At 71.1% G+C, this 111,050-nt stretch carries 109 protein-coding genes, 1 tRNA gene, 1 pseudogene and 1 riboswitch (2 of these 112 cut by a window edge); of the genes and pseudogenes, 64 read left to right on the top strand and 47 right to left on the bottom strand.

Annotation, left to right across the window (positions count from 1 at the left end; all coding sequences use genetic code 11):
- On the top strand, window positions 1-1,248 hold the final stretch of the coding sequence (locus KCQ71_RS18455; RefSeq protein ID WP_223408615.1) for a helix-turn-helix transcriptional regulator. The gene continues 1,791 nt to the left of window position 1, outside the view; only the last 1,248 of its 3,039 coding nucleotides appear in the window; its start codon lies beyond the left edge, outside the window; it ends in the stop codon at window positions 1,246-1,248.
- A gap of 68 nt (window positions 1,249-1,316) precedes the next feature.
- Here KCQ71_RS18455 and KCQ71_RS18450 read toward each other — a convergent pair whose 3' ends face one another.
- Window positions 1,317-2,057: a DUF6882 domain-containing protein gene (locus tag KCQ71_RS18450; RefSeq protein ID WP_223408613.1), complete on the bottom strand. Its 741-nt coding sequence runs from the start codon at window positions 2,055-2,057 to the stop codon at window positions 1,317-1,319.
- Between the two features lie 95 nt (window positions 2,058-2,152).
- A riboswitch (SAM riboswitch) is annotated at window positions 2,153-2,244 on the top strand.
- 6 nt (window positions 2,245-2,250) lie between these two features.
- On the opposite strand from KCQ71_RS18450, the gene KCQ71_RS18445 reads away from it, so the two are divergent.
- From KCQ71_RS18445 to KCQ71_RS18435, 3 genes are read left to right on the top strand one after another with little or no spacing between them, the layout of a single operon-like run.
- Window positions 2,251-2,487: a DUF1737 domain-containing protein gene (locus KCQ71_RS18445; protein WP_223408612.1), complete on the top strand. Its 237-nt coding sequence runs from the start codon at window positions 2,251-2,253 to the stop codon at window positions 2,485-2,487.
- On the top strand, window positions 2,484-2,903 hold the full coding sequence (locus KCQ71_RS18440; protein ID WP_223408611.1) for a rhodanese-like domain-containing protein: 420 nt from the start codon (window positions 2,484-2,486) through the stop codon (window positions 2,901-2,903). Before KCQ71_RS18445 ends, KCQ71_RS18440 begins: the two co-directional genes overlap by 4 nt.
- Window positions 2,900-4,123, top strand: a complete 1,224-nt coding sequence (locus KCQ71_RS18435) for an O-succinylhomoserine sulfhydrylase (protein WP_223408610.1) — start codon at window positions 2,900-2,902, stop codon at window positions 4,121-4,123. The genes KCQ71_RS18440 and KCQ71_RS18435 overlap by 4 nt, the downstream gene beginning before the upstream one ends.
- Before the next feature lie 7 nt (window positions 4,124-4,130).
- On the opposite strand, the gene upp is transcribed toward KCQ71_RS18435, so the two are convergent.
- A complete protein-coding gene (gene upp, locus KCQ71_RS18430) occupies window positions 4,131-4,769 on the bottom strand; it encodes a uracil phosphoribosyltransferase (RefSeq protein ID WP_223408609.1) in 639 nt (212 codons plus the stop codon).
- A 53-nt stretch (window positions 4,770-4,822) separates the two neighbouring features.
- Between upp and tadA the strand changes: the two genes are divergently transcribed.
- On the top strand, window positions 4,823-5,341 hold the full coding sequence (gene tadA, locus KCQ71_RS18425; RefSeq protein ID WP_223408608.1) for a tRNA adenosine(34) deaminase TadA: 519 nt from the start codon (window positions 4,823-4,825) through the stop codon (window positions 5,339-5,341).
- Window positions 5,342-5,356: 15 nt separating this feature from the next.
- Here tadA and KCQ71_RS18420 read toward each other — a convergent pair whose 3' ends face one another.
- Complete coding sequence (locus KCQ71_RS18420) at window positions 5,357-6,127, bottom strand: VOC family protein (protein ID WP_223408607.1); 771 nt, start codon at window positions 6,125-6,127, stop codon at window positions 5,357-5,359.
- 126 nt (window positions 6,128-6,253) lie between these two features.
- Between KCQ71_RS18420 and KCQ71_RS18415 the strand changes: the two genes are divergently transcribed.
- Entirely contained in the window at window positions 6,254-7,303 is a 1,050-nt protein-coding gene (locus KCQ71_RS18415) for a mechanosensitive ion channel family protein (RefSeq protein WP_223408606.1), read from the top strand.
- Between the two features lie 12 nt (window positions 7,304-7,315).
- On the opposite strand, the gene KCQ71_RS18410 is transcribed toward KCQ71_RS18415, so the two are convergent.
- Window positions 7,316-8,152: a Sir2 family NAD-dependent protein deacetylase gene (locus tag KCQ71_RS18410; RefSeq protein WP_249423246.1), complete on the bottom strand. Its 837-nt coding sequence runs from the start codon at window positions 8,150-8,152 to the stop codon at window positions 7,316-7,318.
- Between the two features lie 79 nt (window positions 8,153-8,231).
- Here KCQ71_RS18410 and KCQ71_RS18405 point away from each other — a divergent pair.
- Window positions 8,232-8,319, top strand: a tRNA-Ser gene (locus tag KCQ71_RS18405).
- Window positions 8,320-8,409: 90 nt separating this feature from the next.
- Here the strand turns inward: KCQ71_RS18405 and KCQ71_RS18400 are convergent.
- Window positions 8,410-9,447 carry a LacI family DNA-binding transcriptional regulator gene (locus tag KCQ71_RS18400; protein ID WP_223408604.1) on the bottom strand — a complete coding sequence of 346 codons (1,038 nt, stop codon included), beginning with the start codon at window positions 9,445-9,447 and terminating at the stop codon, window positions 8,410-8,412.
- Between the two features lie 434 nt (window positions 9,448-9,881).
- Between KCQ71_RS18400 and KCQ71_RS18395 the strand changes: the two genes are divergently transcribed.
- The 4 genes from KCQ71_RS18395 to KCQ71_RS18380 all read left to right on the top strand — a co-directional run bounded on the left by KCQ71_RS18395 (window position 9,882) and on the right by KCQ71_RS18380 (window position 13,831).
- Entirely contained in the window at window positions 9,882-11,195 is a 1,314-nt protein-coding gene (locus tag KCQ71_RS18395) for an ABC transporter substrate-binding protein (protein ID WP_223408602.1), read from the top strand.
- 64 nt (window positions 11,196-11,259) lie between these two features.
- Window positions 11,260-12,213 (top strand): carbohydrate ABC transporter permease, encoded by a 954-nt coding sequence (locus KCQ71_RS18390; RefSeq protein ID WP_223408600.1) that lies wholly within the window; start codon window positions 11,260-11,262, stop codon window positions 12,211-12,213.
- Window positions 12,206-13,018, top strand: a complete 813-nt coding sequence (locus KCQ71_RS18385; RefSeq protein WP_223408598.1) for a carbohydrate ABC transporter permease — start codon at window positions 12,206-12,208, stop codon at window positions 13,016-13,018. Before KCQ71_RS18390 ends, KCQ71_RS18385 begins: the two co-directional genes overlap by 8 nt.
- A 123-nt stretch (window positions 13,019-13,141) precedes the next feature.
- On the top strand, window positions 13,142-13,831 hold the full coding sequence (locus KCQ71_RS18380; RefSeq protein WP_223408596.1) for a hypothetical protein: 690 nt from the start codon (window positions 13,142-13,144) through the stop codon (window positions 13,829-13,831).
- Window positions 13,832-13,877: 46 nt separating this feature from the next.
- Here KCQ71_RS18380 and KCQ71_RS18375 read toward each other — a convergent pair whose 3' ends face one another.
- Together KCQ71_RS18375 and KCQ71_RS18370 are read right to left on the bottom strand one after the other, a co-directional pair.
- Window positions 13,878-14,216, bottom strand: a complete 339-nt coding sequence (locus tag KCQ71_RS18375) for a type II toxin-antitoxin system PemK/MazF family toxin (protein ID WP_223408594.1) — start codon at window positions 14,214-14,216, stop codon at window positions 13,878-13,880.
- Between the two features lie 180 nt (window positions 14,217-14,396).
- Window positions 14,397-15,401 (bottom strand): LacI family DNA-binding transcriptional regulator, encoded by a 1,005-nt coding sequence (locus KCQ71_RS18370; RefSeq protein WP_223408592.1) that lies wholly within the window; start codon window positions 15,399-15,401, stop codon window positions 14,397-14,399.
- Window positions 15,402-15,701: 300 nt separating this feature from the next.
- Here KCQ71_RS18370 and KCQ71_RS18365 point away from each other — a divergent pair, with 300 nt between their 5' ends.
- The 8 genes from KCQ71_RS18365 to KCQ71_RS18330 all read left to right on the top strand — a co-directional run bounded on the left by KCQ71_RS18365 (window position 15,702) and on the right by KCQ71_RS18330 (window position 23,799).
- Window positions 15,702-17,015 carry an ABC transporter substrate-binding protein gene (locus KCQ71_RS18365; RefSeq protein ID WP_223408590.1) on the top strand — a complete coding sequence of 438 codons (1,314 nt, stop codon included), beginning with the start codon at window positions 15,702-15,704 and terminating at the stop codon, window positions 17,013-17,015.
- Window positions 17,016-17,056: 41 nt separating this feature from the next.
- Entirely contained in the window at window positions 17,057-17,992 is a 936-nt protein-coding gene (locus KCQ71_RS18360) for a carbohydrate ABC transporter permease (protein ID WP_223408779.1), read from the top strand.
- A 41-nt stretch (window positions 17,993-18,033) separates the two neighbouring features.
- Window positions 18,034-18,912, top strand: a complete 879-nt coding sequence (locus tag KCQ71_RS18355) for a carbohydrate ABC transporter permease (protein WP_223408589.1) — start codon at window positions 18,034-18,036, stop codon at window positions 18,910-18,912.
- A 1-nt stretch (window position 18,913) separates the two neighbouring features.
- A complete protein-coding gene (locus tag KCQ71_RS18350; RefSeq protein WP_223408587.1) occupies window positions 18,914-19,540 on the top strand; it encodes a YesL family protein in 627 nt (208 codons plus the stop codon).
- The gene (locus KCQ71_RS18345) at window positions 19,537-20,952 is read left to right on the top strand and encodes a Gfo/Idh/MocA family protein (protein WP_223408586.1); all 1,416 of its coding nucleotides are present in this window, start codon (window positions 19,537-19,539) and stop codon (window positions 20,950-20,952) included. The genes KCQ71_RS18350 and KCQ71_RS18345 overlap by 4 nt, the downstream gene beginning before the upstream one ends.
- Window positions 20,952-21,308, top strand: coding sequence for an L-rhamnose mutarotase (locus KCQ71_RS18340; protein WP_223408584.1), 357 nt, complete (start codon window positions 20,952-20,954; stop codon window positions 21,306-21,308). The genes KCQ71_RS18345 and KCQ71_RS18340 overlap by 1 nt, the downstream gene beginning before the upstream one ends.
- A 210-nt stretch (window positions 21,309-21,518) precedes the next feature.
- Window positions 21,519-22,550, top strand: coding sequence for a type IV toxin-antitoxin system AbiEi family antitoxin domain-containing protein (locus tag KCQ71_RS18335; protein ID WP_223408582.1), 1,032 nt, complete (start codon window positions 21,519-21,521; stop codon window positions 22,548-22,550).
- Between the two features lie 238 nt (window positions 22,551-22,788).
- Window positions 22,789-23,799: an NAD(P)-dependent alcohol dehydrogenase gene (locus KCQ71_RS18330; protein WP_223408580.1), complete on the top strand. Its 1,011-nt coding sequence runs from the start codon at window positions 22,789-22,791 to the stop codon at window positions 23,797-23,799.
- Here KCQ71_RS18330 and KCQ71_RS18325 read toward each other — a convergent pair.
- Both KCQ71_RS18325 and KCQ71_RS18320 read right to left on the bottom strand, forming a co-directional pair.
- Window positions 23,772-24,683, bottom strand: a complete 912-nt coding sequence (locus KCQ71_RS18325; RefSeq protein WP_223408578.1) for an SRPBCC family protein — start codon at window positions 24,681-24,683, stop codon at window positions 23,772-23,774. The two genes, KCQ71_RS18330 and KCQ71_RS18325, sit on opposite strands and share 28 nt — an antisense overlap.
- 25 nt (window positions 24,684-24,708) lie before the next feature.
- Window positions 24,709-25,038 carry an ArsR/SmtB family transcription factor gene (locus tag KCQ71_RS18320; protein ID WP_223408569.1) on the bottom strand — a complete coding sequence of 110 codons (330 nt, stop codon included), beginning with the start codon at window positions 25,036-25,038 and terminating at the stop codon, window positions 24,709-24,711.
- Window positions 25,039-25,113: 75 nt separating this feature from the next.
- Here KCQ71_RS18320 and KCQ71_RS18315 point away from each other — a divergent pair, with 75 nt between their 5' ends.
- From KCQ71_RS18315 to KCQ71_RS18300, 4 genes are all read left to right on the top strand, one after another.
- Entirely contained in the window at window positions 25,114-25,548 is a 435-nt protein-coding gene (locus tag KCQ71_RS18315; RefSeq protein ID WP_223408559.1) for a hypothetical protein, read from the top strand.
- A gap of 434 nt (window positions 25,549-25,982) precedes the next feature.
- Entirely contained in the window at window positions 25,983-26,747 is a 765-nt protein-coding gene (locus tag KCQ71_RS18310; RefSeq protein WP_223408557.1) for a 3-ketoacyl-ACP reductase, read from the top strand.
- A gap of 59 nt (window positions 26,748-26,806) precedes the next feature.
- Window positions 26,807-28,921 carry an FAD-dependent oxidoreductase gene (locus tag KCQ71_RS18305; RefSeq protein ID WP_223408555.1) on the top strand — a complete coding sequence of 705 codons (2,115 nt, stop codon included), beginning with the start codon at window positions 26,807-26,809 and terminating at the stop codon, window positions 28,919-28,921.
- A gap of 110 nt (window positions 28,922-29,031) precedes the next feature.
- Window positions 29,032-30,210 (top strand): flavin-containing monooxygenase, encoded by a 1,179-nt coding sequence (locus tag KCQ71_RS18300; protein ID WP_223408553.1) that lies wholly within the window; start codon window positions 29,032-29,034, stop codon window positions 30,208-30,210.
- Here the strand turns inward: KCQ71_RS18300 and KCQ71_RS18295 are convergent.
- The 3 genes from KCQ71_RS18295 to KCQ71_RS18285 all read right to left on the bottom strand — a co-directional run bounded on the left by KCQ71_RS18295 (window position 30,165) and on the right by KCQ71_RS18285 (window position 33,699).
- Complete coding sequence (locus KCQ71_RS18295; protein ID WP_223408551.1) at window positions 30,165-31,634, bottom strand: PQQ-binding-like beta-propeller repeat protein; 1,470 nt, start codon at window positions 31,632-31,634, stop codon at window positions 30,165-30,167. The two genes, KCQ71_RS18300 and KCQ71_RS18295, sit on opposite strands and share 46 nt — an antisense overlap.
- A gap of 3 nt (window positions 31,635-31,637) precedes the next feature.
- A complete protein-coding gene (locus KCQ71_RS18290) occupies window positions 31,638-32,096 on the bottom strand; it encodes a hypothetical protein (protein ID WP_223408549.1) in 459 nt (152 codons plus the stop codon).
- Window positions 32,097-32,355: 259 nt separating this feature from the next.
- Window positions 32,356-33,699, bottom strand: a complete 1,344-nt coding sequence (locus tag KCQ71_RS18285) for an outer membrane protein assembly factor BamB family protein (protein ID WP_223408547.1) — start codon at window positions 33,697-33,699, stop codon at window positions 32,356-32,358.
- 204 nt (window positions 33,700-33,903) lie between these two features.
- On the opposite strand from KCQ71_RS18285, the gene KCQ71_RS18280 reads away from it, so the two are divergent.
- Window positions 33,904-34,986: a fatty acid desaturase family protein gene (locus KCQ71_RS18280; protein ID WP_223408545.1), complete on the top strand. Its 1,083-nt coding sequence runs from the start codon at window positions 33,904-33,906 to the stop codon at window positions 34,984-34,986.
- 103 nt (window positions 34,987-35,089) lie between these two features.
- Here KCQ71_RS18280 and KCQ71_RS18275 read toward each other — a convergent pair whose 3' ends face one another.
- The 7 genes from KCQ71_RS18275 to KCQ71_RS18245 all read right to left on the bottom strand — a co-directional run bounded on the left by KCQ71_RS18275 (window position 35,090) and on the right by KCQ71_RS18245 (window position 42,844).
- The gene (locus KCQ71_RS18275) at window positions 35,090-36,379 is read right to left on the bottom strand and encodes an alpha-L-fucosidase (protein ID WP_223408543.1); all 1,290 of its coding nucleotides are present in this window, start codon (window positions 36,377-36,379) and stop codon (window positions 35,090-35,092) included.
- Window positions 36,380-36,462: 83 nt separating this feature from the next.
- Window positions 36,463-37,326, bottom strand: a complete 864-nt coding sequence (locus KCQ71_RS18270; RefSeq protein ID WP_223408541.1) for a carbohydrate ABC transporter permease — start codon at window positions 37,324-37,326, stop codon at window positions 36,463-36,465.
- Window positions 37,323-38,279 carry a carbohydrate ABC transporter permease gene (locus KCQ71_RS18265; RefSeq protein WP_223408539.1) on the bottom strand — a complete coding sequence of 319 codons (957 nt, stop codon included), beginning with the start codon at window positions 38,277-38,279 and terminating at the stop codon, window positions 37,323-37,325. Before KCQ71_RS18265 ends, KCQ71_RS18270 begins: the two co-directional genes overlap by 4 nt.
- On the bottom strand, window positions 38,279-39,604 hold the full coding sequence (locus KCQ71_RS18260) for an ABC transporter substrate-binding protein (RefSeq protein WP_223408537.1): 1,326 nt from the start codon (window positions 39,602-39,604) through the stop codon (window positions 38,279-38,281). Before KCQ71_RS18260 ends, KCQ71_RS18265 begins: the two co-directional genes overlap by 1 nt.
- Window positions 39,605-39,727: 123 nt before the next feature.
- Window positions 39,728-40,513, bottom strand: coding sequence for a helix-turn-helix domain-containing protein (locus KCQ71_RS18255; RefSeq protein ID WP_223408535.1), 786 nt, complete (start codon window positions 40,511-40,513; stop codon window positions 39,728-39,730).
- Window positions 40,514-40,808: 295 nt separating this feature from the next.
- Window positions 40,809-41,681, bottom strand: coding sequence for a sugar phosphate isomerase/epimerase family protein (locus KCQ71_RS18250; RefSeq protein WP_223408533.1), 873 nt, complete (start codon window positions 41,679-41,681; stop codon window positions 40,809-40,811).
- Window positions 41,681-42,844: a Gfo/Idh/MocA family protein gene (locus tag KCQ71_RS18245; protein ID WP_249423215.1), complete on the bottom strand. Its 1,164-nt coding sequence runs from the start codon at window positions 42,842-42,844 to the stop codon at window positions 41,681-41,683. The genes KCQ71_RS18250 and KCQ71_RS18245 overlap by 1 nt, the downstream gene beginning before the upstream one ends.
- 238 nt (window positions 42,845-43,082) lie before the next feature.
- Here KCQ71_RS18245 and KCQ71_RS18240 point away from each other — a divergent pair, with 238 nt between their 5' ends.
- Window positions 43,083-43,373 (top strand): apolipoprotein A1/A4/E family protein, encoded by a 291-nt coding sequence (locus KCQ71_RS18240; protein ID WP_223408531.1) that lies wholly within the window; start codon window positions 43,083-43,085, stop codon window positions 43,371-43,373.
- An 88-nt stretch (window positions 43,374-43,461) separates the two neighbouring features.
- Here KCQ71_RS18240 and KCQ71_RS18235 read toward each other — a convergent pair whose 3' ends face one another.
- The 3 genes from KCQ71_RS18235 to KCQ71_RS18225 form a co-directional block, all read right to left on the bottom strand.
- Entirely contained in the window at window positions 43,462-44,484 is a 1,023-nt protein-coding gene (locus KCQ71_RS18235; protein WP_223408530.1) for a LacI family DNA-binding transcriptional regulator, read from the bottom strand.
- Between the two features lie 137 nt (window positions 44,485-44,621).
- Window positions 44,622-45,596 (bottom strand): GNAT family N-acetyltransferase, encoded by a 975-nt coding sequence (locus KCQ71_RS18230; RefSeq protein ID WP_223408529.1) that lies wholly within the window; start codon window positions 45,594-45,596, stop codon window positions 44,622-44,624.
- Window positions 45,597-45,634: 38 nt separating this feature from the next.
- Window positions 45,635-46,981 carry an MFS transporter gene (locus tag KCQ71_RS18225; RefSeq protein ID WP_223408528.1) on the bottom strand — a complete coding sequence of 449 codons (1,347 nt, stop codon included), beginning with the start codon at window positions 46,979-46,981 and terminating at the stop codon, window positions 45,635-45,637.
- Window positions 46,982-47,081: 100 nt separating this feature from the next.
- Here KCQ71_RS18225 and KCQ71_RS18220 point away from each other — a divergent pair, with 100 nt between their 5' ends.
- On the top strand, window positions 47,082-47,654 hold the full coding sequence (locus tag KCQ71_RS18220) for an ArsR/SmtB family transcription factor (protein ID WP_223408526.1): 573 nt from the start codon (window positions 47,082-47,084) through the stop codon (window positions 47,652-47,654).
- 53 nt (window positions 47,655-47,707) lie between these two features.
- Here the strand turns inward: KCQ71_RS18220 and KCQ71_RS18215 are convergent, their stop codons facing one another.
- Window positions 47,708-48,904: an ROK family transcriptional regulator gene (locus KCQ71_RS18215; RefSeq protein WP_223408524.1), complete on the bottom strand. Its 1,197-nt coding sequence runs from the start codon at window positions 48,902-48,904 to the stop codon at window positions 47,708-47,710.
- A gap of 80 nt (window positions 48,905-48,984) precedes the next feature.
- Between KCQ71_RS18215 and xylA the strand changes: the two genes are divergently transcribed.
- The 4 genes from xylA to uppS are packed head-to-tail and all read left to right on the top strand — an operon-like array spanning window position 48,985 to window position 52,785.
- On the top strand, window positions 48,985-50,166 hold the full coding sequence (gene xylA, locus KCQ71_RS18210) for a xylose isomerase (RefSeq protein ID WP_154792813.1): 1,182 nt from the start codon (window positions 48,985-48,987) through the stop codon (window positions 50,164-50,166).
- Window positions 50,167-50,176: 10 nt separating this feature from the next.
- The gene (locus tag KCQ71_RS18205) at window positions 50,177-51,625 is read left to right on the top strand and encodes a xylulokinase (RefSeq protein WP_223408522.1); all 1,449 of its coding nucleotides are present in this window, start codon (window positions 50,177-50,179) and stop codon (window positions 51,623-51,625) included.
- A 1-nt stretch (window position 51,626) separates the two neighbouring features.
- Window positions 51,627-51,983: a cupin domain-containing protein gene (locus KCQ71_RS18200; protein WP_223408520.1), complete on the top strand. Its 357-nt coding sequence runs from the start codon at window positions 51,627-51,629 to the stop codon at window positions 51,981-51,983.
- A gap of 55 nt (window positions 51,984-52,038) precedes the next feature.
- A complete protein-coding gene (gene uppS, locus KCQ71_RS18195; protein ID WP_223408517.1) occupies window positions 52,039-52,785 on the top strand; it encodes a polyprenyl diphosphate synthase in 747 nt (248 codons plus the stop codon).
- Between the two features lie 13 nt (window positions 52,786-52,798).
- Here the strand turns inward: uppS and tyrS are convergent, their stop codons facing one another.
- On the bottom strand, window positions 52,799-54,001 hold the full coding sequence (tyrS, locus tag KCQ71_RS18190) for a tyrosine--tRNA ligase (protein ID WP_223408515.1): 1,203 nt from the start codon (window positions 53,999-54,001) through the stop codon (window positions 52,799-52,801).
- A 268-nt stretch (window positions 54,002-54,269) separates the two neighbouring features.
- Between tyrS and KCQ71_RS18185 the strand changes: the two genes are divergently transcribed.
- On the top strand, window positions 54,270-55,493 hold the full coding sequence (locus tag KCQ71_RS18185) for a glycosyltransferase (protein ID WP_223408513.1): 1,224 nt from the start codon (window positions 54,270-54,272) through the stop codon (window positions 55,491-55,493).
- Here KCQ71_RS18185 and KCQ71_RS18180 read toward each other — a convergent pair.
- From KCQ71_RS18180 to KCQ71_RS18150, 7 genes are all read right to left on the bottom strand, one after another.
- Entirely contained in the window at window positions 55,462-56,403 is a 942-nt protein-coding gene (locus tag KCQ71_RS18180) for an AEC family transporter (RefSeq protein ID WP_223408511.1), read from the bottom strand. The two genes, KCQ71_RS18185 and KCQ71_RS18180, sit on opposite strands and share 32 nt — an antisense overlap.
- Window positions 56,400-57,287, bottom strand: coding sequence for an NAD(P)-dependent oxidoreductase (locus tag KCQ71_RS18175; RefSeq protein WP_223408509.1), 888 nt, complete (start codon window positions 57,285-57,287; stop codon window positions 56,400-56,402). The genes KCQ71_RS18180 and KCQ71_RS18175 overlap by 4 nt, the downstream gene beginning before the upstream one ends.
- A 47-nt stretch (window positions 57,288-57,334) precedes the next feature.
- On the bottom strand, window positions 57,335-59,257 hold the full coding sequence (locus tag KCQ71_RS27720) for a DUF6807 family protein (protein ID WP_223408507.1): 1,923 nt from the start codon (window positions 59,255-59,257) through the stop codon (window positions 57,335-57,337).
- Entirely contained in the window at window positions 59,254-60,852 is a 1,599-nt protein-coding gene (locus KCQ71_RS18165) for a glycoside hydrolase family 43 protein (protein ID WP_223408505.1), read from the bottom strand. The genes KCQ71_RS27720 and KCQ71_RS18165 overlap by 4 nt, the downstream gene beginning before the upstream one ends.
- Before the next feature lie 409 nt (window positions 60,853-61,261).
- Window positions 61,262-62,779: a glycerol kinase GlpK gene (glpK, locus tag KCQ71_RS18160; protein ID WP_223408502.1), complete on the bottom strand. Its 1,518-nt coding sequence runs from the start codon at window positions 62,777-62,779 to the stop codon at window positions 61,262-61,264.
- Between the two features lie 109 nt (window positions 62,780-62,888).
- Entirely contained in the window at window positions 62,889-63,638 is a 750-nt protein-coding gene (locus KCQ71_RS18155) for an MIP/aquaporin family protein (protein ID WP_223408500.1), read from the bottom strand.
- A 93-nt stretch (window positions 63,639-63,731) separates the two neighbouring features.
- Entirely contained in the window at window positions 63,732-65,474 is a 1,743-nt protein-coding gene (locus tag KCQ71_RS18150) for a glycerol-3-phosphate dehydrogenase/oxidase (RefSeq protein ID WP_223408498.1), read from the bottom strand.
- Window positions 65,475-65,638: 164 nt separating this feature from the next.
- Between KCQ71_RS18150 and KCQ71_RS18145 the strand changes: the two genes are divergently transcribed.
- Together KCQ71_RS18145 and KCQ71_RS18140 are read left to right on the top strand one after the other, a co-directional pair.
- Window positions 65,639-66,625, top strand: coding sequence for a sugar-binding transcriptional regulator (locus KCQ71_RS18145; RefSeq protein ID WP_223408496.1), 987 nt, complete (start codon window positions 65,639-65,641; stop codon window positions 66,623-66,625).
- Complete coding sequence (locus tag KCQ71_RS18140) at window positions 66,622-67,194, top strand: amino-acid N-acetyltransferase (RefSeq protein WP_223408494.1); 573 nt, start codon at window positions 66,622-66,624, stop codon at window positions 67,192-67,194. Before KCQ71_RS18145 ends, KCQ71_RS18140 begins: the two co-directional genes overlap by 4 nt.
- Before the next feature lie 89 nt (window positions 67,195-67,283).
- Here KCQ71_RS18140 and KCQ71_RS18135 read toward each other — a convergent pair whose 3' ends face one another.
- The 3 genes from KCQ71_RS18135 to KCQ71_RS18125 form a co-directional block, all read right to left on the bottom strand.
- Window positions 67,284-67,835, bottom strand: a complete 552-nt coding sequence (locus KCQ71_RS18135; protein WP_223408492.1) for a hypothetical protein — start codon at window positions 67,833-67,835, stop codon at window positions 67,284-67,286.
- 183 nt (window positions 67,836-68,018) lie between these two features.
- Window positions 68,019-68,984 (bottom strand): HhH-GPD family protein, encoded by a 966-nt coding sequence (locus KCQ71_RS18130; RefSeq protein ID WP_223408490.1) that lies wholly within the window; start codon window positions 68,982-68,984, stop codon window positions 68,019-68,021.
- A 47-nt stretch (window positions 68,985-69,031) separates the two neighbouring features.
- Window positions 69,032-69,859: a LysR substrate-binding domain-containing protein gene (locus KCQ71_RS18125; protein ID WP_223408489.1), complete on the bottom strand. Its 828-nt coding sequence runs from the start codon at window positions 69,857-69,859 to the stop codon at window positions 69,032-69,034.
- 37 nt (window positions 69,860-69,896) lie between these two features.
- On the opposite strand from KCQ71_RS18125, the gene KCQ71_RS18120 reads away from it, so the two are divergent.
- A complete protein-coding gene (locus KCQ71_RS18120; RefSeq protein ID WP_223408488.1) occupies window positions 69,897-70,274 on the top strand; it encodes a DUF5997 family protein in 378 nt (125 codons plus the stop codon).
- A gap of 68 nt (window positions 70,275-70,342) precedes the next feature.
- Entirely contained in the window at window positions 70,343-71,272 is a 930-nt protein-coding gene (locus tag KCQ71_RS18115) for a hypothetical protein (RefSeq protein ID WP_223408487.1), read from the top strand.
- A 49-nt stretch (window positions 71,273-71,321) separates the two neighbouring features.
- On the opposite strand, the gene disA is transcribed toward KCQ71_RS18115, so the two are convergent.
- The 4 genes from disA to KCQ71_RS18100 all read right to left on the bottom strand — a co-directional run bounded on the left by disA (window position 71,322) and on the right by KCQ71_RS18100 (window position 75,387).
- Entirely contained in the window at window positions 71,322-72,401 is a 1,080-nt protein-coding gene (disA, locus tag KCQ71_RS18110) for a DNA integrity scanning diadenylate cyclase DisA (protein ID WP_223408486.1), read from the bottom strand.
- Window positions 72,402-72,456: 55 nt separating this feature from the next.
- Complete coding sequence (radA, locus tag KCQ71_RS18105) at window positions 72,457-73,860, bottom strand: DNA repair protein RadA (RefSeq protein ID WP_223408485.1); 1,404 nt, start codon at window positions 73,858-73,860, stop codon at window positions 72,457-72,459.
- A gap of 87 nt (window positions 73,861-73,947) precedes the next feature.
- Window positions 73,948-74,397 (bottom strand): phospholipase D-like domain-containing protein, encoded by a 450-nt coding sequence (locus KCQ71_RS27715; protein ID WP_308116663.1) that lies wholly within the window; start codon window positions 74,395-74,397, stop codon window positions 73,948-73,950.
- A 12-nt stretch (window positions 74,398-74,409) separates the two neighbouring features.
- A complete protein-coding gene (locus tag KCQ71_RS18100; RefSeq protein WP_308116662.1) occupies window positions 74,410-75,387 on the bottom strand; it encodes a phospholipase D-like domain-containing protein in 978 nt (325 codons plus the stop codon).
- A gap of 345 nt (window positions 75,388-75,732) precedes the next feature.
- Here KCQ71_RS18100 and KCQ71_RS18095 point away from each other — a divergent pair, with 345 nt between their 5' ends.
- The 3 genes from KCQ71_RS18095 to proC are packed head-to-tail and all read left to right on the top strand — an operon-like array spanning window position 75,733 to window position 78,230.
- Window positions 75,733-76,725 carry a carbon-nitrogen hydrolase family protein gene (locus KCQ71_RS18095; RefSeq protein WP_223408484.1) on the top strand — a complete coding sequence of 331 codons (993 nt, stop codon included), beginning with the start codon at window positions 75,733-75,735 and terminating at the stop codon, window positions 76,723-76,725.
- Between the two features lie 48 nt (window positions 76,726-76,773).
- Window positions 76,774-77,364 (top strand): hypothetical protein, encoded by a 591-nt coding sequence (locus KCQ71_RS18090; protein ID WP_223408483.1) that lies wholly within the window; start codon window positions 76,774-76,776, stop codon window positions 77,362-77,364.
- A gap of 32 nt (window positions 77,365-77,396) precedes the next feature.
- Window positions 77,397-78,230 (top strand): pyrroline-5-carboxylate reductase, encoded by an 834-nt coding sequence (gene proC / locus KCQ71_RS18085; protein WP_223408481.1) that lies wholly within the window; start codon window positions 77,397-77,399, stop codon window positions 78,228-78,230.
- Window positions 78,231-78,295: 65 nt separating this feature from the next.
- On the opposite strand, the gene KCQ71_RS18080 is transcribed toward proC, so the two are convergent.
- Entirely contained in the window at window positions 78,296-78,994 is a 699-nt protein-coding gene (locus KCQ71_RS18080; protein ID WP_223408479.1) for a potassium channel family protein, read from the bottom strand.
- Window positions 78,987-80,363 (bottom strand): TrkH family potassium uptake protein, encoded by a 1,377-nt coding sequence (locus KCQ71_RS18075; protein WP_223408477.1) that lies wholly within the window; start codon window positions 80,361-80,363, stop codon window positions 78,987-78,989. Before KCQ71_RS18075 ends, KCQ71_RS18080 begins: the two co-directional genes overlap by 8 nt.
- A 75-nt stretch (window positions 80,364-80,438) precedes the next feature.
- Here KCQ71_RS18075 and KCQ71_RS18070 point away from each other — a divergent pair, with 75 nt between their 5' ends.
- From KCQ71_RS18070 to KCQ71_RS18060, 3 genes are all read left to right on the top strand, one after another.
- Window positions 80,439-81,626, top strand: a complete 1,188-nt coding sequence (locus tag KCQ71_RS18070) for an acetoin utilization protein AcuC (protein WP_223408475.1) — start codon at window positions 80,439-80,441, stop codon at window positions 81,624-81,626.
- Between the two features lie 150 nt (window positions 81,627-81,776).
- Entirely contained in the window at window positions 81,777-81,986 is a 210-nt protein-coding gene (locus KCQ71_RS18065) for a helix-turn-helix domain-containing protein (RefSeq protein WP_154792838.1), read from the top strand.
- 194 nt (window positions 81,987-82,180) lie between these two features.
- Window positions 82,181-82,279 (top strand): 30S ribosomal protein bS22, encoded by a 99-nt coding sequence (locus KCQ71_RS18060; protein WP_005504750.1) that lies wholly within the window; start codon window positions 82,181-82,183, stop codon window positions 82,277-82,279.
- Window positions 82,280-82,470: 191 nt separating this feature from the next.
- Here KCQ71_RS18060 and KCQ71_RS18055 read toward each other — a convergent pair whose 3' ends face one another.
- The gene (locus KCQ71_RS18055) at window positions 82,471-83,271 is read right to left on the bottom strand and encodes an HAD family hydrolase (RefSeq protein ID WP_223408473.1); all 801 of its coding nucleotides are present in this window, start codon (window positions 83,269-83,271) and stop codon (window positions 82,471-82,473) included.
- Window positions 83,272-83,395: 124 nt separating this feature from the next.
- Here KCQ71_RS18055 and KCQ71_RS18050 point away from each other — a divergent pair, with 124 nt between their 5' ends.
- A complete protein-coding gene (locus KCQ71_RS18050; RefSeq protein WP_223408471.1) occupies window positions 83,396-83,659 on the top strand; it encodes a glutaredoxin family protein in 264 nt (87 codons plus the stop codon).
- Window positions 83,660-83,778: 119 nt separating this feature from the next.
- On the opposite strand, the gene KCQ71_RS18045 is transcribed toward KCQ71_RS18050, so the two are convergent.
- Window positions 83,779-84,333 (bottom strand): YceI family protein, encoded by a 555-nt coding sequence (locus tag KCQ71_RS18045; protein WP_223408469.1) that lies wholly within the window; start codon window positions 84,331-84,333, stop codon window positions 83,779-83,781.
- Between the two features lie 144 nt (window positions 84,334-84,477).
- Here KCQ71_RS18045 and KCQ71_RS18040 point away from each other — a divergent pair, with 144 nt between their 5' ends.
- Genes KCQ71_RS18040 through ccsB form a run of 6 tightly spaced genes read left to right on the top strand, consistent with a single transcriptional unit; the run spans window position 84,478 to window position 89,841 of the window.
- Window positions 84,478-84,984: a MarR family winged helix-turn-helix transcriptional regulator gene (locus KCQ71_RS18040; RefSeq protein ID WP_223408467.1), complete on the top strand. Its 507-nt coding sequence runs from the start codon at window positions 84,478-84,480 to the stop codon at window positions 84,982-84,984.
- A 43-nt stretch (window positions 84,985-85,027) separates the two neighbouring features.
- Complete coding sequence (locus KCQ71_RS18035; RefSeq protein WP_223408465.1) at window positions 85,028-85,672, top strand: histidine phosphatase family protein; 645 nt, start codon at window positions 85,028-85,030, stop codon at window positions 85,670-85,672.
- Complete coding sequence (locus tag KCQ71_RS18030; RefSeq protein WP_223408463.1) at window positions 85,669-86,283, top strand: TlpA family protein disulfide reductase; 615 nt, start codon at window positions 85,669-85,671, stop codon at window positions 86,281-86,283. Before KCQ71_RS18035 ends, KCQ71_RS18030 begins: the two co-directional genes overlap by 4 nt.
- A gap of 28 nt (window positions 86,284-86,311) precedes the next feature.
- Entirely contained in the window at window positions 86,312-87,106 is a 795-nt protein-coding gene (locus KCQ71_RS18025) for a cytochrome c biogenesis CcdA family protein (protein ID WP_223408461.1), read from the top strand.
- Window positions 87,107-88,849 carry a cytochrome c biogenesis protein ResB gene (gene resB / locus KCQ71_RS18020; protein ID WP_223408460.1) on the top strand — a complete coding sequence of 581 codons (1,743 nt, stop codon included), beginning with the start codon at window positions 87,107-87,109 and terminating at the stop codon, window positions 88,847-88,849.
- Entirely contained in the window at window positions 88,846-89,841 is a 996-nt protein-coding gene (gene ccsB / locus KCQ71_RS18015; RefSeq protein WP_223408457.1) for a c-type cytochrome biogenesis protein CcsB, read from the top strand. Before resB ends, ccsB begins: the two co-directional genes overlap by 4 nt.
- A 251-nt stretch (window positions 89,842-90,092) precedes the next feature.
- Here ccsB and KCQ71_RS18010 read toward each other — a convergent pair whose 3' ends face one another.
- The gene (locus tag KCQ71_RS18010) at window positions 90,093-90,563 is read right to left on the bottom strand and encodes a PLD nuclease N-terminal domain-containing protein (protein ID WP_223408455.1); all 471 of its coding nucleotides are present in this window, start codon (window positions 90,561-90,563) and stop codon (window positions 90,093-90,095) included.
- Between KCQ71_RS18010 and KCQ71_RS18005 the strand changes: the two are divergent.
- Window positions 90,526-90,762 (top strand): annotated as a pseudogene (locus KCQ71_RS18005) (DUF4229 domain-containing protein); the annotation flags it as partial. The gene KCQ71_RS18010 and the pseudogene KCQ71_RS18005 sit on opposite strands and share 38 nt — an antisense overlap.
- Window positions 90,763-90,855: 93 nt before the next feature.
- Here KCQ71_RS18005 and KCQ71_RS18000 read toward each other — a convergent pair.
- Together KCQ71_RS18000 and KCQ71_RS17995 are read right to left on the bottom strand one after the other, a co-directional pair.
- Window positions 90,856-91,734: a 1,4-dihydroxy-2-naphthoate polyprenyltransferase gene (locus tag KCQ71_RS18000; RefSeq protein WP_223408453.1), complete on the bottom strand. Its 879-nt coding sequence runs from the start codon at window positions 91,732-91,734 to the stop codon at window positions 90,856-90,858.
- Window positions 91,735-91,800: 66 nt separating this feature from the next.
- Window positions 91,801-93,018 (bottom strand): AMP-binding protein, encoded by a 1,218-nt coding sequence (locus KCQ71_RS17995; protein WP_223408451.1) that lies wholly within the window; start codon window positions 93,016-93,018, stop codon window positions 91,801-91,803.
- 56 nt (window positions 93,019-93,074) lie between these two features.
- Here KCQ71_RS17995 and KCQ71_RS17990 point away from each other — a divergent pair, with 56 nt between their 5' ends.
- From KCQ71_RS17990 to KCQ71_RS17980, 3 genes are all read left to right on the top strand, one after another.
- Window positions 93,075-94,148, top strand: a complete 1,074-nt coding sequence (locus KCQ71_RS17990) for a DUF3048 domain-containing protein (protein WP_223408449.1) — start codon at window positions 93,075-93,077, stop codon at window positions 94,146-94,148.
- 44 nt (window positions 94,149-94,192) lie between these two features.
- Window positions 94,193-94,960: an LLM class F420-dependent oxidoreductase gene (locus KCQ71_RS17985; protein WP_223408447.1), complete on the top strand. Its 768-nt coding sequence runs from the start codon at window positions 94,193-94,195 to the stop codon at window positions 94,958-94,960.
- Window positions 94,961-95,121: 161 nt separating this feature from the next.
- Window positions 95,122-95,418, top strand: coding sequence for a hypothetical protein (locus tag KCQ71_RS17980; RefSeq protein ID WP_223408445.1), 297 nt, complete (start codon window positions 95,122-95,124; stop codon window positions 95,416-95,418).
- A 9-nt stretch (window positions 95,419-95,427) separates the two neighbouring features.
- On the opposite strand, the gene KCQ71_RS17975 is transcribed toward KCQ71_RS17980, so the two are convergent.
- On the bottom strand, window positions 95,428-96,387 hold the full coding sequence (locus KCQ71_RS17975; protein WP_223408444.1) for a 1,4-dihydroxy-2-naphthoyl-CoA synthase: 960 nt from the start codon (window positions 96,385-96,387) through the stop codon (window positions 95,428-95,430).
- Window positions 96,388-96,524: 137 nt separating this feature from the next.
- On the opposite strand from KCQ71_RS17975, the gene KCQ71_RS17970 reads away from it, so the two are divergent.
- The 3 genes from KCQ71_RS17970 (at window position 96,525) to KCQ71_RS17960 (ending at window position 100,867) form a co-directional block, all read left to right on the top strand.
- Complete coding sequence (locus KCQ71_RS17970; protein ID WP_223408442.1) at window positions 96,525-97,526, top strand: o-succinylbenzoate synthase; 1,002 nt, start codon at window positions 96,525-96,527, stop codon at window positions 97,524-97,526.
- The gene (gene menD / locus KCQ71_RS17965) at window positions 97,523-99,226 is read left to right on the top strand and encodes a 2-succinyl-5-enolpyruvyl-6-hydroxy-3-cyclohexene-1-carboxylic-acid synthase (RefSeq protein WP_223408440.1); all 1,704 of its coding nucleotides are present in this window, start codon (window positions 97,523-97,525) and stop codon (window positions 99,224-99,226) included. Before KCQ71_RS17970 ends, menD begins: the two co-directional genes overlap by 4 nt.
- Before the next feature lie 90 nt (window positions 99,227-99,316).
- On the top strand, window positions 99,317-100,867 hold the full coding sequence (locus tag KCQ71_RS17960; RefSeq protein WP_223408438.1) for a S1C family serine protease: 1,551 nt from the start codon (window positions 99,317-99,319) through the stop codon (window positions 100,865-100,867).
- 16 nt (window positions 100,868-100,883) lie between these two features.
- On the opposite strand, the gene KCQ71_RS17955 is transcribed toward KCQ71_RS17960, so the two are convergent.
- Window positions 100,884-102,182 carry an isochorismate synthase gene (locus KCQ71_RS17955; RefSeq protein ID WP_223408436.1) on the bottom strand — a complete coding sequence of 433 codons (1,299 nt, stop codon included), beginning with the start codon at window positions 102,180-102,182 and terminating at the stop codon, window positions 100,884-100,886.
- A 205-nt stretch (window positions 102,183-102,387) separates the two neighbouring features.
- Here KCQ71_RS17955 and KCQ71_RS17950 point away from each other — a divergent pair, with 205 nt between their 5' ends.
- The 9 genes from KCQ71_RS17950 to KCQ71_RS17910 all read left to right on the top strand — a co-directional run.
- Window positions 102,388-103,080, top strand: a complete 693-nt coding sequence (locus KCQ71_RS17950; RefSeq protein ID WP_223408434.1) for a demethylmenaquinone methyltransferase — start codon at window positions 102,388-102,390, stop codon at window positions 103,078-103,080.
- Between the two features lie 306 nt (window positions 103,081-103,386).
- Window positions 103,387-104,694, top strand: a complete 1,308-nt coding sequence (locus KCQ71_RS17945) for a geranylgeranyl reductase family protein (protein WP_223408432.1) — start codon at window positions 103,387-103,389, stop codon at window positions 104,692-104,694.
- 17 nt (window positions 104,695-104,711) lie between these two features.
- Window positions 104,712-105,074, top strand: coding sequence for an NADH-quinone oxidoreductase subunit A (locus KCQ71_RS17940; protein ID WP_156741496.1), 363 nt, complete (start codon window positions 104,712-104,714; stop codon window positions 105,072-105,074).
- Window positions 105,075-105,089: 15 nt separating this feature from the next.
- Window positions 105,090-105,647 (top strand): NuoB/complex I 20 kDa subunit family protein, encoded by a 558-nt coding sequence (locus KCQ71_RS17935; protein ID WP_223408430.1) that lies wholly within the window; start codon window positions 105,090-105,092, stop codon window positions 105,645-105,647.
- Window positions 105,644-106,411: an NADH-quinone oxidoreductase subunit C gene (locus KCQ71_RS17930; RefSeq protein ID WP_223408428.1), complete on the top strand. Its 768-nt coding sequence runs from the start codon at window positions 105,644-105,646 to the stop codon at window positions 106,409-106,411. Before KCQ71_RS17935 ends, KCQ71_RS17930 begins: the two co-directional genes overlap by 4 nt.
- Complete coding sequence (locus tag KCQ71_RS17925) at window positions 106,411-107,769, top strand: NADH-quinone oxidoreductase subunit D (RefSeq protein WP_223408427.1); 1,359 nt, start codon at window positions 106,411-106,413, stop codon at window positions 107,767-107,769. The genes KCQ71_RS17930 and KCQ71_RS17925 overlap by 1 nt, the downstream gene beginning before the upstream one ends.
- Window positions 107,769-108,608, top strand: coding sequence for an NADH-quinone oxidoreductase subunit NuoE (gene nuoE, locus KCQ71_RS17920; protein WP_223408425.1), 840 nt, complete (start codon window positions 107,769-107,771; stop codon window positions 108,606-108,608). The genes KCQ71_RS17925 and nuoE overlap by 1 nt, the downstream gene beginning before the upstream one ends.
- A complete protein-coding gene (gene nuoF / locus KCQ71_RS17915) occupies window positions 108,605-109,909 on the top strand; it encodes an NADH-quinone oxidoreductase subunit NuoF (protein ID WP_223408423.1) in 1,305 nt (434 codons plus the stop codon). The genes nuoE and nuoF overlap by 4 nt, the downstream gene beginning before the upstream one ends.
- Window positions 109,906-111,050: the 5' end (the start) of an NADH-quinone oxidoreductase subunit G gene (locus tag KCQ71_RS17910; RefSeq protein WP_223408421.1), read on the top strand. Its footprint extends 1,522 nt past the window's final position; only the first 1,145 of its 2,667 coding nucleotides appear in the window; it begins with the start codon at window positions 109,906-109,908; its stop codon lies off the right edge, out of view. Before nuoF ends, KCQ71_RS17910 begins: the two co-directional genes overlap by 4 nt.

Genomic DNA, 111,050 nt, shown 5'->3' with positions numbered 1-111,050 from the left:
GTGGGGCAGTTCGAGCTCGGCGAGCTCGAAGCCGCCGCGACGCAGCTCGACCGGGGTCTGGCTCGGGCCGCGGAGACCGGGCTGACCTGGGCCACCTACGGTCGGGAGCTCGCCTGGATCGCGGTGCACGTGAACTACGCGCGCGGGGCCTGGGACCTCGTCGAGCAGCTGGCGAGCCCGCCGGGCGAGCAGGCACCGGACTGGATCTCGGGGGTGCTGGCCGCATCCGCCGCGCTGCTCGCGGCCAGTCGCGGTGAGTGGGAGAAGGTCGAGGCCGCTCTGGACCGGGTCGACACCTGGGTGCTCGCCGACGACGAGCCGCTCAAGATCGCGCTGTTCGCCCGCGCCGAACGTGACCTATGGCAGCACCGCCCGGCGGAGGTGTCGGCTCCCGTAGCGGCGGCGATCGCCGGCAACCTGCACAACGCGATGGGCTCGACCGCCGATCTCGAACAGCGCGCCTGCGACGAGGACGAGCCACCGATGCTGGCGCTCATCCACGTCGCCGCGGTCGGTATCACCGCCCAGGCGGACCTCGCCGCCCGGGCCCGCCAGGTCCACGACTCGGACGCCGAGCGGGAGGCGGTCGCCACCGGGGAACGCTTCCTCGCCGTCGCCGAGGACGCGGCGGAGCGCGGCCGGCCGCGCGCGGCCACCATCGGGCCGGAGGGCCTCGCCTGGCTGGCCCGGTGCCGGGCCGAGGCCAGCCGGATGCGTGGCGAGACGGACCCGGCGCCGTGGCGCGCTCTCGTCGACGCCTTCGGCTACGGCGACACCTACCAGCAGGCCATCGCGCGCTGGCGCCTGGCGGAGGTGCTGCTCGCGCTCCGCGCGGAGGGCGGGCCGGCGGGTGCGTCGGCGGTTGCCGGGCCGGGCGAGGAGTCGGGCGACGACGCTGGTCCGGAGTCCGATCCGGACGACGGTGGCGACGAGCTCCTCGACGCGCTCGCGACCGCACGGGCGCTGCGGGCCCGGCCCCTCGAGGAGGCGCTCCTCGCGACCGCGCGCCGGTACCGCCTGAACGTGCCCGGTCAACGGGCGGCCGCCGTCGCGCTGCTCACCCCGCGCGAGCAGTCGGTGCTCGAACTCGTCGCCCAGGGGCTGACGAACCGAGCCGTCGGGACGGAGCTGTTCATCAGCGAGAAGACGGTGAGCGTGCATCTGAGCCGGGTCATGGCCAAGCTCGACGTGAGCAGCCGGACCGAGGCGGTCGCCGTCGCCATGTCGCGGGGAATCCTCGGCGGCTGACCGCAGTGGGAGTGCCTTAGCCCCGGATGCGACCGGCCAGGGTGGCGAGGTCCCGCACGTCGGTGCCCTCAGGCCGGGGTGGGGCCGGCCGACATGCTGAGGGCGGTGAGCCTGCCCTGGTCGTCCAGCTTGGCCTCGACGTGACCGTTCGGGGCCCACAGGGTGATGGCCCCACCCTCCTCCGCCACGGTGAAGCCGCGCCACTGCGCGTACGCGCGCAGCGCCCGCGGCCAGTTCGAGATCGCCCCCTCGGACGCGGCCTCGGGGAGCACCGACCCGGCCCGGATCGCGCTCGCCGGGATCGGCTCGAGCGCGGGTGACTCCACGAGGAACGTCAGCACGGTGCCGTTCTCGAGTGCGAAGGTGACGAACGGCAACGGCCCGGCGACCAGGCTCGCGGCGGCCGCGAACCTACGCGCCACGGTGGCGGGCTCCGCGGTCAAGGGGACCTCTGCCGTCGTGAGCTCGGTGATGCCGAACCGCTGCCCGAACTCGCGGACCGCGGCCACCCGCGCGACCACCGGCTCGGGGAAGGAGTTGACGTTCTCCCAGCCCCACAGCCACGACTTCGGGCCCGGGGCCGCGGAGCCGACGAAGTGGGCGCGGACCGTGATCTCGTCCGTGCCGACGAACGTGATCGTGCCGCCGGTCATGTCGGTGCGGTAGCCGGAGCTGTACTTGTCCCCGTACGGGCCATCGGACTGGGTCAGGTCCATCGTCTCGCGCTGGCGGTCGAGGCCGAACAGATAGGTGTCGTCGATGACGTCCTGGAGGGAGGCGATCGAGGGCGCGGGCGCGGCATCCGTCATGCCAGTCAGCGTAGGGCGGGCCGGCCGTCTCGCAGGATGGGCAGATGTGCCCGCGGGTTGGGGGCGGCGGGTGGCCGGGCATACCATCGCAGCCGGACCCATCCAGAGTGGCTGAGAGACCTGGCTCGACGACGCCGCAGCAACCATCCCCCCGTGGACATGGTGCTACCGCCAGGACCGATGGAGGAGATTCATGAGTGACCTCGCACCGCACGACGGCCCGTCCCAGCCGGCCGCCCCGGAGCGGCACACGTACCGCCTGCTCACCGGACCCGACGACGCGGAGTTCTGCGCGCGGGTCAGTGACGCGCTCGCCGAGGGATACCAGTTGTACGGGTCCCCGTCCGTGACGTTCGACGGCGCCCGGGTGGTCGCCGCGCAGGCCGTGGTGCTGCCCCAGGCCACTCAAGGAGAGGTTCGATTCGTTTGAGTTACGCAGGTGATCTGAGTCCACGCGCGGCGTGGGAACTGCTGGAGCAGACCCCGGATGCGGTGCTCGTGGACGTCCGCACCCGCGCCGAGTGGTCCTTCGTGGGCGTCCCCGAGACGAGTTCCATCGACCGCCCGACGGCGTTGATCGAGTGGAACACGTTCCCGGAGGGCCAGCGCAACCCCTCGTTCCTCGAGCAGCTCGCCGCCACCGGTCTCGCCCCCGGCGACCAGCGCCCGGTGGTGTTCCTGTGCCGCAGCGGCCAGCGCTCCATCGGGGCCGCCGAGGCGGCCACCGCCGCCGGGTTCGGCCCCGCGTACAACGTGGTGGACGGGTTCGAGGGCGGCGTCGGGCCGGAGGGCCACCGCGGCGAGCGCGGCTGGCGCGCCGAGGGCCTGCCCTGGCGGCAGTCGTGAGCGACCCCCGACCCCGCGCCGAGCTGCCCGAGGGTCTGTCCGACGCCACCCTTGGCGTGCGTGGCGGGATCCAACGCACCGAGTTCCGGGAGATGGCCGAGCCGCTGTTCCTGACCCAGGGCTACGTCTACGACGAGGCTGCCGACGCGGAGGCGGCGTTCAAGGGCCAGCTCGACCGGTTCATCTACTCCCGGTACGGCAACCCGACCGTGTCCGCGTTCGAGGAGCGGCTACGCCTGCTCGAGGGCGCCGAGGCGTGCTTCGCGACGGCAACCGGGATGTCCGCGGTGTTCACCTCGATCGCGGCACTGGTGCGCTCCGGTAGCCGGATCGTCTCCGGACGTGCGCTGTTCGGGTCCACCGTGGTGCTGCTGAACGACATCTTCAGCAAGTGGGGGGTCACCACCGACTACGTGGACGCCCACGACCTGTCCCAATGGGAGACCGCCCTGGCCACCCCGGCGGACGTGGTGCTGTTCGAGACGCCGTCCAACCCGATGCAGGACATCGTCGACATCGCGAAGGTGACCGAACTCGCGCACGCCGCGGGCGCCGTCGTCATCCTCGACAACGTCTTCGCGACCCCGATCCTGCAGAAGCCGCTGCAGTTCGGCGTCGACGTGGTGGTCTACTCCGCGACCAAGCACATCGACGGCCAGGGTCGGGTGCTCGGCGGCGCGATCCTCGGCAGCCGGGACTACATCGAGGGCCCGGTCAAGCAGATGATCCGCAACACCGGGCCGTCGCTGAGCCCGTTCAACGCGTGGGTCCTGCTCAAGGGGCTGGAGACGCTGGCACTGCGGGTCCGTGCCCAGACCGCCGCCGCGCTGGACCTCGCGCACTGGCTCGAGGACAACCCGCTGATCTCCCGGGTCCGGTACCCGTTCCTGGACTCCCACCCGCAGGCGGCGCTGGCCAGGGAGCAGATGAGCGGGGGCGGCACCGTCGTCACGTTCGATCTGGCCATCGAGGGCGAACCCGAGGAGGTCAAGAACCGCGCCTTCGCGTTCCTCGACTCGCTGCGCCTGGTGGACGTCTCGAACAACCTCGGCGACGTGAAGTCGATCGTCACCCACCCGGCCACGACCACCCACTCGAAGATCAGCTGGGACGAGCGGGCCGCCGTCGGGATCGGTGACTCCACGGTGCGCCTGTCCGTGGGGTTGGAGGACCCCGAGGACCTGAAGGCGGACCTGACCCAGGCCCTGGGTCACATCTGAGTCGGCGTCAGTCGACGACGCCGTAGAGGCGGTCGCCGGCGTCGCCGAGGCCGGGCACGATGTAGCCCTTGGAGTTCAGACGCTCGTCGACGGCGGCCGTCACGATGGTCACGTCGGCGCGGTCCCCGATGGCCTCCTGCACGTTGCGCAGCCCTTCCGGGGCGGCGAGCAGGGTGACGGCGGTGACGTCCCGGGCACCGCGCTCGAACAGGTACTCGATCGCGGCGACCAGGGTGCCGCCGGTGGCGAGCATCGGATCGAGCACGTAGCACTGTCGCCCGGAGAGGTCGTCCGGCAACCGGTTCGCGTAGGTGACCGCCTCGAGCGTCTCCTCGTTGCGCTGCAGGCCCAGGAACCCGACCTCCGCGGTCGGCAGCAACCGGGTCATGCCCTCGAGCATGCCCAGGCCGGCGCGCAGGATCGGCACCACGATCGGGCGCGGTTCGGCGAGCTTGGTACCGACCGTTTCCGTCACCGGGGTGGTGATCTCCCACGACTCGGTGCGGATCTCGCGGGTGGCCTCGTACGCCAGCAGGGTCACGAGTTCCTCGGTGAGCTGGCGGAACAACGGAGACGGCGTGCGCACGTCGCGCAACACGGTCAGCTTGTGGGCGATCAGCGGGTGCTCGGCGACGTGGAGGCGCATGATGTCAATGTAGCGGCCCCGATGTCGCGGCCGCTGCACCACACTAGGAGGTGATGAACTCGCCCCAGTCAGCCCCCGGCGCTGCCGCCGCGTCCGAGCACGCCCTGATGGGCCTGGCCCTCGACGAGGCCCGGCGGGCCGCGGCCGACGGCGACGTGCCGGTGGGCGCCGTGCTGGTCTCCGGCGACGGCGAGGTGCTCGCGGTCGCGCACAATAGGCGGGAGGCCGACGGCGATCCCACCGCTCATGCGGAGATCCTCGCCCTGCGCGCGGCGGGGCTGGGGCGCGGTCGCTGGCGCCTGGACGACTGCACGCTGGTGGTCACCCTGGAGCCCTGCACCATGTGCGCGGGCGCGATCGTGCTCGCCCGGGTGGCCCGGGTGGTGCTCGGCGCCTGGGACGAGAAGGCCGGCGCCTGCGGGTCCACCCGGGACGTGGTCCGCGACTCCCGGCTCAACCACCGCGCCGAGGTGACCGGGGGAGTGCGCGCCGACGAGAGTGCGCGGCTGCTCACCGAGTTCTTCGCCGCCCGGCGCGGGAGGAGCGACGAGGCGCCCCGACCGCGACACTGACGCCGCGCCGTCGGCTCAGGCCTCGATCACCGACACGATGTTTCCCGCCGGGTCGGTGAACCACGCGATCAGGGGGCCACCGCCACGATGGATGCCCAGATCGTCCTGATCCATCCCGTCGTAGGTCTCGAACACCACGCCGCGCGCGGTCAGGTCCCGCACGCTCGAATCGATGTCGACGGACGGCAGGTTCAGGATCGTGTAGGTCGCCGGTACATGGTCGGGCTTGGGGTAGATGATCACCGTGCGGTTGCCCAGCCTGAGGTTCACGATCCCGCCGGGCTCGCCGCTGACCTCCAGGCCGATCACGTCCCGGTAGAACGCCGCCGCGACCGCCGTGTCCGGCGCCGCGAACCCGCTGAACGACCGTGACGCCAGCAGGCCGGTGGGCAGGTTGGTGTGTGGCCCACCCTCCATCGTGGCAAGCTCGGCCGGGCTGAGCTGGACGATCTGGACGTAGTTGCCGTCGGGGTCCTGCGCGGTCCCGAACAGGCTGCCGTCCCGGTCCTCCAGCGGCGCGACCCACCGGCCGCCGGCCGCGTCGACGCGCTCGGCGACGGCGCGGGCGTCGTCCACGTCGAAGTTGATCAGGGTGCGGGCCGGATCCGGATGGTCGGCCTGGACGTCCTCGCGGCCGTCGATGAACAGGTAGAAGCCGCCGTAGTCGAGGATCCGGTAGTGGCCGGCCCGGTGGTCGCCCCGCGGCGGGAGCGCGGCGGTGTACCAGGCGTGCAGGCGGTCAGGGTCCGTGGTGCCGATCATGATGCTGTCGACGCTGATGTCCATGTCTGTGCCTCCGGGGGTCGGTCCCGGGCGCCGCGGTTCCGGCGCCCGTGACAGGGAAGACCCCAGTCATGCCGGAAAGTCATCGCCGCCCAGCAGGCGCCCAGGGTCCTCTGCTAGACCGGAGGGATGGAAATCTGGCCCGTCCTCAGCTGGATCATCGCCGTCGCGCTCTCCGCGGGTGCGGTCGCCCTGGTCCTGTTCGCCGTCAATCTGCTGCTCACCCGGGTCGGTCACCGCACCCCATGGCTCCGCCGCGCGTGGCTGCGGGTACGCAGACCGTTCGGCGCCCTCCTGCTCTCAATCGCGCTCCGGACGGCGGTGGCTGCGAATGCCGAACGCGGCACGTACCGAGACATCGCCCTGCATATCCTGCTGATCGCGGTCCTCCTCGCGGCTGTCTGGTTCGCCGCGACGCTCATGCTCGCGTGGCTCGAGCACGTCCAGCGGCGCGTGGTCGCCCGCAAGTCCGACGACCGCGGCCGGCGCCGCGCGCAGACCCAGATGCAGTTGCTGCGGCGCGTGGTGGGCGTGGTGTTCGTCGTCATCGGCGCTGCCCTCGCGCTGCTCACGTTCCCGGGCGTGGAACGGGTGGGGACGACGATCCTCGCCTCGGCGGGGGTGCTCTCGGTGGTCATCGGGATCGCCGCCCAGACCAGCCTGGGGAACGTGTTCGCAGGACTTCAGCTGGCCTTCACCGACGCGATCAGGATCGGGGACGTCGTGGAGGTCGACGGCACCTGGAGCACCATCGAGGACATCACGCTGTCCTACGTGGTGGTGAGCATCTGGGACGAGCGCCACAAGGTGCTGCCATCCACCTACTTCACCACCACGCCGTTCATCAACTGGAGCCGCACCGGCGACAGCGTGACGGGCACCTTCCTGATGTCGCTCGACTGGCGCGTGGACCTGGCCGGCCTGCGCGCCGAGTTCGAGCGGGCGGTCGACGCCAGCGAGCTGTGGGACGGCCGGTCCCGATCGGTCCTGGTCACCGATGCGCAGGGCGAGCGGCTGACCATCCGGGTGCTGGTCACCACGGCGAACACCGACGACGACTGGGTGCTGCAGTGCCTGGTCCGGGAGCAGCTCGCGACCTGGCTGCGTGAGCATAACCCCGAGGCACTGCCGCTGCAGCGGGTCATGATGGTCGCGCCCGATCCGGACCCGGCCCGCTGACCCTCGCCCGGCTCAGCCCAGGGATCTGGTCAACGCCACGAGCGTCTCGGACGCGCCGCCGTCGACCTTCACGGCGGCCAACGGGTCGCCGCGGGTGGTGCCGCGGTTGACGATCCCGACCGGCATGCCCTCGCGGTGGGCGTGCCGCACGAACCGGAGCCCGGACATGACGGTCAGCGACGTGCCCGCCACCAGCAGCGCCTGCCCCGCGTCCACGAGCTCGAATGCGGCGTGCACGCGTTCCTTGGGGACGTTCTCGCCGAAGTAGACGATGTTCGGCTTGAGCATGCCGCCGCACACAGGGCAGTCGGCGATCACGAAGGACTCCGTCGCGGCGATGACGGCATCCGCGTCCGGGGCGATCTCGACGTCCCCGACATCGGCCGTGAAGCGCGGGTTGAGGGCGTCCAGCCGCTCGTGCACCTGCGCGCGGGTGAACAGGGTTCCGCAGTTCAGGCACTTCACCTCGTTGTAGTGCCCGTGCAGGTCGATGACCCGCTTCGAGCCGGCGCGCTCGTGCAGCAGGTCCACGTTCTGGGTGATGACGCCGAGGACGATCCCGCGCTCCTCGAGCTCGGCCAGAGCACGGTGGCCGGCATTCGGCACGGTCGTGCGCATGTGCCGCCAGCCCACGTGGTTGCGGGCCCAGTAGTGCCGGCGGAACCCCTCGTCGGAGACGAACTGCTGGTAGGTCATCGGGGTCCGCGGTGGGGAGTCCGGGCCGCGGTAGTCCGGGATCCCGGAGTCGGTCGAGACCCCCGCGCCGGTCAGGACCGCGAACTTCTTGCCCGCAAGCAACTCCACCAGGTCGGCGAACGTGGACGAGGTGGGATTGGTCACGTTCGCCAGCGTACGGGGCGGATTCGCGCGCGGCCACGGGCAGCCGGTTTGGGCGCGAGGGTCCGGGCCGGGTAACCTGTCCCGGCCAGGTAGCGTGTCCGAGCGGCCGAAGGTGCAGCACTCGAAATGCTGTGTGGGTCAACAGCCCACCGTGGGTTCAAATCCCACCGCTACCGCCGCAGATGAGAGCCTCGCCCACGTTTCTCGGGCGGGGCTCTCATCTCGTGATGGCCCGTGGGATCTGGGAGAGCGCAGCGTCCCGCCGGTCAGGGCGCAGGCGGTGGCGCGGTGCTGCCGCGGACGATCAGGGTGGTCGGGAGCAGGACGCGCTCGTCGTAGCGGACGCTGCCGGGTTCGGCGAGCTGCTGCAGCACGAGCCGGACGAGCTCACGTCCGGCGCGGTCGAAGTCCTGCCGCACGGTCGTCAGTGGGGGATGTGCGAACCTACTGAGGTCGATGTCGTCGAACCCGATGACGGAGAGATCCTCCGGTACGCGGCGGCCGGCCTCATGCGCAGCGCTCAGCAGTCCCAGTGCCATGTCGTCGTTGGCCACGTAGACAGCGGTGACCGACGCGTCGGCGACGATCTCCCGGCCGGCCTCGTAGCCGGACTGAGCCGTCCAGTCCCCCCGCCAGACTGCCGGCGGGCTGATGCCGGCGCCCTCCAGCGTGCGGTGCCAACTCGCGTTGCGCGTCATGGCGGGCTCGGAGTCCGCCGGGCCGGCGAGGTGGTGCACGGTGCGGTGGCCGAGCCCGAGCAGATACTCGACCGCGTCCCGGGTGCCCTGCACCTGGTCGGCACCGACATCCGGGTAGTAGCCGATGAACCGGGAGTCCGAGACCGCGACCGGCAGTCCGCGCGGCAGCAGGAACGACTCCGGCGTCGTCTCCTCGGCTCGGATGATGATGAGGCCGTCGACAGCCTGGTGCGACAGTCGCTGCACCGCGTGCCGCCAACCGTTCGCCTCCGGCTCCCGGACCGCGAGCAGCGTGACCGAATAGCCCTGCGCCTCGGCGGCCTCGACGACCGACTGGGTCGTCAGGGCCTCGCCGGTGCGGGCGAACGTGCGCGCGATCAGCCCGATCGAACCGAAGGCGCCGTTGCGTAGGGCCCGGGCGGCGCGGTTCGGGGTGTAGCCCAACCGGTCCATGGCCTGGAGCACCCGCTCCCGGGTTGCCGGGCGGACGTTGTCGGCCTCGTTCGCGACGCGCGAGACGGTCTGAGCGGAGACGCCCGCGAGGCCGGCCACATCTTCGATCGAGGGGCCGCGACTCCTCGGCCGCGAGCCCCTGTTGCTCACCATGAGGATCCAGTCTAGTGGCGCATGGTGACGTCAACATTCGAATCGACGTGATGAACACCGACGGTCCGATTGTTACCAGAGCGTAATGGCGAACAGGATGACAAGGCACCGTGGGGCGGTGCTAAGTTGACGTCAACATTCTGGGCGCCCGACATCGAGGTCCGACCGGGAACGGATGCCGAGCGCCGACGGCGACCGGCATGCCATGTCGGTCGCGACCCGGATGGACGGTGCCCAGGGCACTCACTTCAGAGATGAGGAGAACGCGCGACGAAGCGCACACCGGTTCGTGGGCAGCCGGCCGCCGGGAACTCCCGGCGGTACCTGTGGGTGGGTCCACAACGGGAGCACATGATCGGAGGGCGGCGCCGCCTTCCGGGGGATGCACCGAACCGTACCTCGGTGCGATACGGCCAACGAAGGACTTGTATCCGATGCGTAAGAAGATGACACTCGCGTCCGTGGCCGGCGTGGCCACGATCACGCTGGCACTGGCCGCCTGTGGTGGCGGCTCCGGCTCGAACGACGGTGGTGGTGGCGGCGGGGACGACGGCGACGACCAGACCCTCACCGTGTGGGCCTGGGACCCCGCGTTCAACGTCTATGCGATGAACGAAGCCGCGACGATCTACGCCCAGGACAATCCGGACGTCACGGTCGAGGTGATCGAGACGCCCTGGGAGGACATCCAGACCAAGCTCACGACGCTCGCGCAGACGGGTGAGCTGGAGGAGCTCCCGGACATCTTCCTGATGCAGAACAACGCGTTCCAGAAGAACCTGATCAACTACCCCGAACTGTTCACCGCCATCACCGACTCGGGCATCGACTTCGCGGAGTTCCCGGAGTCGGTCGTCGCCTTCTCCACGACCGAGGGTGACAACTACGGCGTGCCGTTCGACAACGGCGCCGCGGTGACCGCACTGCGTACCGACATCCTGGCCGAGGCGGGCTACACGATCGAGGACTTCACCGACATCACCTGGGACGAGTTCATCGCGAACGGCGAGGACATCCTGGCCCAGACGGGCAAGCCGCTGCTGTCCGGCACGGCCGGCGAGTCCGACCTGATCACGATGATCCTGCAGAGCACCGGCGGCAGCCTGTTCGACGCCGATGGCAACCCGACGATCACCGACAATGATGCACTCCTGCAGGCCATCGACGTCTACACCCGCCTGGTGGAGAGCGGGGTGCTGGTCGAGGTCAACTCGTGGGACGAGTACATCGGCACGTTCGTGAACTCGAACGTCGCGGGGACCATCAACGGCGTCTGGATCCTGGGTTCGATCCAGACCGCCGCGGACCAGTCCGGTCTGTGGAATATCACCAACCTGCCGAGCCTCGACGGTGTTGGCGAGGCGACGAACTACTCGGCCAACGGCGGTTCGTCCTGGGTGGTCAGCTCCAACGCGAACACGGAGCTGGCAGCCGACTTCCTCGGCGCCACCTTCGCGGGGTCCACGGAGTTCTACGACACGATCCTGCCGTCGTCCGGCGCGATCGCGAACTGGATCCCGGCGAGCGAGTCCGACGTCTACGCCGAGCCGCACCCGTTCTTCGCCGACCAGCCCGTCTTCCAGCTCGCCGTCGAGTTCGGCGCGCAGGTGCCGAGCGTCAACACCGGCGCGTACTACTACGAGGGTCGCGACGCCGTCAGTGCCGCGATCACGAACATCCTCAACGGTGCTGACCCCGAATCGGCCCTGGCCGAGGCGCAGGCCACCGTCGAGTTCGCGATGCAGTAGCCGACCCTGCACCGAGGGGGCCGGCCGTGCCGGCCCCCTCCCGCGAACGAAACGAGGACTCACGATGTCAACCCAACTCACCCCCGTGGTTCCCGCGCCGGACCATCAGGACGAGCGGCCGCCGTCGGGACGCGGCTTCTCGAGTCTGGGCGGGCGGCGCTCACTGACCGGCTGGGTGTTCCTGCTGCCCGCCGCGCTGCTCATCCTGGTGATGAACTTCTGGCCGATGTTCCAGGCGTTCATCCTGTCGCTGCAGACCGGGCGCGGTGCCCAGCTGTCCTTCGCCGAGCCGCTCTGGTTCAACTACCAGCGCATGCTGGCCGACCAGACGTTCTGGATGACCCTGCGTACCACGCTGCTCTACCTCGTCATCCAGGTGCCGATCATGCTGGTGCTGGCGCTCGTCCTGGCCAACATCCTGAACAACCCACGACTGCGGTTCAAGGGTATGTGGCGCACCGCGATCTTCCTGCCGTGTGCCGTCTCGCTCGTGTCCTACGCGCTCGTGTTCCGGACGATGTTCGCCACCGACGGGCTGGTGAACGACGTGCTGACCGGGATGAACCTGATCGATTCGCCGATCAACTGGCTCGGTCAGACCCAGACGGCCCAGTTCGTGATCATCATCGGGCTGCTCTGGCGCTGGACCGGCTACAACATGGTCTTCTACCTCGCCGGTCTGCAGAACATCGACCACTCCACCATCGAGGCGGCGAAGGTCGACGGTGCCAACGCCGTCAAGACGTTCTGGTACGTCACGCTCCCGCAACTGAAGCCGATGATCCTGCTGACCGCGATCATGTCGACGAACGGGACAATCCAGCTCTTCGACGAGTCGTACAACCTCACCGCGGGCGGACCCGCGTACACCTCGATGTCCGTGTCGCACTACCTATACGAGGTGTCCTTCGTGCAGAACCCGAACTTCGGGTACGCCGCCGCGATCTCCTACGTGATCCTCGTCATCGTCGCGTTGCTCGCGGCCATCCAGCTGAAGGTGGGTGACAAGCGTGACTAGGCGTTCGATGCGCAGCGTGCCCAGCCTCGTGTTCCTGACCGTGGCCGCCCTCGCTTCGGTCTTCCCGCTGTACTTCATGGTGGTCTCCGCGACCAATACGAGCCAGGACGTCCTGGGGTCGCGACTGCTGCCGGGCGGCCAGCTGGTGGAGAACCTCAACAAGCTGCTCGCCGCCCAGGACCTCGGTGCCGCGATGTGGAACTCGACGCTCAACGCGGTCGGGACCACGGCGCTGTCGCTGCTGGTGTGCTCGATCGCCGGGTACGGGTTCGAGGTCTTCCACTCCAGGAACAAGGACCGTCTGATGGGGGTGCTGCTGCTGGCGATGATGATCCCGTTCGCGGCGACCATGATCCCGCTGTTCCGGATGTTCGCGGACTTCGGACTGACCAGCACAACGATCGCGGTGATCCTCCCGGCGATCTCGGTGCCGTTCATCATCCTGCTGTTCCGGCAGGCGGCGCGGTCCTTCCCGCACGAGATCGTCGAGGCCGCCCGGATCGACGGGCTGCGGGAGCTGGGCATCTTCCTGCGGATCTTCATCCCGACGATGCGCTCCACCTATGCCGCGGCCGCGGTCGTCATCTTCATGACCGCGTGGAACAACTTCCTCTGGCCCAAGGTCATCCTCATCAACGAGGCGTTCCAGACCATGCCGATGCTGATCTCGAACCTGACCTCCGGCTACGTCACGGACTACGGCGTGCTCATGCTCGCGGTGCTGCTGACGTCGCTCCCGACGATGGTCCTGTTCCTGGTGCTACAGCGTGCGTTCGCCCAGGGGATCACCGGCGCCATCAAGTAGCCGTCCCCGCACTGCCCGCATCGCCGGCCCGTACCACTCGGGTCGGGATGTGGGCAGTGTCCGTCGCGGGGTGGGGGAGTCCGACCGATTGACGGCGCTGGGCCGGTGCGCTGGGATCACCACATGCCTCGTGCCCAGCAGATGCCGCGCACGCGCCGAATCCGAAGGCTGCAGTTGGCCAACCGGGTGGTGGCGTTGTCGCTCGTGGCCGTCGGCGCGGTGGTGGTCCGCGCAACGGCGGGCGAACAGTGGTGGTGGCCGGTGGTCGGCTTCGCCGCGTTCGTGGTGGTGGTCGGCGCGGCCGCGGGCTGGGTGGGGAGGCGGTTGTCGGCGCGGCAGTCCGGCGCGCTCGCGGCCGACCGTGCGGAGCTGAGCGTGACCGAGCGGGGCCTGCCGTTCGGGGTGGTCGGGTCCGGCGGGGACCTGCTGCTGCCCACCAAGACCGGGACGGTCGTGCTGGCGGTGGTGGTGACGATCCTGCTGCTGGCGGTCGGTGGGGCGGCGTTGTTCGCGGGCGACCCGTTCGCGGTCGGGCTGGGGATCGTGTTCATCCTCGCCGGGCTGTGGTGTGCGGCGCTGACCTGGTGGATCCGGGGGACCCGGATCCGGCTGACGAAGGAAGGGATCGAGTCCACCATGGGACCGCGACGGTTCCATCCGTGGCTCGAGGTGGCCGACCTCAAGGTCGACCGGGCGATCATCATCGTGAAGGCGGCCGGCGCGCGCCGGCCGCGGGTCTGGATCCGGTGCGGACTGCTCGAGGTCTCGGTGCCGGACTGCGTCGCGATGATCCACCGTCAGCGGGGTTGGTGATCTGGGGACCGGTGACCAACGCGCCGTAGCGATCGGTCCCTCCGACTCACAGATCGAGGAGGATCGCGAGTGTGGAGCGGATCTGTCCCAGCGTGACCGGTCCAACACGTCCCAGACGGGCCGCGATCCTTCGGGTAGCAATCGAGCGCACGTGTCGGCACTGCGCCGCCGATGGCGCCCGCAAGCCGTTGTGATCATCGGCCTCGATCACGACTTCGGCGCCAATGTTCCGGATGCTGCGAGTCAGCGGCACGACCTGTACGACGTTCGGCCCACCACGTAGGACTCTCGCTGCAGTGACCACCACAGCGGGTCGTACCATCCGGGCTTCCGAGCCGATCGGGACGCCGAGATCGATCTCGACGACGTCACCGGGCATCAGCATCGAGCCAGGCAACTTCCTCGTCGCTCAGCGGTTCCGCCAACTCACGACCGATCTCGTCCTGTCGGAGGAGGCGGACCGCTCGCGAGACGGTGTCCCGCCACGGTCCCGGAAGACAATCCGGTCTGCAGATCGTTGGGCTCCCGCGGAGGCACCCTTGGACCAACTCTTCAGGCTCACCCGTCAGGAAGGGGCAGGCCCGGTGGATTCCCGCCAGACGACGGTGCCGATCGGCTCGTTGTCGACTGGGTCCGGCTCGCCGTTGAGGGCGGCGAGCAGCCGGGTGATGGCGCGGCGGCCGACCCGCTCGTGATCCATGATCACCGTGGTGATGGTCGGCGGCAGGACGGCTCCGAGCTTGTTGTTGTCCCAGCCGGTGATGCTCACGTCCTCGGGCACTCGCCAGCCGCGGGCGAACGCGCCCCGCAGGGCCCCGGCCGCGACCACGTCGTTGCCGGTGATCACGGCTGTGGCCGCGTGTGCGGGCAGGTCGAGCATGGCCTTCTCCGCGCGTTCGGCGCGCCAGTCGCAGTCGATCACGCCATGGGAGTGCAGGCCCAGGCGCTCGATGGTGGCGAGGTACATGTCCCGACGGCGCCGGGCCGACGTGTGGGCGTAGTCGCCTGCGAGGTGGACGAACCGGCGGTGACCCAGGTCGGCGAGGTGCTCGATGAGCTCCGCGACCGGTGCGGCATCCGCCAGTTCCCCGATGCTGCGCATCTGGTCGTCGTACTCCGGGGAGATCACGATCGGCGTCCGATCCTGCGGGCGCCGGGACTCGGGCAGCGGCATGAGTGACGCGATGCCCTCGAACAGGCCGGACTCGGCGAGGTCGTCCACCCGCCCCGCCCGCTGTGCGACCGGGCCGCCGAGGGTGACGACGTCGAGGATGAAGCCGGCGTCGTGGGCGGCGGTGGTGGCGCCCGCGAGGATCTCAAGGGAACTGACGGTGGTACCCGTCGGGAGGATGAAGGCCAGGCGGCCGGTCTTGTGCCCTCGCATCGCCCGAGCGACCAGGTTCGGGCGGTAGTCGAGCTGCTCGATCGCCGTGCGGATCCGCGCCTGCGACTGCTCGCTGATCCGGGGATCGTCGTGGAGGAACCGCGAGACGGTCTGGTGGGATACGCCGGCGAGCCGGGCCACCTCACGGATGGTTGGCCTGCGCGTTCCGGATGCGCTCTGGCTCATTTCCGCCCTCCTGGGTGCCCTTGATGTCCGGCCGCCGCGCGTTCGGCTGCCGGGCTCTCGCGAACGCTAGTGATCGGTCACACAGCGAGTCAACCGGAGTAAACCGAGGCCGATCCGTTGGGAACGCTCACATGACGCCCTGAGGTATGCCGAGATCAAGCGTCCCAGCGAATCGGACCGGTTGACCCAACCCGGTGATGTCAATATTGTAACGATTCACGGGTCGGGTTGACCCTTGTGTGACCGTGCACATACGGTCGGTCCACCGAATTCCGCACTCAGAGCAGAGAGGCTCCCCCCATGACCCGCAGAACAATCAAGTTCGCTGCCGTCGGCGCGGCTCTGGCACTCGGACTCACCGCCTGTGGTGGCGGCGGCGACGAGGGCAATGACGGCGCCACCGGTGACGGTGGCACACTCGATCCCGAAGAGGAGATCACGCTCACCGTCACCTGGTGGGGCAACGACGACCGAGCCGACCGGTACAACCAGGCGATCGAGTTGTTCAACGAGGAGTACCCGAACATCACGATCAACCCGAACTTCTCGGCGTGGCCGGACTACTGGACCGCGCGGGCGACCGAGGCCGCCGGCTCGGCGCTTCCGGACGTGATGCAGATGGACCTGGCATACATCAGCCAGTTCGGTTCGCGCGGCCAGCTGCTCGACCTCGACCCGTACATCGGCGGCGAGCTGGACGTATCTGGTATGCCGGAGTCGCTGCTCGCGTCCGGCCAACTCGAGAGCGGCACGGTCGGAATCCCACAGAGCACGAACACGCTCGCGCTGTTCTACAACCCGGCCACCGTCGAGCAGCTCGGCATCGACGCGCCGACGGCCGACCTGACCTGGGACGACTACGACGCCTTCATCGCCGAGGCGGCCGCCGCGGGCGCGGGCCTGGACCCCGTCCTGTACGGATCCGGCGACTACACCGGTGTGTTCTGGATGTTCATCCAGCACCTGGTGCAGGAGGGCAACGAGGTGTTCACCGCTGACGGCGAGATCGCCTTCACCGAGGACGACGTCCGTGACTGGCTGAACCGGACCACGGACCTGCGTGCCGACGGGTCTCTGTTCCCGACCGATCGTACGGTGCAGCTCGCCCCGCTCGGCGGCTTCACCGTCAACGAGGTCGCCTCGGAGTTCAGCTGGGACAACTTTCTGGCCGGGTATCTGGCCGACTCCGGCGCCGAGAGCATCGAGATGCTGCCGATGCCGCTCGGATCCAGTGGTGAACGCGGCATGTTCCAGAAGCCGTCCATGCTGCTCTCGGCGGGATCGAACACCGAGCACCCCGAGGCCGCGGCAGCGTTCATCGACTTCATCACGAACGACCCGGCCGTCGGCGCCATCTTCGGTACCTCGCGTGGGGTGCCGGCAACGGAGTCCGCTCGTTCCGAGCTCTCCGCCGAGGGCACCGATGCACAGGTGATCGCATACGAGGAGTCCGTGGCCGGTGACATCACGGAGTCGGTCCCGACCCTGCCCGAGGGCTTCGGCTCGATCGAAGCCACCTGGCTGCGTCTGGCCGAGGAACTCGGCTATGGCCAGATCACGGTCGACGAGTTCGTCGAGCGGTGGTTCGCCGAGGCCGAGTCCGCCCTGGCCTGACGCATCACCACACTGAGGAGCCTTCTGTGACCCCGGAGACCATCACTCCGGCCAAGGTCGCCGCACCGCGCCCGTCGCACCAGAAGCGACGGGCGCGGGCTGCGGAGACCCGCGCCGGCTACGGATTCCTGACGCCCTGGCTGATCGGGTTCTTCCTGCTCACTGTCGGTCCGATGGCGGCGTCGCTGTACCTGTCGTTCACGGACTATGACCTGTTCGGGGCCCCTGAGTTCATCGGCCTGGAGAACTACCGGAACCTGTTCGACGACCCGCGGTTCCGGCAGTCCGTCGTCGTCACCGTCACGTACGTGGTGATCGGCACGCCGATAAAGCTCGCGGCGTCCCTCGCCGTCGCGATGCTCCTCAACGCCAAGCGCAAGGGCCTCGGCTTCTACCGCTCCGCCTTCTACGCCCCGTCGCTGATCGCGGCGAGCGTGTCCGTCGCCATCGTCTGGAAGGCGATGTTCATCGACGACGGGATCGTCGACCAGGTCCTGTCGCTGTTCGGCATCCACCTCGGCGGCTGGGTCGGCAACCCGGACATGACGATGCCGATGTTCGTGCTCCTGGCCGTCTGGGCGTTCGGCGCACCGATGGTCATCTTCCTGGCCGGCCTGAAGCAGGTCCCACAGGAGCTCTACGAGGCGGCCGAGGTGGACGGCGCCGGCAAGGTACGCAAGTTCCTGAGCATCACCCTGCCGATGCTCTCCCCGGTGATCTTCTTCAACCTGCTCATGGAGACGATCGGCGCGTTCCAGATCTTCGGATCCGCGTTCATCATCTCCGGCGGCACCGGCGGCCCGGCCGGGTCCACGCTGTTCTACACGCTGTACCTCTACATCCGCGGTTTCACCGATTTCAAGATGGGCTACGCCTCGGCGATGGCCTGGCTGCTGGTGGTCGTCGTCGGCATCATCACGGTCATCTTCTTCAGGACCTCGAGGTCCTGGGTCCACTACGCGGGGGAGTCCAAGTGACACTCGAAGGAACCCAACCGCCGGCTCCGATGCAGACCGTCATGAGCCACGCCGAGAGCGCGGAGCTGCGCAAGACGAACAGGCGCCGCAGCAGGGTCGGCTCCACGGTCTATCACGCGCTCATGATCGCGCTCGCGTGCATCGTGCTGTACCCGGCCCTGTGGATGCTGATGTCCTCGCTCAAGCCCTCGAGCGACATCGTCGGCAATGTGTCCCTCATCCCCGAGAACGGGTCGCTGCAGAACTACATCACCGCCTTGGACGGGATCGGCGGCGTCTCGACGTTCACGTTCTTCCAGAACTCGCTGATCGTCGCCGTCCTGAGCGTGGTCGGCGTCGTGCTGTCCGCGTCGGTGTCGGCCTACGCGTTCTCCCGGGTGAAGTTCCCGGGCCGCAGTCTCTTCTTCTCGATGATGGTGGCGACGCTGCTACTGCCGTTCCACGTCGTGATCATCCCCCAGTACATCGTGTTCAACAATCTCGACATGGTGAACACGTTCTGGCCGCTGCTGCTGCCCAAGTTCCTGGCCACCGACGCATTCTTCGTGTTCCTGATGGTGCAGTTCATGCGTGGTCTGCCGATGGAGCTGGACGAGGCCGCCCGGATCGACGGGGCCGGGCACATCCGGATCTTCGGCTCGATCGTGCTGCCGCTGATGAAGCCGTCGATCATCACCGCGTCGATCTTCACGTTCATCTGGACCTGGAACGACTTCCTCGGCCCGCTGCTCTACCTGAAGCAGCCGGACCTGTACACGCTGCCCATCGCGCTGCGGCTGTTCGTGGACCAGACCACGGTCTCCGACTACGGCGCCCAGATGGCAATGGCCGTGCTCGCGCTGCTGCCCGTGATGATCTTCTTCTTCATCTTCCAGCGCTACCTCGTCGAGGGCGTCTCGACGTCCGGTCTGAAGGGCTGAGTTGGCCAGGGGTAGCGACACCCCGAAGGGACCGTCGGTCGGCGGGCCCACCGGGGTGCGCCCATCCACCTTCACGCTGTTCGCGGAGGTGCTCTTCACCGGGCTCGTGGTCACCTTGCTGTGCCTGCCGCTGGTCACGATCCTGCCGGCCATGGCCGCCGGGGCGGCGCACCTGCGCCGGCACATCGAGGGGCGGGCGGACCCACTGCGCGCCGTCTTCTCCGACTTCGCCGGATACCTGCGCGGATCCTGGCTGCTCGGCATCGGTGCCATCGCGCTCGTCGTACTGCTGATCATCGACATCGACATCGCGACGTTCACCGAACTTCCCGGCGGCGAGGTGTTCCGGGTGCTCAGCATCACGGTCCTGGCGGCCGGAGCAGTGACCGCACTGCGGACGGCGGGCGGGCGGGCGCTGTGGCCGGAAGTAGGCTGGCGCGACGCCGTCGGGAACGCCGCTCGTCGGGCCGTCGCCGACCCGGTGGGATCGCTCCTGCTGCTCGTCGCGGTCGGCCTGAGCGGGGTCCTCGTCTGGATGCTCGCGATCTTCGTACTCATCGTGCCGGGACTGCTGGTCCTGGCGCTCGTTTCCGTCGAACACCGCCACTACCGCAGGAGCGTCGAATGACCAACCGCCGTTACGCCGTCGCCGGCACCGGACACCGCGCCGGCATGTACGTGAACGCACTCACCGGGGCGCACGCCGACGCCGGCGAGATCGTCGCGTGGTGCGAGCCCAACCCGGGCCGCGCGCAGTTCCACGCCGCGACCGTCGCCGGAGACCTCGGCGGCGACGTGGACATCCCCCGCTACGACCCGGCGGACCTGGAGGCGATGATCGCCGAACGCGAGGTCGACGTCGTGGTCGTCACCGCGCCGGACCACGCCCATGCGGACCTGGTCACCCGGGCGCTGCGGGCCGGCGCGGACGTGGTCGTCGAGAAGCCGCTCACGATCAGCGCCGAGGGGTGCCGGGCGATCACCGGCGCCGTCGAGGAGACCGGCCGGTCCCTCATCATGACGTTCAACTACCGGTACGCGCCGCGGAACTCGAGCCTTCGCGAGGTGATCGCCTCCGGTGAGATCGGCGACGTCACCTCCGTCCACTTCGAGTGGGCGCTCGACACCGTGCACGGCGCCGACTACTTCCGCCGCTGGCACCGGGACAAGGCCAACTCCGGCGGCCTGCTCATCCACAAGTCCTCCCACCACTTCGACCTGGTCAACTGGTGGCTCCAGGACGCGCCGCGGCGGGTGTACGCCTCGGGCGGTCTGAAGTTCTACGGGCCCGACGGCGCAGGCGCGGCCCAGGCGGGTCCGCGCCCCGCTCGTGGTCGTGACGCCGAGCCCGGCGACAACTGGTCGATCGACCTGGCGGCGGACCCGCGGCTGAAGGCGCTCTACCTCGACTCCGAGCAGCACGACGGGTACGTGCGGGACCAGGACGTGTTCGCCCCCGGCGTCACCATCGAGGACAACCTTGCCGTGATCGTCGACTACCGGGGCGGCGCCACGCTCACCTACTCGCTCAACGCCCACTCCCCGTTGGAGGGCTACCGGGTCACCGTCAACGGCACCAAGGGCCGCGCGGAGCTGCAGGTGGTGGAGCGCGGCGCGGTGCTGGTCGACGCCGACGGCCGGTCCATCGTGGATCCGAGTGCCAAGCCCGAAGTGGGTGCCGGCGACGACCTGCGGCCACGCGGGGACCACCTGATCGTGCAGAAGCACTGGCAGGAGGCGTACGAGTACCAGATCCCGGAGGGGATCGGCGGGCACGGTGGCGGCGACGCGATCCTGCTCCGCGACGTGTTCGACGGCTCCGGCGACGACCCGCTCGGCCGGCGCGCCGGCTACCTCGACGGCGTCCGCGCGGTCAGCGTGGGCATCGCCGGGAACATCTCGCTCGCCTCGGGCGGCCCGGTCCTGATCGACGAACTGGACCTCGGCGTCGACGTGGGCCGGGGACTGGGTGCTGACGCCGGACGGGCAGCTGTTCTGGACGCCGGTGCCGCGGAGGCGGTCGGCGGGGGAGTGGCCTGATGCCACGCGTCTGCTTCATCTCCCGGGTCCGACCGGACCGGCTCGACGCCTACCGGGAGGCCCACGCGCAGGTGTGGCCGGAGATGCTCGAGGCCCTGCGGGACACGGGCTGGCGGGACTACTCGCTGTACCTGTCCGACGACGGCCTGCTCGTCGGACACCTGGAGACCGACGACTACGCCGCCGCCCAGGAGGCGATGACCCGCACCGCCATCAACCCTCGCTGGCAGGCCGCGATGAGCCAGTTCTTCGTGGATCCGGGCAACCCGGACGAGGGTTTCCAGATCCTCGACGAGGTCTTCCACCTCGAGGACCAGCTCCGCGCGAACGGCCTCCCCACCCGCCCCACGCCCTGACCCAGCGCCACGACCCACGCGCCCTGACCCGGCGCCTTCGAGTTAGTCGGTTCGCCCTCGAGCTAGCCCTCGCGGACCCACTAGGTCGAAGGTTCCGGGACTAGCTGGACGCGGGACCGCCGCGAGGGCCTCTCAGGCTGGGCGCATCGCCCGGTTTCGCGCTATCCACAGGGGGCTCCGCGTGCAGCGGCCGCGCGTCACCATGGGTGCATGCCTGCTGACATCCCCGCCCCACCGGAACTGCCGGTCGTGTACCGGGCGAGCGAGTTCACGCCGGCGCGGCTCGTACAGCTGAGGTCGACCGGTGACCTGCGGCGGGTGCGGCGCGGCGTATATGTGCAGATAGCCGCGTCGGATCCGCCGTGGCGGCGTCGGGAGACGATGATGCTGGCGCGCTGCGTGGCGATCGCCCGCACGGCCTCTGCGTCATACGCGTTCAGCCATGTAAGCGCTGCGCTCATCCACGGCTGCCCGATCTGGACACCCGAGCATGCCGCACATCTGACGCAGACCGTGACGCCCAGCGTGCGACCCGGTATGGACGTGCGCCGACACGTGTCCCGGGTCCCTGCGGACGAAGTGACCCGGATCCGGGGCCTGCCGGTCACCACGCTCGAACGCACCGTTCTGGACTGCATCCGGAACCTGCATCCGCGGGACGGACTGGTGATCGTCGACGCGGCGATGCGAATCCTGATCCGGCCCGACCGCCGCCACCGCGAGGCGTACGCCGAGAAGATCGAGGAACTACGCAACCGGCTTCTTGCCAAGCTGGAGCGTCCGGACATGGCGAGAGGGCGCCGTCGGGCTCGCGCGGTGCTCCGTGCCGCGGATCCGTACGCTGAGTCGGCCGCCGAGTCGGTGCTGCGATGGATCGCGGTCTCCCGTGGCCTCCCGCACCCGTCGACCCAGTATCGGATCGAAACGCACGAGGGCCTGTTCTACAGCGACATGGCCTGGGTGTTCCGCCGCGCGTATGGCGATGGGTCTCCCGGGCCTTCCCTGGTGCTGCACGCCGAGTTCGACGGCCAGGGCAAGTACGGAGAGGACGCTCCTCGAGCCATTGCGGCGGTCCGGGCCGAGAAGGTACGCGAGGATGCGATTCGCGAGGTCAGCGGCCCGATGGTGCGATTCATGCGGCAGGCACTCGATGATCCGGGGGCGGTCTTCGCCCGCCTCACCAAGCACGTCACTCGGAAGTACCTGCTGACCCTGCGGGTCAACGCCGACTTGCACGGCTGAGACGACGGAGCAGCCCCCGATACGTCGGCAACGGCAAACCCCGAGGCTTCATGGCCGACCGACCGTCACCGAAGTCCCGAGACAGCAAGCGTCACCGAAGTCCTGAGCCATCACATCCCACTAGTTCGAGGACCTGGGGACGAGGTCGACGACAGGGCCGTCAGGGCTTTCGGTCCTCCCGTGCGGTCGGCAGTGGAGTAGCCGGACAGGGGCGTGGCCGCAGGGTAGGTTCGCCTCCATGAGGGCCGCGGTCAGCACGCGCTACGGGGCACCGGACGTGGTCTCCGTCCAGGACGTCCCGGCCCCGGTTCCGGGACCCGGCGAGCTGCTCGTGCGGGTCGATGTGACGACGGTCAACCGCACCGACTGCGCCTACCGGGCCGCCACGCCTTTCTTCGTCAGGTCCTTCACCGGCCTGCGTCGGCCACGCCGCACCGTCCTGGGCGCCGAGTTCGCCGGTGAGGTCGTCCAGGTCGGCCGGCAGGTGCACCGGTTCGCGGTGGGCGACCGGGTCTTCGGGTACTGCGAGGGCCCGTTCGGCGCACATGCCGAGTACCTCGTGGTGGCTCAGGACGCCATGGTGGCGACCGTCCCGGACGGCGTCGGGCAACGCGAGGCGGCCGCCGCGACCGAGGGCTGCCACTACGCGTTGTCGGCGATCCGCCGGGCTGGGGTCCGCCCGGGGGACCGGGTGCTGGTCAACGGCGCGACCGGGGGCATCGGCTCGGCGGCGGTGCAGTTGCTCGCGGCGATGGAAGTCACGGTGACGGCGGTGTGCGCCGGCGAGCACGCCGACCTGGTGCGCGGACTGGGAGCGGCCGAGGTGGTGGACTACCTGACCGAGGACTTCACCCGGACCACGCACCGCTACGACGTGGTGATCGACGCCGTCGGCAAGAGCACCTTCGGCCGCTGCCGCCGAATCCTCGAGCCGGACGGGGTCTACCTGTCCTCCGAGCTCGGACCCGGCTGGCAGAACATCCCGTTGGCACTGGTCGGGACGCTGCGGCGCGGCCGGCAGCGGGTGGTGTTCCCGTTCCCCGACGAGGGGCAGTCGGTAGTCGAGGGGATCCGTGACCACCTAGCCGCCGGGACGTTCCGGCCCGTGATCGACCGCAGTTACCCGCTCGAGGACATCCTGTCGGCCTACCGTTACGTCGAGACCGGGCAGAAGGTCGGCAACGTGCTCGTCTCGGTCGGATCCGCGGGCCCGAACGAACCTCAGCCGCCGAGCACCAGCGCCAGCTGACCCAGGGTGAACTCCCAGCCCTGACGGTAGGAGGCCGCGGGACCGTCGTCGACCCACGGCCCACTGTGCCGGACCTGCACGACGCAGCCTCCGCCGTCGGGCACTATCCGAACGTCGACGGCCTCGTCGGGGACAGAACCGTCCCCGTCCTCCCAGACCCACGTGAATGCCAGGTGCCCGGGTTCATCGAGCGCGAGATAGGCGCCCCGGAGCGTGATGCCCGCACCTGGTGCCTCGATGCGGTAGCCGCCGCCGACCCGCGCGTCGACGTCGAACCGCACGTCGTCCCAGTGGCGCCACCACCAGGAGCGCAGGCCGTCGGCCGTCGTGAACGCGGCCCAGACCCGGTCCGGCGGTGCCTCCACCCGCTGCTCGAGCTCGAGCGGAGTCCGCGTGATCGTGCGCCAGTGCGCGGCGGCGTCCGCCTCCACCACGTCCGCGGCGCCGTCCGGCGGTGCGCCGAGGCTGCGCGCGAGTGCGTGCAGGCACTGCTCCCACCCGCCGCCGTACCCGACGGCGTGGGCCGGCTCGGCGAGGGAGTGCTGCAGAGTCAGTTCGGTCGTCGACGCGTCGAGCGCGCTGATGCGCGCGGAGATGACGCTCTCGGCCTCGCCCTGCCACGACCACGAGACGGCGATCTCCTGGGCAGAGCAGGACAGCACGCGGCCGGCGGCGACGTCGCCGGTCTCGTCGCTGAGCACCGCCGTGAACGCGTCGCCCGTGCGGCTCGGCGAGCCGGCGACGTCGCCGAACCAGCGGGCGAGGCGCTCGGGGTTCGTGCAGGCGTCGTGGACCTGTGCGGGCGTGGCGCGGTACGTGCGCCGGAACGTCAGCGTGGGCCGCTCGGCCGTGCCGGTGAGTGCTCGCCGGATCGTGTCATCCATCGGGGATCCTCTCGGGGGTGGGGAGTCAGGGCTTCTCGGCACGGGCGCCGCGGACGAGTTCGGTCTCGAGCGCATCCAGTCGCTGTGGCCAGAGCCGGGCGTACCGGTCGATCCAGGCGGTCACCTCGTCGAGTGCGCCGGGGACCAGCCGGTAGATCCGGCGGGAGCCCGCGGGCAGGGACTCGATGACCTCGGCCTCGCGCAGCACGCGCAACTGGTTGGAGACCGCCGGCTGGCCCACGCCGAACTCGGCCCGGATGACCTCGCCGACCCTGCCGGCGGGCCGTTCGCCCTCCGCGAGCACCTCGACGATCCGCCGGCGAACCGGATCGGCGAGCAGAGCGAAGGAATTCATGGACCAGTGATATCACGTCACGATGATATGCGCCAGGGGTCGATATCCCCGGGCTCGACTCGGCAGGATTGATCCATGGACGATCCGCACGTCATGGGAGCGGGCTTCGCCCCCACGCCGTTCACCGCCGACGAGATCCGCACGGGATGTCCCGACGGCCACACGTTGCACGTGCGCACCGTGGCCGGGGACACGGTCAGCGAGGTCGTGACCCGGTTCGAGGCCGGTGACGCGGACGGCGTGACCATCTCGGAGGAAGCCGACGGTGGGGCGAGTTACCGGCGGGTGGGTTGGGCCGATCTGCAGCGGCACGCGTCCTTCCCTGTCGACCGCACCACGATCGAGCCGGAGCGCATCACGACTCCGCTCGGCGAACTCGACTGCCTGCGCTATTCGGTCCAGCGCGAGGATCTCATGACGTTCTGGTTCGCGACCGCGCACCCGGGCATGCCCGTCCGGTATGCCGGTGGTGGCTCCGTCACCGAGGTGGTCAGCATCGAGCGTGTCTGAGCCGAGGGTGTCGCGGACGTCGACTGCCATGGTCGCGGTCGGTTCAGCGGGTACAGATGCTCACCACCGAGGCGGGGGCGGCCGTGATCGACACTTTCCGACCGGCCTCTCGGCGCACATGTCCTGGATCGTCAGTGACACCGAGGCGGTCGCGAGGGTGCAACCGTTCTGAACCTGAGCCGATTCGGATGGTGTCCGGCTCCCTGTGGTGCGATTCCGACGTACCGGGTACGTCGAAACCACACCGCTCCCGCAGCGGACGCCGGGGCTGGCTTCGCCCCAGGGCCGTGCCGTACGGAAAGCGCTTGCCAATCGCGTCAGGATCGGTGATCATGGATTGTCCCGCTCGGCACGGCGCCGCGCCGGAGACGCCCGGGCCCGGACGCTCGGTCCGCGTCCGAAACCCAGGTCTGCAACCCACGAAGGAGCCCAGCGTGCCCAAGGTCGCACTCGTCACCGGCGGGAACCGTGGCATCGGCCTCGGCATCACCAAGGAACTGCTCGGCGAGGGGTACGCGGTCGCGATCCTGGCCACCCGCGAGGAGCCCACCGAGCTGATCGCCGAACTGAGCGAGCTCGGCGAGGTCAGCTACGTGCGGGGCAGCGTCGCGGAGATCGCCGATCACCGCCGCTACGCCGACGCCGCGCTCGAGAGGTGGGGCCGCATCGATCTGCTCGTGAACAACGCCGGTGTCGCGCCGGCCGAGCGCAACGACCTCCTCGTGGCCACGCCGGAGAGCTTCGACCGGGTCCTCGACATCAACCTGCGCGGCCCGTACTTCCTCACCCAGCTGGTCGCCAACGCGATGATCGCCCGCCGCGCACAGGACCCCGACGGCGTCGTCGGCACCATCATCAACGTCTCCTCGATCTCGGCGCAGGCCGTCTCGGTCAACCGCGGCGAGTACTGCGTCTCCAAGGCCGGCGTCGGCATGGCCACCCAGCTCTGGGCCGTCCGCCTGGCGCCCGAGGGCATCGTCGTCTACGAGGTCCGCCCAGGCGTCATCGCGACCGACATGACGGCGGGGGTCAAGGAGAAGTACGACGCCCAGTTCGCGGGCGGGCTCGCCCCGATGCCGAGGTGGGGCACCCCGCAGGACGTCGCGGGCGCCGTCGTCCAGCTCTCGGCCGGACGGATGCCGTACTCCACCGGCGACGTGATCAACGTCGGCGGTGGCATGCAGATCCCCCGGCTCTGAGCACCACCCGCTCCGGACGGTTCCAGCCGGCCGCCCCCACGTTCGAGAAGGAAAACACGATGACCGAGACCGCAGTCCCCGGCTCCCAGACCCTCACCATCGCCGGGATCGAGGTGCCCGTGGTCACCGCGAACACCGTCGTGGTCGGCACCGGCTCGGCCGGCTTCTGCGCCGCCGACCGGCTCTGGGAGTTCGGCCAGGACGACGTGGTGATGGTCACCGACAAGGTCGGCGCCGGGTCCAGCCGCAACGCCGGCTCGGACAAGCAGACCTATTACAAGCTGACCCTCTCCGGGGACGACGGCGACTCCGTCCACGAGATGGCGAAGACGCTGTTCTCCGGCGGCGCCATGGACGGCGACAACGCGCTCGCCGAGGCCGCCCTCTCGGCCCGCGGGTTCCTCCGCCTGTGCGACCTCGGCGTGCCGTTCCCGCAGAACAGGTACGGGGAGTTCATCGGCTACAAGACCGACCATGACCCGCGCCGCCGGGCCACCTCGGTGGGGCCGTACACCTCGCGGTCCATGGTCGAACAACTCGAGAAGAAGGTGCACCGCAACGGCACCCGCATCTACGACGAGTGCCGCGTCGTCGATCTGATCGTCATCGACGGTGCGATCGCCGGCCTGCTCGTGCTCCGCCAGGACGTCCCGGCGGACTCCGAGGAGTCCCAGTACCTGCTGTTCCGCACGACGAACATCGTCTACGCCACCGGCGGCCCCGCCGGGATCTACGCCACCCGGGTGTTCCCGAACGGCCAGTGGGGCGCGTCCGGCGCCGCCTACCGCGGGGGCGTGCACGGCAAGAACCTCACCGAATGGCAGTTCGGGCTGGCCTCGACCAAACCGCGGTGGAACGTCTCCGGCACCTACATGCAGGTGATCCCGCGGTTCGTCTCCACCGACGCCGAGGGCAACGACGAGCGCGAGTTCCTCACCGAGGCCATTCCCGACTACGGCCGGCTCATGACCCTGGTGTTCCTCAAGGGCTACCAGTGGCCGTTCGACATCCGCAAGGCCCGCGACGGCTCCTCCCTGATCGACCTGCTGGTCTACCGCGAGACCGTGCTGCGCGGCCGCCGGGTGTTCCTGGACTTCCGGTCCAACCCGGTCCGCCCCGACTTCGACCCGAGTGCGCTCGCCCCCGAGGCGTATGAGTACCTGGACAAGGCGGGCGTGCTGTTCGGCACCCCGATCGAGCGTCTGCGCCGGATGAACGAGCCTGCCTACCAGTTCTACCTGGACCGCAACCCGTACGTGGACCTCGAGACGCAGCTGCTCGAGGTGGACGTGTGCGCCCAGCACAACAACGGTGGCCTGGTCGTGGACGCCTGGTGGCAGTCCAACGTGGCGGGCTTCTTCCCGGTCGGCGAGGCCGGCGGCGCGCATGGCGTCTACCGCCCGGGTGGTGCTGCCCTGAACAGCGGCCAGGTGGGCGCCACCCGCGCCGCCCAGTTCATTGCGGCCCGGCGCACGGAGGACCCGGTCGCGGCCGACGAGTTCAGCGCCGCGGCGACGCCCGTCCTCGCCGATGCCCTCGCCCTGGTCGGGCGCGCCAGCGCGCGCGCGGCCGCCGGTACTCCGGACAACACGGGCGACCTCCTGCGCCAGGTTCAGGAGCTCATGAGTGCGAAGGCTGGTCCGGTCCGCTCGGCTGCGTCCATCGACGAGGCGCTCGTCCAGGTGCACGCGTGGCTCAGCGAATACGACGAGCTGGTCAGCGCGGACGCGTCCTCGCGCCGTTCGGTGAACCGCACGTTCCTGGTCCGGGACATCCTCACGACGGCGTACGTGTACCTGTCCGCGATGGCGGACTACGTGGGCCACGGCGGCCGTTCGCGCGGCTCCGTCCTGTACACCGACCCCGACGGCGGCCTGCCGCTGGTCGGTCACGGCGAGTCGGCCGAGCAGGAGCTGGACCTCCCGGACATCTTCCGGTTCACGCTCGACGGCGGCGCCTTGGACCCCGAGGTCCAGGAGTCCGCGTGGGCTCGCCCGGGCGAGCCCGGCGACGGCGCAGGGCTGGCCGGGTGGGTCGGTCCGGTCTCGCGAGAGGTCGCCGACCCGGCCGGTCGGCCGCTGTTCCGGTGGCGGCCGGTGCGGCCGATCCCCGCCGGCGACGACTTCTTCGAGAACGTCTGGCGCCAGTTCCGGGAGGATGGCAACATCCACTGATCGCGCGCCGGCACCGCAGCAGCCGAGCGCGCACGATCTCGCTCACATCTCGAGCCTCGAGCGACCTCGAATACGGCGCGGCTCGGCGGGAATCGGCCTAGGCTCCGCTCGTGAGCTCCGAGGACGTCGTCGTCATCGGCGCGGGACCTGCCGGCCTCGCTGCCGCTGCCGAGCTCCGCCGCCACGGCGTGCGTGCTCTGGTCATCGAGCGGTCCGACGCCGTGGGCGCCGCCTGGCGTGGCCGCTACGACAGCCTTCGCCTCCACACGCCCCGCGAGCTGTCCGGTCTACCCGGGCTGCCCATCCCGCGGGAGATGACTCGCTGGGTGGCCCGCGACGACCTCGTGACCTATCTCGAGCAGTATGCGGCCCACCACAGGCTGGACGTCCAGTTCGGCGCGGAGGTGACCCGGATCGTGCGGACACCGGCGGGAGCCTGGCAGGTGGCGCTCGCCGACGGCGGCACCCTCACCGTCGCGCATGTGGTCGTCGCCGCCGGCAACAGCAACACGACAGCGCCGCTCGACGTCCCCGGCGCGGACACGTACACCGGTGAGCTCGTGCCAGCCCCCGACTACCGGAACGGGGCCCGGTTCGCCGGCGGCCGCGTGCTTGTGGTCGGCTCGGGCAACACCGGCACCGATATCGCGGTCGACCTGGTCAGGCACCGGGCTGCGTCCGTCTGGCTCGCGGTCCGTACCCCGCCACACATCCTTCCTCGGAACCGTGGGCCGGTGGCCGCCCAGCACGCTGGAGTCCTCGTGCGGCACCTGCCGCTGCCGGTCGCTGATCGGCTCGGCTGGTTGGTCACCCGCCTCACGACACCCGGTCTGCGGTCCCACGGGCTGGCCCGCCCGCGCACCGGACTGCTGACGCGCGTGGTCCGCGACGGCAAGATCCCGGTCCTGGACCACGGCATCGTGGGAGCGATCCGGGCCGGCACGGTCCGGCCCGTCGCCGCGCTGGCCCGCCTTGATGGTTCGGACGCGGTGCTCGTCGATGGTTCTCGTTTCGCGGTGGACGCCGTCGTGGCCGCCACCGGGTACCGGCGGGGACTTGAGCCGCTCGTCGGCGCGCTCGGCGTCCTCGACGGGAGGGGGCGTCCTCCGGTCGACGGCGGGCGCGCCGTACCGGGAGCGCCGGGGCTGTGGTTCATCGGTTACACCGACCCGATCTCGGGGATGCTCCGCGAGATCCGCATCGAGTCCCGCCGTCTCGCCAACGCGATCGCCACCGGCGCCCGTCAGCGGACGTCCCACGCGGTCAGGGTGGTTCCACCCACGGTGTAGAGGCGATCCCCGTCGGGTACCACCGTGTTCCACCAGTCGCGGATCGGGATCTCCCAGAGTTGTTCTCCGGTGCGTACATCGAGTCCGATGAAGGTGCCGTCGTCCCCGGTGCCGGACTGGGCGCCCGCCCAGCCCGCGATGACGTTCCGGTCGCCGATGCAGGGGCAGCCGAAGCCGGCCAGGCGCGGGGACGACCACTCCTCGGAGCCGGTCTCCTCACTCACCGCCCGGACCGACTGGGCCCCGTCGGTGGTGAATACCGTGCCTCCGAGGCGCGCCACCGCCCATTCGCCGGTACGAACCCAGAGCACCTCGCCGGTCTCGACGGACCTGGCGACGGTTTCGATCGGGGGTCCTTCGCTGCGTTCGGGGTCGGTATCCTCCAGGGCGATCAGGACGTCGGGGTCCGGGTCGTCATCGAGGCTCAGATACTCCTGGTTGGCGGGCAGGACGGTGTGCACACCATCGCCGGAGTACACGTCGAGGCCGTCCGCTCGATAGACACGCCAGCCCGCGGTGATCCACCCAGGCACGGCCCTCTCGGGCTCTGCGACCACGGCACCGGTCGCCGCATCGAGCACCAGCCCCTGCGGCTCGACGGCACCGCTGTCGGTGTCGACCACGCGCCCGACCGAGATCAGCACGTCTGAGCCGTAGACGGCGATGCTGGGTAGCCAGTCGGGTACGCCCGGTTCGACCGCGACCGCCCAGAGCGCGGGCCAGTCGGCCGCCGGGGGAGCGTCGGCTCCCGCGGGGCTGGTGTCGGAGGTGGGGCCGCCGGATGTCGGGACCGGGGCGCCGGCGTCCATGAGGGCGACGGCGGCGTCGGAGAGCCGGCCGATCTCGTATCCGGAGCCGGTGGTGCGGATCACCACGAGGTCGTCGTCGATGGCGGCTGCGTGCTCGACACCGGGCGCGACGGCCACACCGACGTTCCCCGACATCGGATCGATCAGGATGATCCGAGCACTGGCCGCACGTCCGGAGACGCACACCAGGCGCGTGCCGTCGTCGGTGCAGCGGGGCGTCTGGGCCGGGACGCTCCAGCGGGCGGCGCCGGAGCCGCGCTCGAAGGCGATGATCTCCTCGTCGGTGGTGAGCACGATGCGTGAGGGCAACAGCATCAGTTGAGTGGCGAATGTTTCGGGGAGTTCCTGTTCCCAGGCGACGCGCGGTGGCTCGGACAGGTCCGTGACCAGGCCCCACCCCGGTGGCGAGGGCGCCGGTGGTGCGATCAGTACCCCGGCCACGACGAGGGCGAGGGCCCCCGCCCCCCACGGCACGGGTCCGCGCCAGCGGCTCGACCCGCGACTCACGCTCGGTCGACCGGAACGCCGCGGGCGGACCAGCCCCGCCGCGCCGTCGGGCTCGTCGTCCCCGGCGAACGTCAGCGTGAACTCGTCCCCCGACTGCCCCCGTGCCATCGGTCAGTCGCCGGGGTGTAGGCCCGGCCAGGGCGCGAGGAGCCACTTGCCGTTGTCGGTGTTGATGAAGATGTCCCCGTCCCGCTCGCTGACGCAGCTCACCGGGCCGTCGCCCGGATCCGCGCAGGTCACCACGCCGGACCAGTCGACGTCGTCGAGCGCATCGACCAACGGCGGGTACCGCACGGTGGCCAGCGGGACGGCCGCGGTCACCCAGATCTGCAGTGACGGCACGGGCGCCGTGAAGGCCGCCACGGAGGCGCGCGGCAGCACCGTCGGGGCCACGAGGGCGCCCACGGCGATCAGGGCCAGGGACGCCACGATCCAGGCGGCCGGCCCGCCCGGAGCCCTGTTTGAGCGACCGCCCGGGGCAGCCACCGGGGCTGCGCCGCGCAGACCGTTCGGTGCGCCGTCGTCGGCCCCGCCCACGGTGAACTCCTCAGCGGGGTCCGTCCTCGGCATGGCGTCATTGTGCCGCATCGCGCTTGCGCTCACGGGCCACAGTTGCTAGCGGGCCAAGAGGACCCACTTCCCGCTGACCACCTCGACGTACGCGACGTGCACCTCGTTCTCACCGATGCAGCGCCAATCCCTGGGCCGCGACCAGCCTGCCGAGTCGCTGATTCTCCGATGTCTCGAGCGGTACGAACCGGTCATCCAGGGCGGCGCCAGTTGCGAGCCGCCCGGGTCCCGCGCCGTCATGGCGCCATTGTGCCGGACCTCACTCGGACTCGAACCGCCACAGCGTCAGCGAGGTGTTGGTCAGCAGGACCAGATGGTCCCCAGCCGGCGCGACGTCCAGCGGGTAGTCCCCGACCGTCGGCACCCGCCAGCGCAGGGCACCGGTCGCCGTGTCGAGGCCGGCAAGTGAGGTTCTGCCGCTGGCGTCGGCGATACCGACCAGCACGGTGTCACCGGCCCCCACGCAGGCGCACCAGGCCAGCCGCCCACGGCTCGCCGTCGTCGTCCAGATCTGTTCCCCGGTCTGCTCGACCAGGCCGAACAGCGCGCTGTCGGTGTAGACGAGCACCCGTCCGTCCAGCCGGGCGAACGGGTACGGGTAGGCCTGCGGGAGCGACCAGAGCGGCTCACCGGTGGTCCTGGTCAGGGCGTCGAGCGTGCCGCCACGCACCTGGAACACGACGTCGGAGTCCGGGTCGTCGTCCACGGGCATCGTCACCCCGAAGGGTGCGATCGGGACCGGCTCGACGCTGGTCTCGGCGCCGGTGACGACCTGCCGGCCGCCGGAGTTCCCGGACTCCAGGGCGACGATCACGCCGGGCAACTCGTACACGAAGCCCCGGTCGAGACGGACCTCGCCGGTCTCGGCGTCGAGCACGAACCCCGCGAACACCGAGACGAAGACCTCCCCGTCGACCACCCGGAGCACCGGGGCGTAGGGCTCGCCCCGCAGTCCCGGACCGATGAGGGTGCTCCACACGGGCTCGGCAAGGGGGTCCGAGCCCTGCATGCGCACCACGCGCTGACCGTCCGCATCCTGTCGCAGCGCGATGAGGTCACCGTCGGTCTGTGTGACCAGGAGGGCGCCGGGCATCGGGGTGCGGGTGACCGTGCCGTCGGCCACGTCGATCCGGATGATCGCCGCGTCGGCGCCTCGGCCCGCCCGGCAGAGCAAGGGCTCGAACTCCCAGGCGCAGGTCATCCCGGGCTCGGAGACGGTCCAGACCGCGCTGCCCTCGGCGTCGTCGTAGCCGGTGACCGTCGACCACGTACCCACCACCACCCGGTCCTCGAAGACCGCGACCCGTGGGGTGTCCAGCCACGAGGTCAGGTTCGGCATCGGCACGCTCCAGACCTCGTCCGGGGCCTGGGTCAGATTCGCTTCGGCGACCACGCCCCACGCGGGCTGCGGGGGCGGAACGGTGAGCACACCGGCCACGATCAGGGAGACGGCCGCCGCCACCCACGCGGGGGCCGAGGAGGTCGCCACCCCGCTGGGCCGGAAGTGCGGTCCGGGTGGGCCGGCGTCCACGGGGAAGTCAGCCTCGGCCGGGACATTCTCGGCTGCGAGGGTGAACTCGTCGTAGTCGCCTGCGGCGCCCATACTCGATTGTCGTCCCGTGCACGGGGGTCCGCCCGGTGGTTGACCGACGGGAGTGGGTTCGTCGCGCCGAAGGTGAGGTCCTGGACATAATCTGCCGCTCCGGGCAGGGCATGCGACACTTGAAGAAGTGTCCGGCGCGATCAAGCGGTCACGCCCAGGACGCCGAAGTGCGTCGCCACGCACGAATGAGCCCGAGGCGGCAGTATGAGCAGTATCGCGATCGAGCGTCCGGCGACGGGTACGGTCCGGGAACGGCACGTCAGCGACTTCAAGGAACTGACCCAGCGCGTGCAGGCCGCCGGCTTGTTGAAGCGCAGTTACGCCTATTACTGGTCGAAGATCATCGGCCTCACGTTCGGCGGGCTGGCGCTCGCCGCGGCGTTCGTCCTGATCGGCAACAGCTGGTGGCAGATGGCGCTCGCGGTCGGCCTCGCCCTGTTGATGACCCAGGTCGCCTTCCTCGGGCACGACGCCGCGCACCGGCAGATCTTCGTCTCCGGCAAGTGGAACGAGTGGATCTCGCTGATCCTGATCAACCTCTTCGTCGGCATGGGCCACGGCTGGTGGCAGCGCAAGCACACCAAGCACCACCAGGTCCCGAACAAGGTGGGCGCCGACCCGGACATCGGGGGCCGGGTGCTCGCGTTCACCCCTGATGGTTACGCCGCCCGCAAGAACCCGCTGACCCGCTGGCTCGCCACCCAGCAGGGTCGCTTCTTCTTCCCGCTGCTGCTGCTGGAGGGCGTGAACCTGCACGTGCAGGGCATCAAGGGGGTGCTCTCCAAGGGCAAGGTCAAGCGCCGCTGGGTCGAGCTGAGCTTCATCGCGTTCCGCCTCGGCAGCTACTTCGCGCTCGTCTTCGTCATCCTGCCGCCCGGCAAGGCGGCGGCGTTCATCGGCATCCAGCTCGCCGTGTTCGGCCTGTACATGGGCTCCTCGTTCGCGCCGAACCACATCGGGATGCCCCTGGTGCCACCGACCGCGAAGATCGACTTCCTGCGTCGCCAGGTGCTGATGAGCCGCAACATCTCCGGCGGCCGAGCCGTCGACACGTTCATGGGCGGCCTGAACTTCCAGGTGGAGCACCACCTGTTCCCCTCGATGTCCCGCCCGAACCTGCGCAAGGTCGCGCCGATGGTGAAGGCCCACTGCGAGGCCCTCGGGGTGCGCTACACCGAGACCACTCTGATGCAGTCCTACCGGGCCGTGACCGCCTACCTCAACAAGGTCGGCCGTGGCGGCCTGGACGTGTGGGCCTGTCCGTTGGCGGCGCAGTACCGAGTCTGAGCAGTACGGGCATTCCCCGACGGCGGTGGGCCGGCTTCGCAGGGTGGCGAGCCGACCGCTCGGCGTCCCGCCCGACGGCGGTGGCCGGCCGGGTGGACCAGCGTCAGACCGGTGGTGGCGTGGTGGGCGCGCGGTAGTCCGCCGGCAGGTACGGTACCCCGGCGCCGCCGGTGTCGTATCCGGTGACGGACGTGACGTGACCGGCTGCGGACGCGCCGTCGTCGGCCGCCACCCGGACCAGCAGTTCGTGCACGCGGACCGGTTCGAAGACGTGCACCCGGCGCACCCCGAGCGTGCCGGCGGCAACCAGCACCACGCCGTCGGGCGTGTGCACCTCGTGCCCGCGCACACGCTGACCGGCGGTGAGGTCCTCGCGCAGCACCAGGTGATCGATGGTCACCGGGTGCTCGAACCGGGCCCGCACCTCGTTCCCCGACGCGGTCAGGGTGGCCGGGATCGGGTCCGCGAACCGGCGGTCCCACTCGGCCCGCCAGGCCCGCACCCGGGCCACGTCCTGGTCGGGGATTCGCCCGCGGGCATCGGGCGGAAGGTTCAGCAGCAGGCCCGCGCCGAGGCCGATCGACCGGTAGGTGATAGCCAGCAGGTGATCGACCGACTTCGGTGACTCGGCGTCGTGGTGGAACCAGCCGGGGCGGATCGAGACGTCGCACTCCGGGGGCAGGTACAGCGCCTCGGCGAGATCCGCGGTGCCCTCGGTGTAGTTGTCCGCGTGGGTCGCCTCGACCACGTACTCCACCGGATCGGCGGCCAGGCCGTCCTCGTTGCCGATCCAGCGGATCGTCGGCCGGCCCATGTTGAAGACCATGGCACCGGGCTGGAGCTCGTCGATCAGGGCAGTGACCCGGTCCCAGTCGTAGCTGCGGCCCGCCGAGCCGGCGCCGTCGAACCAGAGCTCGAACAGCTCGCCGTAGTTCGTGCAGAGCTCGCGCAACTGGGTCAGGTACAGGTCGTCGTAGGCCTCGGCGTCGTCATAGCAGGGCGCGTTGCGGTCCCAGGGTGACAGGTACAGCCCGAGCGCCAGTCCGTGGCGCCGGCAGGCTGCGGCGACCTCGGCCACGACGTCCCCGTGCCCGCCGCGCCAGGGCGAGGAGGCCACGGAGTAGTCGGTCGTGGCGCTCGGCCACAGGCAGAACCCGTCGTGGTGCTTGGCCGTGAGGACGGCGTACCGCGCGCCCGCGTCGAGGGCGGTCCGGACCCACTGGTCGGCGTCGAGCTCACCCGGGTCGAACGTGGCCGGATCGAGCGTGCCGTCGCTCCACTCGCGGTCGTTGAAGGTGTTGATGCCGAAGTGCCAGAACACCCCGAGCCCGGCCTCCTGCCAGCGCAGTTGCGCCGGGGTGGGCACGGGCCTCGGGGTGCCGGTGTGGACCATGGCGCTATCCTCGCCGATCCGTGGGGCCGGACGCTCAGCGTCACCGCGGGCCTCCTGCCCTGCCCGCGGGGACGAGCGCGCGCCTACTTGATGCCGGTGTGGGCCAGTGCCGCCACGAAGTGACGCTGGAACAAGAGGAAGATGACGATCAATGGCAGCACGGCGGAGAACGAGGCCGCCATCGCGAGGCCGGCGGAGAGGCCACCGTCACCGTCGATGAACGTGGTCAGGCCGAGCGGGATCGTGTACAGGTTCTCGGTGGAGAGCATCACCAGCGGCGTCTCGTAGTCGTTCCACGAACCGACGAAGCTGATGATGCCGAGTGCCGCCAGCATGGGACGGGCGAGCGGCAGGTAGATCCGCCAGAACACCTGCCACTCGTTCGCGCCGTCGATGCGGGCCGCCTCGCCGAGCTCCGGCGGTGATGCCACGAAGAACTGACGCATCAGGAACGTGCCGTAGAGCGTGAACAGGCCAGGCAGGATCAGCGCCCACAGCGTGTTGTACAGGCCGAGCTGCTGGAAGAACATGAACCGCGGGACCAGTAGGAGCTGGCTCGGCACCACGGCGGTGGCCAGGTAGATGAAGAAGATGCGGTCCCGGCCGCGGAAGCGCAGCATCGCGAAGGCGTAGCCGGCCATCGAGGCGGTGAGCAGGTCACCGACCAGGCTGGTGCCGGAGACCAGCAGGGAGTTGCCGAAGAAGCGCAGCAGCGATCCGGAGCCGATCCAGACCTCCACGTAGTTCAGCCACTGGACTGGATCCGGGATCCAGTTCATCGGCACAACGAACACGTCGATGTTGCGTTTCAGCGACGACGAGAGCATCCAGACGAACGGCACCACGAACGCGACGGCGAGCAGCCACAGCAGGGCGCCCACGCCCCAGCGCATGGTGAGTTCACGGCGTCGACGCCGCGTCCGGATCGGAGCGATGGTGGCGCTCATGTGTACAGGCCCCGTCCTTTTTGGTAGCGCCAGAGCAGGGCTGAGACGACGATCACCCCGAGGAAGCTCATCACGCCGATCGCTGCGGCGTAGCCGAAGCGGTAGTACTGGAAGCCCTCCTGGTACATGTAGTAGGAGAGAGTGGTGGTGGACGTGCCGGGGCCGCCGGCGGTGAGGAAGTTGATCAGGCCGAAGCCCTGGGACTGGCTGATCACCAGGGTGACGCCGAGGAACGTGGTGGTCGGCATCAGCGAGGGCCAGGTGATGGTGCGGAACCTGCGCCACACGCCTGCGCCGTCGAGCATGGCCGCCTCGTACAGCTCCTGCGGCAGACTCTGGATGCCGGCCAGGTAGATCACTGCGCAGTACCCCACCCCGGACCAGATCGCGATCAGGATCAACGAGGGCAGGCTCCATGACTCCGAGACCAGCCAGCTCGGCGGCTCGGTGATCCCCAGGGTGCGCAGCGCGTTGTTCACGACTCCGTTCTGCGGGTTGAGCAGGAGCAACCAGATCATGCCGATGGCGATCGAGGTCACGATGTGCGGCAGGAAGAAGACCGCACGCAGCACCGCCCGACCGGGCACGTCCAGGTTCAGGGCGAGGCCCAGCAGCAGGCCACCCACCATGGTGCCCGGTACGGCCAGGCCCGCGTAGAACAGGGTGCGACCTGCCGAGGACCAGAACATCGGGTCCGTGAGCAGGCCACGGAAGTTGTCCAGGCCCACCAGGTTGATCCCGCTGAGGCCGGAGACCACGTTCCAGTCCGTGAACGCGATCCCGAGCCCGGCGATCAGCGGGACCAGGGTGAACACCAGGAACCCGGTCATGCTCGGCAGGATGAAGAGCCAGCCCACTCGACCCTGGCGCCGGGACAGCGAACCGCCACGCACCGGCGCGGGTGGCCCGACGAGCGATTCGACCGGCAGGGCCGTGGCCGGGGAGACCGGCATCAGCCCTGCGCGATCGCTGCGTCCGACTGCGCGGTGATCTCGGTGACCCATTGGTCCACCGTGAGGTCGCCGAGCAACGCGGACGTGGTCAGCGTTTCGGCGATGTCCTCCAGCTCACGCGCCGCAACGGTGATGGTGTCGATCGGCACCTTGACCTCGCGGCCGAAGAGCACGTCCTCGAACGACTGCACGTCGTAGAGCTCTTCCGCGTTCTCGCCGAGGAGTTCGCCGGCCAGGGCCGAGGTGTCCTCGGGGATGATCGAGGGCAGCCGGCCGCCCTTGAGCATGTGCTCGCCACCCTGCGTCACCCAGAACTTCAGGAACGTCCACGCGGCCTCCTGGTTCTCGGACGCGGAACTGATCGCGAGCTGATCCCCGTGCGCGCCGCCGTTCCAGTACTCCTCACCGCTCGTGGGGGCCGGCTGCGGCAGGCACCGGGTGATGAAGTCGTGGGGGAACTCGGCCCGGTCGCTGATATAGCGCAGCAGGAAGGCCTGGGCGGTGATCATCGAGACCCGTCCGCTGATGAACGCCTGGTGGGGGAAGTCGGTGAGCTTCTCGGCGAGGATCGTCTCCATCGGCAGCGCGCTGCCCTCCTCCTGCATGTCCACCCTGAGCTGCATGTCCTCACGCCAGATCGGATCCGTGTAGCTGGACGCGGTCCCGTCCTCGTTGTAGAGCGCGTTCGGTCCGAGCGTGGGGCGCGCGATGGTGGGCGCGCCGAAGGAGCCGTACACGCCGTCGGCGGAGAGCTGACGAGCCACGTCGCGGTACTCGGCCACGTCCCAGTCCGGTGAGATCTCGATGCCCGCCTGCTCGATCGCGTCCACGTTGACGAACACCATCTGGGGAGAGAGCGCGGCCGGGACGCAGTAGACCTTGCCGTCGTAGACGTAGTTCGCCATCGGATCGGCCTCGGGGCCGAACCGGGAGAGATCCTCGTCCGCGCTGACCAGTTCGGTCAGGTCGGCCATCAGACCCGATTCGGCGCGGGTGGTGATCCTGCCGACGCCGTAGGAGAAGAACAGATCGATGGGTACCCCGCCCTGTAGGGACGAGTCGAGCTTGACGTTGCCGGTGTCATCGTTGACGTATCGGGTGTAGATGACGGTGATGTGGGGGTACTCCTCCTGGAAGGCGGCGATCACGTCGTCCGGACCGGTCTCCGCGGGCACACCACCCCAGACCTGCAGCGTGACTGGGGCGTCGCCGGTGTCGTCCGTGCCGCCGTCGGCGCTGTTGCAGGCGGCCAGGGTGGCAGCGCCCGCGGTGCCTACCATCGCGGTCAGCAGCGTGCGGCGGTTCAGGGTGAAACTCGTGTTCATGGTGTCTCCTGGGGATTTCGTGATCCGGGGATCGGCGAACGGCTGGTGGGTGTGCTCCCCGTCGAGCGGCCAGCCGGAGGGTTCCGGTTCCGATGAATGAGCGGGAGATGCGATGAGCGGGAGTCAGGTGCGGGTCACCCCCGGTGGGCCGGCCAGCGCCGTCTCGATGTCACGGCGGAAGTCGTGCAGCCACAGCCGCAGCGTGGCGGCATCGGCGACGTCGCTCGGCCCTGCCAGGGCCAGCGCCACGGGGTACTCCTCGCCGGTGTTCAGCGGGATGGCGGCGCTGGTCTCGCCTGGCTGCGACCACTCCTGCAGGATCAGGACGTCGTGGGAGGTGTGTTCCCTCGTCCACCGCAACACCTCCTCGTCGCTCTGCGGCACGCGGTCCTCGTTGCCTCGGCGGCCGTGGCGTTCCCGGGACGCGCGCAGCAGTGCCAGCGCCTGATCGTCGGGCATGTCGGCGACGAGCCGCAGGCCCGGCGCGGAGAGGAAGAGCGGGTAGTCGAGCCACCAGAAGTCGGCGGTCTCGCCGGCATGGGTGGTGGGCAGGAAGTAGATCATCTGGCCCCGCCAGAGCATGCCCAGTGAGACGTTCATGCCGCCGGCGCGAGCGGCGATGCTCTGCATGACGGCGCGGGGGCGGGTGATCAGCGGGAACTGGGCGCTGGCGGCCGCCAGCGAGAGCACGCCGAAATCGGGGGTGAAGCCGGCCGGCGTCTTGCGGGCGTATCCCACCTCGTTGAGCGTGGCCAGGATGCGCGAGATCGAGGTCTGGTGCAGACCCATCCGGTGCGCGATCTCGGTGGCGGTCAGCGGTACGCCCTCGGCGACGAGGAGTCGCAGCACCTCCAGACCTCGGGCGAGGGCCTGATTGTGCTGAGCCCCCATTGGCTGTGTGGTGCGCATGGCGACAACCTAGTACGCGTCACACGCATGGACAAGAGTGTTGGAGAAACTTGTGTGGACGGCACCGTGCGCACTGCGAGGCCCTGGAGGTGCGGTGCGCCCGAGGCTTTCCAGCAGTCCGCTCGGGCCGTGGTCCGCTACCTCGACCAGATGGCATCGGCGATCGGTGGCACGGCGAGAACTCCGGCGACGGCCAGCGCGACGCTGCCCAGGATCCAGACGACCCCCCGCCCGGGCTGCCACAGCCGACGGCGTGCATGCGGGGTGGTGGCAGTGGCCCGGCGCGCTGCCTGTTCTACAGGTGGGGTTGCACCAGCTTCGCGTACCGCTCCGCCATGGTGGCGATCGTCTGATCGCCGGGGGCGTCCCAGATCTGCTGGTTGAAGATCTCGACCTCCACGTCGCCGGTGTAGCCGGTCTCGGCGATCCAGGACGTGATCGTCGGGAAGTCGATGTAGCCGTCACCCATGAAGCCGCGGGAGAGCAGCGCGTCATCGGCCAGCGGGAGCAGCCAGTCGCACACCTGGTAGGACGCGATCCGGCCCTGGGCGCCGGCCCGAGCGATCTGCTCGCGCAGGTCGGGGTCCCACCACACGTGATAGGTGTCCACGACCACCCCGACGGTCTCGGACGGGAACTGCTCGGCCAGGTCCAGGCACTGCTTCATGGTGGACAGCACCGCCCGGTCCGCGGCGAAGATCGGGTGCAGCGGCTCCAGGACGATCCGGACGTCGTGCTCGGTCGCGAACGGGGCCAGGTCGGCGACCCGGTCCGCCACCCGCTGCCGCGCCGCGACCAGGTCACGGTCGCCGTCGGGCAGTGCCGGCCCGCCGGGCGCACTCGCCGCGCCGAGGCCACCGACCACCATGACCAGTTCGCGGGTACCCAGCGTCGCGGCCTCGACGATCGCGGCCCGGTTGTCCGCCAGGGCGGCCGTCTTGCCCGCCTCGTCCGAGGCGGTCATGAACCCGCCACGGCACAGCGAGGAGACCCGCAGCCCGGCGTCGGAGACGATCCTCGCCGCGTTCTCCAGGCCGGCCTCGGCCACCCGGTCGCGCCAGAGCCCGACGGCGGGCAGCCCGGCCCGCACGGCGCCGTCGACCGCCTCGGCGAGCGTCCAGGCCTTCGTGGTCGCCGTGTTCAGCGAGAGCCGGCTCAGGTCCGCCATCAGAGCGTGATGGGGGTGAGGTCGATGCGGCGGCCCTCGGCGGAGGAGGCCAGCCCGGCCTCGGCCAGCTGCACGCCGCGGGCGGCGGAGAGCAGGTCGTAGCGGTGCTCACGACCGGCGACGGCGTCGCGCAGGAACTCCTCCCACTGCAGCTTGAAGCCGTTGTCCAGGTCGTCGTTCGCGGGGACCTCGAGCCACTGGTCGCGGAACGGCTCGGTGACGGGCAGGTCCGGGTTCCAGACCGGCTTCGGGGTGTGCGCGCGCTGCTGGGCGACGCACTTGCGCAGCCCGGCGACGGCGGACCCGTGGGTGCCGTCCACCTGGAACTCGACGAGCTCGTCGCGGTAGACGCGCACGGCCCAGGAGGAGTTGATCTGGGCGATGATCTCCTCGCCGTTCGGGCCGGCGATCTCGAAGATGCCGTAGGCGGCGTCGTCGGCGGTGGCGTCGTAGGCCTCGCCGCGCTCGTCCCAGCGGGTGGGGATGTGGGTGGCGGTCCTGGCGACCACGGACTTCACGGAGCCGAGGATGCCTTCGAGGACGTAGTTCCAGTGGCAGAACATGTCCGTGGTCATGCCACCGCCGTCCTCCTTGCGGTAGTTCCAGGACGGGCGCTGGGCGGACTGGTGGTCCCCCTCGAAGACCCAGTAGCCGAACTCGCCGCGCAGGGACAGGATGCGACCGAAGAAGCCCTCGTCCACCAGGCGGCGCAGCTTCACCAGGCCCGGCAGGTACAGCTTGTCGTGGACGACGCCGGCGGTGACGCCGGTCTCGTTGCGGAGCCGGGCCAGCTGGATGGCCTCCTCGAGGGTCTCGGCGGTCGGCTTCTCGGTGAAGATGTGCTTGCCGTTGCGCATCGCGCGGGTCAGCGCGGCATAGCGGCGGGAGGTGACCTGGGAGTCGAAGTAGACGTCGATGTCGTCGGCGTCGATCACCGCGTCCTGATCGGTGGTCCATTCGGCGATGTCGTGCTTCTCGGCGATCTCCCGGACCGCGTCCGCGCGCCGGCCCACCAGGATCGGCTCGACCTGCACCTTGGTGCCGTCCTCGAGGACCACGCCACCCGCCTCCCGGATCGGCAGGATCGAGCGGAGCAGGTGCTGGCGGTAGCCCATGCGGCCGGTGATGCCGTTCATGGCGATGCGGAGGGTGCGGGTCGTCATCGGGATCGTCGTCTCCTGGGAATCGGTGGGGGAGTGAAGCACTCCCGCGTTGGAATGCGCTTTCCGTAGCGTACGGCCGGGGTCGGTGGACGTCAAGATCTGCCACTTCGGGTGAGTGCGGCGGGTGCGGATGGTCGTCGGCAGGGTGCTGGGTCGGCCTCCCCATTGTGGCCACCGCACCATCGCGCCATGCTGGGCCCGCACTGCAGCAACCGATGCGAACCCGGAGGACGAATCGATGTCGGACATGTTCAACGACTTCAAGGACAAGGCGAGCGAGGCGCTCGAGGGCGCGAAGAGCAAGGTCGGCCCCGCCGTCGAAGGTCTCGCGGACAAGGCCGGGGACGTCTTCGAGGACGTGAAGGAGAAGGCCGGGGACGTCTTCGAGGATGTCAAGGAGAAGGCCGGTGACGTGATCGAGGACGTCAAGGACCGCTTCGACGGCGACGAGGACGTCGAGGCGCCCGCCGCTCCGGCGCCCGCTCCCGAGGCCGATTCGGGTCCGGGGACGCCGACGCCGCCCGCCTGATCCGCCAGCGGTCGACGGGCGCGGCGCGCGTGCGCGCGCCCGTCGATCTGCCGGTCGCGGTGCGTCTACGTGCCGTAGTCGGGTGGGATCAGGTCCGCGGCGGCGTGGAGTCGCGCAGGACCACGGTGCTCGCGACCTGCTGGATGCGGGGCTCGAGCGCAGGCTCGGCCAGGGTCAGTTCGGTGGCGGCGGTCCCGACCTCGAGCAGCGGCACCCGCACCGTGGTCAGCGACGGCGTCAGGTCCCGCAGCGTGACGATGTCGTCGAAGCCGGCGATCCCGATCCCGGTGCCGACCGCGACGCCCGCATCGCGCGCGGCGGCCATGGCACCGACGGCCATCACGTCGTTGACGGCGAAGACCACGTCGACGGCGGCGCCCGACTCGAGCAGTTGGCGCATGCCCTCGTAGCCGCCGTCGCGGGTGAACGCCGAGCGCACGATGTGCTCGGGGGACAGTGCTGCGTCGTGGGTGGCCAGGCCGGCCGCGAACCCGTCCATCCGGTCCCGAGCGGTGAGGTGGCCGGCCGGGCCGGCGAGGGCCGCGAACCGGCGGTAGCCGGCGCCGTGCAGCGCCCCGGCCAGGTCCGCGGCCCCGGCGGCGTTCTCGATCACGACCGTGTCGACGTCGAACAGCGGCTGCCCGATCATGGCGACCGCACCGCCGCCGGCTCGGTAGGCGGCGAGGGCGGCTCGGAGGCGGTCGTTGACGGCCTCGTCGTCGGTCCGGCCACCCGCCATCACGATCGCCCGCGCCCGCTGGCTCTGGAGTACTTCGATGAAGGCGATCTCGCGCTCCGGGTCGTGGCCCGTGCTCGCGAGGGTGACCATGAGCCCGGCCTGCTCGGCAGCGGCGGTGACGCCGGCGGCGATCGAGGAGAAGTAGGGGTCCGCGATGTCGTGCACGATCAGGCCGATCGTGGTGGTGCGGCCGCGTGCCATCGCCTGGGCGTTCGCGTCCGGTGAGTAGTGCAGTGCCGCGGCCGCGGCGAGCACCCGCTCCCGCAGTTCGGGCCGGACCGTGCGGTTGGCGCTGCCGTTGATGGCGCGCGAAGCGGTCGCGAGGGAGACGCCGGCCTCGCGGGCGACGTCGCTGAGGGTGACCGAGGGCATGGCACCAGGGTAAGCGCTTTCACGGCCTTCGTGGGGAGGCGCCAGGGGGTGCTGGGCCGCGAGCGCGCGATTGTGCGGCGCACGGCCCGGATGTGCCGCACAAGCGCACGCTCGGTCTCGAATCCGAACTGCGACGGTCAGCTGCCCGGCTGGGCTGTACCTCGGATCCAGGCGGCTTCCTCGGGGATGAGGTCGCGCGGCAGCGGAATGGGTTCCGTGCCGCCGGGGACGCCGATCGCGACGATGGCGGTCCAGCTGCCACCCGGCGCGGGTCCGGGTACCTGCTCCATCATCTGGAACTCGGTGCGTTCGGTGAGGTGGGAGTCGATGAGGAGCACATCACCGTCGGCTGCCCGGCCGATCACTGCGGCCAGGCACGCTTCCAGGTCGGCTCGGGCGCCGGGGCCGGCGTACGGTCGGGACTGGAGTCCGAGCTCGCGTCCGCCGCTCGGATCCTCCGGGTCGGGCAGGTACAGCAGGGCCTGCGCTGCGAGCCGGTCGTGCCGCCGCAGCGCCACACTGGACACCGGATCGAAGGCGTTGTCCGAACCGGCGGTGAAGTCCGCGGCGAACTCTGTCTTGAGCCGGTCGATCGGCGCGGCCGGCGACCATGCCGCGTGCTGGGCTGTGTAGTTCTCGAGGAAGAGTTCGAGTGCCGCCTCACGCTCGGTGTTCCGGATCGGTCCTACCGAGCCCTCCGGCGGTGGTTGCGCGGCCGCCCACGCCCGCAGCTCGGGACCCACGAGGTACCGCCATGGCGGCATCGCCTGGATCGCGACGCCGCCGTGACGCTCGGCCAGAGCGCGCAGGTCCCGATCCGGCTCCGTGAGTTTCAGATGGAGGGGCAGCGATGAGACCGCGACCTGCGCACGGAGCAACTCGTCGTCGACGCCGTGCCCGCGAGCTTCGGGCAGCAGATCGACCACGAGCACACGCGAGGCGGGGTGGAAGTCGTTATCGATCCCGCGGCAGTGGCCGAGCACGCGTCCGTCCGGATCGACCGCGACGAAGGAACGCCGGTTGTTGCCACGGCGCCATCGGTCGGGCAGCAGGTCGTCGAACCTGTCCCGGGACCTCTCCACGTCGGCGGGGATGGCTGGGCGAACCTGCATGGCGGCCAGTAGACCACGCCACCCGGGCGTGGTGTTGGTCAGCCCCCGGTGCCGACGGCCGCATCCTCCATGGCGGCTCGGTCCGCGTCGGCCTGTGCCACCACGGCCGGGGTGACCCGGGCCATCACATAGGCGACGAAGACCAGGCAGACCGCGACGGTGCCGAGGAACACGGTCGGCAGCCCGAACGCCTCCCCGACCACGCCGCCGAGCAGGGCGCCGATGGGCATCGTGCCGTACATGAGAGTGGCCGACGCCCCGCCGACCCGCCCGAGCATGGCGTCCGGGATCAGGCGCTGGCGCATGGCTCTGGTGATCACGTTGCCGACCATGTTGGTGAAACCGACCACCACGAACGCGGCGCCGATCACCCACGCGTTCGGCACCAGGACCGGGACGGCGAGCAGTGCCGAGTTGACGGTCCAGACGATCGCGAGCAGACGCGTCTCGCTGACCCGTTCGAGCAGGTGCTCGGCCAGCACCGAGCCGAGCACGGCCCCGATCGCCACGGTCGTGATGAGGATCGCGTACATCTGCTCGGTGAGGCCGACGGCCGAGGTCGGCCCGACGAGCCACAGCACGAACACGGCGAAGTAGGCGGTGTTCGCCAGGTTCATCGCGGCCCCGGTGATCACCAGAGGCCGCAGCACGCGGTGACCGAGCAGGTAGCGCAGACCCTCCCGGATCCGGGCGCCCATCGACTCGGCGGGCGCCGCATCCTCGGACCCGCTGCGTCGCGCCCGCTGCGTCGCGCGGACCCCGCCCACATGATCGCCCGCCCGGTATGACCCCCGCAGCCCCAGGCCGATGCACCCGATCGCGATGCCGCAGAGCAGCCCCGGTACGCCGAACGCCCAGGCCGGCCCGACGGTGAGCAGGAAGCCGCCCAGCGGCGCGCCCACGAACTGGTTCGCGACCTGCTGGACGCCGAGCAGTCGGCCGTTACCGGAGGCCAGGCGTGACCGCGGTGTCACCGCCGGGATGAGGGTGCCCGCGGCGGTGTCCGCGAACACCTCGGCGGCGCCGAACACGAGCAGCAGGCCGAGCAGGACCGGCATGGTCAACGCATCGGCGAGTGCGGCGCCCGTCGCGAGGGCGAGCACCACCATGCGCAGCGCCATCGCCACGAGCATGATCCGGCGTCGATCACCGCGATCGATCAGCGCACCCGCGTACAGACCGAGCAGCAGCCAGGGCAGCCAGGTCGCGGCCGAGAGCAGCGAGATCCGAAGCGGGGAGGTGGTCAGCCCGAGTCCGATCAGCGGCACGGCCACCAGCAGGATCCCGTCGGCCAGGTTGGAGGAGGCGGTCGAGGCGAAGAGGGCGACGAACCGGCGTCCCAGGGGCACGAAGGGCTTCGGTGCGGTGTCGACTGACGCGGTCACGATGGTGCTCCTCGTAGACTGAGTAGAGAAAGCGATGCAGAGGAATCTATGCAGAGAAATCTCTGGAACTATAGCGCCGTGCGCGCGGGAGGGCAAGGACATGGACGAGCTCGCTCATGAGCCACGGCTGGACGCCGCGGCGATGAAGGCGTTCGCGCACCCGCTCCGGCTCCGGATGTTCTCGGTGCTCTCGAACGGCGGTCCGGCCACGGCCACCCGCCTCGCCGAGCGGCTCGGCGAGAACACCGCCCAGACCAGCTATCACCTGCGCCAGCTCGAGCGGCATGGACTCGTCGAGGAGGACACCAGCCTCGGCAAGGGGCGGGAACGCTGGTGGCGGGCCGCCTCGTTCAGCATGCAGCGCACCGACGATGCCGCCGGGCCGGTGCAGGCGCTCCTGCGTTCGGCGATCGTGGAGGACCAGGCGGCAACGCTGCAGGCCTGGCTCTCCGACGACTCTGCACCGAAGGAGTGGGTGGAGGCGTCCCTGGAGCAGTCCACTACCGCCGTTCTCACGGCGCCCGAACTGGCCGCCCTGAACCGGGAGGTCCAGGAGGTCGTCGACCGGCACACCTCCGTGGGCTCTGGGCGGGAGGCGCAGCTGCGCGAGGGGTCAGCGGGACTGCGCCGGATCAGGGTGTACTACGACGGGTTCCCGCTCCCGGCGGACTGACGGCTCGACCGTGCCCGGATCGCCACCGGGTCGAGGCCGGAACCGGGCGGCACTCAGGTGGAGGCGAGCCAGGCGCTCGGGTCCTCGATCACGGTCGCGAGTGCGGCGCGAGCCGCACCGGTGAGTGCGGGCCGGTCGCCCGCGACCGACGCGCGTACCTGCGCAGGTGCCCACGGCGCGGCGAGCACGCGCATGGAGAGCTCCCGCTCGAGCTCGGGCCGGAGGTGTTCGGTCAGCGGGGCGAACGTATTGCCCAGCACCACCTCCGAGACGTCGACGAGGTTGATGAAGGCCCCGACGGCGGTGCCCAGGGCGCGTGCCGCGGCGGCGACCGCGGCACGGGCGGCCGGGTCGCCCACGGCGAGGGCGGCGACGAGGTCCGGCGGGCGGGCGTCCTCGGGCAGGCCGGCGCGGCCGAGCAGGGCCGCTGTTCCTGCGTAGGTCTCCAGGCATCCCGTCGCGCCGCACCGGCACGCGGGTCCGGTCGGGTCCACGCAGACGTGCCCGAGCTCGCCGCTCCAGCCGTGCTCGCCGGCGAAGAACTCACCGGCGTGCACGATCGCCGCGCCGATGCCGACGCTGCCGGACAGGTACAGGAACGAGTCGCCCCCCGAACCTGCGGCCAGTTCGGCGCCGGCCGCGAACCGGGCCTCGTTGCCCAAGTGCAGTCGCCCGCCCGGGATCGGGCCGCCGAGCAGGTCCGCAGGGGTGACGTCGGTCCAGCCCAGGTTCGGTGCCCGCAGCAGCACGCCGTCGCGCAGCAGGCCCGGCAGGGCCAGGCCGGTTCCGGCCAGCCTCGTGCCGCCGGCCGTGGCCGCGGCCACCGCCTCGGCCCCCAGGGTCCCCAGTTCGGCCAGTACCTGCGCCGGATCGGAGCCGCGCAGGTCCCGCTCGCGCGTCGCCTCGCCGAGCACCGTCCCGGACAGGTCGAGGACCCGTGCACCCAGGTAGTCGATATTCACCTCGAGGCCGAGGGCGCCGACCGCGCCCGGGGCGGGCCGCAGGGGGATGGCCGGGCGCCCGGCGAGCCCGGCCGTCAGCGGGGCGTCCTCGGCAACGAGCCCGCCCTCGATCAGTTCGGTGACCAGGCGCGAGACCGTGGCCCGGGTCAGTCCGGTCGCCGTGGCCACGTCGGCCCGTGACGGCGGGGTCGGCGCGCTCATCACGGTCCGGGCGATCAGGGACAGATTGTGTTCGCGCAGCGTCTCCTGGCGCACGGCGCCGCCGCCTCGTCCACCGTTGCTCCGCATGGCCTTGACCCTAACCGAATCGATGGATAAGTTCAGCAGCACAACAAATCCGAATTTCACCCTGACTGAGGAGCCCCGCGATGGTGCGCACGCCCACTGCTGATGACAAGTTCTCGTTCGGCCTCTGGACGGTCGGCTGGACGGCCCGCGACCAGTTCGGCGAGGCCACCCGCCCGGCACTGGACCCACGCGAGTACGCGACGAAGCTGGCCGAGGTCGGGGCCTGGGGGATCACGTTCCACGACGACGACGTGGTCCCGTTCGGCAGCGACGACGCCACCCGCGAGCAGATCCTGACCGACTTCAAGAAGACCACCGACGAGGCAGGTCTTGTGATCGAGATGGTCACCACGAACCTGTTCAGCCACCCGGTGTTCAAGGACGGCGGGTTCACGTCAAACGACCGGTCCGTGCGTCGGTTCGCGCTGCGGAAGGTGCTCCGCAACGTGGACCTGGCCGCTTCCCTCGGTGCGTCCACGTTCGTGATGTGGGGTGGGCGCGAGGGTAGCGAGTACGACGGCGTCAAGGACGTCAACGCCGCCCTGAACCGGTACCGGGAGAGCGTCGACATCGTCGCCGCCTACATCAAGGAGAAGGGCTACGGCCTCCGGATCGCCCTGGAGCCGAAGCCGAACGAGCCGCGCGGCGACATCCTGCTGCCCACCGTGGGCCACGCGCTGGGCTTCATCGCCGAACTCGAGCACGGGGACATCGTGGGCCTGAACCCCGAGACCGGACACGAGCAGATGGCGGGCCTGAACTACACCCACGGCCTCGGCCAGGCGCTGTGGTCCGGCAAGCTCTTCCACATCGACCTGAACGGGCAGCGGTCCATCAAGTACGACCAGGACCTGGTGTTCGGTCACGGCGACCTGCTCTCCGCGTTCTTCACCGTGGACCTGCTCGAGAACGGCTTCCCGGGTGGCGGACCCACCTATGACGGCCCCCGCCACTACGACTACAAGCCGTCTCGTACCGAGGGCCTCGAGGGCGTCTGGGACTCCGCCCGGGCGAACATGGAGACCTACCTGCTGCTGGCCGAGAAGGCCAAGGCCTACCGGGCTGACCCGGCCGTGCAGGAGGCGTTCGTGACGTCCGGTGTGCTCGAGTTGTCCGAGAGCACCCTGGGCGAGGGCGAGAGCGTGGCGGACCTGCTCGCCGACCGGACCGCGTTCGAGGACTACGACGCCGATGCCGCCGGCGAGCGTGAGTACGCGTTCGTGCGGTTGAACCAGTTGGCGATCCAGCACCTCATCGGCTAGGTGTAGACCCATGACGTCGACGTCGCAGCAACTCGTGGCCGGGGTGGACTCCTCCACCCAGTCGTGCAAGGTGGTCATCCGGGACGCGCGGACCGGGGCGCTGGTGCGCTTCGGTTCCGCGCCGCACCCGCCCGGCACCGAGGTGGATCCCGAGGCCTGGTGGGACGCCCTCCAGGTGGCGATCGGCGCCGCGGGTGGCCTCGACGACGTCGGGGCGGTCTCGGTGGGCGGTCAGCAGCACGGCATGGTCGCGCTCGACGCCGACGGTGCGGTGGTCCGTCCTGCGCTGCTGTGGAATGACACCCGCAGCGCGCAGGCGGCCCTCGACCTGATCTCCGAACTGAGCGACGGCACGCCCGGCTCCGGTGAGCGGGCCTGGGCAGAGGCGACCGGAAGTGTGCCGGTGGCCTCCTACACGATCACGAAGCTGCGCTGGCTCGCCGAGCACGAGCCGGAGAATGCCGCCCGGGTCGAGGCCGTGGCGCTGCCGCACGACTGGCTGACCTGGCGCCTGGCCGGCGACGGGCCAGGCACCGACGGCCTGAGCCGGCTCACCACGGACCGCTCGGACGCCTCCGGCACCGGCTACTTCGACGCCGCCCGGAACGCCTACCGGTTCGATCTTCTCGAGCGCGCGTTCGGGCGCCGGATCGGCGTGCCCGCCGTGATCGGCCCCAGCGAGCAGGCCCGCAGCCGGGACGGCCTGATGCTCGGCGCGGGTGCCGGCGACAATGCCGGCGCCGCACTCGGCCTCGGGCTGGGCCGGGGTGACGTCGCGATCTCGATCGGTACGTCCGGCGTGGTCAGTGCCGTATCGCAGACCCCGACGGCGGACGCGTCCGGTCTGGTCTCCGGCTTCGCCGATGCCACGGGCCTGTTCCTACCGCTCACGGCCACCCTCAACGGCAGCCGGGTCCTGGACGCGATGGGTGTCCTGCTCGGGCGCCCCCACCGTGAGCTCGCCGAGCTCGCGCTGAGCGCCCCGGCAGGGGCGGACGGCCTGGTCCTGGTGCCCTACTTCGAGGGCGAGCGCACCCCGAACAAGCCGGACGCCACCGGCGCGATACACGGCGTCCGCCTCGGCAACACGACGCCCGCGCACCTGGCCCGGGCCGCCGTCGAGGGGCTGCTCTGCGGCCTCGCCGACGGACTGGACGCCCTGCGCGGCCAGAACGCCGAGGTGGAGCGGATCGTGCTCATCGGCGGCGCCGCCCAGTCCGAGGCGGTCCGGCGGATCGCCCCGAGCGTGCTCGGCCTGGACGTGACCGTGCCCCAGCCCGGTGAGTATGTGGCCGACGGTGCGGCGCGCCAGGCCGCGTGGGTGCTCCTGGGTGAGGACGACGCCCCGCAGTGGCCGCTCGCCGGGGAGAAGACCTACGGCGCCGAGGACGGGGCCACACCCGGCCTGCGCGAGCGCTATGCCCTCGCTCGCGAGATGACCCTGACTGCCGAGCGCTGACGTGCGTCGGTTCGAACTGCCACGGCGCACCATCGAGGCCTTCGAGAGCACCGGCGTGCAGATGGACTTCCTGCCCCGTGTGGTCGGCGCGACCGAGACGTCCGTGCACGTCGCCACCGTCGAGCCGGGTGGCACCATCGGCGTGCATCGCGCCACGAAATCGCAGGTGTTCGCCGTGATCGCGGGCGAGGGGCAGGTGGCGGGCGCCGATGGTCTGCGGGTCGCGTTGTCCGCCGGCCTGATGGCCATCTGGGAGGTCGGCGAGATGCATCAATCCTGGGCAACCACGGCGATGTCAGTGGTGATCGTGGAGTCGGATGGGCGGTTCGAGACGACCGAGCACCACCGAGAGCTGTAGCCCTCGACGCGGTGTCGAGCACGCAGATCAAGTGATCCCGGCCGATACTGGCGTGGTGAGGACCGAGGGCAGGCACTGGTGGCGGCCGCGTGAGGTCGGGGTCGGCGGCACACCGGAGCGCGTCCGCCCTCGCCATGTCGGCATCGTGATGGACGGCAACCGGCGGTGGGCCCGCGCGGCCGGCCTGTCCCCGAGCTTCGGACACCGGGCGGGCGCCGACCACCTCGGCGAGGTCCTGGACTGGCTCCGGGCGCGTGGCGTCGACCATGTCAGCGTGTTCGTCCTCTCGGCCGACAACATCCGAAAGCGTTCGGCCGGAGAGGTCGGCTACCTCTTCGAACTCATCGAGTCCGTGCTTCCGGCGACCGTCGAACGCTCGCAGCACTGGCAGGTCCACATCTCCGGCGACCTGACCCTGGTGTCCGAGGGGGCGCGCCGAGCACTACGACGCGCCGCCGAGGGCAGCCGGGGACGGGCCGGCCATCTCACGCTCGCCATCGGCTATGACCCGCACGCGGACATCGTCGCGGGCGTCCGCGCCGCGCTCGCGGACGGTGCCGCGGATCTGGACGGTGCGGACCTGGTCGAGGCGATCGGTGAGCGGATGCCGGGCGGCCCCGTGCGGGACATCGATCTGGTCATCCGGACCAGCGGTGAGCGCCGGATCTCGGGCTTCTTCCCCTGGCAGGCCGCCCGTGCCGAGATCATCTTCTCGCCGAAGATGTGGCCCGCCTTCACCGAGTCGGATCTCGATGCGGCGCTCGCGGAGTACGGCCGCCGACGTGCGGCGGCGAACGCCTGAACGCACCGGTCGATCAGGGAGTGCTCACCACCTCGAACCAGTTCCGGCGGCCGACCTTCAGGATGGCGCCGGTGGAGATCCCGGGCCGCGCGCCGCCGTCCCGCAGCGGCGATGAGTCGAGGGACACGGCGCCGTCGGCGATGAGTCGGCGGGCGGCGTTGCGCGAGAGTTGGGGTCGGGCAGCGATGACGATCTCGAGCACCGTGCTGGTCGGCGAGACGGTGAGGTGCGGGACGTCGTCGGGCAGTCCGCTGCCGGAGAACACGCGCGTGAACTCCGTCCGCGCCCGGCCGGACGCGGCCGAGCCGTGGTAGCGGGCCACGATCGCCTCGGCGAGGTCGAGTTTCGCATCGCGACTGCCCGCGCCGCCCTGCCGGGCTCGGCTCTCGAGCTCCTCGACGACGGCGTCCGGCAGGTCTGTGTAGACGCGCGCCCAGGCGCCGATCAAGTCGTCCTGAAGCGTCATCAGCCGCCCGAACTTCTCGGACGGGGAGTGCGCCAGGGCGACGTAGTTGTTCAGTGACTTCGACTGCTTCGCGCCGCCGTCCAGCCCGGGGGTGATGGTGCTCGTTTTGACCGTCTGCGGGCGCTGGCCGTGCTTGGCCTGCAGCTCGCGGCCGACGGTCTCGTTGAACAGCTGGTCCGAGCCGACGATCGTCAGATCGGAACCGAGTGCGACGCTGTCGTAGCCCTGCAGCACCGGGTAGATCAGCTCGTGGACACCGATCTCCTGACTCGCGCTGATGCGTGCCTTGAACATGTCGCGCGCGATGAGCTGCGCGTGGGTGACGAGGCTGAGTTCGCTCACCAGGTCGGCGATGGCCATCTCGCCGAACCACTCGGAGTTGCGGCGGACCTCGAGCACCTCCGGGTCGTCGCGAAGCACCATGGTCACCTGCCGCAGGAACGCCTGGGCATTGGTCTCGATCTCGTCCGGGGTGAGTACCGGCCGGGTCTGGTTGCGGCCGGTGGGGTCGCCGATCCGGGTGGTGGTGTCGCCGAGCAGGAACACGACGACGTGGCCGAGGTCCTGCAGGTACCGCATCATCCAGAGGTTCACGGCGTGGCCCAGATGCAGGTCCGGTGCGGTGCAGTCGACGCCGAACTTGATCCGCATCGGCCGTCCCGATGCGAGTCGATCGATCAGGTCGGTGTGGCCGAAGATCTGGTCGGTGGTCCGTCCCAGGTGCGTGAGCACGTCCTGGCCGTGGTTCATGTGTGGGTCCTCCTCGATGGTGCGCTCGAGCGAGGACCCGTGCAGCCACTCGCTCAGAGACGACGAAAGGTGAGGACCATGTGGTCCTCACCTGTGACTCTGGGGTGGCCGGCCGACTACGTCAGAGGCGCGCGGGCGAACGGCTCACACCAGAGCTGTTCGGATACACGCGACGCATCAGCACGTTCGGCAGCCTAGCGGATCGCTCGGGTCGTGGTGGCGGCAGCGGCGCAGGCGCCGCCTGCGCGGAGCGCACTACCGTGTGCAGATGTCATCTCTGCGGTTGGCGCTCGTCTGCCTGCACACCTCACCGGCCACGGAGCCGGGTGCCGGTGACGCGGGCGGGATGAACGTCGTCGTCTGGCAGCAGGCGCAGGCCCTCGCCGCGCTCGGGCACCGGGTCGACGTGATCACCCGGCGCTCCGACCCCGGCCAGCCGGAGCAGTCGACGCCGAGCCCGCACCTGACCCTGCGGTTCCTCGACGCGGGGCCGCCGGAGCCGCTGCCCAAGGGTGCCCACGAGGACGTCATGGCGGAGTTCGGTGCCGCGTTGGGACAGCTGGCTCGGCCGGGGCGCTACGACCTCATCCACTCCCACCACTGGTTCTCCGGGATCGCGGCGCTGCCCCTCGCGCGGGTCCTGGGCGTACCGCACGTGCAGAGCTTCCACTCGATCGCGGCCCCGGAGTCCACCCCGCTGTCCGCGGGGGAGCGGCCCGAGTCGCCCGGGCGCCTCGCCGGGGAGGCGATGCTCGCGCGCGAGTCCGACCTGGTGGTCGCGATCAGCGCCGCCGAGGCGCGGACGGTCACCACCCACCTCGGCGGCGAACCCGGCCGGGTGGTGATCGTCGGACCCGGCGTGGACAACAACCTGTTCCACCCGGACCTGCGCCACCACGAGGACGCGGGTCCGCAGTCCCAGGACCCGGGGCACCTGCTGGTGGCCGGCCGGCTGCACCCGCTCAAGGGCATAGACCTGGCCATCGAGACCCTCGCGCTGCTGCCCGAGCCCCGGCCACTGCTCGTGATCGCCGGTGACGCGGCCAGCGACACCGCCGCGTACGCGCAGAAGTTGCGCACCCTGGCCCGGGCCCGCGGTGTCGAGGCGTTCGTGCAGTTCGCCGGGGCGCAGCACCGGGCCGACCTCGCGGCCCTGATGCGCACCGCACGCGCCGTCCTGGTGGTGTCCCACTCCGAGACCTATGGCCTGGTGGCCCTCGAGGCCTCCGCCTCCGGCGTGCCGGTCGTGGCCGCCGCGGGTGCCGGCGGGCTCGCCGAGGCGGTGGTCGACGGCGTCACCGGTCTGCTCGTGCCCACCCGGGACCCGGGCCACTGGGCCGCCGCGGTCGGGCGGATCCTGACCGAGCCAGGGCTCGCCGGCGCCCTCGGGCGGGCCGGACGGGAGCGCGCCCTCGGCCTGGACTGGGAGAACTCCGCCCGGGACCTGCTCGCCGCCTACGTCAGTGCATCAGGGCGACGACCACGATCATGACCGGTAGCGACAGCACCGTGGTGACCAGCTGCGCGTCCCGCGCGATCGCTTGCCCCTGCCCGTACTGGAGGGCGTAGACCAACACGTTCTGCGCCGTCGGGAGTGAGGCCATCAGGACCACCGCGAGGGTCTCGTCGGGACTGAGCGAGAGGGCAGCGGCGATCCCGAAGGCGAGCAGTGGGTGCACTACGGCCCGCAGCGCGGTCACCACGATCAGGTCGGCCAGCGGGGCGCGCGTGGCGACCGGCCGCTCGGCCGCGCCGGAGCCCTTCTTCGACCCGACCAGGGAGAGCCCGAGCGTGATCAGGGCGAGCGGCGCGGCGGCAGCCCCGACCAGCCGGAACGGCTCCAGGACGAACTCGGGAGGCGACCACGGCAGCACCGCGAGCACGATGCCGAGGCCGGCGGCGATGGTGACCGGGTTCGTCAGCGGGCGCAGGATGAGCTGGCGGCGGGAGGCGCTGCCCGCGGGCCGGGTGTCCAGGATCGCGAACGCCACCGGCGCCAGCACGAGCAGCTGCACCAGGAGCACCGGCACCACCGGCACGGCGGTGCCGAGCACGTACACGGCGAGCGGCAGGCCGAGGTTGCCGGCGTTCAGGTAGGAGCTCGACAACGCACCCACCGTCGCCTCCCCGGTGCTGCGGTGCAGCACGAACCTGAAGATCACGCCCGCGCCGCCCGCAACCATCAGCGTGGCCAGGACCGTGGTCAGCGCGCTGGAGGTGAACAGCAGGCCCAGGTCCGTCTCGGCGATCGTGGTGAGCAGCAGCGACGGCGTCGCCACCGTGAACACGAGCTTCGCCAGCACGAGCTGCGCGTTCGGACCGAGGACCTTGGTGGTGCCGAGGATCCAGCCGATGACGGCGATCACCGTCATCGTGCCCAACGCGATGAGGATCCCGCTCACGAGGCGGACCGCTCCTCGAGGTAGCGCTGCACCACAGACGAGTCCAAGTGGCCCAGTCCGGCGGTCACGACGCCGGCGAACACCTCCTGCAGGAACTGCACGTGCTCGGTCGGGCCGCCGGTCAGCCGTGCCTGCGCCAGTGCGAAGTCGAGGTCCTTGATCATCAGACGCGCTGCGCTCGCAGGTTCGTGGTCGTGGGCGACGAACCTCGGGCCCTTCACCTCCAGGAGCCTGCTGCCGGCGTAGCCACTGCCGAGGACGTCGAACAGCGCTGCCAGGTCCAGGCCGGAGCGTTCGGCGATCACCGCGGTCTCCGCGAGAGCCACCGTCGTGGCCGCGACGATCAACTGGTTGCACGCCTTGGCCACCTGGCCCGAGCCGAGCGGGCCGAGGTGGACGGCGCGCCCGCACGGGGCGAGCAGGTCCAGGACGGTCGCCGCGTCCTCCTCCGCGCCGCCGACGAGGATCGACAGCGTCCCGGCGGCGGCGCCCTCCTTGCCGCCGCTCACGGGCGCGTCGACCACCCGCACGGCGCCACCCGTACGCTCGGTGAGCGCACCGGCCAGTGCGCGGACGCCGTCGGGCGACGAGGTCGAGCAGACCACGAGCAACAGGTCACCGGTGCGCCCGGCGAGCAGGCCGTCCGGACCTTCCAGCACCTCCCGCAGCTCGGGCAGGTCCGGCAGCACGGTGACGATGACGGCGCACTCGGCGGCGAGGGCCGCGGGCGTCGCCGCCCAGTCCGCGCCCGCCTCGAGGAGTTCGGCCGCCGAGTCGGGGCGTCGCGCCGTCACGAGCAGTCGGTCATCATCGCGTCGGGCGGAGAGCAGGTGCCCGGCCATCGGCGCGCCCATGGTGCCCAGACCGATCACGCCGAGATTCATGGTCGGCAACCTACCGCCGATGCGACGCCCGCCAGCGGACCGGCCGATCAGTGGACGCCCGGCAGGCTCGGCAGCAACGACTCGATCTCGTCGCGGCCCAGGGCGCGGTCGACCAGGAGCGCATGCAGCTCCAGCCGCAGGTCGGCCCCTTCGTCGACGGCGAGCGGCGTGTCCCAGGCCAGCGCCGGCCCGACCCCGAGGTAGTCACCGGCGCGGGCGAACCACGGACGCACGGCGGGCCCCTGGATCAGCAGGGCGGTCCAGGCACCCTCCTCGCCTGATCGGGACACGGCCAGCCAGGGGGACGTCGAGCCGTGCGCCGCGTCCTCGCCCTCACCGTCGCTCACCAGCAGCTCGGCCGCGCCACCGGGCGGGAACCGCCAGAAGATCCCGCCGTAGCCGGCGCCCGGTCGGCCGGACGTGGCCGGGCTCTCGATGGTCAGGTCCCGCGCGGCACGCAGGTCGCTGCGCCACGACAGCTGCCACCCGTCCGCGTCGGGGCGGGCGGTGGCGGTCAGGGTGCGGTTTTCTCCGATGAGTACCTCGCCCGCATGGGAGTGCCACGCGAGATGCTCGGACAGGGTGGCGCCGGTCAGGGACATGTCGTGCGGGATCTGGGCGCCGTGGTTCTCGAGCAGGGTCGGGCCGGCGCCGCGCACGAACGTGCGGCCACCCCAGAACGACGTGCCGTTGACGGCCGGGACCGCGAGCGACAGCCCGTACTGGTGTCGGTGGTCGACCGGGCTCTGCTCCGTGAGCATGGTGCCCGCGAGGGTGTAGATCGGGTGCAGGTAAGGGCGCGGGGCGTGCACGTCGGGCATCGCGGCGTGGCGTTCGTACCGGGCCAGTTCGAGGCCGTCCACGCCGAGGACCCCTACCTCGTCGTCCCGGCTCCAGAGCAGCACCCCCGGTGCCGCCGGGGTCGCGGGCACCTCGGCGCCGGTGACCTCGGCGGACGGGCCGCTGCGTGCGCGGGGAACCGGACCCGAGCTGGCCCGCTCCACCAGGCGTGGCCGGAAGTACAGGGAGGGGCGCTCGGCGCCGCCGAGGATCAGCTGGTGCAGCTGTTCCCAGGCCTGGCGGCCCAGTTCGGCCTGCGGCACGGCCATCGTGGTCAGGGCCGGCGTCGCGTACCGGGCGAACGCGATGTCGTCGAAGCCGACCACGGAGATGTCCCCGGGCACGTCGACTCCGGACTCGTTGAGCTTGCCGAGCAGCCCGAAGGCGACCAGATCGTTGTAGGCGAGGACTGCCGTCGCCCGGGAGTCGAGTACCGCGTCGAGGGCCGCGTAGCCGTCCTCGATCATCGCGCCGCACGGCTCGTAACGGATGCTGATGTGCGGGTTCTCTCCCTCCAGGGCGCGCAGTGCGCCGAGCCGGACGGTATTGGAGGTGCTGTTCTCCGGTCCGGCGAGGTAGATGAGCCGGGTGTGCCCGAGCTTGATCAGGCGCTGGGTGAGGGTGCGGATGCCGTCGGCGTAGTCGACCGAGAGCACGGGCACGGAACCGTCCTCCGGGTCCCGGTTCACCACGACCACGGGCCCCGCGGTGGCGAGGACCTGGGCGAGATCAGCGTCAGGCATCCGGGGCGAGCACAGGATGAGGGCGTCGCAGCGTCGCCGGGCCTCGATGGCCAGCTCGAGCTCGCGGCCCGGGTCCTCGATGCTGTCCGCGACCAGGACCCGGTAGGAGTCTCGGGCCGCAGCCTGGTTGGCTCCGCGCAGGATCTGCTGGAACATCGGGTTCGCCAGGTCCGGCACCAGCAGCGCCACGGTCTGGGTGCGGCCGAGGGACAGGCTGCGGGCGACGGTGCTGGGGCTGTAGTTGAGCTCGGCGGCAACGGTGCGGACCCGCTCGGCCAGATCGGCACGGACCGTCGACCGCCCGTTCATCACGCGGGACACGGTGGCCCGGGAGACGCCCGCGGCGTCAGCGACCTCGGCGATGGTGGCGACCCGTGGGGTGTTCACGCGGTCACCTCCGCCGTCGACGCGTGGGCATGGTCGTGGACCTGGGCCGCGTACGTCGCGGCGTGCGTGCTGAGCGTGACCGGGCCGAACCGGGCGCGGACGTCCTCGTCCGTGCCGACCGGGGCGGCGGCGAAGAGGCCGAGCTCGGCGCCGATCCACCGGCCCGGGCGGACCGCGAAGCCGTCGACGGCCGGCACCCAGTCCGCTGTACCGGGGAGCCGGTAGGCGAGGTCGGCGGAGCCGGCGCCGTCGCTGGTGAGGCGGATCTCGATCGTGGCCGAGGCGGGCTGGTCCGCGCGATGCACGCGCTCCTCGGTGACGCCGTCGAGCAACCGGCCGGCCGCCACGGTCACGCCGTCGTCGGTGTGCTCGAGCCCGAGCCAGCAGTAGGCCCGTCCGAGGACCACGAGCCCTGCGCGGGTGCCGGGGACGCCGTCGGGCAGGCTCAGGCTGGTGGTCGCGGTGACCGGTTGGCCCGGGAGGACCTGACCGAGCACGTTGCCGAGGCTGCGCAGGTCGCCCCGGTCGGCCGGGACCGCCGTCAGGGCGAGCGCGCCGGAGCCGTCCGGGTGCGCCCAGTGCGGTGCCGGGTTCGCCTGCCAGTGCCACTGCGGCCCGAGTTCGGCCGCCGTGAAGTCGTCGCTGCCGTCCGGTCCGTGGCCGGCCTGCACGGTTCCCGGGACCGGGGCTTCGTGGGAGAGCACGGGCTGGCCCACGCCGTCGGGCCCGGGCTTCCCGAGCACCGGCCAGCCGCCGGCGTCCCAGGCCATCGGCTGCAGGTGCACCACCCGGCCGTACGGGCCGCGGTCGGAGAAGTGCAGGAACCAGTCGGCGCCGTCGGGGGTGTCCACCCACGCGCCCTGGTGCGGACCGTTGACCGGCGAGTCGCCCTGGGCGAGCACGATCCGGTCCTCGTAGGGCCCGAAGGCGTCGCGGGAGCGGAACGCGGACTGCCAGCCGATGCTGACGCCGCCGGCCGGAGCGAAGATCCAGTACCAACCGTTCCGCTTGTAGAACTTCGGTCCCTCGAGGGTGGTGTAGCCCGGTAGCGCGTCGCCGTCGATGACCGTGCGTGGGCGGCCGACCGGGCGGCTCAGGTCGGACGCCACCTCCACGACCGTCAGCCGGTTCTTGACCCCGGCCCGGCTCGCGGCCCAGCCGTGCACCAGGTAGGCGCGGCCGTCGTCGTCCCAGAGGGGGCAGGGATCGATGAGGCCGGAACCGGCCAGCAGCAGCGTGGGCGCGGACCACGGGCCGGCCGCCGACCGGGCTCGGGTGGAGAAGATGCCGTGGTCCGGGTCCGGATAGACGATCACCAGGTCCTCGCCGTGCCGCCGGATCGCGGGGGCCCAGATGCCCTCGCCGTGCCGGGGGAGGCTGAAGTGGTCGTCCGGGGGCACGGCCGCGAGGGCATGCGAGGCGATCGCCCAGTTCACCAGGTCGGGAGAAGTCAGCACCGGCAGGCCGGGGGCGCGGTTGAAGCTGGAGGCAACCATGACGTAGGTGTCACCGTCGCGGATCACGTCCGGATCGGGCCAGTCCGCGTCGAGGACAGGGTTCAGATACCGCCCGGGCGGCGTGGTGGTCATCGGCATCGCGTGTCCTCCGGATCGTGAGGTCTGCGTGCAGAGTACCCGATCAGAAACCGGTTCCACATCGAACGGCCGCAATCGCATGCATCGCTCGCACATGTAGCACGCAGGGTGGAGCCAGTCGCTGCAGGGTTCCGAAAGCTGTCGAACGCCCCGATCGGCATATCCACGCGCACCACGGTGTGGCAATCGTTCGACTGATCTGACCCTCACGCGAGTCCTTCGTGAGCCGTCCCGGAGGGGAAACCGGTTGCCGCCTGGATCGAATCCCCGGGGCCCTCACGAGCACGTCGAACTGTACGGGGTAGCACCGCCCAGCGCCGGTGCCACGTCAGGTCGGCGGTGGCGGCGTCGAGATGCCGAACGGCCCCCTCCCGGGCGGGAGAGGGCCGTTCGGCGGTGATTCCTCGGCTCAGGCCTCGGTGTCGTCGTCGACCCAGTCGAACGTCTTCGTCACGGCCTTCTTCCAGTTCCGGTAGAGGCGCTCCCGGTCGCCCTGGTCCATCGAGGGCTCCCAACGCTTGTCCTCGGCCCAGTTGTTGATGACGTCCTGCTCGCCGTTCCAGAAGCCGACCGCGATCCCGGCGGCGTACGCCGCGCCGAGGGCCGTGGTCTCGGCGACCTGGGGTCGCACCACCGGCACGCCCAGGATGTCCGCCTGGAACTGCATGAGCGTCTCGTTGGCGATCATGCCGCCGTCGACCTTCAGCTCGGTCAGGTCCACGCCCGAGTCCGCGTTCATCGCATCGAGTACCTCGCGGGTCTGGAAGGCGGTCGCCTCCAGCACGGCTCGCGCGATGTGGCCCTTGTTCACGTACCGGGTCAGACCCACCAGGGCGCCACGTGCGTCCGCCCGCCAGTACGGCGCGAACAGCCCCGAGAACGCGGGCACGAAGTACGCGCCACCGTTGTCGTCGACCGTCTTCGCGAGGTCCTCGACCTCCGGGGCGGAGGAGATGATGCCGAGGTTGTCCCGCAGCCACTGCACGAGCGAGCCGGTGACGGCGATCGAGCCCTCGAGCGCGTACACGGCCGGCTGGTCGCCGATCTTGTAGCAGACGGTGGTGAGTAGACCGTTCTCCGAGGGGATCTGCTCCGTGCCCGTGTTGATGAGCATGAAGTTGCCGGTGCCGTAGGTGTTCTTGGCCATGCCGACCTCGAAGCAGGCCTGGCCGAACGTGGCGGCCTGCTGGTCACCGAGGATGCCCGCGATCGGGACGCCCGGGACCATGCCGCCCTCACGGCCCTTGCCGTACACCTCGGAGGAGGAGCGGATCTCGGGCAGCATCGAGGTCGGGATGCCCATGTCCGCGGCGATGCCCTCGTCCCAGTTGAGCGTGGACAGGTCCATCAGCATCGTGCGGGACGCGTTCGTGACGTCGGTGACGTGCACGCCGCCGTCCTTGCCGCCGGTCATGTTCCACAGCACCCAGGTGTCGGTGTTGCCGAACAGCAGGTCCCCCGCCTCCGCCTTCGCGCGGGCTCCCTCGACGTTGTCGAGGATCCACTTGACCTTCGGTCCGGAGAAGTACGTGGCCAGCGGCAGGCCGACCTTGGCCTTGTACTTCTCGGCGCCTTCGGTGCCGCCGAGCTCCTCGACGATCTTCTGCGTGCGCGTGTCCTGCCAGACGATCGCGTTGTAGACGGGCTCACCGGTGGACTTGTCCCAGACCACCGCGGTCTCGCGCTGGTTCGTGATGCCGACGGCGGCGATGTCGCGGTGGGTGAGGTTGGCCCGGGTGAGGGCGAGTGCGACGACCTCGCGGACGTTCTTCCAGATCTCGAGGGCGTCGTGCTCCACCCATCCGGCCTTGGGGAAGATCTGCTCGTGCTCGAGCTGACCGGACTCCACGATCTGCCCGGCGTGGTTGAAGATGATCGCGCGGGAGCTGGTGGTGCCCTGATCGATGGCGAGTACGTAGTCGGCCATGGTGTTTCCTCTCACTTCCTTGTGGTGCGCCCGTGGTGCGGGCGTTTCGTGCGATGGGGACTGAGATGGCCGGGCGCGGACCGGTATCGGCCGCCGCCCGGCCGGTGGATCAGAGTGAAACGGTGGCGAACAGACCTGCGATGACGCCACCGACGATCGGTCCGGCGACCGGCACCCAGGAGTAGCCCCAGTCACTGGAGCCCTTGCCCTTGATCGGCAGCAGGGCGTGCGCGATCCGGGGGCCGAGGTCACGGGCGGGGTTGATGGCGTACCCGGTCGGGCCACCGAGGCTGGCGCCGATGCCGACCACCAGCAGGGCGACGGCGAGCGGCCCAAGACCCGAGGGCGTGTGGCCGAACGCGATGATCACGTAGACGAGCACGAAGGTCGCGATGACCTCAGTGACGAAGTTCCAGCCGTAGGAGCGGATCGCCGGCCCGGTCGAGAACACGGCGAGCTTGGTGCCGTCGTCCGCGGGCTGGTCGAAGTGCTGCTTGTATGCGAGCCAGCACACCACGGCCCCGATGATCGCGCCGATCATCTGGGCAAGGATGTAGACGACCGCGTTCGGGACGGTGCCCGCGATGACCTCGAGGCCGGCGTCGGCGTTCCCCGGGAAGAAGTCCGAGCCATTGGCGAGGAGTCCGAGGGTGACCGCGGGGTTGATGTGAGCGCCCGTGGAATACGCGACGTACACGCCCGCGAAGACGGCGAGGCCCCAGCCGAAGTTGATGAGCAGCCAGCCTCCGTTGTTGCCCTTGGTGGTGGGCAGCACGGCATTGGCCACCACACCACAACCGAGCAATGTCAACATTGCGGTTCCGAGCACTTCCGGCAAGAAGATTGCACTGAAGTCCACGATGTGCCTCTCTTTCTGATTCGGGAGGTGTTACCTGTGTGAACGCCCCATCGCGCGCCACAACGCAAATACTGCCGCTTCGCGGCTGCGTGGTCAGGAAGGCTCGACGAGCGAAATCATCGGGGCGATGTCGTCAGCCTGCAGTCGTGCCTGCTCACCCTCCTCGTCGGTGGCGGTCAGGGCGGCCGACTCGGTGGCCGCGCGGCGGTCGAGGTAGGAACGCCGTTCGGTCTCGCGGCGGGCCTGGTCCCACCCGAGGATGGGGGCGATGATGTCGAGGATCTCCTCGAGCGCAGCCTCGCCCGCGTCCGGGACCTCGTACTCGAGGCGGGTCCGGTGGGCCAGCACGTCCTCCAGGTGGAGGACGAGCTCGTGGGTCGCGGCGAATGCGATCTCTGCCCGCAGGTAGGCCGGGGCGTGCTCAAGCGGCCGGGCCAGGTCGGGCTGTGCCTCGACCGAGTCGACGATCTGGGTCAACTGGGAGCCGTAGCGGTGCAGCAGGTGATCGACCATCGCCTTCGTCCATCCGTACTTCTCGGCGTAGGCACGGGACTTGCGGCGCACGGCCTGCAGTCCGACTGCCCCGGCGAGCGGGATGTGGTCGGTGATCGAGGGCAGCGACTCGGCCCGGTCGCCGAGCGCGAAGTCGACCGCGTCCTTGGCCATCACCCGGTAGGTGGTGAGCTTGCCACCGGCGATCGCCGTGAGGCCGGGGGCAACGGAGGCCACGGTGTGCTCGCGGGAAACCTTCGCAGAGGACGTGCCCTCCTTCGTGCCCGGCTGCAGCAGCGGGCGCAGCCCGGCCCAGGTGCCGATGATGTCGTCCTTGGTGAGCGGATTGGCGAGGACGGCATTGGCGTGCTCGAGCACGTACTCGATGTCCGCGTTCGTGGCCACCGGGTGACGCAGTTCCTGCTTCCAGGGCGTGTCCGTGGTGCCGATCACCCAGTACCGGGACCACGGGATCACGAACAGGACACTCTTCTCGGTCTGCAGGATCAGCCCCTTCTCGCCGCGGATCCGCTCGCGGGGGACCACGATGTGGATCCCCTTCGAGGCCAGCACGTGCAGTCCGCCCTCCTCGGCGGCGAGGCCTTCGGTCTCCTCGGTCCACACGCCGGTGGCGTTGATGACCTGATCGGCCTTGACCGTGAGCCGTTCCCCGGTCTCCGCGTCCACCAGCACCGCGCCGTCCACTCGGCCGGAGGTCTTGGTCAGCTCGACCACCTGGGTGCGGGACGCGGCCAGGGCGCCGTACTCGGCGGCCGTGCGGACCAGGGTGACCACGAGCCGGGCGTCGTCGACACTCGCGTCCCAGTACTGGATGGCCCCGATGGCGGCGTCGTGCCGCAGATCCGGGAAGACCCGCTCGAGTTCGGAGCGGGACAGATGCTTGTGGAACGGCAGTGCGCGACGGCGCGAGGTCAGCGAGGCGAGGGCGTCATAGAGCCCGACGCCGGAGCCGACGTAGAAGCGCTGCCAGAACCGGTGCTCGAGCGGGTACAGGAACGGCACCGGACGCACCAGGTGTGGCGCGATCTCGGTGAGCAGGAGGTCCCGCTCGGTGAGCGCCTCGTGGACCAGGGTGAAGTCGAGCATCTGCAGGTAGCGCAGTCCGCCGTGCACGAGCTTGCTGGACCGGCTGGAGGTCCCGGACGCCCAGTCCTGGGCCTCCACGATGCCCACTCGCAGGCCACGAGTCGCGGCGTCGAGCGCGATCCCCGCGCCTGTCACACCACCGCCGATCACGAGGACGTCGAGCGGGGTGCCGTCGGACATCGCGGCAAGCGCATCGGTTCGGGTCTGGGCGGTCAACGCGATCGTGGCCACTGTCATCTCTCCTCTTCGAGGCTGCCGTCGGGGCCAGATTCGAACCTGGACTCCTCGCCCGACGGGCCCTGAGGACATGCTTGCTCTGTCCGCACGAGTGCGCAATCATCATGCACGAATGTGCAGCGCCGTTCGGGCGAGGTGACCGATACGTGAGGGCGAGGTGAGCGATGCGTGCGGACGACGCGTTCCGGGCGGCCACGATGTACTACCTGCAGGACCAGACCATGGACGTCATCGCCCGCACGCTCGGGATCTCCCGGTCCACAGTCTCCCGGCTGATCAAGTCCGCACGCGAGGACGGCATGGTGCGGATCTCGCTGCGCCCGCCGAGCAGCACCGGGTCCCAGCTGGGGCACCGGTTGTCCGCGACGTTCGGGATCAAGGCGCACGTGGTCTCGGTCCGGGAGAGTGCCTCGGAGGTGCACCGGCTCGAGCAGGTGGCGATGGTCGCGGCCGGCCTCATCGCCGAGTGGTTCGGGCCGGACATGGTGCTCGGGGTGGCCTGGGGCACCACGGTCGCGGCGATCTCGCGTCATCTCAAGTCGTCGCCGAGCCCCGGGAGCGTGGTGGTCCAGCTCAACGGCGCCGCGAACACCTATGCCAGCGGCGTCACCTACGCCAGCGACCTGATCGCGGCGATCGCCGCGGCGTTCGACTCCACGATGTATCACTTCCCGGTGCCGGCGTTCTTCGACTTCCCGGAGACCAAGCGCATGATGTGGCGCGAGCGCAGCGTCCGGCGGGTGCTCGAGATGCAGCAGCGGGTCGACGTCGCGCTCTTCGGGGTCGGGGCGCTGTCGGCGGAGGTGCCGTCGCACGTGTACTCCTCCGGCTACCTCGACGACGCGGAGATCGCCTCGCTCGCCGCCGACCGCGTGGTCGGCGACGTATGCACCGTGTTCCTGCGCGAGGACGGCAGCTTCCGCGACATCGACATCAACGCCCGCGCCACCGGCCCGAGCCCGCTCGAGCTGCGCGCGATCAAGCGCCGGGTGTGCGTGGTCGTCGGCGAGGCGAAGGCACACGCCCTGCTCGGCGCTCTGCGGGCCCGCGTGGTCACCGATCTGGTGACCGACGAGACGACGGCCCGGCATGTGCTCGGCCTGCTCCGCGGTGCGCCGGGCGCCGCCGAGGGTGGCAGGCTGGTGCCGTGAATCCCGACAGCTCAGGTGGCCCCAGCAGCACCGATCCGGCTGTGGTCCCGCTGATCCGGCCCGCGCTGCCCCGGGACGTGCCGACGATCCGGACCCTCGTCGAACCGTACGCCGAGCGCCGCATCCTGCTCGCCAAGGATCTGGTCGGCTACTACGAGGGGGTCCAGGAGTTCCTGGTCGCGGAGGTGCGCGGGGAGGTGGTCGGCTGTGGCGCCCTGCACGTGATGTGGGAGGACCTCGCCGAGGTGCGCACGCTGGCGGTGCGTGCGGACACCCGCGGCACCGGCATCGGTCACCTGATGCTCGAGGCGCTCCTGGCGCGGGCCGTCGACCTCGGCCTCAAGCGGGTCTTCTGCCTGACGTTCGAAGTGGGCTTCTTCACCCGGCACGGGTTCGCCCCGATCGTCGGTGAGGTGGTCGAGCAGAGCGTCTTCCATGAACTGCTGCTCTCCCGCGACGACGGCATCGCCGAGTTCCTCGACCTCGCACGGGTGAAGCCCAACACGCTCGGCAACACCCGCATGCTGAAGGTCCTCGACGTCCCCGGCGGCCCGGCCCCGGTCGCGTAGCAGGGTCTCCTCGGGCGGCGGTCGCTTCGTCGTAACGCCCGACGGCGGACGTCGGGTTGGGCGCCGGTGGTCGCCTCGGGCGGGGCTGCTCAGGCGCGCCGCATCGGCGCGAGCAGCACCTTGACCCGCACGATCGCGATGACGACCGCGACCTGGATCGTGAGCACCGCCCCCACGGCGGCGCCGAGCAGTCCGGCCGGGGCGGCGATCGCCCAGACGGCGACCCCGACGATCGCGGCCACCACGACGACGCGCAGCAGGAGCGCGAACCGCCGGGCGGTGCGCTCGACGGTCCGCGCCGGCAGCAGGCGGCGGCCCACGTCGGCCGAGTCGGTGCTGCCGGGCTCGCCGACACCCCGCAGGATCGCGGCAAGGCCGATCCCGGCCAGCACGGCGCCGATGATCGCGAGCAACTGGCCGACCGCGAGCAGCGTGAACCCGGCGACCATCGGAAGGTCCCGGCCCTGCGGTCCGGCCATGCTGAGCGCACCCGCGCCGATGAAGCCGAGGACCGCCGCCACGGCGCACATCGCGAGCAGGGTCCGGGTGTGCGCCTGGACGCCGCGCGCGATCACCACGTCTGCCGGGGCGTCGGCGGGCGGTGTGCCGGACTCCGAGGGCTGTGGGGATGGCGTGGTCACGGCAACCGAGCGTACCGGCCACGCGAGATGGCGCCGGGCGGCACCACCGGGCTCGGCGGGACCGGTCATCGGACCGCACGACCTGCCACCGTCGAACGCGACATTGTTGGCTTCGTCCGCTCCGAAAGGGCCAACGATGCCGCGTTCGCCCTGGCGTCGACGCGTGCGGCAGGCAAGGGCCCGTCAGGTGAGCGGCAAGGCGTACCCTTCCGAACCGCCTTCGGGCCCTGTCTCGGCGGCCACGAGGCCGTCGGCGAGCAGGCCGGCCAGGGCGCGGTCGAACTGCGGGCCCGGCTCCCAGGCCGCGGCCAACTCGGCGGGCGTGAGCGGACCGGGGGCGGCCCGAAGCGCCGCCAGGAGCCGGCCTCTGGCCTGACGGTCCGTGCCGTGCCAGGCCTGGGTCCGGCGCTTGCCGGCGTGGGAGTCCGCGGGTGCCCCGGCGCGGCGCCAGGCGCACACCGACCGCACCGGGCAGGCCGGGCAGGACGGGGCACGGGCCGTGCAGACCAGCGCACCGAGCTCCATCAGCGCCGCGTTCCAGCGGGCGGAGTCCTCGTCACCGTCGGGCAGCAGGTCCAGCGCACGCTCGGACTCGGCGGCCAGCAGCGACGGCGGCGGCAGCGCCTGGCCACCGATCAGGCGGGCCAGGACGCGGCGCACGTTGGTGTCCAGGACGACGGCGCGGCGCCGGTGGGCGAAGGCCGTCACCGCCGCCGCCGTGTAGCTGCCGACGCCGGGCAGGGCGAGCAGGGCCGCCATCGCGGTGGGCACCCGGCCGGCGTGCTCGCGGGCGATCACGCCCGCCGCCTCCCGCAACCGCAGGGCCCGGCGCGGGTAGCCGAGCCGGTCCCAGGCCCGCAGTACGTCCGCCGGGGTGGCGGCGGCCAGGTCCGCCGGAGTCGGCCACCGCAGCATCCAGTCCCGCCACCTCGGCTCCACCCGGGCCACCGGGGTCTGTTGCAGCATGATCTCGCTGACCAGGACGCCCCAGGCGCCGGCGGCGGGGTCGCGCCAGGGCAGGTCGCGTGCGTTGGCGGCGAACCAGTCGAGCAGGGCCAGGTGCAGATCGTGTGCCGACCCGGAGCCGGCGCGGCCCGCTCCTGCCGCGCCCTGAGCAGCGACGTCGCGGAGCTCCACGGGTGTGGTCATGGCGCCAAGCCTAGGTGGGTCGACTCGCCGGGCGTGCGAGCGCTGCGTCAGCCGCGGCGTCGCCCGGAACCGCCGCGCCGCCCGCCGGTGGACCCGCGCGCCCGGCCACCCTTCCCGCCCCGGCCACCGGCGCGCGAACCGTCGCGGCCGCGCCCGCCCTTCACGTCGCTGCCGCCCTGGCGGGCCTTCCCGCCGCGCGGTGCGGCGGAGGTGGAGGAGGCACCGCCGTCGGGCTCGGCCTGGCGACCACGGGAGGAGTTCACCGTGCGGCCGCGCACGATGCCGACCAGGTCCTCCACCTCATCCGTGGTGCGTTCGCTGACCCAGGCGAGCTGCACCGGAGCCGCGGGGCCGCCGTCGAGGCTCCGGTGGGTGACGTCCTTGCGATGGTGCAGCCGGGCCAGCGACTTCGGCACCACGAGTAGCCCGATGCCCGCAGCCACCAGTTCCACGGCGGCCGCCGTCGTGGCCGGCCGCTCGCGGGCGCCGATCCCGGGCAGGTCCGCCGCGGCGGCGTACAACACGTCGTCGAGCGGGTGCAGCATCGTCTGGTCGGCCAGGTCCGCCACGGTCACCGGTTCGTCCTCGCCGAGGGCCGCGAACAGATGGTCGCGGGAGACCACGACCACCGGTTCCTCCACGTAGACGGTGATGGCGCTGAAAATGGCGGCGTCCAGGGGTGGGCGGGTCAGGGCGGCGTCCGCGAGACCGGCCACCAGGTCGGCGGCGGCGGCCGCCGGCTCGAGCGGGACGAGCGTCAGCGGGATCCGGTGCCGCTCCTGCCAGATCCGGACCCACTTCGCTGGGGTGACGCCCGGCACGTACCCGAGCCGGAAGCCGGTGGCCTGCGCGGAGTCATCGGCGGGGGCCAGCATCCGCTCACCCTAACGGTGAGGACCTACGCTGGTGCCCATGAGCACGAAGGATTCCTCCCAGACCATGAAGTCGACCACCGCGGCCAAGCGGCTCGGCATCTACCTACCGGCGGCGCCGGAGGAGTTCCAGGCCGCCACCCCCACCCGCGCTGAGCTGGAGGAGCTGGAGCGCAACCCCCCGGAGTGGTTGGTGGAACTGCGCCGCAACGGCCCGCACCCGCGCCCCGTGGTGGCCGGACGGCTTGCGGTCTCGATCGGCGGCCTGGCCCGCGGCGGGGTGACCGAGGCCCTCACCACCGAGCAGATCCAGGCGCTGCGCGATGACCCGCCGGCGTGGCTCGTGACCGAGCGGGCCATCCATGCCAAGGTCCGCGCCGAGGAGGAGCGGCTCCAGGCCGAGCGCACCGCGGACTGACGCGAGAAGCGCATCACACCTCGGAGAGCCTCGCCGGAGTTCGCCGCTCCCGGCGTTAACGTCGGGTCGTGACCAGCCAGACGCGCGGGAAGAGCTCGAGGCAGCGGTCGGCCCAGGCCGTCGCCGCCACGGGTGCGGGCCGGCGTTCGGCATCCACGGCGAAGGCCGGCACCGCGTCGCGGCGGGCCACGGCGACGACGACCGCCCGGTCCGCGACCGCGACGACGTCGCGCGGAACAACGCCTCGGACCAACGCGGGCTCGGCGAAGCGTGCCGCCGGCTCCACGAAGAACGCCGCTGCCCCACGTGCCGGCGGGGCGGGGGCGAAGGGCCGCTCGGGAGCCGGCGGCTCCGGTCGCGGCGGCCCGAACCCTCCGACGCGCGGCACCTATCTGCGCCGGCGGCTGGTCGTCCTGCTGATCGCCGCGGCCGTGATCGCCGCCATCGCGTTCGGGGTGACCCGGTTCCTGCTGCCCGCGCTCTCCACCGAGGATCCACCGACCACGGCCGAGACCTCCGCCGAAGGCGCCGAGCCCACCCCGACGGACGGCGCCACCGACCCGGCCACCGGCACCCCCGACGAGGACGCCCTGGCCAACCCGGTCAGCTGTGTCCCGGCGGCGGTCGGCCTGACCCTGACCCCCTCGGCCGCAAGCACGGCGTCCGGCTCCGGGCTCGGCGTGGCCGTCGAGATCGTCAATGCCGGCCAGGTCGCGTGCCTGCTGGACGTCGGCGCCGGTGCGCTGACGCTGGAGGTCTACTCCGGCGAGGACCGGGTCTGGTCCACCCAGGACTGCCCGGCCGCCGCGGCCGAGCTGCCGGTGCTGCTGGACACCGGCGCCGGCCAGTCGGCGTCGTTCACCTGGCCCGGCACCCGCAGCGCGGCCGGCTGCCCGGGCGGGCAGCCGGTGGCCGGCGCCGGGACCTACCGGCTCGTGCTGGGGCTGACCACCGGCGGCGGCCCGGTCACGACCGAGCAGGTCTTCACCGTCTCCTGAGTTGAGCTGAACTGAGCGACGAGTAGAGCGCGCGCCACCTGCGCAGTCCTCAGACGAAGCGCTCGAGCAGCGAGGACTCCGCCTGGCGCGACAGCCCTTCGCGCACGGCCCGGGCGCGCTGGGTACCGACGCCGTCGACCACCTCGAGGTCGTCGATCGTGGCCGAGAGCATCCGCTGCAGGGAGCCGAAATGCTCCACCAGGGACGTCACCACGGACATCGGCAGCCGCGGCACCTTGGTCAGCATCCGGAAGCCTCTGGGGGCGATCGCCGAGTCCAGGGACTCGCCCTGGCGGCCACCCACGCCGATCACCCGGGAGATCTGGGTGAGGTCGATCAGCTGGGTCGAGTCCAGCTCTGCGAGTGAGCCGAGCACGTCGTCGAGGGTGCGGGCGCTGCGCACGTCCAGGTAGTCCCGGACCACGAGCTCCAGGTCCGGCCCGATGCCGCCGATGAGCTCGTCGAACTGGAGCGCGAGCAGGCGCCCGTTCGTGCCGAGCTCCACCACGTAGTCGGAGATCTCGGCCGAGATCCGGCGCACCATCTCCAGCCGCTGCACCACGGCCGCGACGTCCCGAACGGTGACGAGGTCCTCGATCTCGAGGGCGGAGAGGGTGCCGGACACCTCGTCCAGGCGGGACTTGTACCGCTCGAGGGTGGCCAGTGCCTGGTTCGCGCGGGACAGGATCACGTCGGAGTCCTCAAGCACGTACCGGTGCGCGCCCACGTAGAGCGCGACGATCCGCATCGACTGGCTCACCGAGATCACCGGGTAGCCGGTCTGCTTCGCCGCTCGCTCCGCGGTGCGGTGCCGGGTGCCGGACTCCGTGGTCTCGATCGTGGAGTCCGGCAGCAGCTGCACCGCAGCCCGCACGATCCGGTTGCGGCTGTGGTCCACGACGATCGCACCGTCCATCTTGGCCAGCTCCCGCAGCCGGGTGGAGGAGAAGTCGACGTCGAGCTCGAACCCGCCGGAGCAGATCTCCTCGACGACCGTGTTGTACCCGAGCACGATCAGGGCGCCGGTGCGCCCTCGCAGGATCCGCTCCAGGCCGTCCCGCAACTCGGTCCCCGGCGCGACGGCGCGCAGGGTCTCCCGGAAGAGTTCGGGCAAGGCCACGTCAGCCACTGAGGTCCCCCAACGAGGTTCGAGAGTTTCGCTGCCGACGCAGCTCGGCCCAACTCTACGCGAGTCGGATCGGGCGTCGCCGGACGCCGAACTGCGCCGCCGTGATCGCCTGGTGCAGGTCCTCGGCCCGGACCACGTCGATGCCGTCCGGCATGGCGCCCTCGAGGTCCGTCGCAGCCGGGATGATGGCCCGCGAGAACCCGAGCCGGGCCACCTCGGACAGCCGCCGCCGGGTGCCGACGGCGGGGCGCAGGTCCCCGGCGAGGCCCACCTCGCCGATGGCCACCAGGCCGTCAACGAGCTCGAAGTCCTGCCGGGCGCTGACCACCGCGAGCGCGATGGCCAGGTCCGTGGCGGGTTCGAGGGCCCGCGCCCCACCGACGGTGGAGACGTAGATGTCCATGCCAGAGGTGTCGATGCCCGCCCGGGAGCCGAGTACGGCGAGCGTCATCAGCACCCGCGAGGAGTCCACACCGGCCGTGGTGCGGCGGGCGTTCGGCATCACGGTGCGGTTCGTCAGTGCCTGGATCTCCGTCGGCATCGGGCGGCGCCCGTCCAGCGTGACCGTGACGCAGGTGCCGGGCACCGGGTCCCGCTTGCCGGACAGGAACAGTCCGCTCGGGTCCGCCAGCGAATGGATGCCCGTCTCGGTCAGGCTGAAGCAGCCGACCTCGTCCGTTGTCCCGTACCGGTTCTTCACCGCGCGGACCATCCGCAGCTCGGAGTGCTTGTCCCCCTCGAACTGGCAGACCACGTCCACCAGGTGCTCCAGGACCCGCGGCCCGGCGATCGACCCGTCCTTGGTCACGTGGCCCACCAGCACCACCGGCGTGGCGGTGCGCTTGGCCACGGCGATCAACGCCGCGGCCACCTCCCGGACCTGGGATACGCCGCCGGCGGAGCCGTCCACCTGTGCGGAGGCGATGGTCTGGACGGAGTCGATGACGAGCAGGTCCGGGTCGTTCGCCTCGATGTGCCCGAGCACGGTGCCGAGGTCGGTCTCGGCGGCCAGCAGCAGGCCGGGCCGGATCGCGCCGATGCGCTCAGCGCGGAGGCGGACCTGGCTCGCCGACTCCTCACCGGTGACGTAGAGGACCTTCGAGCCGCCCTCGGCCGCGCGCGCCGCCACGTCCAGCAGCAGGGTCGACTTGCCCACGCCGGGTTCGCCGGCCAGCAGCACCACCGCCCCCGGCACGATCCCGCCGCCGAGCACGCGGTCGAACTCCCCGACGCCGGTCGGCCGGAACCGGGCCTCCTCGGCATCGACGTCCGCGATCGGCTGCGCCGGGCTCCGCAGCGGCGCGGAGACGGCCGTGCGCGGACCGGTGGGGGCGCCGCCGGCCTCGACCACCGTGCCCCACGCCTGGCATTCGCCGCACCGGCCCACCCACTTCGCCGTGCTCCAGCCGCACTCGGTGCAGCGGTGGACGGGGCGCTGGGCGCGGGCGGTCGAACTCATGTCCACGACGGTACCGCCGACCTACGACACCAGACCGAGGCGCGCTGCGGGTGTGTGGACGGGTGGCCGTTGGCGCGTGGGGGAAGGTCACTGGACGGCGGACGTCAATCGCATGACGTTGTCGAGCCACCGTTGCGTCAGCGGGCGCTTCTTCCACTCCGTGAGGGTCAGCTCGCGGCAGACCGAGCGGTAGGCGTCCTCGACCTCGCGCAGCTCCGCCACGAAGGAACCTCCGGTGCACATCATCGACACCTCGAAGTCGAGGTTGAACGATCTGATGTCCATGTTGCTGGAGCCGATGACGGCGGTGTGGTCGTCGACGGAGAAGTGCTTCGCGTGCAGAACGAACGGGTACGGATACCTGAAGATCCGGACGCCGGCCTCCAGGAGGAACCGGTAATAGGAGCACTGGGCATGGCTCACCATCAACTGCTCGCCCTTCTCGCTGACGAACAGCTCGACGGCGACGCCGCGCTGTGCCGCGGTCGTGATGGCGGAGAGGAGTGACTCGTCGGGCACGAAGTAGGGGCTGGTGATGGACAGCCGCTCCTATGCCCCGTAGATCAGTGCGTTGAAGAGACGGAGATTGTTCTCGTCCGGGAATCCCGGACCGCTCGGCACGATCTGGCAGGTGAGATCACCCTGATCCTCGGGGAACTCCTCGGTCTGGACGTAGTCGCGCAACCGCTCGTTGGTCTCGATGAACCAGTCGGAGGCGAACACGAGGTTGAGGGACTGGACGACGGGGCCCTCGACCCTCGCGGTCAGCTCGCGCCATTTCCGACCGTTGGCCTCGTGCTTCTTCTTGTGGTAGCTCGAGTCGATCATGTTCTGCGATCCGACGAACCCCGTCCGGCCGTCGACGACCACGATCTTGCGGTGGTTTCGCAGGTCCGGCCGACGCCACTGGCCCTTCAGCGGCTGGATCGGCAGCATCGGGTGCCATTCGACGCCCGCCTGATCGAACGTGGCCAGCAACTCCTTGTGGCCGGGCAAACCGATGGTGGAGAGATGGTCGAAGAGCACGCGCACCTTCACACCGCGCGCGGCGACCTCCAGCAGGGCTGCGATGAAGGGCTCGCTGGTGGTGTCCCGGCACAGCATGAAGTACTCGACGTGGACGTAGCGTTCGGCGGTGCGGACCAGGTCCGCCTTCGCCTGGATCGACTCCTCGTAGCCGGAGAACAGCTCGGCCGAGTTGTTCTGCACTGCCGGCATCCACGCCAGTCGCCGGTTCAGCACCATCACCGGGTCGAGCCAGTCCGGCCGCTCGGGCGAGGGGGGCAGCGCGGGGACCCCGGCCAGGCCGGCTCGGATCAGCTCACCCGCCACACGCTGCTCCTCGCGGCGCTTCCGCGGCACGAACGTGCTGCCGATCAGCAGGAACAGCAGCAGGCCGACGCCCGGCAGGAAGAAGATCAACAGCAGCCACGCCATCGCCGAGGACGGGCGCCGCCGCTCCGGCACCAGACCGAGGGCAACCAGGTTGATCAGGAAGACCAGCAAGCCGATCAGGAGCGTCGTCATCGGATCACCCCGGGCCGAGCGCCCATAGCAACCATGAGTCCGTCCTCTCAGTCTTGGCTGATCCTGACACAACCGGGACGGCCGAACTCAGGAATGCCGCGACGAAGCGACGCGGATCGCACCGCGTGTCGAAGGACCCGCGCCCACCACGGCACCGGGTAACGTCGTTCCTGTTCTTCCGGCGTGGCCTACGCCGAACCTCCTCGGACCGACCCCAGCTCGGTCCACTGCACCGTTGCGCAACCGGAGGCAAAGGGACTCGGTCTCAGGTCGCCGTCGTCAGACACTCGGACGCCGTGCACCGGGTACCGCTGGGGGGAGCCGGGGCGGGGCATCGGAGTTGACATGACGATCGATCGAGCACTCAAGAACAAGATTCGTGACCGGGCCGCGCGCACCGGCGAGTCGTACACGGCGGCCCGCCGGCACCTCGTCCGCACCGACACGGAGCCGGGCCCGACCCGCGCGGAGCACGAGCCGGACGGCGCGTCCGTGCGGGTGGCCGTCGCGCAGACGAGGCCACGGGAGGATCCGGGCGACGTCGCCGGCTTCGCTGCGGCCGGCGATGAGGTGGTGACGCTGATCGACGAGGCCGCGCGGCTGGGTGCGACGCTCCTGCATCTGCCCGAGGCGGCCCTGTGCTTCCCGTCGAAGCAGCTGCTCTCGTCGGTGCCGGGTGAGGTGGCCGAGGCGGACTGGACACGGTTCGCCTGGGATGCCCAGGCTGCGGCCCTGTCCCGGATCCGGGCCAGGGCTGCGGAGCGGGCCATCTGGGTGGTGATCGGCGCGGTGACCCGCCCGGCCGCGGACGCCGTTCGCCCGCACCTGAGCCTGCTGATCATCGACTCGGGCGGTCGCCTCCACGCGAAATACGACGAACGACTGCTGTCCCGGACCAAGGCGACCTACCTCTACGCGGCGGGCACTGGCCCGACCCTGTTCGAGGTGGACGGTGTCACGTTCGGCTGCACCTCGGGGCTCGAAGTCCTCTTCCCCGAGGTCTACCGCGACTACCTTGCGCTCGGCGCGGACTGCGTCCTGTACTCCACTGCCGGGCCTGGGGATCCCGGGGCGGACGGGACACTCACGTCGTCGGCGCTCGTCGCGGCCCGCCACGACGGGATGTGGATCAGCTACGCCGTGCACAGTGACAAGGCACCACACGAGCCGTCGGGTCTCATCGATCCGAACGGGACATGGCGCGCGCGCTGCGAGGCCGTCGACGCACCGGCGCTGACGATCGCCACCGTGACGGCGCGGCCGGAGGACCCGGCGCGGCAATGGCATCGGGAGATGGCCGACGCGTACCGAACCGGGAGGCCCGACGCGGACGGCTGAGCAAGGGCGGCCCATTAGGCTGGCCCGGACTCACGCGAAGGGACGTCCATGGCCGCGATCGGCAAACTCGAACTGAACCGGCGCACCGTCAGCATCGGCGTGCTCGTGATCGCCGTGGTCGCGGTGATCACCGTGTTCGTCGCGATGCTGCTGTCCGGCCGGGGCGACGCCGGTGACCCGTCGGTGACGATCACCACCACCGGGCCGGTACCCACCCCGGAGGCCGAGCCGATCGCGCGGGACACGAGCACCGCACTGCTCGCGGCGCTCCCGGACACCGTGCTCGGCTACGCCGTCAGCGCACAGGTCGCCGACGAGGCGATGGTGACGGCCGGCGCCATCGAGGGGTGGCAGCTCACCTACACCGGTGCCGACGGTGACGTGACCGTCCGGGTCGGCCAGTGGGAGAGCGTCGAGGAGGCCGCCGCGGCACTGCCGGCCGTGGCCGCCCTCGACGGCGCCGACGTGGTCGAGGACGGTCAGGTCGACGTCGCGGGTGCCGCCGCCGGCACCTTCCAGATCCTCGAGGCGGCCGACGGCGCAGGCCGGGCCGTGTGGACGAACGGCACCGTCGGCTTCGTCGTCGATGGTCCGGACGCCGACTCCGTCCGCGGCGTGTACCAGGCCTACCCGCTGTGAGTACCGCACAACCGCCGAGGAAGGACATCGACGTGCCGATCGGGAACGAGTCAGGTGCCGGGGCGGACGTCGCCCTGATCGGCGCCGGCGTGATGGGGGAGGCCATCCTGGTCTCCCTAATCGGTGCCGTCGGGGCCGAGCGGATCCGGATCAGCGACGGTCGGGCCGAGCACGGCGCCGCCGTGGCGCAGCGCCACGGCGTGCGCTGGTGCGCCACGAACACCGAGGCCGTCGACGGCGTCGGTGCGGTGGTCATCGCCGTCAAGCCGAAGGACGTGGGAGCGCTCGCGAGCGAGATCGACGGGGTGCTGGATGCGGCCGCGCTGGTGGTCTCGATCGCCGCCGGGATCCCGACGGCGTATCTGGAGTCCCGGCTCAGCGGTACCAACCCCGTGGTGCGGGTGATGCCGAACACGCCTGCCACGATCGGGCACGGCGTCAGCGTGCTCAGCGCCGGGACGAGCGCCACGGCCGAGCACCTGGACCGGACCGAGCAGCTGCTGGCCGGGACCGGCACGGTGCTGCGGGTGGACGAGGCCTATCAGGACGTGGTCACCGGGATCTCCGGCTCGGGCCCGGCGTACGTCTTCTACCTGATCGACGCCCTCGCCGAGGCCGGCGTCCTGGGCGGGCTCAGCCGGGACGTGGCACTCGACCTGGCCCGGGCCACGGTCGCCGGGTCCGGCGCGATGGCGCTGGCCTCCGGCGAGCACCCGGCGATCCTGCGGGAGCGGGTCTCCTCGCCGGCCGGCACCACCGTCGCGGGAGTGCGCGAGCTCGACGAGCGGGGCGTGCGGGCCGCGGTCATCGCGGCCGTGGACGCGGCGCGGGCCCGGTCCGTGGAACTCGGCCGCGACCTGACCTGACCTGCGACCACCCGCCGGGGACACAACTGGGGCAACCCCCGCCGTCGGGCGGCGGCTGGCGGCGCTCAGGGCCGGCGCGCGAACTTCTCCAGCAGCACCGTGTCACCGGAGAGGATCAGGGTGTCCTCCGCATCGATGCGGGTGCTCTCGGTCGCGTACTCGAACGGCTGCCCCGGCGGCTTCACACCGATCACGGTGACCCCGTACTTCTTGCGGATGTGCGACTCGCCGACGGTGAACCCGTGCGTCTCCTGCGGCGGGCGCATCTTGACGATCGTGAACCCGTCCTCGAGCTCGATGAAGTCCAGCATCCGCCCGGAGACCAGGTGCGCCACCCGGGCGCCGGCGTCGTGCTCGGGGTAGACGACGTGGTGCGCGCCGATGCGCTGCAGGATCCGGCCGTGCTCGGCGGAGATCGCCTTGGCCCAGATCAGCGGCGTGCCCAGATCCACCAGGTTCGCGGTGATCAGCACGCTCGCCTCCAGCGACGTGCCGACGCCGACCACCGCGATCGGGAAGTCCTTGGCGCCGAGCTGGACCAGCGCGTCGGCGTTCGTGGCGTCGGCCTCCACCAGTGGCAGCCGCCCGCTCCAGGTCTGGATCAGGTCCGGGTCGCGCTCCACGGCCAGCACGTCGCGGCCCAGCTCGTCGAGGGTGGCGGCGAGCGAGGCGCCGAAGCGGCCGAGCCCGACCACCAGCACCCCGGCATCGCTGCTCGGCCGCGCGGCCTTGGCCGTGTTCCCTCGTGCTCTGTTCTCAACCAATGATCGGCCTCTCCTCGGGCATCCGGATGACCCGGCGTCGTTGACGCAGGGCGAGCGCGGCAGCAAGTGTCATTGTCCCGGTCCGGCCCGCGAACATCAGCGTGACCAGCACGTAGTGCGACGACGTCGGCAGGTCCTCCGTGATTCCGGTGCTCAGACCGCACGTCGCGAACGCCGAGATCACCTCGAACAGGATCACGTCCAGGTGCAGGTCCGTCTGGACCAGCAGAGCAAGGGTGGCCAGGCCCACGAACGTGGCGCCGATGAAGGACACCGCGATCGCCAACCGGACGATGCTCAGCTCGATCCGGCGCCCGAAGGCCTCGATGTCCCGGTCGCCGCGGGCCTCGGCGACGATGGCCAGCAGCATCACCGCGAACGTGGTCACCTTGATCCCGCCGCCCGTGGAGGCGCTACCCCCGCCGACGAACATCAGCGCGTCCTGCATGAACCAGGTGGCTTCGCGCATCTCGCCGATGTCGACCGTGGAGAACCCGGACGAGCGCGGTGTGACGCCGGCGAGCAGCGATCCGACGATCCGGTCGCCCACCGGGAGACTGCCGAACGTGGCCGGGTTGGTCCATTCGAAGGCACCGATGAGCACCGCACCGAGAACGAACAGCCCGGCGCTGGTGATCAGAGTGAGTTTCGCGTGCAGCGTCCACCGGCGCGGCTGGCGCAGGTTGGTCGCCACGGACAGGATCACCGGGAAACCGAGCGCGCCGACGAACGTGCCGACGATGATCGGCAGGCACATCCACCAGTCCCCGACGTAGGCGTTCAGGCCCCCGGGGAGGATCCCGATACCGGCGTTGTTGAAGATCGAGACCGCCAGGAACCACCCGTTCCAGGCCGCCGAGCCCAGGCTCTCGCCCAACGTCAGGAACCGGGGGATGAGCACGATCGCGAGCACCGTGGTCAGGCTCAGCGAGGCGATGATGACCGCCCGGATCAGCGTGCCGACCTCCCCGAGCCGGGTGGTCTTCGTCTCCTGCGCGGCGAGCAGGCGCTGGGTCAGCCCGATCCGGCGGGACACGGCCAGCCCGAGGATCGAGGCCAGGGTCATCACACCGAGGCCGCCGACCATGATCGCGAACATGATCACCACGTGCCCGAACGTGGACCAGTAGCTGGCCACGTCCACGATCGTCAGGCCGGTGACGCACACGGCCGAGGTGGCCATGAACAGCGCATTCATGAACGGTGCCGACTCGCCGCTGGTGGTCGCGATCGGCAGCGACAACAGCGCGGTGACGACCGCGATCACCCCGAGGAAGACCATCAGGGTCAGCCGGGCGGGCGAGTGCCGGGCGATGGCATCGACGGCATCGCGTCCGGCGCGTAGCAACGACGGGATCTCTCGCGCCACCCGCTCTCCTCACCCCTGTCCCGACGATGCGGAGCCTACTGTGCCACCAAAACGCTGGTGGCGTTACGGTGAACCATGCCCACGCCGCCCGCGTCCGTCGCACTTGCCTGGAGTTCCGAGCTGCTGGGATACGACTTCGGCGTCGGGCACCCGATGGCACCCGCCCGGCTGCGACTCACGATGGATCTGATCCGCGCGCTCGGCCTCCTGGACACGCCGGGGCTGCGCACGCTCGAGGCCGCCGAGGCCAGCGACGAGCTGCTCGCGACGGTGCATGACCGGGATTTCATCGCCGCGGTCCGCGCCGGTGGTGACGGCCGCCCCGACCTGGTCCGGGGCCTGGGCACCACCGACAACCCGGTCTTCCCGAGGGTGCACGAGGCCTCTGCGCGGATCGTCGGTGCGACCGTGGCGGGCGCGGAGGAGGTCTGGTCCGGCCGGTCCCGGCACGCGGTCAGCCTCGCCGGCGGCATGCACCACGCGATGGCGGCCGCGGCGTCCGGCTTCTGCATCTACAACGACGTCGCGGCAGCGATCCAGTGGCTGCTGGAGCACGGGTGTGAGCGGGTCCTGTACGTGGACATCGATGCCCACCACGGCGACGGTGTGGAGCGGGCCTTCTGGGACGACCCCCGGGTGGTCACGGTCTCGGTGCACCAGAGCGGGGAGTCCCTGTTTCCAGGGACCGGTTTCGCTCAGGATGTCGGTGGGCCGAACGCCCGCGGCAGCGCGGTGAACGTGCCGTTGCCCGCGCACACCTCGGACGTCCCCTGGCTGCGCGCCATCGAAGCCGTGGTGGCGCCGCTGGCCGAGGAGTTCGCCCCGCAGGTCGTCGTCAGCCAGCACGGCTGCGACACCCACCGCCGGGACCCGCTGACCACCATGGACATCTCGATGGACGGGCTGCGCGCCGCGGCGGTGCTGATCGGTGAGCTGGCCGAGCGCCACGCCGGGGGGCGCTGGCTCGCGACCGGCGGCGGTGGCTACGACATCCTCTCCACGGTGCCGCGGGCCTGGGCCCACCTCGTCGCGGTGAGCGCCGGCGTGGACCTGCCGGGCTCGACGCCGGTGCCCGCGTCCTGGCGCGAGGAGGTCGCCGCACTCGGGGACCTGGACGCACCCCGGACGATGGGCGACGGCGTGGACGTGACGTTCCGGACCTGGGTGGATGGGTTCGACCCGGACGATCCGGTCGACCGCGCCATCATGGCGACCCGCCGCAGCGTGTTCCCGTGGCACGGACTCGACCCACTCACGGCATGAATTTTGCGCCATTCGATTCCCGAACGGGTCCGTGACCCCCTAAGATTTACTCCTGTGCCTCTGCGCGCCCGTTTCGGGGCGCTCACCTGGCACGCATGACAGCGGGTGTGTCCGCCGACGGGCACCGGAGATCGGGGAGGGGTGAGGCACGTGGCTGAGGCCGAGGCGCCGCGCTTCCTCACCGTGGCCGAGGTCGCCGAGTTGGCCCGGGTCTCCCGGATGACCGTGTACCGGATGGTGCACGCGGGCGAGCTCCCCGCGATCCGGGTCGGCAAGTCCTACCGCGTGCCTCAGGCGGCCGTGCAGGAGATGCTCTCCGACGGTCTTGGTTCCTGGGAGGGGACCGGAACCGGGCGCTGACCGCGGCCGGGTAGGATACCTGGGAGATGCGGTACTGGTCTCTTTCTGTGCGTGCGCCCCGACCGGGTCGGCGTCGGCAAGCACCCCGTCGTAAGTTCTCTGTTCATCGGTGAGTCTCCGTCGAGATTCGGCCGGAGCCGCTCGGCTTCCGTCCGGGCTCGCGGCGGTGCTCATCCCAGCTGTAGTGAGGTCCCATGGGTTCTGTCATCAAGAAGCGTCGCAAGCGGATGTCGAAGAAGAAGCACCGCAAACTGCTTCGCAAGACGCGTCACCAGCGACGCAACAAGAAGTAGCTTTCGCGGGCGTTCCGCCCGCCGGCGCTGGGTGCTCGTGCACCCAGCCCTTGCCGAGACCGGACCCTTCGACCGGAACCGGACCGGCCATGGTCCCGTTTCGGTGCAGGCGTCCGGTTTCGTGCGTTCCGGGGCGGTTCGCGCGCGTGCGCTGCCGCCGGCCCGACGGCGAAACTGCCGACGGCGAACGCTCAGCCGCGTAGGCGCCGCACCACGGCGCGGGCTGCCACGGCGGTCACCCACACGGCACCGGCCCAGGAGGCGGTGCGGACCCCGCGCCGTACGTCCCGCCGTCGACGGCGGAAGTCGCGCACCTGCCAGCCGCGCTCGGCGGCGTACCTGCGCAGTCGCGCATCGGGATTGATCGCGAACGGGTGCCCGACGAGGCCCAGCAGGGGCGCGTCGTTCACGGAATCGCCGTAGGCCGAGGACCGGGCCAGGTCCAGTCCCTGGTCGGCAGCGATCCCGCGCGCACCGTCCGCCTTGTGCTCGCCGTGCATCATGTGCCCGACCAGCCGCCCGGTGTAGAAGCCGTCGCGCGACTCCGCGACGGTGGCGAGCGCCCCGGTCGCGCCCAGCCGGCGGGCGACCAGGTCGCCGAGCTCGCGAGGCCCGGCGGTGATGATCCACACCTGGTCACCGGCCCGCAGGTGCGCCTCGATGAGTTCCCGGGTGCCCGGGAACACCCGGTCCGCGAGCACCTCGTCGTAGACCTCGTCGGCGATGGCCGCGACCTCCGCGACCGAGTGGCCCTCGATCAGGCCGAGAGCGCGCCCCCGGAGCTCGTCGATGGCGCTGAGCCGTTCCCCGAACGTCAGGTAGTAGACCGAGTGGAGGCCGAAGTAGACGATGTCGCGGCGACGGAAGAACCCCCGCTGGTACAGCCGACGGGCCAGGTGGTACGCGGACGCACCTCGGATGATCGTGTTGTCGACGTCGAAGAATGCGGCGGCCCGGATGGGCGCGCGCTCCGGCGACTGGTCGGCTGACACCACCTCACTGTAGTCACCGATGCCCGCGACCGGCCGCGGCCGGCCGGCACCGTCGAGCGCGTCGGGCCCACGTTCCGCGTGCCGGTCGGCGGCCGTGGACCGGGTGGTCGATACGATGTCCCGTATGGCCGAGACGGGCACGACCGACGGCGCTACGCCGCGGGTCACGTTGTTCAGCAGGCGCGAATGTCACCTCTGTGAGACCGCCCGGCGCGCGGTGCGCGCGGTCTGTGAGCCCGACGGCGTCGCGTGGGCCGAGGTTGACATCGACGCCGACCCCGGGTTGCAGGAGCGCTACGGCGAGCTGGTTCCGGTGGTCACGGTCGACGGCGTGCAGGTCGGGTACTGGCGCATCGACCCGGAGCGGATCCGCAAGGCGCTGCACTGACTCCTTGCAGCGATTCCTGGCACGAACGACGACGGAGCGCAGCCCGATCGGGCTGCGCTCCGTCGTCAGTGTTCGTCAGTGTTCGACAGCTCGGGGACGGTGCCCCGGCGTGCGAGTGGTCAGGCGTTGACCGACGCGAGCTCCTTGACGGCCTCGACCTCGATCGAGAGCTTGACCTTGTCGCCGACCAGCAGGCCGCCACCCTCGAGGGCGACGTTCCAGGTCAGCCCGAACTCCTTGCGGGAGATCTCGGTGCTGGCGGAGAAGCCCACCTTGTCGGCGCCGGTGGCGTCGGCAAGTGCGCCGTTGAACTCGACATCGAGGGTGACCGGCTTGGTCACGCCGTTCACGGTGAGGTCACCGATCAGGGCGAACTCCTCTCCGGAGCCCTCGACGGAGGTGGACACGAAGGTCCACTCGGGCTTGGTCGCCGCGTCCCAGAAGTCCGCGCTGGTCAGGTGACCGTCGCGGCCCTCGTTGCCGGTGTGCACGGAGCCGGCGGCGATGGTCACGGTCGCGGAGGAGTCTGCGAAGTTCTCGGCCACGGTGAACGAGCCGGAGAACTCGGTGAAGCGGCCCTTGACCTTCGCGATGCCGGAGTGGCGGACCTGGAAACCGACTTCGCTGTGGCTGGCGTCGATGACGTATGTGCCGGCGGGGATGACGTTGCTCATGCTGGGTGCTCCTCGGGTGGGATCGGAATTGCTTGAACGAGTAGTTGAACGTTGTAGTAATGAGGATGCCGGAGACCTAGGCTGATGTCAAGGGGTGATTCCGCGGAGCAACCTCAGCAGCGATCAGGAGTAGGAGCAGGTCCCATGACACAGACGCCCATCGACACGTCGACCGAGGCGCCGCCGGGCACGCCGGTGCGCTGGCTCGACGCCGAACAGCAGGTGGCCTGGCGGGCGCTGCTGACCGGCACGTCCGTCCTCTTCGACGCACTTGGTCGTGATCTAGAACACGGTGCCGGCCTCAGCCTGAACGAGTACGAGGTGCTGGTGCGGCTCTCCGAGGCGCCCGGCCGGGTCTTGAGAATGTCGGTCCTCGCGGAGGAACTCGTGCACTCGCGCTCGCGGCTGACGCATACGATCAGCCGGATGGAGCGCGCCGGCCTGGTGTCCCGGTGCAGCAGCGCCCAGGACGGACGTGGCGTGGACTGCATGCTCACCGACGCCGGTAGGGCGCAACTGGAGGCCGCGGCCCCGGTGCACGTGGCCTCGGTCCGCCGCCGGTTGGTGGACGTGCTCACGCGGGACCAGCTCCTGGCCCTCGGTGCGGCGTTCAGCCAGATCGACGAGGAGGTCCGGTCCCACTTCGGATGACGCGGGTGCGTGGCATCGGCGAAAACTTTGCGAGACTGGGGCCATGTCGCGTACCACCGTCCACCTGTTGCGTCATGGTGAGGTCCACAACCCCGATCGCGTCCTGTACGGGCGCATCCCGGGCTACGGGCTCTCCGAGCGCGGTCACCAGATGGCACAGCGGATCGCGGACACCTTCACCGTGCGCGGTGCGGACCTGGTGCACCTGGTCGCCTCGCCGCTGCAGCGGGCCCAGGAGACCGCCGCACCGCTCGCGGCCGCGTTCGACCTGCCGGTGCGCACGGACGAGCGGGTGATCGAGGCCGAGAACTACTTCGAGGGCTCGACCGTCGGGAAAAACCCGGCGGAGCTGCTGAACCCCGCGCACTGGGCCAAGCTCGTCAACCCCTTGCGCCCGTCCTGGGGCGAGCCGTACGCCGAGCAGGCCGAGCGGATGTTCGCCGCGATCCGCGACGCCCGCACCGCGGCCGACGGTCACGAAGCCGTGATCGTCTCCCACCAGCTGCCGATCTGGGTGGCCCGCAGCACGATCCTGGGCAAGTCCATGCTGCACGACCCGCGCCGCCGGCGCCTGACCCTGGCGTCGCTGACCACGCTGACGTTCGAGCGCGGCACGCTGCTCGCGGTCGACTACACCGAGCCGTGCGCGGACCTGTTGCCCGATGCGACGACGGCGGTGCTTCCGTGAGGCGGGCCCGTCCGACCGGGCAGGCCGTGCGCCGAGCGCGGCTCACAGCGCTGGGTCTGCTTGCCGGAGCGCTGGTGCTCGCCGGCTGCGCGAACGAGCCGACGCCGTCGGCCACCGACGGCGCGAACGGGAGCTACGTCTCCGGTGACGGTTCGGTGGAGTCCTGGGCCGCGTCCGAACGCGGGGACGTGGTCGAGCTGGCCGGGCAGTCCTACGCCGAGGAGCCGATCGATATCGCGGACTGGCGTGGGGACGTCGTCGTGGTGAACTTCTGGTACGCGGCCTGCCCGCCGTGCCGTGCCGAGGCGCCGGACCTGGCTGCGATCGCAGGAGACTACTCCGATGCGGGCGTGCACCTGCTCGGCGTGAACCACACCGACGACGCCGGCACCGCGCAGTCGTTCGAGCGCCGGTTCGAGCTGCCCTACCCGAGCCTGGACGACGACGACGCCGCGGGCGTCGCGGCGATGCAGGGCGTGGTCCCGCTGACCGCGATGCCGAGCACCGTGGTCCTCGACACCGAGGGCCGCGTGGCCGCACGGATCATCGGGATCGCCGACCCGACGATCCTGCGCGGGCTCATCGACGACGAACTCGCAGCCGGCGCATGATCGGCGTCCCCCGGCCGGCCGAGCTGCCATGACCTGGCTCGAGCAGCTCAGTCGCACGTTCGCCGAGACCGTCTTCTCCGGGTCCATGGTGGCGGCGGTCCCGATCGCCCTGCTGGCCGGGTTCGTCTCGTTCGCGTCGCCATGCGTACTGCCGCTGGTGCCCGGCTATCTCGGGTTCGTCGGCGGCATGGTCGGTGCTGATGCGGGTGGTTCCGCGCGCGGCGGCTCGAAGGCCTCGAACGGATCGAGGGCCCGGCTGGTGCTCGGCATCCTCGGCTTCGTCGCCGGCTTCACCCTGGTGTTCGCCCTGATGACCCTGGCGCTGACCTCGGTGGGCATGTACCTGTTCCGCTGGCAGGACGTCATCACCCGGGTGCTCGGCGTCCTGGTGCTGCTGATGGGCCTGGCCTTCCTCGGGGCGGTGCCGTTCCTGCAGCGCGAACGCCGGTTCCACATGAGCCCGAAGGCCGGGGTGTGGGGCGCACCGCTGCTCGGCATCGTGTTCGGCCTCGGCTGGGCGCCGTGCATCGGCCCAACGCTCGGGGCCGTCCAGGCGCTCGCGATCGACGGCGGCGACCTCGGCCGGGCGATGACGCTCGTGATCGCGTACTGCCTCGGTCTCGGCCTGCCGTTCGTGCTCGTCGCCCTCGGCCTGAAGTCCTCGGCGGCGATGATGGCCTTCCTGCGGCGGCACCGGCTGCTGATCATGCGCCTGGGCGGGGGCCTGCTCGTGCTGCTCGGCCTGGCGCTGATCACCGGCGTGTGGTCCTGGCTGGCGAACTGGCTGCAGGGCTTCATCGACGGATTCGTGACGGTGATCTGAGTGGCGACAAGGTACGAACCGGAAGGGCTGGCGACGACCGACGACGCCGCCGACGGGATCGAACCCGCCCCGAAGCGGGCCGGCGGCGGGCGCGGCGCGGGCTCCACGGGGCCTCGGCCGCCGTCGGGTGGCCGGGGGAGCGGTAGCCCCCGTGGCGACGCCAGGCTCGGCGTACGGGGGTGGCTGCGGTGGACGTGGCGGCAGCTGACCAGCATGCGGGTGGCACTGCTCCTGCTGCTGCTGCTCGCGGTCGTGGCCCTGCCAGGCGCGTTCTTCCCGCAGCGCACCTCCGACCCGAACGCGGTGCAGCAGTACTTCCTCGACCACCCGGACACGGCGGACCTGCTGGACTCGCTGCACCTGTTCGACGTGTACGCCTCGCCGTGGTTCTCCGCGGTCTACCTGCTGCTGTTCGTCTCCCTGATCGGCTGCATCCTCCCGCGCACCTGGGTGCACCTGAAGAACCTGCGCGCCGAGCCCTCCCGGGTGCCGAGCCGGTTCACCCGGTTCGACGTGCGCGGCCAGGCCCGGGCCGCCGGGACGCCGGAGCAGGTCCGGAGGCGTCTCGACGCCGCCCTCGGGCGCCGGTACCGGCGCCGGCTCGCGAGCGAGCGCGGCCGGACCGCCGACGGCGAGACGAGGACGGCGCTGACCATCTCTGCCGAGCGTGGTTTCGGCCGCGAGACCGGCAACCTGGTCTTCCACCTGGCCCTGGTCGGCCTGCTCGTGGTGACGGCGTGGGGGCAGCTGGTGCACTACCGCGGCCAGGTCGTCGTGGTCCAGGGGGACACGTTCGTGAACGCCCCGCTCGACTTCGACTCCTTCGACACCGGCAGCTGGTACGGCGCCGACGCCCAGGAGCCGTTCCGGGTCCGCCTGGACTCGTTCGAGTCCGAGTTCACGGTCGACTCCCAGGCCCGGGACTTCGTGGCCGGGGTGACTCTCACCGAGACCGACGGCAGTACCCGCACCGCGGACGTCCGGGTCAACCACCCGCTGGAGACCGACGACACCCGGATCTACCTCACCGGGAACGGCTTCGCGCCACGGTTCACCGTGACCGACGGCAGCGGCGAGGTGGCGTTCTCCGGCGCCGTCCCGTTCCTGCCCACCGCGGACCCGAACTACGCCTCCAACGGCGTGGTGATGGTGCCGGACGCGAACGGCGGTGAACGCCAGCTCGGCTTCAACGGGGTGCTGCTGCCCACGGCTGCCGCGGATGAGGAGGGCAACCTGATCGGGTCCGCCTACCCCCAGCCCCTGGACCCGGCGGTGGTGCTCAACGTGTGGGTCGGGGACCTCGGCCTGGACAACGGGGTGCCGCAGAACCTCTATCTGCTGGACACCACGGACATGGAGCAGGTGCTGACCACCGCCGAGGACGGGACCGAGGCCCCGGTCCAGGTGGTGCTGCGGCCGGGGGAGTCCGTGGAACTACCGGACGGGCTCGGCACCATCACGTTCGAGGACCTGCCCCGCTTCGCCGCGTTCGACGTGCGCTACGACCCGTCGATCGTGTGGATGGGGGTGTTCGCCGGCCTCGCGTTCGCGGGACTGGTGGCCTCGCTGTTCCTGCCACGGCGCCGGATCTGGGTGCGCCTGGTGGCTGGGGCCGACGGGGCTACAGTGGTCTCCGCGGCGGCGTTGGCCCGCGGCGACGATCCCGGTCTACAGCGCGAGTTGGACCGGGTCCTGGCGGTCCTGGAGTCCGATCAGGCCGCAACGTCGAAGGAGGACCGGTGAACAGCGATCTCGGGGACATCAGCACGCTGCTGATCTATGGGGCGATGGCGTCGTACGTGGTCGCGATGATCGCGTTCGCGGTGGACGTGAGCGCGCTCGGCGTCGGTGCACCCAAGGATCGCAGGCGCCGCGCCGCCGGGATCGGCCTGTCGACGATGTGGCTCGGCGCCGGGCTGCAGTTCGTCGCGATCGTGGTGCGCGGCCTGGCCGCCGGGCGGGTGCCATGGGCGAACATGTACGAGTTCACCCTGATGTTCACGTTCTTCGTGGTCGCCATCTTCCTCGGCCTGCAGACCCGGCGCGACGTGCGCTACCTCGGCGTCGCGGTGTCGATGCTCGCGTTCCTCGCGCTGATGCTCGCGGTCGCCGTGCTGTACGTGGAGGCCGACGGCGTCCAGCCCGCCCTCCGCAGCTACTGGCTGGTGATCCACGTGTCCGTGGCCACACTCGCCACCGGCCTCTCCGGGCTGGCGGCGATGATCTCGATAGCCCAGCTGGTCAAGGCGCGCAGCGAGCGCGCGACGGTATCGGCGGGCTCCGCCGCCATGGCGGCGTCCGGGGCGACGGCGGAGGTCACCTCCGGTGCGGCCGGCGGCACTTCTGCGACGGCGACCGCGGTCGCCGAGCCGTCCACGCAGCCCAGCGCGACGTTCGGCTCCCGGATCGTCGGTTCGCTGCCGCCGTCGGCGAACATGGAGCGGCTCGCCTACCGGCTCAACGCCGTCGGCTTCGTGGCCTGGACGTTCACGCTCGTCGCCGGTGCGGTCTGGGCCGAGCACGCCTGGGGCCGCCCGTGGGGCTGGGACCCGAAGGAGACCTGGACCTTCGTGATCTGGGTGATCTACGCCGCGTACCTGCACGCCCGGGTCACGACGGGCTGGGCGGCCGAGAAGTTCGCCTACTTCGCGCTCGTCGGGTTCATGGCGGTGCTCGCCAACTTCTACATCGTGAACATCTTCTTCAGCGGCAAGCACTCCTACGCCGGCGTGTGACCTGTCTGACCTGCCCACGCCAGGACCTGTCTGACCTGCCCACGCCAGCGCGCCCCGCTCACCGGGATCGCCCGTGAGGCAGTACCTCGCGCCTGAAGAAGTAGGTTCTGCGGTTCTTCTTCAGGCGGGGATTTCTGTGTGACGGCGGGAGGTACTGCCTGACGCGGGAGGTACTGCGTCAGCGGCACCGGCCGCGGGTCCGGGGCAACGGACGCGGGAGGGCAACGATCGCGGGTACCGATGCGTGGTCGCTACGCGCGGTCCTCGGTGTCGCCGGGTTTCGGGCCGGTGCGGCGCCCATCCGGCCGTTCGGTGTCATCCTCGCCATCATCGGGGGACTCCACGCGGGCACCCGGTCCGCTCGTGGGCAGTACCGGGGGCACCGGCGGTTCAGGTGACTTCGTCACCTCGGGCGGCGTCGGGCGGTTCAGCCCGGCCAGGAACTCGGGGTCGTCGTCGGGCGCGACCGGCCGGGCCGGGCGGCGCGAGGCCCGGGGAGCCGGGTAGTCATCGGCTCCGCCGTCGGCGGAACCACCGGCCATGGTCAGGAGCCGGGACGCGATCAGCCAGATGAGGGCGCCGACCCCCGGGGTGATGATGATCACGGCCACCCATAGCCAGGCAGGCAGCCCAAGGCGTCGCCGGGGGTCCTCGGTCCGGGCGACGTCGAGGATGGCGTAGGTCATGAGGCCAATGATGGCCAGGACGAGCAGGAACCTCATTCCCAGAGCCTACGCTGAGTCCATGGCTCTCCTCATCTACAGTGTGCTCCGGATCGTGCTGGTGGTCGGCGCCGGTGCCGTGCTGTACCTGCTCGGGCTGCGCAGCTGGCTCCTCGTGCTGGGTGCGGTGCTGGTCGGGGCGGGTCTGTCCTACGTGCTGCTCGAGAAGCCGCGTCGACGCGCGGCCGAGTCCATGGCGGCCCGGCGGGCCGACGGGGACCGGTTCTCGAAGGGCCTGGCCGAGGAGGCCGCGGACGAGGACGCCGAGGCGGACCTCGCGGAGCAGGCGCGATCAGCCGGCGCCGAGCAGAAGGGCGCCCCCGAGGAGGAACCCGAAGGCGAGCTCGAGGAGGCCGGTGTTCTTGAGCACGACGATCAGGTCGCGCCCGGTGGCACCGCCGAGGACCCGGCGCGCGAGGATCACCACCACCGGAGCCAGCAGCAGGAGAAGTAGCGCCCACGGGGTCCACACGGCCACGGCGAGCCCCGCGAGGAGCGCGGTCACGAGCATCGCCACGTAGGCGCCCCGGGCCCGGCGCTCGCCGAGCCGGACGGCCAGGGTGTGCTTGCCGACGACCGAGTCCGTGGGGATGTCGCGGATGTTGTTGGCCATCAGGAGGGCGCAGGCGAGCAGGCCGATCCCGACCGCGCCGAGCACGGCCGGACCGGTGATCCGCAGGGCCTGTGAATAGGTGGTGCCGAGGGTGGCGACCAACCCGAAGAATACGAACACCGCCACCTCGCCGAGGCCGCGGTACCCGTACGGGGAGTGCCCGCCCGTGTAGAACCAGGCAGCCACCACGCAGACCACCCCGACGACGAGCAGCCACCAGACGCCGGACACGGCGCACAGGGCCAGCCCGAACAGGCCGGAGACCCCGAACGCGGCGAACGCGGCGGCCTTGACGCGCTTCGGTGGGACGGCGCCCGATGCCGTCAGCCGTTGCGGCCCGACCCGGACGTCGTCCGTGCCGCGGATGCCGTCGGAGTAGTCGTTCGCGAAGTTCACGCCCACCTGCAGAGCCAGCGCCACCCCGGCCGCGAGCAGCGCGCGCACGACGGAGGCCGAGCCCACGAACGCGGCCGCCCCGGTGCCTGCCAGGACGGGTGCGACCGCCGCCGGGAGGGTGCGCAGCCGCGCTCCCTCGAGCCAGTCACTCACCGAGGGCATGCGGACTCCGTTCACGTGGGGCCGGCCCCGGAATGGGGCGCGCAAGCGAGGATATCGGCCCGATCGTCAGGGCCCCGCGCCGCCGGGCCCGCCGCCGTGCTGATTGCCGTGCCGTTCGCCCAGGCCCGCGGCGAGGTCCGCCGCGGCGCTCGCGGCCAGGGTCAGCCGGTCCACCTTGCCGGGCCCGCGCAGCGGCAGGGACTCGCGCACGAGCAGCGCCCGCGGCGCCCCCGGCCCGCCGCCGGCGGCGGCACGGACGGTGGCGAGGTCGGGCGGGGTGGCCCCGGGCCGGGGGACCACGACGGCCGTGACCGACTCGCCCCACTCCGGGTCCGGGACCCCCACCACGGCCACCTCCGCGACGGTGCCCAATCTGGCGAGGGCGCGCTCCACCGCGGCCGGGTGCACGTTGACGCCGCCGGTGACGAGGACGTCGTCCACGCGGCCGAGCACGGTCAGCGTGGCGCCGTCGAGGGCGCCCGCGTCCCCGGTGCGCAGCCACCGGCGGCCCTCGATCGTCACGAACGGATCGGGACCGTCGTCCAGATAGCCGTTCGCGAGCACCTCCCCGGCCAGATGGATCCTGGCGTCCGCGTCCAGGTGCACGTCCACGCCGTCGAGGGGGACGCCGTCGTAGACGCAGCCACCGCAGGTCTCCGTCATGCCGTAGGTGGTCACCACGTTGATGCCCGCCTCCCGGGCGGCAGCCAGCACCGGCCCGGCGGTGGCCGCGCCACCCACGAGCACCGCGGCGCAGGTGCGCAGCAGGTCGACCGATGTCCCGCCGTCGGCCAGGACCCGCACCAGCTGGGTGGGGACCAGGGAGAGGTACCGGGGCACATCGCTGCGCATCGCGCGCAGCGCCGCGGTCAGCGCGGCCGGCGTGAACCGGCCGGGCCGGATGACGACCGGCGTGGTTCCGGCCAGGACCGAGCGGATCAGCACCTGCAGGCCCGCCACGTGGTCGGTGGGCAGTGCCAGCAGCCATTGGCCCGGTCCGGCCAGGCGCGCCTCGGTGGCGGTCGCGCTGGCCCGCAGCGCCGCCGCGCCGAGCGAGACCGGGCGGCCGACGCCGCTCGTCGAGCCCGAGGTGGTCAGGATGACCGCGGTGCCCGCGGGGGCCAGGTCCCGGACAGCGCCGGCCGCGGGGGTGGTCGCGACCGCCGGACCGGAGCCGTCGAGGGCGGCGGCGAGCGCCGCGAGCAGCTCGTGTGGCGGGGGCACCGGCAGATCGTCGGAGTCCGGCACGTGGGTCGGTTGACTGGGGGCGGGGGACTCGGGCACGGACCCAGCCTAGGAGCCAGACGGACGTGGCTTCGGCTGGGGCTAGAGTGGGCGCGATGTTGAACGCGACCAGAGCCGGACGCCGGCACCGGACCGCCACCGCGATCGTTGCCGCGTTTCTCATGGTCGCCGGGTGCTCCGGGCAGGACCCCCAGGACGGGGCAACCGAGATCGTCGAGGTCCCGCCGGAGGTGGTCGTCGACAAGGCCGCTCCGCCGGAGCCGGCCACGGTGGTCGCGTGGCCGTTGACGGGCGTGGCCGGCGAGCCTGCGGCGCGGCCCGCGATGTCCATCAAGATCGAGAACTCCAACGCCGCGCGGCCCCAGACCGGCCTGCAGGCGGCCGACGTGGTCTGGGAGCAGATGGTCGAGGGCGGGATCACCCGGTTCAACGCGGTGTACCACTCGGCGATCCCGGAGGAGGTCGGTCCGGTGCGCTCGGTGCGCCCGATGGACGCCGGGATCTCCGCCGCCTACGGCGGCCTGATCGTCTTCTCCGGTGGGCAGGCCCCGTTCGTTCAGGCGGTGCGGAACGTCGGCCTGCAGGTCCTCAGCCACGACGGTGGTCAGGCCGGTTTCTTCCGGACCTCGGACCGGTTCGCCCCGCACAACCTGTACGGCACCCCACAGGACTTCCTCGACCAGGCCGACGACGCGCACAGCGCCGCGCCGCCGACCCAGTTCACGTTCGCCCGCACCGCCGCGGCCGCCACCGCCGTCACCGCCGGTACGCCCGCGAGCTCGCTCGCGGTCAACTTCCCGCAGGCGCACCCGGGCTGGACCTGGGACGCCGGTCAGGGCCTCTGGCTACGCACCGAGGACGGCGCACCCGCCGGCACCACCGACACCGGGCAGCTCACCGCGGTGAACGTCGTGGTGCTGCGCGTCGACGTGGTCACGACCTCCTACCGGGACCCGGGCGGCGCCCCCGTGCCCGAGACCGTGGTGGTCGGCTCCGGCGAGGCGGTCGTGGCCACCGGCGGTCAGACGATCACCGGCACCTGGTCCAAGCCCGATGATGCCTCGCCCGTCACGCTGACCACCGCCGACGGCACGGTCATCGAGCTGGCCCCGGGCAACACGTGGGTCGAGCTGCTGCCGACCGCCAACGCTTCGATCTCCGTCGGCTGACCACCCCGACGAGTACCGACCTCGAGAAGAGAACAGGGAGCCCCGTGTCCGCACCCGTGCGTATCGCTGCCCAACTCCAGCCCCAGCACGCCCCCGACTACGGCCTGATCCGTGACGCGGTGCTGCGCGCCGAGGATGCCGGCGTGGACATCATCTTCACGTGGGACCACTTCTACCCGCTCAACGGCGATCTCGACGGCCACCACTTCGAGTGCTGGTCGCTGCTGGCGGCCTGGGCGGAGCAGACCGAGCGGGTCGAGTTGGGCGCGCTGGTCACCGGCGGCGGCTACCGCAACCCGGACCTGCTCGCGGACATGGCGCGCACCGTGGACCACATCAGCGGCGGTCGGCTGATCCTCGGCATCGGGGCCGGCTGGAACGAGAAGGACTACGACAACTACGGCTACGAGTTCGGAACCCCGGGTAGCAGACTGGCCCTCCTCAAGGAGTACCTGCCCCGGATCCGGTCCCGGTTCGAGCAGTTGAACCCGGCCCCGCTGCGCGAGATCCCGATCCTCATCGGTGGCGGCGGGGAGCGGAAGACGCTGCGGCTGGTGGCCGAGCACGCGAACATCTGGCACTCGTTCTCCGACCTGGAGACCCTGCAGCGCAAGAGCGCGATCCTGGCCCAGCACTGCGCCGACGTGGGCCGGGACCCGGCCGTCATCGACCGGTCCACCACGTGGCCCGGCGCCGACGAGGCCGCGGCCTACGCGGCCGAGGGGGTTCGCCTGTTCACGGTCGGGGTCACCGGACCCGAGTACGACCTGACCCAGGTCCGGGACGCGGTCGCCTGGCGGGACGCGCAGTAGCCCGCGCCGAGTGACTGCTCCAGGAGTGGAACCGCTGGTGCCGGTCCGCACGCATCAGACCCCGGGATGACGAACGCATCGGGCGCCGGGGGGATGGAAACGCCCTCGAATCACCCGCACGGACCGATGTGCTCCCGGGCGACGGAGAGCAGGATCGAGGCATGGTCACGATCAGCCCCGCACCCGCCGCAGTACGCATCACCGCACCCGCGCGCTCCCGGGTCGCCGAGCCGGCGCCCGCCGCCCGGACCGGCACCACCGACCGGGCCGAGCCCGGCCTCGGCACGCACGCGCCGCCGTCGACCCCCTTCGGTGCGGGCGCAGCGCAGCCCCGCCCGGTCCGTGACTCCCTGCTACCCGCCACGCTGTCCCTGCTCGCGGTGCTCGGCGTGCTGACCTGCCTCGCGGCCGCCGCCGGCTGGGTCGTGCGCACCGTCGCCGAGTACTTCCTCGGCTGAGACGCCGACTCAGAAGTGGTGCGGGAAGCCTGACCAGTCCGGCGGACGCCGCTCCAGGAACGCGTCCCGGCCCTCCACGGCCTCGTCCGTCATGTACGCCAACCGGGTGGCCTCGCCGGCGAACACCTGCTGCCCGGCCAGGCCGTCGTCGGCCATGTTGAACGCGAACTTCAGCATCCGGATCGCCTGCGGCGACTTCGTGGCGATGATCGCCGCCCACTCCAGGGCCCGCTCCTCGAGCTCCGCGTGCGGGACCGCCTCGTTGATGGCGCCCCACGCCCGCGCCTGCTCGGCGGAGTACTCCCGGGCCAGGAAGAAGATCTCCCGGGCGCGCTTGTCGCCCACCTGACGCGCGAGCAGTGCCGAACCGTAGCCGGCGTCGAACGACGCGACATCGGCGTCGGTCTGCTTGAACCTGCCGTGCTCGATCGAGGCGATCGTCAGGTCCGCGACCACGTGCAGGCTGTGCCCGCCGCCGGCGGCCCAACCCGGGACGACGGCGATCACCGGCTTGGGCATGGTGCGCATCAGTCGCTGCACCTCGAGGATGTGCAGGCGCCCGGCGTGGGCCGGGTCGATGCTCGCGGCCTGCTCGCCCTCGGCGTACCGGTATCCGTCCCGGCCCCGGATCCGCTGGTCGCCACCGGAGCAGAACGCCCAGCCGCCGTCCTTCGGGCTCGGGCCGTTGCCGGTGAGCAGCACGGCGGCGACGTCCGGGCTCATCCGGGCGTGGTCGAGGGCCCGGTACAGCTCGTCCACGGTGTGTGGTCGGAACGCGTTGCGGACCTCCGGCCGGTCGAACGCGATCCGGACGACGGGCAGGTCCTGCGCCTGATCGCCAGCACCGCCGGTGCGGTCGACGCCGCGGTGGTAGGTGATATCGGTCAGGTCGAAGCCGGGGACCTCGCGCCAGCGCTGCGGGTCGAACAGGTCGGAGACCTTGGCGGGGAGCGGAGCGGAGTCAGTCACGCTGACACTCTAGGACGCCGCCGCACCGGAGGGTTCCCGCCGCTCGCCCGCCTCCGGTACCCGCGCCCGGCGCGGGTAGGCACCGCCCGCCCGGGCCGGACCCGCCGCCGCCCGGCACCGGCCCCTATCCTGAACCGGTGAGCCCCCGCGTCTACGCCACGCCCCTGCGCACCCGTTTCCGCGGGCTGGATGCCCGGGACGGCGTGCTCATCCACGGCCCGGCCGGCTGGGGCGAGTTCTCCCCGTTCTGGGACTACGACGCCGCCGAGTCGACGGCCTGGTGGCGGGCCGCGCACGAAGCCGCCTCCCTCGGCTGGCCCGCGCCGGTCCGCACCCACATCCCCGTCAACGTCACCGTGCCCGCCGTCGGGCCGGACCGCGCGGCCGCGATCGTGGCCGCCTCCGGCGGCTGCACGACGGCGAAGGTCAAGGTCGCCGAGCCCGGCCAGTCCGTGGCGGACGAGCAAGCCCGCCTCGAGGCGGTCCGGGGCGCGCTCGGACCCGGCGGGCGAATCCGGATCGACGCGAACGGGGCCTGGGACCTGGACACCGCGCTCGACCGGCTCGCCGTCCTCGACCGCGCAGCGGGCGGCCTGGAGTACGCCGAACAACCGTGCGCGGACGTGGCCGACCTGGCCACGCTGCGCCGTCGGGGCTCCGTGCCGATCGCCGCGGACGAGAGCATCCGCCGCGCCGAGGACCCGATGGCCGTGGTCCGCGCGGAGGCCGCGGACATCGTGGTGCTGAAGGTGCAGCCGCTCGGCGGGGTCCGCGCCGCCCTGCGGATCGCCGAGGAGGTCGGCCTGCCCGTGGTGGTCTCCTCGGCCCTGGAGACGTCCGTCGGCATCGCGGCCGGGCTGGCCCTGGCCGCGGCGCTGCCCACGCTCGAGCACGCCTGCGGCCTCGCCACCGTCCACCTGCTCACCGCCGACGTGGTCGCTGACCCGCTGCTCCCGGTCGACGGCAGGATCGAGGTGCGCCGCCCCGAACCGGACCCGGCCGCTCTCGCCGCGACCATGGCCGACGATGCGGTCACCGCCCGCTGGCTGGACCGGCTGCAGACGGTGGCGGCGCTCGCCGGCCTACCGCTGCCGGAACCGGCCGGCGTCGCCGGCGCCCCGGGAGAGGGGACGCGATGAGCGCGCCCACCGGGCCGTCGACCGGCCCGGACCTGCCCCGGATGCCGGTTCCGTCGGCGGCCACCGCCCGCGCGCTGGTGACCGAACTCGTCGCCGCCGGCGTGCGGGACGTGGTGCTCGCCCCGGGCTCGCGCAGTGCCCCGCTCGCCTACGCCCTGCAGACGTGCGAGCGGGCCGGCTGGCTGCGCCTGCACGTCCGGATCGACGAGCGCAGCGCCGCGTTCGTGGCCCTCGGCATCGCGCGGGTCCGCCCGGCCGCGGTGGTGACCACCTCCGGCACGGCCGTGGCGAACCTGCACCCGGCGGTCCTCGAGGCGGCGCACTCGGGCGCCCCGCTGGTGGTGCTCACCGCGGACCGCCCGCACGAGCTGCGGGGCGTGGGCGCCAACCAGACCACCGACCAGGTGGGCATCTTCGGCTCCGCGGTGCGCTGGTCCGGCGAGCTCCCGGCGGACGACGCGGTGCCGACGCGGGGGGTGCGGTCCGCCGTGGTGCGGGCCGTCGCGGCCGCGCGTGGGCTGCGCTCGGGGCATCCCGGCCCGGTGCACCTGAACGTCGCGTTCCGGGACCCGCTCGCGCCCGCCGACGGCTGGGTCCCGGGTGCCGCGCCGGCGGCCCACACCGACGTCGGCCCCGCGGTGGCGCCGGCGGTGCCCGTGGTCCTGGACCGCGGCCCGCGGACCGTGATCGTGGCCGGCGACGGCGCAGGTGCTCCGGCCGTCCGGCTCGCCGCCGCGAGTGGCTGGCCGGTGCTCGCCGAGCCCGGCTCCGGCGCCCGGCACGCGCCAGGGGCGGTCACCGCCTACCGGACGCTCCTTTCCGAGCCCGAGCTCGGACCGCGGATCGAGCGGGTGGTCCAGTTCGGGCGGCCCACGCTGAGCCGGCCGGTCTCCGCGCTCCTGGCGCGCACCGACGCGCAGGTGTTCGTGGTCGGCCCGGGACCGGACTGGGTGGACGTGGCCGGCACCGCGGCGGGGGTGTTCGGCGCGGTGGAGGTGGCGGGCGAGATCACCGTCGACGAGCGCGCCTGGGCCGGCCGCTGGGCCGTGGCCTCGACGGCCGCCGAACGAGCGCTCGCCGGTGACGAGCTGGGCGGACCGGGTGTGGCCCGGGCCGTGCTCGCCGCCGGTGGCACGGTGGTGCTCGGCTCCTCGATGTCGATCCGGGACGCGGATCTCGCCGGCCCGGTGGCGCAGCACGAACCGGCCGCGCGGGTGTTCGCCAACCGCGGCCTGGCCGGCATCGACGGCACCATCTCCACGGCGACCGGTCTCGCTCTGGCGACCGGCGGGCCCGTGCGCGCGCTGATCGGGGACCTGACCTTCCAGCACGACGTCGGCGGCCTCGCCCGCGGCCGGCTCGAGGCCGAGGTGGACCTGCAGGTGATCGTGCTCAACGACGATGGCGGCTCCATCTTCGCCACGCTCGAGCACGGCGCCCCGGCCCACAGCCGGGACTTCGACCGGCTGTTCGCCACACCGCAGGGGCTGGACGTCGCCGCGCTCGCGGCGGGCTTCGGTGCCCGCCACCTCCTCGTCGCCACGGCCGCGGAGCTCGGGACGGCGCTCGCCGAGCCGGGCCCCGGGCGCAGCGTGGTGGAGGTGCGGCTGGACGGGGCCACCGCCCGGGCACGCTCGCTGGCACTCACCGAGCGGATCCGCGACGCCGTGGCCGAGGCCCTTGCCGACGTGGACGGCTGAGGAACTCCCAGGAACCTCCCAGGAGGGGTCGAGGTGATCGCAAGGTCCATCGACTGAAGTAGTGCTCACACCGATTCTTTGGAGGATCCGATGAGCACACCGAACCCCACGCCGGGCTGGGCCACCCCGAACAGCGAACGTCCGCAGGCCCCGGCCACGCCGGGGGGCCAGGCAGCTCCGGGTCGGGCCACCGCGGGCCAGGCCGGCCCCGGCCAGGCCGCCACCCACCCCTACGCCTACGCCGCCTCGCACACCCCGAACGCGACCGGTGGCGCCGCCGGAACCGGCACCGCCGCCCCGGCCGTGCCGACGCAGCCGGCTCCCGCCGTGCCCCAGCGGTCGTCGTACCAAGGTGCCGCCGGTGCCCGTGCGCCGTACCAGGGCGCCGCCGGTACCCGTGCGCCGTACCAGGGCGCCGCCGGCGCCCGTGCGCCGTACCAGGGCGCCGCCGCGCACCCCCTTGCCCAGGGCAACGGGTCCGCCGGTGCCACGCCGCCGCCGTCGACGTTCGGTCCGGGTGGCGGCTGGCAGGGCCCACCGCCGGGCCCCGCCACGACGGTGAAGCGTCCGCGGACCTGGCTCGCGATCACCGCCGCGGCGGTCCTGGCAGCCGGCCTCGCGAGCGGTGGCACCGCCGCGCTGCTCCAGAACACCTCGCCCAGCGGGACCCTCACCCAGGCCGACGCGCCGGTGACCGTTCCGGTCTCCGCCGACGGATCGCCCGACTGGGAGGCCGTCGCCGCCCAGGTGCGGCCGAGCGTCGTCGCGATCACCTTCTCCTCCAGCGCGGGCAGTGGCGCCGGGTCCGGGGTCATCATCGACTCCTCGGGCCTGATCCTGACCAACAACCACGTGGTCGCCGACGCGCAGTCCCTGACCGTGACGCTCTCCGACGGCCGGATCTTCGAGGCCAGGATCGTCGGGACCGACCCGACCACCGACCTGGCCGTGATCGAGCTGACCGACCCGCCCGAGGACCTCGAGGCGGCAACCCTCGGCACCTCCGACGACCTCGCGGTGGGGGAGTCGGTCATGGCCGTCGGCAACCCGCTCGGCCTGGACAGCACCGTCACCACGGGAATCGTCTCCGCGCTCGACCGGCCGGTGAGCGCGACCGGCGGCGGGCAGGCGCAGGACGCGGTGGTCACGAACGCCATCCAGATCGACGCCGCGGTCAACCCCGGCAACTCCGGCGGCCCGCTGTTCGACGCGAACGGTCGCGTCATCGGCATCACGTCCTCGATCGCCACCCTGAGTGAGTCCTCGGGCAGCATCGGGCTCGGCTTCGCGATCCCGGTCGACCTGGCCACGAACGTGGCCGACCAGCTCATCGCCGACGGCACGGCCGAGCACGCCTACCTCGGGGTGTCCCTGACGGACGGCACCGCGACGGCCGACGGCGTCACCCGGACCGGCGCCTCCGTCGCCCAGGTCGGCGACGGCACCCCGGCCGCGGACGCCGGCCTGCAGGAGGGTGACGTCATCGTGCAGATCGACGACCACGCCGTCAGCGGCGCAGAGTCGCTGACCGGCTGGGTGCGCACCTACAACAGCGGTGACACCGTCACCCTGACCGTGATTCGGGGCGGTGACTCGATCGAGGTCGAGACCACCCTGGCCAGCCGGGAGGCCGCCTCCTGAGTCCGGTCCGAACCGGTCAGGAAGCCAGGGCCGAGCGCATCGGCTCGAGCTTCGCGTCGGACTCGGCCAGCTCGTCGGCCGGGTCCGACGCGGCGACGATCCCGCACCCGGCGAACAGCCGCAGGCCGCGCGAGTCCGCGTCCACCTGGGCCGACCGCAGTGCGATACCCCACTCGCCGTCGCCGTCCGCGCCGATCCAGCCCACCGGACCGGCGTAACGGTCCCGGTCCATCTGCTCGTGGTCGGCGATCACCTGCGCGGCCACGTCGGTCGGGGTGCCGCACACGGCGGCGGTGGGGTGCAGCGCCGCCGCGACGGCGAGCGAACTCATCTGCGCGTGCGGCCCGGCCAGTACCGCGGTCACGTCGCTCGCCAGGTGCATCACGTTCGGCAGGTGCAGCACGAACGGGGCGTCCGGCGCGTTCGTCGACGCGGCGAACGGAGCCAGCGACCGGGTCAGCGAGTCGACGGCGAACTCGTGCTCCTCAAGATCCTTGGACGATCGGGCCAGGGATGCGGCCCGGGCCAGGTCGGCCTCGTCATCGCCGCTGCGCTGGATGGTTCCGGCGAGCACCCGGGAGGAGATCAGGCCACGCTCACGGCGCACCAGCAGTTCCGGGGTGGCGCCGACCAGGCCGTCGACGGCGAAGGTCCAGCAGGAGCGGTAGTCGCGCCCGAGGTTGGACAACAGCCGGCGGACGTCCAGCGGGCCGTCCAGATCGGCGCGCACGTCCCGCGCCATCACCACCTTGCCGACCTTGGCGCCCCGGATCAGGTCGATGACGGCGGCCACCTGGGCCCGCCACTGCCTGCGGGTCAGCGCGCCGTCGGCGTACTCCACGGCGGGTGCCGGCAGCGGCGGCGCGACCCGGGCGCGGATCTCGGCGATCGTCGGCGGCGGCACAAGGTCCGCCGCGGAGGTGATGGTCGTCACCCAGGCCGCGTCGCCGCGCCGTCCGACCACGATCTGCGGCACCACCAGCACGCCGCCGGCCGGGGAGTCGGGAGCGAAGGAGAACGAGCCGAAGGCGATCGCGCCGGTGCCCGGGAGGCCGACCTCGTCACGGACCACCATGTGCTCGGTGAGCGAGCGCCAGGCCGCATCCGCGGTCGCGAACCGGTCCACACCGTCCGTGGTGATCCGGGCCGCTTCGCCCCAGCCCACCACGCCCTCGCCGCGGCGCACCCAGGCTGCCGCGCCGCGCGCGTCCGGGGCCGGCAGCAGGCCGAGCAGGTCCGGCAGGCCCTCGGCGGGGACGGCGATCGTGCGCGCCACAAGCGTGGAACTGGCGGTCAGGTGGGCTGCGTCGGTCATCACCCATGAGCCTAGCGACGCCTCGCGACGGCGCAGGTCCTCGGTGGTGGTCCGGGCTGGTGATCCGTGTCACGACCGCCGGCGGAGCACACCCGGATCGCGCCCGGTGCGGGACGTTGGTCCCAGGAACGAGCCGGTGCCGGTGGGTGCGCGGTCAGCGGGTGCCGTTGCGGATGGATGCCCAGCGGTGCGCCATGATGGAGCCATGTCACGCGCCACCCTGGACAAGGACCCCCGCGAGGTCGCGGGGATGTTCGACGACGTCGCCCGCAAGTACGACCTCACCAACGACGTGCTGTCCCTCGGGATGGACCGGCTCTGGCGCACGGCGACGCTCGCCGCCACCGACGCTCGGCCGGGGGAGCGGGTGCTCGACCTCGCCGCCGGTACCGGCACCTCCAGCGAGGACTACGCGGACGCGGGCATCGAGGTGGTGCCGTGCGACTTCTCGGAGGGCATGGTGGCCGTCGGCAAGCGCCGCCGCCCGGACCTGGCGTTCGTGGTCGGTGACGCGATGGCACTCCCGTTCGCCTCCGACAGCTTCGACGTGGTCACCATCTCGTTCGGCCTGCGCAACGTCGCGGACACCGCTGCCGGTCTCGAGGAGATGCACCGGGTGACCCGCCCGGGCGGGCGGATCGTGATCTGCGAGTTCTCCACGCCGCCGAACCCCGCGTGGCGGGGGATGTACGACATCTACCGTGACCACGTGCTGCCCCGCGTCGCAGCCCTCGTCAGCTCGAACACGGAGGCGTACTCCTACCTGTCCGAGTCGATCGCGAGCTGGCCGGACCAGGTGCGCCTGGCGGAGCTGATGCAGTCGGTCGGCTGGCGCTCGGTCGGGTACCGGAACCTGACCGGCGGCATCGTCGCCCTGCACCGCGGCACGAAGCGCTGACGAACTCGCCGACGGCGCCGGCCCGAGGCCGCGTGGGGCGTGAGGTGTCATACCGCCGAGGAGAATTAGCGCAGCCTCATGTCGCGTAAATGGGCCGGAAATTCGCCACTTTCGAGGTGAGGGTCACCTAACCGGACGGTTCGTCGTCGCGGGGGTAGCCTAGGCGCGTGGCCGGCCTTGCACGCCGGTGCCGCCCCCCGTGAAACCTGCGATCCGGAGCGCACGCGCGCTCGGTTAGAAGTAGGGTGCGCCCGGCAATAGGGTGGCGGTGAGGACACGATTTCAGGATGGGAACAGGTGGACAGCGTGGGACACGCACCAGGTGATGATGCGGATGTCATCGTCGTCGGTGCCGGACCCGCCGGCGCCGCCGCGGCGCACTACCTGGCCGCGGCCGGCCGCGAAGTGCTCCTGCTCGAGAAGGCCACCTTCCCCCGGGACAAGATCTGTGGCGACGGGCTGACCCCGCGGGCCGTCTCGGAACTCGTCCGGATGGGCGTGCCCACCCCGGCCGAGGACGGCTGGATCCGTAACAAGGGGCTGCGCGTCGTCGGCGGTGGGCACACCATCCACCTGCCCTGGCCGGAGATCGAGCGCTACCCGAACTACGGCCTGGTCAAGTCCCGGATGGATCTGGACGCCACGCTCGCCTACCACGCCCGCGCCACCGGCGCGAAGCTGATGGAGGGTATGAACGTCACCGGTCCGGTCACGGACGACCGCACCGGCCGGGTCGTCGGGGTCACGGTCCGACAGGTGGACGGCCGGGGTCGCCGGATCGGCGGAGAGGCGGGCTCCGAACGCACCCTGCGCGCTCCGGTGGTGATCGCCGCGGACGGTGTCTCGGCGCGGCTGGCCACGTCGCTGGGGATCACCAAGAGCGACAACCGTCCGATGGGCGTCGCCGTACGCACCTACTTCAAGACCCCGCGCCACGACGACGAGTGGATGGAGTCGCAGCTCGAGCTGTGGGACGGCGAGGCCGGTAGGTCGAACCTGCTGCCCGGCTACGGCTGGATCTTCGCGCTCGGCAACGGCCTCGCGAACGTCGGCCTCGGCTCGGTCAGCTCCAACGCCAAGGCGACCCAGCTGGACTACAAGTCCCTGATGGCCGCGTGGATGCGCAACGCGCCGCCGGAGTGGGAGTTCACCCCGGAGAACCAGGTGGGCCCGGTCAGGGGCGCCGCTCTGCCGATGGCCTTCAACCGCAAGCCCCACTACAGCCGCGGCCTGATGCTCGTCGGCGATGCGGGCGGCATGGTGTCCCCGTTCAACGGTGAGGGCATCGCGTACGCGCTGCAGGCCGGACGGGTCGCGGCCGACGTTGCCGGGCAGGCGCTCGCGCGCACCTCCGACGCCGCCCGTGAGCGCACCCTGGCCACCTACCCGGTGCGCATGCGCGACGAACTGGGTGGCTACTTCGCGCTCGGACGTCACTTCGTCAAGCTGATCGAGCGACCGGCCGTGATGCGCGTGTGCACGAAGTACGGCTTGCCGCGACCCTTGCTCATGAAGTTCGTGCTCAAACTGCTCTCGGACAGCTACGACACCCGCGGTGGCGACGCCACGGACCGCATCATCACCGCCCTGACCCGCATCGTCCCGGCTGCCTGAGCGGGAGAGGAAGAGACATGACCAACCCGTACATCCCGTTGCTCATCATGGGTGGGCTCGCCCTGCTCCTCGGGGTCGGTGGGCTCGCGGCCAGCGCCGTCATCGGGCCGAAGCGCTACAACAAGGTCAAGGTGGATGCCTACGAATGCGGCATCCAGCCCTCACCCCACTCCGTGGGCGCCGGCCGGTTTCCGATCAAGTACTACATCGTGGCGATGACATTCATCGTCTTCGATATCGAGGTGGTCTTCCTGTACCCGTGGGCCGTGAGCTTCACCGAGCTCGCCGGGTTCGGCCTGATCGCCATGTTTGGCTTCCTGTTCCTGATCACCGTGCCGTTCGTCTACGAATGGCGCCGTGGCGGCCTGGACTGGGACTGAGAGAGGACGTAGATCATGGGACTTGAAGAGAAGCTTCCCTCGGGGTTCGTGCTGGGCAAGGTCGAGGATCTGGTCGGTTGGGTCCGGTCCTCCTCGATGTGGCCGGTCACGATGGGCCTGGCCTGCTGCGCCATCGAGATGATGGCCGCCGGCACACCCCGGTTCGACCTCGCCCGGTTCGGCATGGAGGTGTTCCGCGCCTCCCCGCGACAGGCGGACCTGATGATCGTGTCCGGCCGGGTCAGCCACAAGATGGCCCCGGTGCTGCGGACGGTCTACGACCAGATGGCCGACCCGAAGTGGGTCATCTCGATGGGTGTGTGCGCCTCCTCGGGCGGCATGTTCAACAACTACGCGATCGTCCAGGGCGTGGACCACGTCCTGCCCGTCGACGTGTACCTGCCCGGTTGCCCGCCCCGGCCCGAGATGCTGATCAACGCCATCCTCGAGCTGCACAAGCAGGTCATCAAGGGTGGGCCGCTCGGTGAGCACCGGGCCGAGATCAACCGCGCCGTCGAGGCCGCGGCCCTGGACGCCGTCCCGACGCACGAGATGAAGGGGCTGCTCGCATGAGCGGAACCACCGGACCGGGCTCCGAGCCCGTCATCGACCCGGCGACCGAGGCACAGGAGGCGGGCTCCCAGCAGCTCGTCCAGCGGCCGGGGGGCGCCAAGCCGCTGGACATCATCGACGTCCGCAAGGGCATGTTCGGTGTCGAGGGGTCCGGCGACACGTCGGGGTTCGGTGGGCTCGAGCGCACGATTGCCCTGCCGGGGCCCTCGGAACGGCCCTACGGCGGCTACTTCGACGAGGTCGCGGACATCCTCGCCGAGGTCCTCGGCGAGGCGGGCGTGAACTACGACGACGCCGTCGAGAAGGTCGTCATCTTCCGCGATGAGATGACCCTGTACGTCGCGCGCGAACACCTACCGATCGTCTCGCGGTCGCTGCGCGACGACCAGGACCTGCGGTTCGAGCTCTGCCTGGGCGTCAGCGGGGTGCACTACCCCGCGGATTCCGGACGGGAGCTGCACGCCGTCTACCCGCTGTTCTCGGTGACCCACAACCGGACCATCCGGCTAGAGGTCGCCGTCCCGGACGCGGACCCGCACATTCCGAGCGTGGTGGACATCTACCCCGCCAACAACTGGCACGAGCGCGAGACCTGGGACTTCTTCGGCATCGTCTTCGACGGCCACCCGAGCCTGTCCCGGATCGAGATGCCGGACGACTGGCCCGGCCACCCGCAGCGCAAGGACTACCCGCTGGGTGGCATCCCGGTGGAATACAAGGGCGCGACAGTACCCGCGCCCGATGAGCGGAGGGCCTACAACTGATGGCTGCCACCTTCCCGCAAGCAACGCGCGGCGCCGGCCCGGCCGGCACCGAGGGCGTCCACGAGTTCACCGCCGCCGGCGGTGACTGGGACGAGATCAGCGCCGAGGCCGAGCGCCTCGGTGACGAGCGGATCGTCATCAACATGGGTCCGCAGCACCCGTCCACGCACGGCGTGCTCCGGATCGTCCTGGAGATCGAGGGCGAGACGGTCACCGAGGCACGGGCGGGTATCGGGTTCCTGCACACCGGCATCGAGAAGAACATGGAGTTCCGCACCTGGACCCAGGGCGTGACGTTCTGCACCCGCATGGACTACGTCGCCCCGCTGTTCCAGGAGGCGGCCTACTGCCTCGCCGTCGAGAAGCTCCTCGGTATCACCGACGACCTGCCCGAGCGGGCCACGCTGATCCGCGTCCTGATGATGGAACTGAACCGGATCAGCTCGCACATCGTGGCGATCGGGACGGGCGGCAACGAGCTCGGCGCCACCACGATGATGACCATCGCGTTCCGTGAGCGTGAGGAGATCCTGCGGATCTTCGAGGCGATCACCGGCCTGCGGATGAACCACGCCTACATCCGCCCCGGCGGGGTGGCCCAGGACCTCGCGCCCGGCACCACCCAGATGATCCGGGACGCGATCCCGAAGATCCGGGACGGCATCGGCGAGCTCGAGAAGCTCACCCTCGCCAACCCGATCTTCATCGGCCGCCAGAAGGGCGTCGGCATCCTGCCGCTCGCCGGCGCGATGGCACTCGGCACCGCGGGGCCGATGCTGCGTTCAGCCGGCGTGCCGTTCGACCTGCGCCGTGCGCAGCCGTACTGCGGCTACGAGAACTACGACTTCGACATCATCACGGACACCGGCGCGGACGCCTACGCCCGCGTCGTGGTCCGGTTCAAGGAGATGCGCGAGTCGCTGAAGATCGTCCAGCAGGTGCTGGACCGTCTCGAGGCCCAGGACCGCAAGGGCAAGCAGCCGGTCATGGTCGCGGACAAGAAGATCGCGTGGCCGGCGCAGCTGTCCGTGGGTAGCGACGGACAGGGCAACTCCCTGGAGCACATCCGCCAGATCATGGGCACCTCGATGGAGGCCCTGATCCACCACTTCAAGCTGGTCACCGAGGGCTTCCGGGTCCCGGCGGGCCAGGTCTACCAGCAGATCGAGCACCCCAAGGGGCCCCTCGGCGTGCACCTGGTCTCCGACGGTGGCACCCGGCCCTACCGGGTGCACTTCCGGGACCCGTCGTTCAACAACCTGCAGTCGCTGTCGATCCTCTGTGAAGGCGGCACCATCGCCGACGTGGTGATCTCGGTCGCCTCGATCGACCCGGTCCTGGGAGGGGTGGACCGCTGATGGTCACCGACAACCGTGGTTACGCGCCCGACGTCCGGGCCCGACTCACCGCCGACGCGGACCAGATCCTGGCCCGCTACCCCGAGGCCCGCTCGGCCCTGCTGCCGCTGCTGCACCTGGTGCAGTCCGAGGACGGCTACGTGAGCCCGGCCGGGATCGCGTTCTGCGCGGACGTGCTGGACCTCAGCCGCGCCTCGGTCTCCGCCGTCGCCACCTTCTACAGCCAGTACAAGCGGCGCCCGAACGGTGAGTACACCGTGGGGGTGTGCACCAACACGCTGTGCGCAGTGATGGGCGGAGACGCGATCTTCGACCGGCTCTCAGAGCGGCTGGGCATCGGCCACGACGAGACCACCGAGGACGGCCGGATCACCCTCGAGCGGGTCGAGTGCAACGCCGCGTGCGACTACGCGCCCGTGATGGTCATCAACTGGGAGTTCTTCGACAACCAGACCCCCACCTCCGCGGTGGACGTGGTGGATGCCCTCCTCGAGGGGCGACCCGTGACGCCGACCCGCGGCGCGGACACCGTCGCGACGTTCCGGGAGGTCTCCCGGGTGCTCGCCGGGTTCGAGGACGGTCGTGCGGACGAAGGCGTGGGCGCCGGCCCGGCCACCCTGGTCGGCCTGGAGATGTCCCGCGCCAAGGGCTGGACCGCCCCGGCGGCGGCGTCCGGCGAGACGGCCGAGCCCGAGGACGCGGCAGGGCCCGACGCGCAGGCGGCCGGCACCGAACAGGTCGGCGACACCGGCTCCAGCGCCGAACGCGAGGAGACCACCCCCGCGGACGAATCCGCGGAACCGGTGACCAAGTCCGAAGAGAAGGGCTCGAGCGAATGACCACCCTGGCGCCGATCCTGAGCGACATCTGGGACGCACCCCGGTCCTGGACGCTGGCGACGTACACCGAGCACCAGGGCTACGACGCCTGGCGCACGGCCATCCAGACCGACCCGACCGACCTCGTCAACGCCGTGAAGGACTCCGGTCTGCGCGGCCGTGGCGGGGCCGGGTTCCCCACCGGGCTCAAGTGGAGCTTCCTGCCGCCGCCGGACGGCGGCCCCCGCTACCTCGTGGTCAACGCCGACGAGTCCGAGCCGGGCACCTGCAAGGACATCCCGCTGATGCTGGCGAACCCGCACTCCCTCATCGAGGGAGTGGCGATCACATCCTTCGCGATCGGCTCCAACCACGCGTTCATCTACCTGCGTGGCGAGGTCGTGCACGTCTACCGTCGCCTGCTCGCTGCCGTTCGTGAGGCACGCGAGGCAGGCCTGCTCGGCACGAACATCCTCGGCACCGGCTACGACCTCGAGGTCACCGTGCACGCCGGCGCCGGCGCCTACATCTGCGGGGAGGAGACCGCCCTCCTGGACTCCCTCGAGGGCCGCCGCGGCCAGCCCCGGCTGAAGCCGCCGTTCCCCGCCGTCGCCGGCCTGTACGCCCGGCCCACCGTGGTGAACAACGTCGAGTCCATCGCGAGCGTGCCCACCATCGTGCGCAACGGCGTGGACTGGTTCACCTCGATGGGCACCGAGAAGTCGAAGGGCCACGGCCTGTTCTCGCTCTCCGGGCACGTCACCCGGCCGGGTCAGTACGAGGCCCCGCTCGGCATCACGTTCCGCGAGCTGCTCGACATGGCCGGCGGAGTCCGGGACGGACACTCCCTGAAGTTCTGGACGCCGGGTGGCTCGTCCACCCCGATTCTGACCGCGGAGCACATGGACGTCGTCATGGACTACGAGTCCGTGGGCGCCGCCGGCTCGATGCTCGCGACCCGGGCCATCCAGGTCTTCGACGAGACCACCTCGGTGGTCCGGTGCGTGTCCCGCTGGACGGACTTCTACCAGCATGAGTCCTGCGGGAAGTGCACCCCCTGCCGCGAGGGCACGTTCTGGCTGAAGCAGATCCTGCACCGCCTGGAGGCGGGCAAGGGCACCGAGTCCGACGTCGACCTGCTGCTGGACGTGGCCGGCAATATCGAGGGCCGGTCCTTCTGCGCCCTCGGGGACGCCGCCGCAACTCCGATCAAGAGCGCCATCAAGTACTTCCGCGAGGAGTTCGAGCAGGGCGTCCACACGCCCGCCTGGGAACTCTTCCCCTACGAGGCCAACGCGGCCTTCTCCGGAGCGACTGCATGACCGCCACCACCAACGAATCGTCCTCGGCCGTGGCACCGGTCGAGGAGATCACCCTGACCATCGACGGCCTCGATGTCAGCGTGCCCAAGGGCACCTTGGTGATCCGCGCAGCCGAGACCGTGGGGATCCAGATCCCGCGGTTCTGCGACCACCCGCTGCTCAAGCCGGCCGGTGCCTGCCGCCAGTGCCTGGTGGACGTCGCCACCCCCGACCGCGAGGGCAACCTGCGGGCGATGCCGAAGCCGCAGGCCTCCTGCACCATCGAGGCGACGCCCGGCATGGTCGTGAACACCCAGCACACCTCGCCGGTGGCGGAGAAGGCCCAGCGGGGCCAGATCGAGTTCCTGCTCGTCAACCACCCGCTCGACTGCCCGGTCTGTGACAAGGGCGGTGAGTGCCCACTGCAGAACCAGGCCATGAGCAACGGGGCCGCGACGTCCCGGTTCGTCGACATCAAGCGCACGTTCCCGAAGCCGATCAAGATCTCCACGCAGATCCTGCTGGATCGTGACCGCTGCATCCTGTGCCAGCGGTGCACCCGGTTCTCGGACGAGATCGCCGGCGACCCGTTCATCGACCTGCAGGGTCGCGGCGGCGGCGAGCCCGGCGGCCACGGCCACGGACTGCCGGCCCAGCAGATCGGCCGGTTCGACGAGGCCATCCTGGAGTACACGCCCAGCGGCGAGCAGGCCCCGAACGAGACCCAACGCACCGACGACGTCGTCGGCCCCTACGGCCAGGCCGGCGTGCTCTCCAGCGTTGCCGGGAGCATCGGCGCAGCCCTTGAGGACACCTCCGGCCGCCCGTTCGCCTCGTACTTCTCCGGCAACACCGTGCAGATCTGCCCGGTCGGAGCCCTCACCTCGGCCGCGTACCGGTTCCGGTCCCGGCCGTTCGACCTGGTCTCGACGCCCTCGATCGCCGAGCACGACGCCTGCGGCTCCGCGATCCGCGTCGACCACCGTCGCGGTGTGGTGATGCGCCGGCTCGCCGGCGACGACCCCGCTGTCAACGAGGAGTGGATCACCGACAAGGACCGGTTCGCGTTTGCCTGGCAGACATCCCCGGACGTGCTCACCGCGCCCCTCGTGCGCGATGAGGAGACCGGTGAGCTCGTGCCCACCAGCTGGTCGGAGGCCAT

Origin of the sequence: Occultella gossypii (assembly GCF_019947135.1) — a bacterium.
GTDB lineage: Bacteria > Actinomycetota > Actinomycetes > Actinomycetales > Beutenbergiaceae > Occultella > Occultella gossypii.
This window is presented reverse-complemented; position numbering and strand designations above follow the sequence as displayed.

Bases quoted from the DNA above. Each gene is read 5' to 3' on its own strand.
- KCQ71_RS18380 (WP_223408596.1), top strand. From the start codon at position 13,142: ATGCCTCGTGCCCAGCAGATGCCGCGCACGCGCCGAATCCGAAGGCTG.
- KCQ71_RS18320 (WP_223408569.1), bottom strand. From the start codon at position 25,038: ATGAATTCCTTCGCTCTGCTCGCCGATCCGGTTCGCCGGCGGATCGTC.
- KCQ71_RS18215 (WP_223408524.1), bottom strand. From the start codon at position 48,904: ATGCGGAGCAACGGTGGACGAGGCGGCGGCGCCGTGCGCCAGGAGACG.
- KCQ71_RS18040 (WP_223408467.1), top strand. From the start codon at position 84,478: ATGACACAGACGCCCATCGACACGTCGACCGAGGCGCCGCCGGGCACG.
- KCQ71_RS18205 (WP_223408522.1), top strand. From the start codon at position 50,177: ATGACGTCGACGTCGCAGCAACTCGTGGCCGGGGTGGACTCCTCCACC.
- KCQ71_RS18280 (WP_223408545.1), top strand. From the start codon at position 33,904: ATGAGCAGTATCGCGATCGAGCGTCCGGCGACGGGTACGGTCCGGGAA.
- KCQ71_RS18050 (WP_223408471.1), top strand. From the start codon at position 83,396: ATGGCCGAGACGGGCACGACCGACGGCGCTACGCCGCGGGTCACGTTG.
- xylA (WP_154792813.1), top strand. From the start codon at position 48,985: ATGGTGCGCACGCCCACTGCTGATGACAAGTTCTCGTTCGGCCTCTGG.
- KCQ71_RS18325 (WP_223408578.1), bottom strand. From the start codon at position 24,683: ATGGATGACACGATCCGGCGAGCACTCACCGGCACGGCCGAGCGGCCC.
- KCQ71_RS18250 (WP_223408533.1), bottom strand. From the start codon at position 41,681: ATGGCGGACCTGAGCCGGCTCTCGCTGAACACGGCGACCACGAAGGCC.
- KCQ71_RS17950 (WP_223408434.1), top strand. From the start codon at position 102,388: ATGTCACGCGCCACCCTGGACAAGGACCCCCGCGAGGTCGCGGGGATG.
- radA (WP_223408485.1), bottom strand. From the start codon at position 73,860: ATGAGTTCGACCGCCCGCGCCCAGCGCCCCGTCCACCGCTGCACCGAG.
- KCQ71_RS18355 (WP_223408589.1), top strand. From the start codon at position 18,034: ATGAGCCACGCCGAGAGCGCGGAGCTGCGCAAGACGAACAGGCGCCGC.
- KCQ71_RS18260 (WP_223408537.1), bottom strand. From the start codon at position 39,604: ATGAACACGAGTTTCACCCTGAACCGCCGCACGCTGCTGACCGCGATG.
- KCQ71_RS18185 (WP_223408513.1), top strand. From the start codon at position 54,270: ATGTCATCTCTGCGGTTGGCGCTCGTCTGCCTGCACACCTCACCGGCC.
- KCQ71_RS18345 (WP_223408586.1), top strand. From the start codon at position 19,537: ATGACCAACCGCCGTTACGCCGTCGCCGGCACCGGACACCGCGCCGGC.
- KCQ71_RS18295 (WP_223408551.1), bottom strand. From the start codon at position 31,634: ATGGCACGGGGGCAGTCGGGGGACGAGTTCACGCTGACGTTCGCCGGG.
- KCQ71_RS18305 (WP_223408555.1), top strand. From the start codon at position 26,807: ATGACCGAGACCGCAGTCCCCGGCTCCCAGACCCTCACCATCGCCGGG.
- KCQ71_RS18390 (WP_223408600.1), top strand. From the start codon at position 11,260: ATGTCAACCCAACTCACCCCCGTGGTTCCCGCGCCGGACCATCAGGAC.
- KCQ71_RS18240 (WP_223408531.1), top strand. From the start codon at position 43,083: ATGTCGGACATGTTCAACGACTTCAAGGACAAGGCGAGCGAGGCGCTC.
- KCQ71_RS18100 (WP_308116662.1), bottom strand. From the start codon at position 75,387: ATGACGACGCTCCTGATCGGCTTGCTGGTCTTCCTGATCAACCTGGTT.
- KCQ71_RS18230 (WP_223408529.1), bottom strand. From the start codon at position 45,596: ATGCAGGTTCGCCCAGCCATCCCCGCCGACGTGGAGAGGTCCCGGGAC.
- KCQ71_RS18090 (WP_223408483.1), top strand. From the start codon at position 76,774: ATGGCCGCGATCGGCAAACTCGAACTGAACCGGCGCACCGTCAGCATC.
- KCQ71_RS18000 (WP_223408453.1), bottom strand. From the start codon at position 91,734: ATGCCCTCGGTGAGTGACTGGCTCGAGGGAGCGCGGCTGCGCACCCTC.
- KCQ71_RS18415 (WP_223408606.1), top strand. From the start codon at position 6,254: ATGGAAATCTGGCCCGTCCTCAGCTGGATCATCGCCGTCGCGCTCTCC.
- KCQ71_RS17935 (WP_223408430.1), top strand. From the start codon at position 105,090: ATGGGACTTGAAGAGAAGCTTCCCTCGGGGTTCGTGCTGGGCAAGGTC.
- KCQ71_RS18245 (WP_249423215.1), bottom strand. From the start codon at position 42,844: ATGACGACCCGCACCCTCCGCATCGCCATGAACGGCATCACCGGCCGC.
- KCQ71_RS18120 (WP_223408488.1), top strand. From the start codon at position 69,897: ATGAGCACGAAGGATTCCTCCCAGACCATGAAGTCGACCACCGCGGCC.
- KCQ71_RS18400 (WP_223408604.1), bottom strand. From the start codon at position 9,447: ATGGTGAGCAACAGGGGCTCGCGGCCGAGGAGTCGCGGCCCCTCGATC.
- KCQ71_RS18220 (WP_223408526.1), top strand. From the start codon at position 47,082: ATGGACGAGCTCGCTCATGAGCCACGGCTGGACGCCGCGGCGATGAAG.
- KCQ71_RS17925 (WP_223408427.1), top strand. From the start codon at position 106,411: ATGGCTGCCACCTTCCCGCAAGCAACGCGCGGCGCCGGCCCGGCCGGC.
- KCQ71_RS18420 (WP_223408607.1), bottom strand. From the start codon at position 6,127: ATGGACATCAGCGTCGACAGCATCATGATCGGCACCACGGACCCTGAC.
- tadA (WP_223408608.1), top strand. From the start codon at position 4,823: ATGAACTCGCCCCAGTCAGCCCCCGGCGCTGCCGCCGCGTCCGAGCAC.
- KCQ71_RS17990 (WP_223408449.1), top strand. From the start codon at position 93,075: ATGTTGAACGCGACCAGAGCCGGACGCCGGCACCGGACCGCCACCGCG.
- KCQ71_RS18445 (WP_223408612.1), top strand. From the start codon at position 2,251: ATGAGTGACCTCGCACCGCACGACGGCCCGTCCCAGCCGGCCGCCCCG.
- KCQ71_RS18450 (WP_223408613.1), bottom strand. From the start codon at position 2,057: ATGACGGATGCCGCGCCCGCGCCCTCGATCGCCTCCCTCCAGGACGTC.
- KCQ71_RS17930 (WP_223408428.1), top strand. From the start codon at position 105,644: ATGAGCGGAACCACCGGACCGGGCTCCGAGCCCGTCATCGACCCGGCG.
- upp (WP_223408609.1), bottom strand. From the start codon at position 4,769: ATGCGCCTCCACGTCGCCGAGCACCCGCTGATCGCCCACAAGCTGACC.
- KCQ71_RS18035 (WP_223408465.1), top strand. From the start codon at position 85,028: ATGTCGCGTACCACCGTCCACCTGTTGCGTCATGGTGAGGTCCACAAC.
- KCQ71_RS18365 (WP_223408590.1), top strand. From the start codon at position 15,702: ATGACCCGCAGAACAATCAAGTTCGCTGCCGTCGGCGCGGCTCTGGCA.
- KCQ71_RS18165 (WP_223408505.1), bottom strand. From the start codon at position 60,852: ATGCCGATGACCACCACGCCGCCCGGGCGGTATCTGAACCCTGTCCTC.
- menD (WP_223408440.1), top strand. From the start codon at position 97,523: ATGAGCGCGCCCACCGGGCCGTCGACCGGCCCGGACCTGCCCCGGATG.
- KCQ71_RS18235 (WP_223408530.1), bottom strand. From the start codon at position 44,484: ATGCCCTCGGTCACCCTCAGCGACGTCGCCCGCGAGGCCGGCGTCTCC.
- KCQ71_RS18395 (WP_223408602.1), top strand. From the start codon at position 9,882: ATGCGTAAGAAGATGACACTCGCGTCCGTGGCCGGCGTGGCCACGATC.
- nuoE (WP_223408425.1), top strand. From the start codon at position 107,769: ATGGTCACCGACAACCGTGGTTACGCGCCCGACGTCCGGGCCCGACTC.
- KCQ71_RS18335 (WP_223408582.1), top strand. From the start codon at position 21,519: ATGCCTGCTGACATCCCCGCCCCACCGGAACTGCCGGTCGTGTACCGG.
- KCQ71_RS18150 (WP_223408498.1), bottom strand. From the start codon at position 65,474: ATGACAGTGGCCACGATCGCGTTGACCGCCCAGACCCGAACCGATGCG.
- KCQ71_RS18285 (WP_223408547.1), bottom strand. From the start codon at position 33,699: ATGGGCGCCGCAGGCGACTACGACGAGTTCACCCTCGCAGCCGAGAAT.
- KCQ71_RS18340 (WP_223408584.1), top strand. From the start codon at position 20,952: ATGCCACGCGTCTGCTTCATCTCCCGGGTCCGACCGGACCGGCTCGAC.
- glpK (WP_223408502.1), bottom strand. From the start codon at position 62,779: ATGGCCGACTACGTACTCGCCATCGATCAGGGCACCACCAGCTCCCGC.
- KCQ71_RS18265 (WP_223408539.1), bottom strand. From the start codon at position 38,279: ATGCCGGTCTCCCCGGCCACGGCCCTGCCGGTCGAATCGCTCGTCGGG.
- KCQ71_RS18070 (WP_223408475.1), top strand. From the start codon at position 80,439: ATGCCCACGCCGCCCGCGTCCGTCGCACTTGCCTGGAGTTCCGAGCTG.
- KCQ71_RS18270 (WP_223408541.1), bottom strand. From the start codon at position 37,326: ATGAGCGCCACCATCGCTCCGATCCGGACGCGGCGTCGACGCCGTGAA.
- KCQ71_RS17940 (WP_156741496.1), top strand. From the start codon at position 104,712: ATGACCAACCCGTACATCCCGTTGCTCATCATGGGTGGGCTCGCCCTG.
- KCQ71_RS17955 (WP_223408436.1), bottom strand. From the start codon at position 102,182: ATGACCGACGCAGCCCACCTGACCGCCAGTTCCACGCTTGTGGCGCGC.
- KCQ71_RS18175 (WP_223408509.1), bottom strand. From the start codon at position 57,287: ATGAATCTCGGCGTGATCGGTCTGGGCACCATGGGCGCGCCGATGGCC.
- KCQ71_RS18025 (WP_223408461.1), top strand. From the start codon at position 86,312: ATGACCTGGCTCGAGCAGCTCAGTCGCACGTTCGCCGAGACCGTCTTC.
- KCQ71_RS18315 (WP_223408559.1), top strand. From the start codon at position 25,114: ATGGACGATCCGCACGTCATGGGAGCGGGCTTCGCCCCCACGCCGTTC.
- nuoF (WP_223408423.1), top strand. From the start codon at position 108,605: ATGACCACCCTGGCGCCGATCCTGAGCGACATCTGGGACGCACCCCGG.
- KCQ71_RS18125 (WP_223408489.1), bottom strand. From the start codon at position 69,859: ATGCTGGCCCCCGCCGATGACTCCGCGCAGGCCACCGGCTTCCGGCTC.
- KCQ71_RS18255 (WP_223408535.1), bottom strand. From the start codon at position 40,513: ATGCGCACCACACAGCCAATGGGGGCTCAGCACAATCAGGCCCTCGCC.
- KCQ71_RS18370 (WP_223408592.1), bottom strand. From the start codon at position 15,401: ATGAGCCAGAGCGCATCCGGAACGCGCAGGCCAACCATCCGTGAGGTG.
- KCQ71_RS18290 (WP_223408549.1), bottom strand. From the start codon at position 32,096: ATGCCGAGGACGGACCCCGCTGAGGAGTTCACCGTGGGCGGGGCCGAC.
- KCQ71_RS17980 (WP_223408445.1), top strand. From the start codon at position 95,122: ATGGTCACGATCAGCCCCGCACCCGCCGCAGTACGCATCACCGCACCC.
- KCQ71_RS18275 (WP_223408543.1), bottom strand. From the start codon at position 36,379: ATGGTCCACACCGGCACCCCGAGGCCCGTGCCCACCCCGGCGCAACTG.
- tyrS (WP_223408515.1), bottom strand. From the start codon at position 54,001: ATGAACCACGGCCAGGACGTGCTCACGCACCTGGGACGGACCACCGAC.
- KCQ71_RS17960 (WP_223408438.1), top strand. From the start codon at position 99,317: ATGAGCACACCGAACCCCACGCCGGGCTGGGCCACCCCGAACAGCGAA.
- KCQ71_RS18130 (WP_223408490.1), bottom strand. From the start codon at position 68,984: ATGACCACACCCGTGGAGCTCCGCGACGTCGCTGCTCAGGGCGCGGCA.
- KCQ71_RS18045 (WP_223408469.1), bottom strand. From the start codon at position 84,333: ATGAGCAACGTCATCCCCGCCGGCACATACGTCATCGACGCCAGCCAC.
- KCQ71_RS18095 (WP_223408484.1), top strand. From the start codon at position 75,733: ATGACGATCGATCGAGCACTCAAGAACAAGATTCGTGACCGGGCCGCG.
- KCQ71_RS18145 (WP_223408496.1), top strand. From the start codon at position 65,639: ATGCGTGCGGACGACGCGTTCCGGGCGGCCACGATGTACTACCTGCAG.
- KCQ71_RS18060 (WP_005504750.1), top strand. From the start codon at position 82,181: ATGGGTTCTGTCATCAAGAAGCGTCGCAAGCGGATGTCGAAGAAGAAG.
- KCQ71_RS18330 (WP_223408580.1), top strand. From the start codon at position 22,789: ATGAGGGCCGCGGTCAGCACGCGCTACGGGGCACCGGACGTGGTCTCC.
- KCQ71_RS18375 (WP_223408594.1), bottom strand. From the start codon at position 14,216: ATGCTGATGCCCGGTGACGTCGTCGAGATCGATCTCGGCGTCCCGATC.
- KCQ71_RS18010 (WP_223408455.1), bottom strand. From the start codon at position 90,563: ATGAGGTTCCTGCTCGTCCTGGCCATCATTGGCCTCATGACCTACGCC.